Annotated in this window: 110 protein-coding genes and 1 pseudogene (2 of these 111 cut by a window edge); 24 read left to right on the top strand and 87 right to left on the bottom strand. The window is 43.8% G+C overall.

The annotated features are described in order from the left end of the window. The 20 genes and pseudogenes from HGJ98_RS17575 to HGJ98_RS22450 form a co-directional block, all read right to left on the bottom strand. A protein-coding gene (locus HGJ98_RS17575; protein WP_291352988.1) for an amidohydrolase crosses the window boundary here: on the bottom strand, positions 1-80 show its start. Its footprint begins 1,222 nt before the window's first position; only the first 80 of its 1,302 coding nucleotides appear in the window; the start codon lies at positions 78-80; its stop codon lies off the left edge, out of view. Between the two features lie 72 nt (positions 81-152). After that, positions 153-1,190 carry an S-methyl-5-thioribose-1-phosphate isomerase gene (gene mtnA, locus HGJ98_RS17570; protein WP_291352987.1) on the bottom strand — a complete coding sequence of 346 codons (1,038 nt, stop codon included), beginning with the start codon at positions 1,188-1,190 and terminating at the stop codon, positions 153-155. Positions 1,191-1,205: 15 nt separating this feature from the next. Then, on the bottom strand, positions 1,206-1,988 hold the full coding sequence (locus tag HGJ98_RS17565) for an S-methyl-5'-thioinosine phosphorylase (protein WP_291353133.1): 783 nt from the start codon (positions 1,986-1,988) through the stop codon (positions 1,206-1,208). Then, the gene (ftsY, locus tag HGJ98_RS17560; RefSeq protein WP_367142745.1) at positions 1,988-2,923 is read right to left on the bottom strand and encodes a signal recognition particle-docking protein FtsY; all 936 of its coding nucleotides are present in this window, start codon (positions 2,921-2,923) and stop codon (positions 1,988-1,990) included. Before ftsY ends, HGJ98_RS17565 begins: the two co-directional genes overlap by 1 nt. A 454-nt stretch (positions 2,924-3,377) precedes the next feature. Continuing rightward, on the bottom strand, positions 3,378-6,971 hold the full coding sequence (gene smc / locus HGJ98_RS17555) for a chromosome segregation protein SMC (protein ID WP_291352985.1): 3,594 nt from the start codon (positions 6,969-6,971) through the stop codon (positions 3,378-3,380). Next, positions 6,964-7,749: a ribonuclease III gene (gene rnc / locus HGJ98_RS17550; protein WP_291352984.1), complete on the bottom strand. Its 786-nt coding sequence runs from the start codon at positions 7,747-7,749 to the stop codon at positions 6,964-6,966. The genes smc and rnc overlap by 8 nt, the downstream gene beginning before the upstream one ends. A gap of 3 nt (positions 7,750-7,752) precedes the next feature. Next, positions 7,753-9,009: a beta-ketoacyl-ACP synthase II gene (gene fabF / locus HGJ98_RS17545; RefSeq protein WP_291353132.1), complete on the bottom strand. Its 1,257-nt coding sequence runs from the start codon at positions 9,007-9,009 to the stop codon at positions 7,753-7,755. Beyond that, positions 9,006-9,959, bottom strand: a complete 954-nt coding sequence (locus tag HGJ98_RS17540) for a nitronate monooxygenase (RefSeq protein WP_291352983.1) — start codon at positions 9,957-9,959, stop codon at positions 9,006-9,008. The genes fabF and HGJ98_RS17540 overlap by 4 nt, the downstream gene beginning before the upstream one ends. 179 nt (positions 9,960-10,138) lie before the next feature. Further along, on the bottom strand, positions 10,139-10,366 hold the full coding sequence (gene acpP / locus HGJ98_RS17535) for an acyl carrier protein (RefSeq protein WP_291352982.1): 228 nt from the start codon (positions 10,364-10,366) through the stop codon (positions 10,139-10,141). A gap of 48 nt (positions 10,367-10,414) precedes the next feature. Further along, positions 10,415-11,158: a 3-oxoacyl-[acyl-carrier-protein] reductase gene (fabG, locus tag HGJ98_RS17530; protein WP_291352981.1), complete on the bottom strand. Its 744-nt coding sequence runs from the start codon at positions 11,156-11,158 to the stop codon at positions 10,415-10,417. 1 nt (position 11,159) lies between these two features. Further along, positions 11,160-12,098 carry an ACP S-malonyltransferase gene (fabD, locus tag HGJ98_RS17525; RefSeq protein WP_291352980.1) on the bottom strand — a complete coding sequence of 313 codons (939 nt, stop codon included), beginning with the start codon at positions 12,096-12,098 and terminating at the stop codon, positions 11,160-11,162. A 2-nt stretch (positions 12,099-12,100) separates the two neighbouring features. Beyond that, the gene (gene fabK / locus HGJ98_RS17520) at positions 12,101-13,057 is read right to left on the bottom strand and encodes an enoyl-[acyl-carrier-protein] reductase FabK (RefSeq protein ID WP_291352979.1); all 957 of its coding nucleotides are present in this window, start codon (positions 13,055-13,057) and stop codon (positions 12,101-12,103) included. After that, entirely contained in the window at positions 13,050-14,054 is a 1,005-nt protein-coding gene (locus tag HGJ98_RS17515; RefSeq protein WP_291352978.1) for a beta-ketoacyl-ACP synthase III, read from the bottom strand. Before HGJ98_RS17515 ends, fabK begins: the two co-directional genes overlap by 8 nt. 34 nt (positions 14,055-14,088) lie before the next feature. Beyond that, positions 14,089-15,072 (bottom strand): phosphate acyltransferase PlsX, encoded by a 984-nt coding sequence (gene plsX / locus HGJ98_RS17510; protein WP_291352977.1) that lies wholly within the window; start codon positions 15,070-15,072, stop codon positions 14,089-14,091. Next, positions 15,073-15,660 (bottom strand): transcription factor FapR, encoded by a 588-nt coding sequence (gene fapR, locus HGJ98_RS17505; protein ID WP_291352976.1) that lies wholly within the window; start codon positions 15,658-15,660, stop codon positions 15,073-15,075. 496 nt (positions 15,661-16,156) lie between these two features. Beyond that, a complete protein-coding gene (gene rpmF / locus HGJ98_RS17500; protein ID WP_007786364.1) occupies positions 16,157-16,336 on the bottom strand; it encodes a 50S ribosomal protein L32 in 180 nt (59 codons plus the stop codon). A 32-nt stretch (positions 16,337-16,368) separates the two neighbouring features. Beyond that, positions 16,369-16,878, bottom strand: coding sequence for a DUF177 domain-containing protein (locus HGJ98_RS17495; protein ID WP_291352975.1), 510 nt, complete (start codon positions 16,876-16,878; stop codon positions 16,369-16,371). A 113-nt stretch (positions 16,879-16,991) separates the two neighbouring features. Beyond that, positions 16,992-18,185, bottom strand: coding sequence for an acetate/propionate family kinase (locus HGJ98_RS17490; protein WP_291352974.1), 1,194 nt, complete (start codon positions 18,183-18,185; stop codon positions 16,992-16,994). A gap of 239 nt (positions 18,186-18,424) precedes the next feature. Beyond that, a complete protein-coding gene (locus tag HGJ98_RS17485) occupies positions 18,425-19,165 on the bottom strand; it encodes a patatin-like phospholipase family protein (protein ID WP_367142744.1) in 741 nt (246 codons plus the stop codon). Next, a pseudogene (locus HGJ98_RS22450) lies at positions 19,146-19,193 on the bottom strand (hypothetical protein); the annotation flags it as partial. The gene HGJ98_RS17485 and the pseudogene HGJ98_RS22450, both read right to left, overlap by 20 nt. A gap of 67 nt (positions 19,194-19,260) precedes the next feature. Here HGJ98_RS22450 and ylbJ point away from each other — a divergent pair. Further along, positions 19,261-20,412, top strand: a complete 1,152-nt coding sequence (ylbJ, locus tag HGJ98_RS17480; RefSeq protein ID WP_291352972.1) for a sporulation integral membrane protein YlbJ — start codon at positions 19,261-19,263, stop codon at positions 20,410-20,412. Between the two features lie 246 nt (positions 20,413-20,658). On the opposite strand, the gene HGJ98_RS17475 is transcribed toward ylbJ, so the two are convergent. Together HGJ98_RS17475 and rsmD are read right to left on the bottom strand one after the other, a co-directional pair. Next, positions 20,659-21,153, bottom strand: a complete 495-nt coding sequence (locus tag HGJ98_RS17475) for an ATPase (RefSeq protein WP_291352971.1) — start codon at positions 21,151-21,153, stop codon at positions 20,659-20,661. Between the two features lie 18 nt (positions 21,154-21,171). Beyond that, positions 21,172-21,723 carry a 16S rRNA (guanine(966)-N(2))-methyltransferase RsmD gene (gene rsmD / locus HGJ98_RS17470; protein WP_291352970.1) on the bottom strand — a complete coding sequence of 184 codons (552 nt, stop codon included), beginning with the start codon at positions 21,721-21,723 and terminating at the stop codon, positions 21,172-21,174. 500 nt (positions 21,724-22,223) lie between these two features. On the opposite strand from rsmD, the gene gpr reads away from it, so the two are divergent. Next, on the top strand, positions 22,224-23,210 hold the full coding sequence (gpr, locus tag HGJ98_RS17465; protein ID WP_291352969.1) for a GPR endopeptidase: 987 nt from the start codon (positions 22,224-22,226) through the stop codon (positions 23,208-23,210). 53 nt (positions 23,211-23,263) lie between these two features. Here the strand turns inward: gpr and HGJ98_RS17460 are convergent, their stop codons facing one another. The 7 genes from HGJ98_RS17460 to HGJ98_RS17430 all read right to left on the bottom strand — a co-directional run bounded on the left by HGJ98_RS17460 (position 23,264) and on the right by HGJ98_RS17430 (position 30,621). After that, positions 23,264-23,392 carry a small, acid-soluble spore protein, alpha/beta type gene (locus HGJ98_RS17460; protein WP_291352968.1) on the bottom strand — a complete coding sequence of 43 codons (129 nt, stop codon included), beginning with the start codon at positions 23,390-23,392 and terminating at the stop codon, positions 23,264-23,266. 268 nt (positions 23,393-23,660) lie between these two features. Continuing rightward, complete coding sequence (locus HGJ98_RS17455) at positions 23,661-24,410, bottom strand: AAA family ATPase (RefSeq protein ID WP_291352967.1); 750 nt, start codon at positions 24,408-24,410, stop codon at positions 23,661-23,663. 66 nt (positions 24,411-24,476) lie between these two features. Continuing rightward, positions 24,477-26,903, bottom strand: coding sequence for an ATP-dependent DNA helicase RecG (gene recG, locus HGJ98_RS17450; RefSeq protein WP_291352966.1), 2,427 nt, complete (start codon positions 26,901-26,903; stop codon positions 24,477-24,479). Beyond that, positions 26,900-27,763: an L-serine ammonia-lyase, iron-sulfur-dependent, subunit alpha gene (gene sdaAA / locus HGJ98_RS17445; RefSeq protein WP_291352965.1), complete on the bottom strand. Its 864-nt coding sequence runs from the start codon at positions 27,761-27,763 to the stop codon at positions 26,900-26,902. The genes recG and sdaAA overlap by 4 nt, the downstream gene beginning before the upstream one ends. Positions 27,764-27,809: 46 nt before the next feature. After that, positions 27,810-28,478: an L-serine ammonia-lyase, iron-sulfur-dependent subunit beta gene (gene sdaAB, locus HGJ98_RS17440; protein ID WP_291352964.1), complete on the bottom strand. Its 669-nt coding sequence runs from the start codon at positions 28,476-28,478 to the stop codon at positions 27,810-27,812. A 61-nt stretch (positions 28,479-28,539) separates the two neighbouring features. Next, positions 28,540-30,186, bottom strand: coding sequence for a DAK2 domain-containing protein (locus HGJ98_RS17435; RefSeq protein WP_291353131.1), 1,647 nt, complete (start codon positions 30,184-30,186; stop codon positions 28,540-28,542). A gap of 78 nt (positions 30,187-30,264) precedes the next feature. Beyond that, on the bottom strand, positions 30,265-30,621 hold the full coding sequence (locus tag HGJ98_RS17430; protein WP_291352963.1) for an Asp23/Gls24 family envelope stress response protein: 357 nt from the start codon (positions 30,619-30,621) through the stop codon (positions 30,265-30,267). Between the two features lie 60 nt (positions 30,622-30,681). On the opposite strand from HGJ98_RS17430, the gene HGJ98_RS17425 reads away from it, so the two are divergent. Beyond that, positions 30,682-30,906, top strand: a complete 225-nt coding sequence (locus HGJ98_RS17425; protein WP_291352962.1) for a hypothetical protein — start codon at positions 30,682-30,684, stop codon at positions 30,904-30,906. Further along, positions 30,899-31,090, top strand: coding sequence for a 50S ribosomal protein L28 (rpmB, locus tag HGJ98_RS17420; protein ID WP_291352961.1), 192 nt, complete (start codon positions 30,899-30,901; stop codon positions 31,088-31,090). Before HGJ98_RS17425 ends, rpmB begins: the two co-directional genes overlap by 8 nt. A gap of 123 nt (positions 31,091-31,213) precedes the next feature. Here the strand turns inward: rpmB and hslO are convergent, their stop codons facing one another. Continuing rightward, positions 31,214-32,089: an Hsp33 family molecular chaperone HslO gene (gene hslO, locus HGJ98_RS17415; RefSeq protein ID WP_291353130.1), complete on the bottom strand. Its 876-nt coding sequence runs from the start codon at positions 32,087-32,089 to the stop codon at positions 31,214-31,216. 255 nt (positions 32,090-32,344) lie between these two features. Between hslO and HGJ98_RS17410 the strand changes: the two genes are divergently transcribed. Further along, the gene (locus HGJ98_RS17410) at positions 32,345-33,052 is read left to right on the top strand and encodes a hypothetical protein (protein WP_291352960.1); all 708 of its coding nucleotides are present in this window, start codon (positions 32,345-32,347) and stop codon (positions 33,050-33,052) included. Between the two features lie 392 nt (positions 33,053-33,444). On the opposite strand, the gene HGJ98_RS17405 is transcribed toward HGJ98_RS17410, so the two are convergent. The 15 genes from HGJ98_RS17405 to priA form a co-directional block, all read right to left on the bottom strand. Beyond that, positions 33,445-34,095, bottom strand: coding sequence for a thiamine diphosphokinase (locus HGJ98_RS17405; protein WP_291353129.1), 651 nt, complete (start codon positions 34,093-34,095; stop codon positions 33,445-33,447). A 14-nt stretch (positions 34,096-34,109) separates the two neighbouring features. Beyond that, positions 34,110-34,769, bottom strand: coding sequence for a ribulose-phosphate 3-epimerase (gene rpe, locus HGJ98_RS17400; protein WP_291352959.1), 660 nt, complete (start codon positions 34,767-34,769; stop codon positions 34,110-34,112). 1 nt (position 34,770) lies between these two features. Then, on the bottom strand, positions 34,771-35,724 hold the full coding sequence (rsgA, locus tag HGJ98_RS17395; protein ID WP_291352958.1) for a ribosome small subunit-dependent GTPase A: 954 nt from the start codon (positions 35,722-35,724) through the stop codon (positions 34,771-34,773). 71 nt (positions 35,725-35,795) lie between these two features. Next, entirely contained in the window at positions 35,796-37,529 is a 1,734-nt protein-coding gene (pknB, locus tag HGJ98_RS17390; RefSeq protein WP_291352957.1) for a Stk1 family PASTA domain-containing Ser/Thr kinase, read from the bottom strand. After that, positions 37,522-38,964 carry a penicillin-binding protein 2 gene (locus HGJ98_RS17385; RefSeq protein ID WP_291352956.1) on the bottom strand — a complete coding sequence of 481 codons (1,443 nt, stop codon included), beginning with the start codon at positions 38,962-38,964 and terminating at the stop codon, positions 37,522-37,524. The genes pknB and HGJ98_RS17385 overlap by 8 nt, the downstream gene beginning before the upstream one ends. Further along, the gene (locus tag HGJ98_RS17380; protein WP_291352955.1) at positions 38,964-40,247 is read right to left on the bottom strand and encodes an FtsW/RodA/SpoVE family cell cycle protein; all 1,284 of its coding nucleotides are present in this window, start codon (positions 40,245-40,247) and stop codon (positions 38,964-38,966) included. The genes HGJ98_RS17385 and HGJ98_RS17380 overlap by 1 nt, the downstream gene beginning before the upstream one ends. A gap of 4 nt (positions 40,248-40,251) precedes the next feature. Beyond that, positions 40,252-40,971, bottom strand: coding sequence for a Stp1/IreP family PP2C-type Ser/Thr phosphatase (locus HGJ98_RS17375; RefSeq protein WP_291352954.1), 720 nt, complete (start codon positions 40,969-40,971; stop codon positions 40,252-40,254). After that, positions 40,952-41,401, bottom strand: a complete 450-nt coding sequence (locus HGJ98_RS17370; RefSeq protein ID WP_291352953.1) for an FHA domain-containing protein — start codon at positions 41,399-41,401, stop codon at positions 40,952-40,954. Before HGJ98_RS17370 ends, HGJ98_RS17375 begins: the two co-directional genes overlap by 20 nt. Before the next feature lie 27 nt (positions 41,402-41,428). Further along, complete coding sequence (locus HGJ98_RS17365) at positions 41,429-42,247, bottom strand: FhaA domain-containing protein (RefSeq protein WP_291352952.1); 819 nt, start codon at positions 42,245-42,247, stop codon at positions 41,429-41,431. Then, on the bottom strand, positions 42,244-43,317 hold the full coding sequence (rlmN, locus tag HGJ98_RS17360) for a 23S rRNA (adenine(2503)-C(2))-methyltransferase RlmN (RefSeq protein ID WP_291353128.1): 1,074 nt from the start codon (positions 43,315-43,317) through the stop codon (positions 42,244-42,246). Before rlmN ends, HGJ98_RS17365 begins: the two co-directional genes overlap by 4 nt. Positions 43,318-43,371: 54 nt before the next feature. Next, positions 43,372-44,733, bottom strand: coding sequence for a 16S rRNA (cytosine(967)-C(5))-methyltransferase RsmB (gene rsmB / locus HGJ98_RS17355; RefSeq protein WP_291352951.1), 1,362 nt, complete (start codon positions 44,731-44,733; stop codon positions 43,372-43,374). Further along, positions 44,726-45,415: a zinc metallopeptidase gene (locus tag HGJ98_RS17350; protein WP_291352950.1), complete on the bottom strand. Its 690-nt coding sequence runs from the start codon at positions 45,413-45,415 to the stop codon at positions 44,726-44,728. Before HGJ98_RS17350 ends, rsmB begins: the two co-directional genes overlap by 8 nt. A gap of 30 nt (positions 45,416-45,445) precedes the next feature. Beyond that, complete coding sequence (gene fmt, locus HGJ98_RS17345) at positions 45,446-46,411, bottom strand: methionyl-tRNA formyltransferase (RefSeq protein WP_291352949.1); 966 nt, start codon at positions 46,409-46,411, stop codon at positions 45,446-45,448. A gap of 49 nt (positions 46,412-46,460) precedes the next feature. Then, entirely contained in the window at positions 46,461-46,913 is a 453-nt protein-coding gene (def, locus tag HGJ98_RS17340) for a peptide deformylase (RefSeq protein ID WP_291352948.1), read from the bottom strand. Between the two features lie 209 nt (positions 46,914-47,122). Next, positions 47,123-49,399 carry a primosomal protein N' gene (priA, locus tag HGJ98_RS17335; RefSeq protein ID WP_291352947.1) on the bottom strand — a complete coding sequence of 759 codons (2,277 nt, stop codon included), beginning with the start codon at positions 49,397-49,399 and terminating at the stop codon, positions 47,123-47,125. 351 nt (positions 49,400-49,750) lie between these two features. Here priA and HGJ98_RS17330 point away from each other — a divergent pair, with 351 nt between their 5' ends. Both HGJ98_RS17330 and HGJ98_RS17325 read left to right on the top strand, forming a co-directional pair. Beyond that, positions 49,751-50,971, top strand: a complete 1,221-nt coding sequence (locus tag HGJ98_RS17330; protein ID WP_291352946.1) for a solute carrier family 23 protein — start codon at positions 49,751-49,753, stop codon at positions 50,969-50,971. 222 nt (positions 50,972-51,193) lie between these two features. Next, positions 51,194-51,766 (top strand): Uma2 family endonuclease, encoded by a 573-nt coding sequence (locus HGJ98_RS17325; RefSeq protein WP_291352945.1) that lies wholly within the window; start codon positions 51,194-51,196, stop codon positions 51,764-51,766. Between the two features lie 220 nt (positions 51,767-51,986). On the opposite strand, the gene HGJ98_RS17320 is transcribed toward HGJ98_RS17325, so the two are convergent. Beyond that, the gene (locus tag HGJ98_RS17320) at positions 51,987-52,388 is read right to left on the bottom strand and encodes an ACT domain-containing protein (RefSeq protein WP_291352944.1); all 402 of its coding nucleotides are present in this window, start codon (positions 52,386-52,388) and stop codon (positions 51,987-51,989) included. Between the two features lie 3 nt (positions 52,389-52,391). Further along, positions 52,392-53,684 (bottom strand): phenylacetate--CoA ligase family protein, encoded by a 1,293-nt coding sequence (locus tag HGJ98_RS17315; protein ID WP_291352943.1) that lies wholly within the window; start codon positions 53,682-53,684, stop codon positions 52,392-52,394. A 317-nt stretch (positions 53,685-54,001) separates the two neighbouring features. On the opposite strand from HGJ98_RS17315, the gene HGJ98_RS17310 reads away from it, so the two are divergent. Genes HGJ98_RS17310 through HGJ98_RS17295 form a run of 4 tightly spaced genes read left to right on the top strand, consistent with a single transcriptional unit; the run spans position 54,002 to position 56,745 of the window. Then, complete coding sequence (locus tag HGJ98_RS17310) at positions 54,002-54,388, top strand: GntR family transcriptional regulator (protein WP_291352942.1); 387 nt, start codon at positions 54,002-54,004, stop codon at positions 54,386-54,388. Then, positions 54,385-55,287: an ATP-binding cassette domain-containing protein gene (locus HGJ98_RS17305; protein ID WP_291352941.1), complete on the top strand. Its 903-nt coding sequence runs from the start codon at positions 54,385-54,387 to the stop codon at positions 55,285-55,287. Before HGJ98_RS17310 ends, HGJ98_RS17305 begins: the two co-directional genes overlap by 4 nt. After that, the gene (locus tag HGJ98_RS17300) at positions 55,268-56,002 is read left to right on the top strand and encodes a hypothetical protein (protein ID WP_291352940.1); all 735 of its coding nucleotides are present in this window, start codon (positions 55,268-55,270) and stop codon (positions 56,000-56,002) included. Before HGJ98_RS17305 ends, HGJ98_RS17300 begins: the two co-directional genes overlap by 20 nt. Continuing rightward, a complete protein-coding gene (locus HGJ98_RS17295) occupies positions 55,999-56,745 on the top strand; it encodes a hypothetical protein (RefSeq protein WP_291352939.1) in 747 nt (248 codons plus the stop codon). The genes HGJ98_RS17300 and HGJ98_RS17295 overlap by 4 nt, the downstream gene beginning before the upstream one ends. 127 nt (positions 56,746-56,872) lie before the next feature. On the opposite strand, the gene metK is transcribed toward HGJ98_RS17295, so the two are convergent. The 12 genes from metK to HGJ98_RS17235 all read right to left on the bottom strand — a co-directional run bounded on the left by metK (position 56,873) and on the right by HGJ98_RS17235 (position 71,042). Beyond that, positions 56,873-58,063: a methionine adenosyltransferase gene (gene metK / locus HGJ98_RS17290; protein WP_291352938.1), complete on the bottom strand. Its 1,191-nt coding sequence runs from the start codon at positions 58,061-58,063 to the stop codon at positions 56,873-56,875. 198 nt (positions 58,064-58,261) lie between these two features. Further along, positions 58,262-59,458, bottom strand: coding sequence for a bifunctional phosphopantothenoylcysteine decarboxylase/phosphopantothenate--cysteine ligase CoaBC (gene coaBC, locus HGJ98_RS17285; RefSeq protein ID WP_291352937.1), 1,197 nt, complete (start codon positions 59,456-59,458; stop codon positions 58,262-58,264). After that, on the bottom strand, positions 59,458-59,664 hold the full coding sequence (gene rpoZ / locus HGJ98_RS17280; protein ID WP_291352936.1) for a DNA-directed RNA polymerase subunit omega: 207 nt from the start codon (positions 59,662-59,664) through the stop codon (positions 59,458-59,460). Before rpoZ ends, coaBC begins: the two co-directional genes overlap by 1 nt. Then, on the bottom strand, positions 59,661-60,269 hold the full coding sequence (gene gmk, locus HGJ98_RS17275; RefSeq protein ID WP_291352935.1) for a guanylate kinase: 609 nt from the start codon (positions 60,267-60,269) through the stop codon (positions 59,661-59,663). Before gmk ends, rpoZ begins: the two co-directional genes overlap by 4 nt. A gap of 11 nt (positions 60,270-60,280) precedes the next feature. Next, entirely contained in the window at positions 60,281-60,559 is a 279-nt protein-coding gene (remA, locus tag HGJ98_RS17270; RefSeq protein WP_291352934.1) for an extracellular matrix/biofilm regulator RemA, read from the bottom strand. Between the two features lie 13 nt (positions 60,560-60,572). Further along, positions 60,573-61,451: a YicC/YloC family endoribonuclease gene (locus tag HGJ98_RS17265; protein ID WP_291353127.1), complete on the bottom strand. Its 879-nt coding sequence runs from the start codon at positions 61,449-61,451 to the stop codon at positions 60,573-60,575. 46 nt (positions 61,452-61,497) lie between these two features. Continuing rightward, positions 61,498-62,481, bottom strand: a complete 984-nt coding sequence (locus HGJ98_RS17260) for a sulfite exporter TauE/SafE family protein (RefSeq protein WP_291352933.1) — start codon at positions 62,479-62,481, stop codon at positions 61,498-61,500. Between the two features lie 22 nt (positions 62,482-62,503). Further along, the gene (locus HGJ98_RS17255; protein WP_291352932.1) at positions 62,504-63,433 is read right to left on the bottom strand and encodes a glycyl-radical enzyme activating protein; all 930 of its coding nucleotides are present in this window, start codon (positions 63,431-63,433) and stop codon (positions 62,504-62,506) included. Between the two features lie 73 nt (positions 63,434-63,506). Continuing rightward, complete coding sequence (locus HGJ98_RS17250) at positions 63,507-65,990, bottom strand: glycyl radical protein (protein WP_291352931.1); 2,484 nt, start codon at positions 65,988-65,990, stop codon at positions 63,507-63,509. A 119-nt stretch (positions 65,991-66,109) separates the two neighbouring features. Continuing rightward, positions 66,110-68,014, bottom strand: a complete 1,905-nt coding sequence (locus HGJ98_RS17245; protein WP_291352930.1) for a TRAP transporter large permease subunit — start codon at positions 68,012-68,014, stop codon at positions 66,110-66,112. 73 nt (positions 68,015-68,087) lie between these two features. Next, complete coding sequence (locus tag HGJ98_RS17240) at positions 68,088-69,119, bottom strand: TRAP transporter substrate-binding protein (protein WP_291352929.1); 1,032 nt, start codon at positions 69,117-69,119, stop codon at positions 68,088-68,090. Between the two features lie 534 nt (positions 69,120-69,653). Further along, positions 69,654-71,042 carry a sigma 54-interacting transcriptional regulator gene (locus tag HGJ98_RS17235; RefSeq protein WP_291352928.1) on the bottom strand — a complete coding sequence of 463 codons (1,389 nt, stop codon included), beginning with the start codon at positions 71,040-71,042 and terminating at the stop codon, positions 69,654-69,656. A 240-nt stretch (positions 71,043-71,282) separates the two neighbouring features. Between HGJ98_RS17235 and HGJ98_RS17230 the strand changes: the two genes are divergently transcribed. From HGJ98_RS17230 to HGJ98_RS17180, 11 genes are all read left to right on the top strand, one after another. Beyond that, a complete protein-coding gene (locus HGJ98_RS17230) occupies positions 71,283-72,254 on the top strand; it encodes an amidohydrolase family protein (RefSeq protein ID WP_291352927.1) in 972 nt (323 codons plus the stop codon). 10 nt (positions 72,255-72,264) lie between these two features. Beyond that, positions 72,265-73,098: an ethanolamine utilization protein EutJ gene (eutJ, locus tag HGJ98_RS17225; RefSeq protein ID WP_291352926.1), complete on the top strand. Its 834-nt coding sequence runs from the start codon at positions 72,265-72,267 to the stop codon at positions 73,096-73,098. Next, positions 73,095-73,385 (top strand): EutN/CcmL family microcompartment protein, encoded by a 291-nt coding sequence (locus HGJ98_RS17220; protein WP_291352925.1) that lies wholly within the window; start codon positions 73,095-73,097, stop codon positions 73,383-73,385. Before eutJ ends, HGJ98_RS17220 begins: the two co-directional genes overlap by 4 nt. Continuing rightward, positions 73,378-74,712, top strand: coding sequence for a 4Fe-4S dicluster domain-containing protein (locus tag HGJ98_RS17215; RefSeq protein WP_291352924.1), 1,335 nt, complete (start codon positions 73,378-73,380; stop codon positions 74,710-74,712). Before HGJ98_RS17220 ends, HGJ98_RS17215 begins: the two co-directional genes overlap by 8 nt. 2 nt (positions 74,713-74,714) lie before the next feature. Continuing rightward, the gene (locus tag HGJ98_RS17210) at positions 74,715-75,260 is read left to right on the top strand and encodes a BMC domain-containing protein (RefSeq protein WP_291352923.1); all 546 of its coding nucleotides are present in this window, start codon (positions 74,715-74,717) and stop codon (positions 75,258-75,260) included. A 42-nt stretch (positions 75,261-75,302) separates the two neighbouring features. After that, positions 75,303-75,944: a cupin domain-containing protein gene (locus HGJ98_RS17205; RefSeq protein WP_291352922.1), complete on the top strand. Its 642-nt coding sequence runs from the start codon at positions 75,303-75,305 to the stop codon at positions 75,942-75,944. Positions 75,945-75,971: 27 nt separating this feature from the next. Next, on the top strand, positions 75,972-76,253 hold the full coding sequence (gene eutM / locus HGJ98_RS17200) for an ethanolamine utilization microcompartment protein EutM (protein ID WP_291352921.1): 282 nt from the start codon (positions 75,972-75,974) through the stop codon (positions 76,251-76,253). Positions 76,254-76,265: 12 nt separating this feature from the next. Continuing rightward, positions 76,266-76,538: a BMC domain-containing protein gene (locus HGJ98_RS17195; protein WP_291352920.1), complete on the top strand. Its 273-nt coding sequence runs from the start codon at positions 76,266-76,268 to the stop codon at positions 76,536-76,538. Between the two features lie 43 nt (positions 76,539-76,581). Continuing rightward, positions 76,582-76,878: a BMC domain-containing protein gene (locus HGJ98_RS17190; RefSeq protein WP_291352919.1), complete on the top strand. Its 297-nt coding sequence runs from the start codon at positions 76,582-76,584 to the stop codon at positions 76,876-76,878. A gap of 86 nt (positions 76,879-76,964) precedes the next feature. Further along, positions 76,965-78,446 carry an acetaldehyde dehydrogenase (acetylating) gene (locus HGJ98_RS17185; protein ID WP_291352918.1) on the top strand — a complete coding sequence of 494 codons (1,482 nt, stop codon included), beginning with the start codon at positions 76,965-76,967 and terminating at the stop codon, positions 78,444-78,446. 30 nt (positions 78,447-78,476) lie between these two features. Continuing rightward, positions 78,477-79,112, top strand: coding sequence for a phosphate propanoyltransferase (locus tag HGJ98_RS17180; RefSeq protein WP_291352917.1), 636 nt, complete (start codon positions 78,477-78,479; stop codon positions 79,110-79,112). 71 nt (positions 79,113-79,183) lie between these two features. Here the strand turns inward: HGJ98_RS17180 and dapF are convergent, their stop codons facing one another. Further along, a complete protein-coding gene (gene dapF, locus HGJ98_RS17175; protein ID WP_291352916.1) occupies positions 79,184-80,029 on the bottom strand; it encodes a diaminopimelate epimerase in 846 nt (281 codons plus the stop codon). A gap of 345 nt (positions 80,030-80,374) precedes the next feature. Further along, on the bottom strand, positions 80,375-83,113 hold the full coding sequence (locus tag HGJ98_RS17170; protein ID WP_291352915.1) for a calcium-transporting P-type ATPase, PMR1-type: 2,739 nt from the start codon (positions 83,111-83,113) through the stop codon (positions 80,375-80,377). A gap of 157 nt (positions 83,114-83,270) precedes the next feature. Between HGJ98_RS17170 and HGJ98_RS17165 the strand changes: the two genes are divergently transcribed. After that, positions 83,271-85,109, top strand: a complete 1,839-nt coding sequence (locus HGJ98_RS17165; protein WP_291352914.1) for an NFACT RNA binding domain-containing protein — start codon at positions 83,271-83,273, stop codon at positions 85,107-85,109. Here the strand turns inward: HGJ98_RS17165 and HGJ98_RS17160 are convergent. The 10 genes from HGJ98_RS17160 to HGJ98_RS17115 all read right to left on the bottom strand — a co-directional run bounded on the left by HGJ98_RS17160 (position 85,099) and on the right by HGJ98_RS17115 (position 97,688). Beyond that, a complete protein-coding gene (locus HGJ98_RS17160) occupies positions 85,099-85,785 on the bottom strand; it encodes a DUF1287 domain-containing protein (RefSeq protein WP_291352913.1) in 687 nt (228 codons plus the stop codon). The two genes, HGJ98_RS17165 and HGJ98_RS17160, sit on opposite strands and share 11 nt — an antisense overlap. Before the next feature lie 208 nt (positions 85,786-85,993). Continuing rightward, a complete protein-coding gene (locus HGJ98_RS17155; RefSeq protein WP_291352912.1) occupies positions 85,994-87,478 on the bottom strand; it encodes an alkaline phosphatase family protein in 1,485 nt (494 codons plus the stop codon). Positions 87,479-87,573: 95 nt separating this feature from the next. Continuing rightward, positions 87,574-88,866 (bottom strand): 4Fe-4S binding protein, encoded by a 1,293-nt coding sequence (locus HGJ98_RS17150; RefSeq protein WP_291352911.1) that lies wholly within the window; start codon positions 88,864-88,866, stop codon positions 87,574-87,576. Then, positions 88,863-90,020, bottom strand: coding sequence for a 4Fe-4S binding protein (locus HGJ98_RS17145; protein ID WP_291352910.1), 1,158 nt, complete (start codon positions 90,018-90,020; stop codon positions 88,863-88,865). Before HGJ98_RS17145 ends, HGJ98_RS17150 begins: the two co-directional genes overlap by 4 nt. A gap of 121 nt (positions 90,021-90,141) precedes the next feature. Continuing rightward, a complete protein-coding gene (locus HGJ98_RS17140; protein WP_291352909.1) occupies positions 90,142-90,819 on the bottom strand; it encodes a molecular chaperone in 678 nt (225 codons plus the stop codon). 192 nt (positions 90,820-91,011) lie between these two features. Beyond that, positions 91,012-92,184, bottom strand: a complete 1,173-nt coding sequence (gene nrfD / locus HGJ98_RS17135; RefSeq protein ID WP_291352908.1) for an NrfD/PsrC family molybdoenzyme membrane anchor subunit — start codon at positions 92,182-92,184, stop codon at positions 91,012-91,014. A gap of 12 nt (positions 92,185-92,196) precedes the next feature. Further along, on the bottom strand, positions 92,197-92,817 hold the full coding sequence (locus HGJ98_RS17130; RefSeq protein WP_291352907.1) for a 4Fe-4S dicluster domain-containing protein: 621 nt from the start codon (positions 92,815-92,817) through the stop codon (positions 92,197-92,199). Positions 92,818-92,832: 15 nt separating this feature from the next. Then, positions 92,833-95,772: a molybdopterin-dependent oxidoreductase gene (locus HGJ98_RS17125; RefSeq protein WP_291352906.1), complete on the bottom strand. Its 2,940-nt coding sequence runs from the start codon at positions 95,770-95,772 to the stop codon at positions 92,833-92,835. A 139-nt stretch (positions 95,773-95,911) separates the two neighbouring features. After that, positions 95,912-96,559, bottom strand: a complete 648-nt coding sequence (locus HGJ98_RS17120; RefSeq protein ID WP_367142742.1) for a response regulator — start codon at positions 96,557-96,559, stop codon at positions 95,912-95,914. After that, positions 96,552-97,688: a sensor histidine kinase gene (locus HGJ98_RS17115; protein ID WP_291352904.1), complete on the bottom strand. Its 1,137-nt coding sequence runs from the start codon at positions 97,686-97,688 to the stop codon at positions 96,552-96,554. Before HGJ98_RS17115 ends, HGJ98_RS17120 begins: the two co-directional genes overlap by 8 nt. A 313-nt stretch (positions 97,689-98,001) precedes the next feature. On the opposite strand from HGJ98_RS17115, the gene HGJ98_RS17110 reads away from it, so the two are divergent. Continuing rightward, entirely contained in the window at positions 98,002-98,634 is a 633-nt protein-coding gene (locus tag HGJ98_RS17110; protein ID WP_291352903.1) for a hypothetical protein, read from the top strand. A 77-nt stretch (positions 98,635-98,711) separates the two neighbouring features. Here the strand turns inward: HGJ98_RS17110 and pyrE are convergent, their stop codons facing one another. The 16 genes from pyrE to gcvPB form a co-directional block, all read right to left on the bottom strand. Then, on the bottom strand, positions 98,712-99,317 hold the full coding sequence (pyrE, locus tag HGJ98_RS17105; RefSeq protein ID WP_291352902.1) for an orotate phosphoribosyltransferase: 606 nt from the start codon (positions 99,315-99,317) through the stop codon (positions 98,712-98,714). Between the two features lie 110 nt (positions 99,318-99,427). Continuing rightward, positions 99,428-100,138, bottom strand: a complete 711-nt coding sequence (gene pyrF / locus HGJ98_RS17100; RefSeq protein WP_291352901.1) for an orotidine-5'-phosphate decarboxylase — start codon at positions 100,136-100,138, stop codon at positions 99,428-99,430. Between the two features lie 33 nt (positions 100,139-100,171). Beyond that, positions 100,172-101,089, bottom strand: coding sequence for a dihydroorotate dehydrogenase (locus HGJ98_RS17095; protein WP_291352900.1), 918 nt, complete (start codon positions 101,087-101,089; stop codon positions 100,172-100,174). Beyond that, positions 101,076-101,903, bottom strand: coding sequence for a dihydroorotate dehydrogenase electron transfer subunit (locus HGJ98_RS17090; RefSeq protein WP_291352899.1), 828 nt, complete (start codon positions 101,901-101,903; stop codon positions 101,076-101,078). Before HGJ98_RS17090 ends, HGJ98_RS17095 begins: the two co-directional genes overlap by 14 nt. Positions 101,904-102,106: 203 nt before the next feature. Continuing rightward, entirely contained in the window at positions 102,107-105,280 is a 3,174-nt protein-coding gene (gene carB, locus HGJ98_RS17085; protein WP_291352898.1) for a carbamoyl-phosphate synthase large subunit, read from the bottom strand. 1 nt (position 105,281) lies between these two features. Further along, positions 105,282-106,394, bottom strand: a complete 1,113-nt coding sequence (gene carA / locus HGJ98_RS17080) for a glutamine-hydrolyzing carbamoyl-phosphate synthase small subunit (RefSeq protein WP_291353126.1) — start codon at positions 106,392-106,394, stop codon at positions 105,282-105,284. A 102-nt stretch (positions 106,395-106,496) separates the two neighbouring features. Then, positions 106,497-107,807 (bottom strand): dihydroorotase, encoded by a 1,311-nt coding sequence (locus tag HGJ98_RS17075; RefSeq protein WP_291352897.1) that lies wholly within the window; start codon positions 107,805-107,807, stop codon positions 106,497-106,499. Next, positions 107,794-108,729 carry an aspartate carbamoyltransferase catalytic subunit gene (locus HGJ98_RS17070; protein WP_291352896.1) on the bottom strand — a complete coding sequence of 312 codons (936 nt, stop codon included), beginning with the start codon at positions 108,727-108,729 and terminating at the stop codon, positions 107,794-107,796. Before HGJ98_RS17070 ends, HGJ98_RS17075 begins: the two co-directional genes overlap by 14 nt. Positions 108,730-108,955: 226 nt before the next feature. Beyond that, positions 108,956-109,510, bottom strand: a complete 555-nt coding sequence (pyrR, locus tag HGJ98_RS17065; RefSeq protein WP_291352895.1) for a bifunctional pyr operon transcriptional regulator/uracil phosphoribosyltransferase PyrR — start codon at positions 109,508-109,510, stop codon at positions 108,956-108,958. 182 nt (positions 109,511-109,692) lie between these two features. After that, positions 109,693-110,625 (bottom strand): RluA family pseudouridine synthase, encoded by a 933-nt coding sequence (locus HGJ98_RS17060; RefSeq protein WP_291353125.1) that lies wholly within the window; start codon positions 110,623-110,625, stop codon positions 109,693-109,695. Between the two features lie 158 nt (positions 110,626-110,783). After that, the gene (gene lspA, locus HGJ98_RS17055; RefSeq protein WP_291352894.1) at positions 110,784-111,254 is read right to left on the bottom strand and encodes a signal peptidase II; all 471 of its coding nucleotides are present in this window, start codon (positions 111,252-111,254) and stop codon (positions 110,784-110,786) included. Between the two features lie 214 nt (positions 111,255-111,468). Then, on the bottom strand, positions 111,469-112,143 hold the full coding sequence (locus HGJ98_RS17050) for a TraR/DksA C4-type zinc finger protein (protein ID WP_291352893.1): 675 nt from the start codon (positions 112,141-112,143) through the stop codon (positions 111,469-111,471). Between the two features lie 49 nt (positions 112,144-112,192). After that, the gene (locus HGJ98_RS17045; protein WP_367142741.1) at positions 112,193-112,609 is read right to left on the bottom strand and encodes a DUF5665 domain-containing protein; all 417 of its coding nucleotides are present in this window, start codon (positions 112,607-112,609) and stop codon (positions 112,193-112,195) included. 303 nt (positions 112,610-112,912) lie between these two features. Further along, positions 112,913-113,521 carry a phosphate propanoyltransferase gene (gene pduL / locus HGJ98_RS17040; RefSeq protein WP_291352892.1) on the bottom strand — a complete coding sequence of 203 codons (609 nt, stop codon included), beginning with the start codon at positions 113,519-113,521 and terminating at the stop codon, positions 112,913-112,915. A gap of 207 nt (positions 113,522-113,728) precedes the next feature. Next, positions 113,729-114,460 carry a 2-phosphosulfolactate phosphatase gene (locus HGJ98_RS17035; protein ID WP_291352891.1) on the bottom strand — a complete coding sequence of 244 codons (732 nt, stop codon included), beginning with the start codon at positions 114,458-114,460 and terminating at the stop codon, positions 113,729-113,731. 215 nt (positions 114,461-114,675) lie between these two features. Then, on the bottom strand, positions 114,676-115,343 hold the final stretch of the coding sequence (gene gcvPB / locus HGJ98_RS17030) for an aminomethyl-transferring glycine dehydrogenase subunit GcvPB (protein ID WP_291352890.1). The gene runs 796 nt beyond the window's last position; 668 of the gene's 1,464 nt are visible here — the last part of the coding sequence; its start codon lies beyond the right edge, outside the window; the stop codon is at positions 114,676-114,678.

Raw genomic sequence — 115,343 nt, 5'->3', positions numbered from 1 at the left:
ATACCAATTTCCCCTCGCGGAAAAAAAGCATCCGGTCCAGTCATAGGCAAAACCATGGCACGAATTAATATCTTGGACATTCTTACGTCTCCTTATTGCCTTCGTAGAGATTAATTCATGAGAATTCATGAACATAGGGAATTTTCCCTAAGCTAAGATCGAACCATCAATTTAAGAAGATTGACCGAATACGGCGCGGTCACAATCCCCTTTTCGGTGATAATTCCGGTAATATATTTCGCTGGGGTAACATCAAAAGCCGGATTAAAAATTTTCACTTCATTAGGGGCAACTGATACCCCAAAGCACTCTCTTACTTCCTTGGCAGGTCGTTCTTCAATAGGAATTTCCTGGCCATTGGCAACTTTCAAATCAATCGTCGAGGTTGGTGCCGCCACATAAAAGGGAATGCCGTGAGCCTGGGCTAAGACTGCAACGGAGTAAGTTCCGATTTTGTTTGCGGTATCACCGTTAGCTGCAATTCGATCCGCTCCGACAATCACAAGGTCAACCTTCCCCTGTTGCATTAAGTAACCTGCCATGCTGTCTGCTATGAGTGTCACGGGAATCTTATCTCGTAGAAGTTCCAACGCGGTTAGTCGTGCCCCCTGTAATAACGGCCGGGTTTCATCGGCATAAACATGAATCATTTTACCAGATTCATGAGCGGAGCGAATAACCCCTAGGGCGGTGCCATACTCCACTGTAGCTAAGGCACCTGCGTTACAATGGGTTAAAATATTCGCTTTATCCGGGACAATCTCATTTCCATATTCCCCAATAAGTCGATTCATGCGACGATCATCTTCGGCAATACGGCCCGCTTCCTCAATCAGAACATGACGCACATCCTCTATGTCATCCATATCCCAACATTCACGTAATCGGTCTTCCATACGTCTTAATGCCCAAAACAAGTTAACTGCCGTTGGGCGAGTTTCCGCCAGTCTGGCTTGTACCCGTTCCATAAAACTAGGTAAGCCGTCTCTTTCCCCTTGGTACTCTAACGCTCCCAGTACAAATCCATAAGCTACAGCTGCTCCAATTGCCGGTGCACCCCGTACTTCCATGTTTTCAATAGCTTCTGCTACACCCTCATAGGACACCGCGTCCCGATAGACAATTTCGACTGGAAGCTTACTCTGATCTAATATTCGCAAGGCATTTCCAAGCCATTCGATCGATTTCAACGTCCCACCACCTCTCTAAAATTTACCGACTTCGGCATTTGCCGATGCACATAGGCATTTCTGACCGGGAGTCAATAACTCAAAGGTTGCTTGAACGAGTCGTGCAACGTTTAGCTCTAATTCCTTAATACTTCTCATTACTTCTGCATGGTTTAACGGATGGTCAGCGATCCCCGCTGCTTCATTTGTAACCATGCTAATGGAGGCGTAACACATTCCTAGTTCCCGAGCCAAAACGACTTCAGGAACACTTGTCATTCCTACAAGCTCAGCCCCAAGGTATTGAAACATCCTAATCTCTGCAGGGGTTTCAAAACGAGGGCCTTCTGTACAAACATAACATGCCCCGTTCTTAACCACAAGTCCCAGATTCTCTGAGGCGTCAATAATATCTTGTCGTAAAGTGGCACAATAGGGCTCCGTCATATCTACATGAAGTACCCCCTGCTGCCCTCCTTCAAAGAAAGTTTGTGGACGACTCTTAGTAAAATCGAGAAACTGATCTAGCAACACCAAGTCACCTAATCGGTGTTGCGGAGATAAGGATCCTACAGCCGCAGTAGCAACGACCTTTCGCACCCCTAGTTCCCGCAAGGCCCAACTATTACCTCTATAATTCACAAGATGGGGAGGGGTTGCATGGTCTTGTCCATGCCGACTCATAAAAACCAAATCCTGCTTCCCAAGTTTGCCTATAACAGGCCGGACTGTGCCATAGGGAGTTTCCACTGAGATAACGCGCTGTTCAGTCAACGCAAAATGTTCAAGCCCAGTGCCTCCTATTAGTGCATAATTTATCAGAATCTCTCCTCCTCATCAACTTGTCCAAAAAGTGCCGCCGCAAAATCTTTAGGAACAAATGGACGTAGATCTTCCATTCCTTCACCTATTCCAATCCATTTTACCGGAATACGGGTTTCCCCTTGAATACCTAACACAACCCCCCCTTTTGCTGTCCCATCCAACTTCGTTAAGACAATTCCTGTAACACCTGCCACTTCCTGAAAAAGCTTCGCTTGCTGCAAAGCATTTTGTCCTGTCGTAGCATCTAGTACCAGTAACACCTCATGAGGTGCCCCGGGGATTTCTCGTTCCATAACCCGTTTAACCTTGCGCAATTCTTCCATCAGGTTCACCTTATTATGAAGGCGACCAGCAGTATCCACAATAACAACATCCACATTTCGAGACTTCGCAGCTTGTACCGCATCATAAGCAACCGCCGCTGGATCAGCACCTTCACGCTGCTTAATCACCTCTACTCCAGATCGCTCTCCCCAAACTTCCAGTTGGTCTATAGCAGCCGCACGAAACGTGTCCCCGGCAGCCATCATAACTCTTTTGCCATCTTTCTTTAACCAGTTGGCAAGCTTACCAATCGTCGTCGTTTTTCCAACACCATTGACCCCAACAACGAGAATAACACTGGGACCTTTTTCTGCAAATGTGAGGCTTGATTCTTCCCCTAACAACTCAGCAATCAATTCCTGAAGAACCTCTGTAAGCTCCTTAGGATCTGATAGTTTGCGCTGCCTAACCTCTTTACGCAAGCGTTCAACCAATTCAAAGGACGTGTTAACCCCAACATCTGAGCGAATTAAAACCTCTTCCAATTCTTCGTATAACTCTTCATCAATTTTCTTACGCCCTGTAAAAACTTCTTCTACTTTATCAACAAAGTTTTGCCTGGTTTTGGTAAGACCTTCTTTAAGCTTTGCAAAAAAGCCCATGATTAAATCCTCCTGTAATCCAAGTTCGTGGTTAGGTATGTAACACTTCACCAGTAAACCGTACCTGTATCTAATATTCTCACTATCAGCAGCCTAATACAAGCACTGCCTTTAAATAGTTATTATACTCTGTCAAAGCCACCAACTCCAAATAAATGCCAGCACCTAAGACCAAAGCCAGAAGGAGCACATGAAATGTGCCTTCTCACTAGCAATGTCCCCCTCGTCCTTTGACCCAGGACGCAGTGTCACACGAGCGCGACGTCTTTACGTAAGCAGCTAAGCAAACTTCCGTTCAAGCGACCCCAAACACGGGGCAGTGTACAGGGATGTACACTGCCGCCAGTGAGCCAGGGACGGCTCATCTGGCGGGAACCCCGCGCCCCAAAGCTAAGAGCTTGAACGGTTAGTTTGCTCTGCGTCGTAAGCACCGAGCGCTGGGTGACACAAGTCCGGCTTACGCCACCGGCGTCTCCTGCCGCCCATCCAGCTTAACGGAAAGCAACTTAGAAACCCCAGATTCCTCCATAGTTATTCCATATAAGACATCTGCTGATTCCATAGTGCCTTTTCGGTGAGACACTACAACAAACTGGGTAGAATCTGATAAGCGGTGTATATATTTAGCAAATCGCTGAACGTTGGCGTCGTCCAATGAGGCTTCAATCTCATCTAATATACAAAACGGACTTGGTTTAACTCTCAAGAGAGCAAACAGGATGGCGATAGCCGTTAGAGCCCGCTCTCCTCCAGATAACAGGGATAAGAGCTGAGGTCGTTTACCCGGTGGCTGAGCAATAATCTCCACACCGGTTTCCAGTAAACGTTCTGGGTCTACTAATTGAAGTTCGGCATGTCCACCATCAAAAAGTTCTTTGAATACCTCTTGAAATGCCTTATTTACAGCAGTAAAGCTTTCAATAAATCGTTCACTCATGGTCTTATCAAGTTCGGAAATTAACTGGCGTAATGTCTGGTTCGCTTCAACCAAATCATTTTGCTGTGCCAGCATGAATTCTCTCCGTTTAAGGATTTTAGGGTATTCTTCAATAGCAGCCTGGTTAATAGGACCTAATGCCTCTATTTGTCCCTTGATATCCTGAACCTTTTTCCACAGAACGGTCTTTTCTTCTTCGGTTTGATAAAGTAGTCCCTCTTCCCAAGTTAGGGAAAATTCCTCAGATAAACGGGTTACTCCCGCTTGGCACTCTGTTTCCCAGCGAACAACCCGTATTTCGTGAGCGTGCAGACGCTGTTCAAGTGAATGGGCGCCCTGGCGCAAAGTATTTATCTCCCGCTCCAACTCAAAGACACGGCTGGATAACTCCTCACGGGCCTGTCTGGATTTCATAAGTGCATACTGTTGTGCCTCTTGAATTTGTGACTGATTTACAAGTTGCTGTCTAAGGGACTCTAGTTCCTCTTCGACGTTCTGACGAGATTGTGCAATACTATCCTTTTTCTGCTTCTTCTCTGCCAGGGTTAACTCGTTCTCTTGAATCCCTTGGCGCTCTTGGAGAAGTTGTTCACGGCATTGAGTTAATTCTTGCTCCCACTTTGCAAGTTGAACTTTCTCCTGAGTCAGTTTTTCGACATAAGTTTCAATCTCTTCCGCCACTACTTTGGCTTCCGACTCTCTCGAATTAAACTTTTCCCGTAAATAAACTGAGGTTTTTTCCGAGATTTCCATCTGTTCAGTTAAACTAGCTAAACTAATAAGTAGGTCATTCTTCTGGGCTGTCGTTTCTTCATACCGAAGACCTAACCCTAATAAATCCCCTGCTAATCGTCGGATCTGGCTTAACACATTCTCGTGTTCTGACTTAAGCTTGACCTGAAGTTCTTTCTCACTCTGGAGTTTACGGCCCAAGGCCTCGATACTTTCCTGTAGTTCCTTTTGTCGTTGATCTTGCTCTAAGCATTCTTGTTCCTTTATTGTTAAGTCCTTTTCCAATTGCATCAGGGAAACACGAAGGGCTTCTATTTCGCGGGATCTTGCGAGTAGATTGCCACCTTTACGCTGAATACTCCCTCCACTAAGAGAGCCTCCCGGAAACACTTGGTCACCCTCAAGGGTTACAATACGCAGCTTATAACCAGATGCTCGAGCGATCCTTGTCGCTGCCTCCATATCAGTAACAACAACAATACGCCCGAGCAGAAATTCCATTGCGGGCCGATATAATTTTTCATACGTGACTAGGTCTACTCCAAGCCCTATATATCCGGGATCCCTCTCCACTGCTTGACTCACGGACATCCTATGCCCTTGTATCACATCGAGAGGAAGGAAAGTAACCCGTCCTAATTGATGCGCTTTTAAATAGGCAATGGCTTGTTTAGCCGCTTGTTCGTTCTCTGCAACGACATTTTGCATCCCTGCTCCTAAAGCGGTTTCCAAGGCCAATTCGTATTTTTCATCGACTGTGATCAGATCAACAACTGTCCCACAAAGGCCCTGGCAAGGGTTGATGCCTTTTTTCTTGGCCAGCATTACCTCGCGAACTCCACGTTGATACCCTTCTAAGGAATCTTCTAAGGATTGCAGGGCATGAAGTCGTGCTCTGGCTTGATCTGTTCGATTCTTATGTTTTTGGAGTTCCAGGCCCTTTTCATGACGTAAACCTTTCAACTTGTTTAAGTCAGTCTTCAGCACTAGCTCATCTCTCTCTGCGACTTGAGCTTGCTTTACCAGCCGAATTAGTTCTTCTTCTTTGGTTTTACCAGTCTCAAGTAAGGATTGACGTTCTAGCTCTTTGTTTTCTTGTTCCTGCTCTATGTGAAGGATTTGCTGGTTAAGGGAAGAAAGGGTATGACGAGTACCGGTCAATTCATTAGAACAATTGGCTTGCTCTGTCAGAGCTTGAAAAAGGTCTGCTTTTATGAGATCGATATCCTTCGCTAAGGTATTCTCCCTTACCTCAGATAATCTCTGTTCTAGCTCACTAACTTTTCGCAGGGATTCTTCCACCGTATGTTTTAAAACTGATTGTTTGGCGACTAAAGTTTTAATCCGTTGCTGTAAATAGTCCAATTTTTCTTGATCCAAAAGAATTTCTTGGGTCAACCTTGCCGATTGTTCGTCAAAATAATTAAATCGCTCTTGGCGAAGGGTTTGTTCATGTTTTAAGGAGTTGAGGGCCTGTTCTGCAAGAAAGGCTTCTTCTTGCTTCTGCTGTATCTCATCCTCTAACCCCTGCAATTCATTTTTCAGGGTTAGATTCAGAGATTCTTTGGTCCCTAAGGATGCTTGAGCCTCCACTGCATCTGCTTTCAGGATATCAAAATCCTGCGCAGCTTTGGAGAGCTTTTGTTTAACTTCAGAAATGTCAAGCACAACTGCCTGTATTTCCAGTCGTTTTTGCTCACTCTCAAGGGCAAGGCTTTGTTCGGCCACTTGGGCTTGGGCAGCCAGAGGAGTCAGTTGTCCTTCAATTTCTTGAACAATATCGTCAATGCGTTGAAGGTTTAGCGTTGTTGCATCCAGACGCTTCAAGGCTTCACGTTTTCTGGAACGGTACTTTGTAATTCCAGCCGCCTCTTCAATGAGCGATCGACGTTCTTCTGATTTCAGGTTTAAGATTTCCTCAACCCGCCCCTGCCCAATGATCGAAAATCCTTCTTTGCCAGCTCCTGTATCCATAAATAGTTCCTGAATATCCTTAAGCCGACAAGCTGCTTTATTAATTAGATATTGTCCTTCTCCGTCACGATAGACCCGTCTAGTAATCGTGACTTCGCGAAAGTCCAAAGGGAATATTCCCGTAGTATTATCAAAAATTAAGGAGACTTCAGCCATTCCAACCGGGCGGCGTTGTGTGCTTCCTGAAAAAATAATGTCCTCCATTTTTGAACCTCGGAGGCTCTTAGCGCTTTGTTCTCCTAAAACCCAGCGAACTGCATCAGCGATATTACTTTTCCCGCTCCCATTTGGTCCGACAATAACGCTTAACCCTTGACCTAACTCTAATTTAACAGAATCAGCGAACGACTTAAATCCCTGAATATGAATTCCCTTCAAGAAAACCGGGAAATTCTCAGGTTTAGCCATCGTTCTCCCTCCCCCAATGATCTAAAACTTGTTTGGCAGCATGTTGCTCAGCTTCTTTTTTGGTTCGTCCAGTTCCTTTTCCCATGAGATCACCTTCGACAAAAACTCCAGCTGTAAAGCATTTGTTATGATCTGGTCCTTCTTCTAGTAGGATCTGATAGCTTACTTCCTTTTCTTCCCGTTGTGCTTTTTCCTGTAAAACAGTTTTGTAATCTCCATAATTCCCCTTAGCCACCTCATCGATGGCTGGTTTAAGCAACTCTAAAATAACCCTGCGGGCTTCCTGGAACCCATATTGCAAATAAATTGCTCCGATAACCGCTTCCCAAGCATCCGCCAATATAGAGGGACGTTCCCGTCCCCCAGATACAAGTTCTCCCTTGCCTAATAACAATTCTTGACCTAAGTCTATCTCTTGAGCCTTGCGAGCCAAGGTTGTTTCGTTAACAACAGCCGCTCGCATCTTTGTCAGCTCACCTTCTGGGCGTTCAGGATAACTCAGATACAGAAATTCAGCTATGACAAAATCCAAGATTGCATCTCCTAAAAACTCCAGCCGTTGGTTATTTTCTTTGCCGAACTGCGGATTCTCAAAAACATAAGAGGGATGGGTTAAGGCCGTAGTGAAGAGCCGATTTGGCGGAATTCCTAATTCCAGGCGCTTAGCTAGCTTAACGCCCGGTTCAAGTTTTGGGGAAGTCAGGGCGTATTTCTTTCGCCCTGGCTTCCCCCCTGTTTTCTTGGAGTTCTCAGTTACTTTGGTTCTTTTTTCAACCATAGTTTAGATCTCCTCATCTTTAGGCAATTTCTTCAACACGATGGTGGCATTATGCCCCCCAAAACCTAAGGAATTAGACATCGCAACTTGAACGTCTTGTTTTCGTGCACTATTGGGTACATAGTCTAGATCACATTCTTCATCTGGTTCTCCATAGTTCGTCGTAGGCGGGATGACTCCCCGCTCAATGGCCAGCGCGCAAATAACCGCCTCAATAGCCCCGGCAGCCCCCATTAAGTGTCCCGTCATGGATTTAGTTGAACTAATTGCCAACTTTGGTGCATGATCACTAAATAGGTGTTTGACTGCAACTGTTTCCGTCACATCGTTGGGCCCCGTACCTGTTCCATGAGCATTAATATAATGAACCTCTTCCGGACTTACCCCTGCATCCTTTAAGGCAAGACTCATGGCTCGAATCGCTCCGGCACCGCCAGGAACAGGCGTCGTAATATGATAAGCATCTGAGGTACTTCCATACCCGGCCAATTCTGCGTAGATGTGTGCACCACGAGCCTTGGCATGTTCCAAGGATTCAAGAACCAGTACCCCTGCACCTTCCCCCATAACAAAACCGCTCCGACGTTTATCAAAGGGTCGGCAGGCCTGCTCAAAAAGTTCCTTTTCAGTCGACATTGCCTTCATTGCGCAGAAACCGGCAAAGGCCAACTTAGTAATTGGGGCCTCGGTTCCGCCACAGAGAACAACGTCAGCCTCTCCGCGTTGGATTAATCTCAGCGCTTCTCCAATTGCATTGGTTGCCGAAGCACAGGCTGTAACAACTGTGATACTAGAACCCTGTAGGCCGAACTCAATGGATATATGCCCTGCCGCCATATTGCTAATCAGCATTGGAACAAAAAACGGGCTAATTCGACTGCTTCCTTTACTCATCAGGACTTCTTTTTGATCCTCAAAGGATGTCACACCACCAATTCCACAACCTATGACCGTCCCAATTCGTTCCTTATCTTCACTCTCTAAATCCAGTTTCGCATCTTGCACCGCCATCTTTGCTGCTGCTATTGCAAATTGGGCAAAGCGATCCATGTGGCGGCTTTCCTTTTTACTAACCCAATCCGTCGGTTCGAAGTCTTTAACCTCTGCAGCAACCTTTGTCGGCAAATCTGAAGTATCAAACCGTGTCAACAGTCCTATTCCAGACTTTCCTTCATTTAAATTATTCCAAAATTTATCTAAGCTATTTCCTAAGGGAGTGATTACACCCATCCCGGTTATAACTGCTCGATGCACACCTATTCCTCCTTAACACTGAGTATTCCTTTTTTGATATCCTCAAAGATCTCATGCACAGACAAAATCTCTTTAATTTTATGAACTTTAGCCCCTGAAAAGATAAGCCCCTCTTGAACATCCCCTTCTTGAGCCATAATTAAGCGGTCCATAATACAAAAGTTTCCTTCACAGCTTTTAAGACAACCCTTGCAATCCGTCGGAGTAACGTCCTTGTTTTCATCCAGTGCCAAGGTAAAGGGGTTCCGAATCCCTCGCCCCGGCAACCCAACGGGACTATGAACAAACACAATATCTTTCTCTGTAGCCTTTAACATTTCCTCTTTCCAAGCAGGAGCCGCACTGCTCTCTTCACTGAGGGCAAATCGAGTTCCCATTTGTACTCCGGATACACCTTTCTTCAACATCTCCGCTGCACCTTGTCCATCGATAACTCCACCTGCTCCTATGACAGGGATAGTGACAGCAGCGATGACTTCCGGAAGAATATCATGGATAGAACGATCCGTCCCCAAATGTCCGCCAGCCTCTACTCCTTCTACGATCACGGCAGCAGCACCTAGCTTTTGGGATAATTTTGCAAGTTTCGCAGAGGATACAATGGGTACGACGGGAATGCCCTTTTCCTTACCCCAAGTAAACATATCCCTAGAAAACCCTGCACCAGAAACCAAAAGATCAATCTTTTCTTCAAAAGCAGCGTGAACCAATTGGGCAAATTCACGGACGGCAAACATAATATTCACCCCGATAATCCCTTTGGTACGTCGTCGGGCTTCGCGGATTTCAGCTCTTAGCTCCTCTACCGACAGACCACTGCCGGCAATTATTCCAATCCCCCCCTCTTCAGCCACTGCCGCAGCAAGAGGAGCCATAGATATCCTTACGGCCATTCCTCCTTGAATAATAGGAATCTTAGCCACTAAATTACCAATACGTAGGTCGGGTATTTTCACAATCTTTCCTCCTGTTCGAGTTCTACCCCTTGTAAAATCCTTATAGTCTCAAGCTTCGAGCATCTATTTAAACTCCCCCTGACTCGATATTCGATATTCGTGGTTCGAAGTACGAATTCAAAGGAGAACTAAAAACTCTTAAAAGAAAGTCCCGCATTGAATACGGGACCTTTTTGAGGTTATTTGTTTTCCGTGATGTAGTTTACTGCATCTCCAACCGTTCTGATTTTTTCGGCTTCTTCATCCGGAATATCCAAGTCGAATGCCTCTTCTAGAGCCATGATCAATTCTACGATATCCAAAGAATCTGCATTTAGCTCTTCAAAGGAGGTTTCCGGGGTAATAGTTCCTTCATCTACCCCAAGTTGCTCGACGACGATGGCTTTCACTTTTTCGAAAACTCCCATGCTGCTTCTTCACCTCCTCTCATTAGAAACACAACATTTTGATCAGCATTACATTTCCATACCCCCATCAACACTTAAGGTTTGTCCTGTAATATAGGATGCCTCAGGGGACACAAGGAACCGTACAACTTTAGCAATGTCATCAGGGTTTCCTATACGACCGAGGGGAATTGCTCGCAAAATATCATTTTGCGTCCCTTCTGATAATGTCCCCGTCATATCGGTAGAAATATACCCCGGTGCAACCGCATTAACTCGAATTCCACGAGAGGCAAATTCCTTGGCTATAGATTTCGTAAAACCAATGATTCCCGCTTTGGCTGCGGCATAATTAGCTTGTCCTGCATTTCCGGAAAGACCTACTACGGAAGAAATATTAACAATTACACCTGAACGTTGTTTAAGCATGCCTTTACTTACCGCCTTGGTGCAGAGAAAAACTCCTTTGAGATTGGTTGCCATGACAGCATCCCAATCATCTTCCTTCATGCGAAGGAGCAGGGTGTCACGAGTAATCCCGGCATTATTGACAAGAATGTCAATCCTGCCAAACTGCTCGAGTGTTGTTCGTACCAAGCGATCGACATCCGTCTGTTGACTAACATCAGCCTGAACGACCACGCCTTCCCCCCCAGCTCCGCGGATTAGTTCTAGAGTTTCCTCAGCTTTATCCGAACGGCCCGCATAATTGACGACTACTTTCACACCCGCAGCGGCTAATTCCAAGGCTATGGCACGCCCAATCCCTCGCCCACTCCCTGTTACAATGGCCACGCTATCTTTCAGCATCATTTTAACGACTCTCCTTCAAATATGCAAGTGACTTTTCTAAGGACGCCTTATCTTCTACCCGGAGGAGGTTAGCTTCTGGGGAGATTTTTTTAATTAGACCTGTTAAGACTTTCCCCGGGCCGCATTCAATAAACGTATCCACACCCAGCTCTAGAAGATGCCGGACAGATTGTTCCCATAGAACAGCGCCACTGACCTGCTCAACCAAGGCTTGAACCGTTTGTTCAGAGGAAATAACCTCTCTTCCGTTTACGTTGGCAATGACAGGGCAACGTGGTGATTGCCACGAGACTCCCTCTAGGACTTGGCGCAATTCTTCTCCCATTTTCTCCATCAGGCGGGAGTGAAAGGGTCCGCTTACCGTAAGAGGAATGGCACGCTTTGCTCCCAATTTCTTGGCAGCCTCAATAGCACTGGCTACTGCATTTTTCTCTCCGGAAATAACCACTTGCCCTGGACAATTATAATTTGCCGGAGCTACTATACCTTGAACTGATGCTTGGCGACAGGCTTCCTCCACTTGATCCGTTGGAAGTCCTAGGATAGCAGCCATGCCTCCTTCACCATTGGGAACTGCTCCTTGCATAAGTTCTCCCCGGGATCTTACCACGCTTAAAGCCTCTGTGAAATCCAGACTACCCGCAGCTACATGGGCGGAATATTCCCCCAAACTGTGCCCAGCAACATAATCTGCTTCAATTCCCGCATCTCGAAGTTGCTGCCAAGCCACCACACTTACGAGCAATATAGCTGGTTGTGTATTTACAGTCTTTTGAAGTTCCTCTTCAGGACCTTCTTCGATCAACGAAATAAATTCATTTCCTAGTATCTCCCGGGCTGTCTCTCGTGTTCTTTCTCCACTAGGGATCAGAAAGAGCTCCTTCCCCATTCCCACATACTGGGATCCTTGACCTGGAAAAACAAAAGCGAGTTTACCCAAGTTTAAGCCCTCCTCTCTGCGAACCGTGCAGAGAGACGCTCATATTCCTGTTCTGCAGATTGCATAATAGCTTGAATAATTTGAGCTGCAGGTTCAATACACTTAACCGCTCCGGCCACTTGCCCTGCCATGATCGAACCGTTATCAACATCCCCCTCCACCATGGCTAAGCGCAATTTTCCAACCCCGATTTTCTCAAGTTCCTCAGCAGGCATCCCTTCCCGTTCATATTGATCCATTTCACGGGTAAAGCGATTATCTAAACAACGAACGGGATGACCCGTTGAACGTCCTGTTATAACCGTGGCACGATCTTTAGCTTTAAGAATTCTATCTTTAATTAGAGGAGAAATCGTACATTCTTCTGCACACATAAAGCGCGTTCCCATTTGTACTCCTTCAGCACCAAGAGCTAAGGCAGCCACCAGCCCCCGTCCATCTACGATCCCACCGGCAGCAATAACCGGGATGTTTACTGCATCAACCACTTGAGGAACCAAGGGCAACGTTCCAATTTCACCGATATGTCCACCCGACTCCGTTCCTTCAGCGATAAGCGCATCAACGCCCGCCTTTTCGAGACGTTTAGCAAGAGCAACAGAGGCCACCACTGGAATTATCTTCGTCCCAACGTCTTTAAGCATAGGAACGTATTTTCCGGGATTCCCTGCTCCCGTCGTGATCACTGGTACACGTTCTTCAAGGATAACCTGCATTACTTCATCCACAAACGGAGACATAAGCATGACGTTTACTCCGTAGGGTTTCTTGGTAATCGCTTTCACTTTGCGGATTTCTTGACGCAGCCAGTCTGCAGGAGCCTGTCCGGAGCCAATAATCCCTAAACCGCCGCTTTCAGAGACTGCCGCCACTAACTCGCCCGTTGAAACCCATGCCATCCCACCTTGAAAAATGGGGTATTCAATTCCAATCAGGTCACATATCCTTGTTTTAATCATCCATTTTTCCCACTTTCGTCCATTTCAAAACACAAGCTCCCCAAGTTAATCCTGTTCCAAATCCAACCATCACAATAATATCCCCCTCTTTTATACGTCCCGCTTTGAATGTCTCGTCTAAAGCGACAGGAATAGATGCAGCTGACATATTTCCATATTTATCTAGATTGACAATCACTTTATCTGGTGAGATACCAAGTCTCTTCACAGCTGCATCGACAATTCGAATATTAGCTTGGTGCGGAATCAGAAGATCCACATCCTCTTTTTTTAAGCCAGCGTTTTCCAGAACTTTTATGGAAACATCACCCATAACTCGGACGGCAAATTTATAAACTTCCTTACCTTCCATTTGAAGTGTGTGCATGTTTTTTTCCACGGTTTCTAAACTTGCCGGATACTTTGAACCTCCGGCAGGTTGACTCAGTAACGCCCCCCCAGAACCATCTGAACCAAGTTCGTGACCTAAGAACCCAAATCCCTCTTTCACCGGTTGCAGAACCGCTGCCCCGGCACCATCCCCAAAGAGGATACAGGTGGAGCGGTCTGTCCAGTCCAGCACCTTGCTTAAGGTTTCCCCGCCAATGACGAGAACTGTCTTATACATTCCTGTAGCAACAAACTGGCTGCCGGTCACCACCCCATAGATAAAACCTGTACATCCTGCTTCTAAGTCAAAGGCTGCAGCATTCCTAGCTCCTAAACGATCTGCTACCAGACATGCAGTGGCCGGAAAAGCGTAATCAGGTGTTATCGTAGCCACTATAATCAGATCGACCTCTTCAGGGGCTATCTGAGCATCTTCTAAGGCCTTTAACCCTGCTTGGTAACATAATTCCGAGACAGGCATGTCCTTCGGGACAATATGACGCTGCCTGATCCCCGTACGCGATATTATCCATTCATCATTGGTGTCCAAGAATTGTTCCATATCCTTATTTGTCATAATGTTTTCCGGAACATATGACCCTATCCCCACAATACCCACACTACGCATCAATCGCAGCCTCTTTTCCTTTAGTTAACATTTCTTACTTAGGCAGATCTTCACGAATTTGTTCAATTAATTGAACTTGCACACATTCTCGTGCTACTCGAATTGCATTAAAGATCGCCTTCGATTTTGAGCTTCCGTGACAAATAATGCTTATTCCATTAACTCCAAGCAAAGGAGCTCCGCCATATTCCGCATAGTCCATCATTTGAGCAATCTCTTTCAATCCTGGTTTGACAGCTAGGGCACCCAGCTTGCGAACAATGTTTGAAGTAATCTTCTCCTTAATTTGCTCAAACAATACTCCCGCCAGCCCTTCAGCGGTTTTTAGCAGGATATTTCCTGCAAACCCCTCACAAACGACCACATCTGCCCGTCCATAGGGAACATCCCGTCCCTCTACGTTTCCGATAAAATTAATCGGGGCTTCTTTGAGCAATGGATAAGCTTTCTGGGTTAGTTCATTACCTTTTCCCTCTTCACTTCCTACATTCAGCAGACCTACGCGGGGATTGGGAATCCCTAAGATTTTTGTGGCATAGATACTGCCCATTTGCGCATATTGGCAAAGATGTGCAGGTGTGGCATCCATATTTGCACCTACATCGAGAATGAGTTTTCCGCCTTCTGATGTTGGAAGAACTGTAACAATAGCCGGACGTTCAATTCCCTTAATCCGCCCTAAACCCAAAAGTGCTGCTGCCATTTGTGCTCCTGTACTTCCTGCGCTCACAATAGCATCTGCCTCGCCTTGCTTAACTAAGCGAGTCGCAACCACAATGGAGGAGTCTTTCTTCTTACGCACGGCGTTGGCAGGATGTTCGTCCATTGCTATAACCTCAGAGGCTTGAAAGAGGGATACATTTTTAGGCAACGGGCCTGATAGGAAGGTTTGAAGACGCTCCTTTTGCCCAACCAGTATGAGGTGACTATCGGGCCATGCCTCTGCGGCCATCATTGCCCCTTTGAGGACTTCCTCAGGAGCATAATCCCCACCCATTGCATCGACTGCAATTCTCATCTACTCCATCTCCTTTTCCCTTGCACCTGAAAAATCCTCAATTGCAAAAAGAATCCAATCTCCTCGAAGTACTTCTTCTGATCCAACGCTTACTGATATTTCAACCCAATACTTATTTTGTTTTCGTTTGAGAACAGTTCCTTTAGCGATAACAACCTCGCCCAATTGAACGGGCCGTTTGAATTTTAACTCAACACTTCCTGTCAAGGCCATTGGTGCATCTACTAAGGCAATGGCCAGAGAGTTTGCTTGAGCGAACAAGTAATGCCCTCGAGCCACTCTGGCTTTAGTTAAAACCATACTTTCTTCAATCGTCAACCTGGAACAAGCTCTCTCACCGATCACCAGTTCAATCAACTCACCTATTAATTCCTGATCATCTAAAGTTTTCAAAGTCGAGTACGCTTCTTGGGCAACTGCGCGGGTTCGTTCCCGTAGTTCAGGAATTCCCAATTCACCGCGATCTAAACGAATGGTTGAGACACTCACCTTAAACCGCTCGGAGAGCTCCTCATCTGTAAAAAATGGGTTCTCAGAAAGTGCTTCCTCTAATAGTTTACGGCGTTCTTCTTTACTATATCGAGCCATCTATATCACCATTTCTCACCTTGCATTTTTCTAAGCTCTAGTTTCTAGCGCGTCACACATACCATCTAATAATGAACCAATATGAGTGAGTTACAAAGCCCTGGTTCGAACTTCGTGCATCGTACTTCGAGCTTCGATTTATGACCTGGTCACAATTATAAACTATCTTAAGACGCTTATCAAGAAATAACCCTGTCGAAAGGGAAAGAAATGATAAAAGCACTAAAGCACCGTCTCCTGTCATGGGGACGACCTAAGGACCTAGATTCTTCGCTGCGCTCAGAATGGCCTTGATTCATAGTCCTGTCAGAAGAATTGAGTTGGTTGATTCGTGGTGCCGCAAAGCGACATGTAAGTCTAATATACTAAAAAAACCATAGGGACAAATTCTTTAATTGCCCTATGGAAAATTATACGGTTATACTTTCCGAAAGGCATAAAGGAGCGACAAAGGACTCTTCTTATGAAGAGTCCTTTGTCGCTCCTTAGTGCAAACCTATGATTCAATAGCAATAACTGCCTTAGAATTATAAAACCCACAACTAGGGCAAATATAATGCGGCATTTTTGGTTTATGGCATTGGGGGCATTCGATGTGGTTTGGTGCAGTTAGTTTCCACATAGCCCGACGTTTACGTACCCTTGATTTTGATTGTCGATGTTGCGGAACACCCATAATTACACCCCCTTTATGTTTTCTGAACTTAATCAGTCATTGGATTGCCACTTGGCCAGTGCTGCTAACCGGGGGTCAATTACTCCTTCCCCACAATTGCATGGGGTAAGATTTCTATTCGCACCACAGTTTGGGCATAGCCCTTGACACTCTACTGAGCAAATAAACTTCATCGGTAAAGCTAACACAATTTGTTCAAAAATTCGATCGGTAATATCGATGTCATCTTTGTCTAAAATGAGTGCAGTCTCCAGGAGATCCTCTGTTGCTAAGGTTCGAAAGGCCCATTCGTCTTCGTAGGGAAGTTCTATTGAGTATTCGAACGATTCCAAACAGCGTCCACACGTTGCTTTAAGCTTTGTGTGTATAGTTCCTTTGACTAACATTGCTCTACTGGTGTTATTTACTTGAAGTTGCACGTGTACCGGTGCTTGAAATGAGAGGGCCTCAATTCCCAAATCGAAAGCAGAAAAGTCTTCCACTAAATCATAATGGACACTTTCACCGCCACTAAGACGAACCTGGGCTACATTCACTTTCATATTTACCACCCCAATACACATTCATTATTATAGTTGGCACATTTTTCTTTGTCAAGGAAAACTCTTTACACATTTTGTAGCATTTACATCTAGGGGCAATTTAATGAATGCCCCTACAAGATTAAGTCATGGGTTTCTAGGGCAATCATCAGTTCTTCGTTCGTAGGAATGACTAGTACACGACAGCGAGCGTTTGGCTTGGAAACATCTACTTCTTCACTTCTAACCTTATTTTTCTCGCGATCCAGGTCAACTCCTATATAATCCAAGTTATTACAGATGGCTTCTCGCATTTCTGCAGAGTTTTCTCCAACTCCCGCGGTAAATATAATTCCATCCACTCCACCCAAAACAGCCGCATAAGAGCCAATAAACTGCCGAACGTCATGGTCAAAAATATCTAAAGCGAGTCTTGCCCGAGGATTTCCTTGTGCCGCAGCCACTTCAATATCTCTAAAATCACTGCTTATCCCCGAAACCCCTAAGGCACCACATTTCTTGTTCAGAAAATCATTCATTTGATCCACCGTAAGATTCTCTTTGTTCATGATATAGGTAACAATCGCTGGATCCAAAGCACCTGAGCGTGTTCCCATCATAAGCCCGTCCAAAGGAGTAAAGCCCATGGAGGTTTCAATGGATTTTCCTCCTCGAATAGCACATATCGAGGCGCCATTACCTAAGTGACAACTGATAAGTTTTAACTCACTAAGAGGTCTCTGAAGAAGAACTGCTGCCCGTTGACTGACATATTTGTGAGACGTCCCATGGAAACCATATTTCCGTATTCCATACGTTTTATAATACTCATAAGGCAAGCCGTAAATATAACTTTTAGGGTGCATGGTTTGGTGAAAGGCCGTGTCAAACACAGCCACTTGAGGAACTCCTGGCATCATTTTTTGACAAGCTACAATCCCTGCTATATTGGGGGGATTGTGAAGAGGTGCAAGCTCGACACATTCTTCGAGTGCTTCCATAACGGCATCATCAATAAGAACGGACTTCGAGAATTTTTCTCCTCCATGAACCACGCGATGTCCGATTCCACAGATCTCCTTCAAATTTTTAATGGCACCGTATTGTGGAGAAATCAAGGCCTCCAATACAAGTTTGATAGCTACAGTATGATCTGTAATTTCCGCCTTAATAATTTCTTTTTCGCCAGAGCTCGTGCGATGAGTAAGCACTGACCCATCGAGGCCAATTCGTTCTACTAAACCTTTTCCGACAGCATTCTTCGTGGCCATGTCAATTACTTGATATTTTAGCGAAGAGCTTCCACAATTGATAACAAGAATCTTCATTTTTTATATACCCCTTTGTCTCAAATCGCGAGGGGGGTAAACTCCCCCACCGAAGTCTCAATGTTTCAACTTTGTTGAACAAAGTTGGCTTTCCGATCTCAAAGTAACCTTTACAATAGTAATAAATATAGTCTTCCCTAAAAATGTATTTTTCACTTAATTTTTATTACTATTTCTTTCCACAAGGTTAATCTTTGCCATTAAAGAGTTTAGCATACAATCCAAGGTTTTTTAACCCCTTACGCCATTATTCTCTTAATCTCAGAACATTTAGTCAATGCAGCATGCCTGCCAAGCCGGATTCCTTCTTCTGCTAGGTCAAACTGGAAACTTCCAATATGTCCAATGTCCGGTTGTATGAGCAGATCTGCACCATGACAATGGGCACGAAACACTTCATCTTCGAGAATTTCGATGGATTGCAACAAAATATCCATTGCGCTGCTTAATTGATTCATTCGTCCTTTTTTGACATCGACTGCTATAACCTTCTCTGCTCCCATATCTCGAGCAATGTGTACTGGTAGACGATTCTTAACAGCACCGTCCACTAAGAGATGTCCTTGATAATAATATGGTTTGAAAAATCCGGGGATCGAAATACTTGCTCGAACGGCCTGGGCAACGCTCCCCTCTCGAAATACGACAAGCTCCCCTGTTTCGATATCTGTGGCCACAATTGCTAAGGGAATTTTGAGATCGGCAAAGGACATATCCTTTGTTAAAAGGCGGATCACTTCAAGAATCCTATCCCCTTTTATTAGCCCTCCCTTAGAAACCGCTGGGTCCAATATTTTCTTAGCAAACCCTGGATAGGTCAACAGTCGCTCTATACGATAAAGATCCATTCCCGCACACCACAAAGCACCGAATATAGCTCCTGCACTACATCCGACAACAAGGTCCATACTTATCTTTTCCTCGTCCAGCACTTGTAAAAACCCTAAGTGGGCAAATCCTCGCGCACCTCCCGCACCCAGTACAAGTCCTATTTTTGGATTCATCGATTTTCCCTCCCCATGACTTCTAGGGCCCGGCATTCCTCCATATAAATTATGAAGGAAGGTGTTTATTCATGTCCAACGTTGCCCGTGTCCTTACCTTAAGCTTATTGGCCCTTGGGATGTTCATTTACCCACAGGAAGTGCTAAGCTCTGCAGGAGGAGGCTTGACCCTATGGTGGCGCTTCGTCCTCCCTGCCTTACTCCCTTTTTTCATTCTTTCCGAACTCTTAATGGCCTCAGGATTTGTTCATTTTCTCGGTGTCCTTCTAGAATCCTTCATGCGTCCAGTTTTTCGTCTTCCTGGCAAAGCCGCTTTTGTTGTAGCCATGGGCTATACTTCGGGATTTCCTATGGGAGCGGTGCTAACTGCCCGGCTTCGCAATGACGGAGAAATAACCCGAGAGGAAGGGGAGCGTCTCTTAGCATTTACTAATAATCCCAGTCCTGGTTTTATGTTCGGAGCCGTTGCCTCTGGTATGCTGGGAAAACCAGCCCTTGGTATTTTATTAGCTGGCTCCGTCTATCTCGCTAACTTAATCGTTGGCTTTCTTTTCAGGTTTTACAGGGTTACACCCAACTCTCAACAAAGTTCTACATTTCCCTCGTTTAAACGCGCATGGCGAGAAATGAAAAACGCTCAGAACAGGGACACTCGCACCTTTGGTCAAGTTCTTGGGGATGCCATCAAGCAAAGCACAAATACCGTGCTGATGGTAGCCGGTTTTATGGCTTTTTTTTCAGTAATACTTCGGCTTTTAAATCTCTGGCATATTCCCTTACTATTAGCAACTATTGGGCATAGTATCATTCGAATCATTCAAATACCCGTTCTTCAAGCTTTATTTAACGGACTATTTGAAATGACCTTAGGATGTCAGGAAGCGATCCAAGCCCTTTCCTTACTTGATCAGCAAGTAGCCCTTCTTTCTCTACTTATGGGCTGGGGGGGATTGTCCGTCTTTGCTCAAGTCGCTGGATTAATCAGCGGCACAGACTTGCGCTTCTCCTCATTTTTGATTGCTAGGACACTTCACGCACTTATTGCCCTCGGGCTGAGTCAGCTCTTTCTATTCGTTGCAAAGGTTCCTGCCTCAACCATACCTGTCCAACTTCCGGACCCATCTGCTTATTTCTGGAACACTTGGCACTTAAGTTCTTATGTATTTATCGGATGTATGTTCCTTCTAGTCGTTCTCGCTTTGATACGATTTCGCCCTTCGTAATCTCTATTAAGAAAAACGCTACGCGTCTTTTTACTATACATGTCTTTGCTATGAAAGCAACTTAAGCACTGTGTCATCCTAAAGAGGTACGACTCAAGGATCTAGATCCTTCGCTAGCACTCAGGATGGCACTGTACTAAGTCATACTGAACCTAGTGAAGTATCTTGACCCAACATTATTTTTCCATCCCTCAATGATGTTGCTCATGCAGCATGAAAGTCTGATAAGTATAAAAAAGAGTGAGATTACTCACTCTCAACATTTTCGGATTTTCTGCTCCGATCTTCCTTGGCCAGTTCATTTAACTCCTCCCGATTTTTACGTAAGGCTTGAAGGGTCTCGTATAAGCTCTGTTCCACATGCTGAAGCATTTCGTCAGCGTATTGCACTGCACCATTCTTTACTTCCCAGGCAAACGTTTGTGCTTGTTTAACAATATCTTCTCCATAGTCTTGGGCTTGCTTAACCACTTCGTTTTCTAAAGCCATTTTATCAACATAGGTTTTCCCTTGATCAAGGAGCTTCTGTGCTTCTGCTTGTGCTTCATCTAAAATACGTTGACGTTCTTTTAAAACCCATTTAGCATTCGTAATCTCTTCAGGCAGGGCCGCTCGCACACGGTCAAGTAATTCAAAGATTACAGCGTCATCGACTAAAACTTTACCTGTCATCGGAATTTTCGTGCCATGATCGACGATCTCTTCCACTTCATTAAGTAAACCGTGAATATCACTTTCCATTTATATCCTCTCCCTTTGTCATACATCCATTCTCTGTAGATACCATACTTTTGTGTCTCCATAGTCTCCTGTTTTACGAATCTCAAACGGATAAATATCACCCATTAATTCTTCATCTTTAGCCGTCTCAGCAACAATTACGCCTTCAGTCGTTAAATAAGTAGATTCCTTTAAGGCTGCAAGAACCTTTGGAATAAGCTCCTGTCGATAAGGTGGATCTAAAAAAATAAGGTTGAAAACTTCATCTGGGTATCTATGAATAAACTTGAAAGCATCCATTAATAGAAGTTTCGATTTTTGGCTCACCCCAAGTTGTTCAAGATTCTTCTGAATAACTTGATAAGCATCGTAGTTCTTTTCTACTAACACCGCTTCGCGAGAGCCTCGAGAAAGAGCCTCTATTGCTAAATTTCCCGTTCCAGCAAACAGATCTAAAACCCGAGAATCTACGACCTTGTCCCCCAAAACATTAAAAATTGCACCCTTTACTTTATCCGAAGTGGGACGAGTATGTATTCCTTCAACCGCCTTAAGTTGTCGACCACGCATTTCTCCTGCAATAATCCTCATAAACCCTCCAAGTCTCATTATAGCAGAGCATTTTACCTTTTAACATCTGTTCTACTAACTCTAAAAACCTGCTTTCCCCTTTGCATTTGGTTATCAGATTCCTAAGCCTGAAAGACCATGAATTTACATATTCCTTTAATTTATAGTATACCACAGGAAATGCCTAAATTCCTCGTATTTCATTGTATATCGTTTCGGTTTTTGTCATATACTAGGCGTGGCAATGATGAACATCTGAAAATCATCGAATGCCCTTCCCCCATCTAGCTCTTCCTTCGTTTTTCCTCTATCACTGGGAGCTTTTATTATAATAGCCCCAGTGACTTTTTTACACATTAGACCCCCATGCCACCTCACGGAACCACTGATAAATGAAAAATCCAGTGCGCTTTTGACATTGCTATGAAAGTAACTCAAACGTTGTGTCATCCTGAAGGAGGACATTAACCTGTACTTATTTTTCATGGTAGAAATATAAAGGGATTAAAGGAGTAACCGTCATGAAGAAATCAGAACTCTATCAGCACCTTAACGTGCAACTTGATTTAGCAGTTGAAGCACATCAGCTACTCCGTGGGGAAAGCGGGGAAGAAATTCCTGGCGTCCTAATGGATGAACAAGAACTCGAACATGCTAAGGTCACCATAATCACAGTCAAAACCGACGAAGGGGTCGAAGCAATCGGGAAACCGAAAGGACAATACATCACCATCGATGCTCCAGAAATCCGTACAAATAATTATGTCGTTCATGAGTCCATCACCCACATCCTAGCAGACCGATTAATTGACCTTATGAATCTTAAAGAGGATGCTAGCATTTTAATTGTTGGGTTAGGTAACTGGAACGCTACACCGGATGCTTTAGGCCCTCAGGTTATTGATAAAACCATGGTAACCCGTCACTTATACCAACTCTCTCCTGATGAGTTAAAAGGGCAATTGCGTAAAATCAGCGCTATTGCACCTGGTGTGTTAGGGCTTACTGGAATAGAAACTGCCGAGATCATCCGAGGGCTCGTAGAACATGTTAAGCCCGATTTAGTGATTGCCATCGATGCTCTAGCGGCTGGCTCCCTAGAGCGTATTGGTACCAGCATTCAACTTGCGGACACTGGCATTCACCCTGGTTCTGGGGTTGGTAATCGGAGGGCTGGGATTACTGAAGAAACCATGGGTTGTAAAGTGATTGCCATCGGACTCCCAACCGTCGTTAATGCAGGGGTTATTGCTCACGATGCCGTGGAAGGAGTATTCAAACAGTTTGTAACAAGTCCTAAACTATATCAGCTTTATAAAGGTATCAAACCGGAAGTATTTAGCCAGATCATCGACGATGTGCTTTCCCCCTTCCAAGGAAATCTTATGGTTACTCCTAAGGAAATTGATTCACTCATTAAAACTGTTGCCAAAATCATCGCTGGCGCCTTGGCTATCAGCCTGCATCCAGGAATCGACCGCGAAGACTACGAGAGATACCTACAATAAGGGTAAGCACTTAAAAAAAGGATCAGGCGTTTAACCTGATCTTTTTTTCTTGGTTATTGTTGTGGTGAATTAGGAAAACGTTTGTGTTTTCGATTTGCAATTCCAATCTCTTGCGCAACTTCATACTTAAATTTTTCTAATTCGGGTGTCATTTGAACCATTGGTTTTGTTGACTTAGCCAAAGCATACCCCTCCTTAGATTTTATGAACGACAGCAGACCTGCGTCGCTGCTGTCATAGTTTTTAACCTTTCTGCAATCTGATACTATTATTTGAGTATTTGATTAAGATATACTCGGCAATTCCTTCCACTAGTTTAGATACCCTAATTAGAACATTTTCGATCTTACACGGCTCTTTATTTCTATCAAAATTTACTATTAAAATATCATTGGAGGTAAGGGGCAAATTGGTAGGTGGTAAGGGGTGTAAGACCATAAACATTCAAGCTTAGTCCAACAAAATATCTAACATTTTCTGTGTATTATTTAGAAAAGCCCGCATGATTTGATAATGTTCTGTTCCCTCATAAGTTATACGTTCAAGGCCTTCTTGAATCTCATAGATTTGCGCATGGGGGTAAGCCATTATGATTGGGGAATGAGTGGCAATAATAAACTGCGAACCTTGCTGGACTAATTCATGCATTCTCGTAATCATAGACATTTGCCGTGAAGGAGATAGTGCTGCTTCAGGTTCATCTAGAATATAGAGTCCGTTGCCTCTAAATTTGTTCTGAAAAACTGCGAAGAAGGACTCTCCATGTGATTGTTCATGAAGAGATTTCCCCCCATAAGAGTCGATGAGAGGCGGCCCAAAGGACTGTTCTGAATCCAATTCATCAATATTCGACGCTAAATTATAGAAGCTTTCTGCTCGTAGAAAAAACCCATCTTCTGGTCGTTTCAATCCTTTAATCAGTCTAATATGTTTATTGAGTTCTGAATGAGTCGCTCTGGACGAAAAGTTAAAATTCTTTGTTCCCCCTTCTGCATTAAAGCCATAGGCAACTGCAATCGACTCTAAGATCGTTGACTTTCCTGAACCATTTTCTCCCACAATAAATGTTACTTGGGGATGAAATGCTAGACTATCTAAATTTTTTATGGCCGCCAAATTAAAAGGATACTCTGAGAATGAGGGAATCTCTGCTCTATTTAATTTGATAGATCTAATGTACTGGTCCGACTTTTTTGACAAATCTCAAAGCCCCCCTCTCAGTAAACGAAACTCCTATGCACAACTTGTTGCATGCTTCCTTTCATACTAGTGTACACCAATCTTCTCAGGTGGAAATCTCTTCTGCACTTCCTTAAAAAGCACTTCGAACCTCTCTGGGTTTTGCAGTGCCTTTTGAGCCATCTGGTATGCCTTTTCCACAAGCTGCCCGTCTCGCGAAAGATCTGCAAGCCGTAATTCAGCTAAGCCATGCTGCCTAGTTCCCAATAATTCACCTGTTCCGCGCAAGCGCATATCCTCTTCCGCTATTTGAAAGCCATCCTCGGTTTCGCATAGAATGTCTAGACGCCGACTCCCTTTGTTTCCAGCCATTAAAAAGCAGTAAGACTGTTCACTCCCACGACCAACTCGTCCTCTTAGCTGATGTAATTGAGCAAGGCCAAACCTCTCTGCTGATTCAATCACCATGACAGAGGCATTGGGAACATTCACCCCAACCTCGACCACCGTCGTGGCAACGAGAATATCTATCTCTCCCGAATTGAAGATGTTCATAATATCTTCTTTTTCAGACCCTTTCATTTTTCCATGCAAAAGAGTAACGCGATAATTCGGAAATCTCTCCTGTAGGTCTGCAGCTCGCTGGGTCGCAGAAATAAGATCCAAGGTTTCAGATTCCTCCACCAAAGGACAAACAACATAGATTTGCCTTCCTAGATTAATTTGCTCGTCTAGGAATTTCTCCATTTTTGGACGACTACGTTCTGTTAATTTACGAGTAATTATTGATTTTCGCCCTTTAGGCATCTCATCAAGTACAGAAAGTTGCAAATCCCCATAGAGGGTCAGGGCCAAGGTACGTGGTATAGGGGTTGCTGTAAGGACTAATACGTGAGGATTCTCTCCCTTGCCTTGAAGTAATGAACGCTGCCGTACACCAAAGCGATGTTGTTCATCCGTTACTGCAAGACCTAAAGCTTTAAATACCACCGTTTCCTGAATCAAGGCGTGAGTTCCGACGACTACATCTGCTCGACCATCGGCAATCATCCCTAAAGTTCTTTCTCGTAAGGCTTTACCTTGGCTGCCAAGTAAACAAACTACGCAAATTCCCAGAGGGGTGAACACTTTCTCAAGGGATTGAAAATGCTGTACTGCTAAAATTTCAGTTGGAGCCATCATGGCCCCTTGGTAGCCTGAGCCCACCGCTCGCAACAGGGCTGCCATGGCAACAGCGGTCTTACCTGATCCCACATCCCCTTGGACCAAGCGTGCCATTCCTTGTGGTCGAGCCATATCCTGAAATATTTCTCCAATCACTCGTTTCTGCGCCCCTGTCAGTTGAAAAGGTAAGCCTTCAAAAAAACTTTGAATTAACCCCTCCCCCTCCTTTAGAGGAGGGCTTTCAAGTCGCACCATGCCCTGGCGCAATCGAGCAACTGCTAATTGCAAAAAAAGAACTTCTTCCCAAACCAGTCGATCCCTCGCCAGGGAGAGATTATTATAGTCCTTTGGAAAATGGATTTCTCGATGAGCTGCCGGACGCCCCATCCAATCTCGGCATTCTTCTTGAGGTAAGATCTCAGGAAACTCCTCTTCCACCTGATTTATAATACCTTGGATTAAGTTGCGAATTACTTTTGAGGATAGGCGTGCTGTTTCTGAATAGATGGGTAAAATTGTTTGTGAATTTGTGTCAGCGCTATTTACTCCAGACTTTTCTATATCCGTCGCTATAATCTCCGGTGTCTGTTGCTGCCAGCGAACCTTTCCCGTAACAACAACTCGTGTTCCTACGGGATATTGCTTAAGAATAAACGTTTGGTTAAACCAAGTTGCCTGAATGAGGCGCCCCCCTTGCTCGATACTAAGCTTAACCACTTTCATTTTTCCACTGGTCACATGTCCTGCTGCTACTTTGCCTTCTATCGTCGCCAGCTCACCGTCTCTCAACTCCGCTATCCTGCGCTTGCGGCGATCTTCGTATCGACGTGGATAATATTGCAATAAGTCTTGAATGGTATGTAAGCCAAGCTGTTCAAGCTGCTTAGCTCTTTCTGGGCCGACTCCTTTAAGGAATTGTAAGGGCCTGATTCCCATGGAAGCATTTTTATTATCCCCACGATTATGCCTCTTAGGGATAGGAAGGTTCTCGACCACACCTGAATTTCTTTCTGGTAGTTCTTGGGTCTCAGGCCTTTTCTGAATGTCTTGCCGGGATACATTCTGACTAAAGATGTCTTCGGCTTCGCTCGTTATCTCCAACATAAAACGGCGAATTTCTGCAAAGGCTTCTCTCCGACGAAGCGGGCTAAAGGTCGGATAGCTCTGAGCCAATTTTCTCAACAGATCCAGATCCTTATCCGGGAAGAGCTGCTCTAATCGAGGGAGAATTCCTCGTAAAAAGGTATTGAATCCGCCTAGCACTCCAGCATTTGTAAAGCCCTGTTTTTCTTCTGCTAGAAGCGCCCTCTGAAAATTGCTTAAGACTAATCGAACTTGTGTAAGTTTCATAGAAAATCAGCCTGAATCCGTCTTCCTGTTGTGCTAACAGCTAGACCACCTTGCGCAGTTTCTTTCAAAGCGCAGGGCATTTGTTTCCCTATCTGACCCATTGTATCAATAACCTCATCGATGGGAATCGCACTTTTCACCCCGGAAAGTGCCATTTCAGCCGCTGCCAAAGCAATGGTTGCTCCCGTTGCATTTCGTTTAACACAAGGAACCTCTACAAGCCCCCCTACGGGATCACAGACTAACCCGAGCATTGACTTCATGGCAATTGCGGCAGCATCAGCCGTCTGGCTCGGCGATCCTCCAGCTAATTCCACCGCCGCTGCAGCGGCCATGGCTGCTGCGGACCCAATTTCCGCCTGACATCCACCCTCAGCCCCGGAAACACTGGCCCGTTCCGCAAGAATCATCCCTAATCCCGCCGCCGTAAAAAGTGCAAGCAAGAGGTCCCGCTCTGATACCTGACGTGCTTCCTCGACCGTCAAGAGAACCGCCGGAAGTACTCCACAGGAACCGGCAGTCGGTGCAGCCACAATCTTACCCATACAAGCATTGATCTCAGCCACGGCAAGCGCCTTAGCAATAGCACCACTCATTATCTCTCCGACCAAGCTAGCGCCCATGTTCCGACGATTCTCGACTTTGGCTGCATCTCCACCCACTAAACCGGATAGGGAACGGCGTTTCCCGACTAATCCAGCTTCTACTGACTCTCTCATCACCTTTAAGTTTGCACTCATTCGTTGGAAGAGGGCTTGTTCCGTTTGTTCTAGTTCTTCCATTTGATCTTGAAGTATGACTTCACTAAGTTTTTGCCCTTTAGTTTCGGCCTCAATAACCCAATCTTGATAGGCACGCATGTAATTATCCTCCTATGTAGAAAACTTAGCTAACGTTAAGCTAGTATCATAACGGCTCTATTGCCATTGCTTGCTCAATTCTCGGTAGTGTTCTCATTAAAGCGAGAACAGCCTGGTCAATGGTTTGGTCTGTCTCTAACACCATTAAGGCTTTGGCCCCCTTTTTTTCACGAGAAACCCTCATACTTGCAATATTTATATGTGCAGTTGCCAGGAGAAGAGTCACTTGGGCAACCAATCCCGGGAGATCCTGGTGCAAGATGACAAGTGTGGGATAGTCACCCCGGATTTCTACTTCAAAATCATTGATCTTATGAATGACGATAGTACCTCCACCGATGGAGGAACCTACTACCTCAACATGTCCACCTGATTGTCCGACTAGATCAAACTTTACCGTGTTGGGGTGCACACCACCGAGATCGACGCTTTCATAATTGACACTCAGACCACGTTCCTTAGCGATTTTAGGAGCCTCTGGAATGCGTTCATCATCAGGAAGCATCCCTAGCAGTCCAGCCAGCAATGCTAGATCTGTCCCATGCCCCTTGCCCGTCTTTGCAAAGGAACCATGGAGAAAAATCGTTCCCTCAACTGGTTTTTCTCCTAATATCTTTCTAGCCATTCCACCCAACCGAACGGCACCCGCCGTATGTGAACTTGACGGACCTACCATGATTGGGCCTAGAAGATCGAATACATTACTCTTTGCCAACAATGTTCCCTCCTACGACAGTTAAAAAAAGAAAACCTCCGGAATAATTCCGGAGGTTAACCTATTCCACACCAAAGATATAATAGTAGAGCGGTTGCCTACCGGGATGAACCTCAACTTCGATGTTTGGGTTCTCTTCACGAAGCCAATCCTGGAGACGTTCAACCTCTTCTAGTTTTGTCTCTTCTCCGTAAAATATTGTAACCAAATCACGAGTTTTCCATTCCATTTTATCCAAGGTTGATTGGGCTACTTCATTTAGTGATTTTCCTGTCGTTACGATGACATCTTCTATCAGACCTAATAGATCTCCATCCGAAATGGTTAAATCTCCAAACTGAGAATCCCTGACCGCATAAGTAACTTCCCCTGAACGAACACCGCTTAGTCCCGTTTCCATATTTTTTATATTCGTCTCAATTTCTCCATCACTATTAAAGCTTAGTAAAGCAGAAATTCCTTGTGGAATTGATTTGCTAGGGATCACATGTACCTGGCGATCCTGGACAACATCCTTAACTTGACGAGCAGCCATGACAATATTCCCGTTGTTCGGCAAAATAAAAACTTGTCTTGCGGGAACTTTTCGGACAGCTTCAGCAAGATCTTCAGTACTGGGGTTCATAGTTTGACCACCAAATACTACTTCATCAGCCCCCAGACTTAGAAAGACATCCGCAATACCCTGTCCCATTGCTACAGCTACTACACCAAATTCTTTTAGTGGTTGACTAGGATTGTCAGTTTCAGTGTCTGCTTCTAAAGCATCCGCGATTTCTTTTTCTTTCAAAGCATGGGCCATGCTTTCGTTCTGTTCTAACATATTATGGATTTGCACTTCGTGAAGTGAACCCCACTGTATCGCGTAATCCAAAATTTTACCTGGGTTTTTAACATGGACATGTATCTTCACTACTTCGGGGGTCCCTACGACAAGCAGACAATCTCCACGGTCCAACAGATCCTGTTTCATCTGTTCAACACGCAAATCCGTTCCCTTAACTAAAAATTCCGTGCAATAAGGATAGTCAAGGTTTTCCACTTGCATAAAGTCTTTAGTTTCTGCAGACACAGGTATATGCTGATCTGGAGAACTCTCCACTTCACCGTTAGTCTCTGTTATGAAGGTTTCTCCTGTTAGGACTGCGATCCATCCACTTAAAATAACCAGGAACCCTTGTCCGCCAGCATCCACTACCCCTGCTTGTTTCAACACCGGCAACAAATCCGGCGTTTTAGCTAGACTCTTTAAACCCTTTTGTTGAGCTTCTTGAAGGGTTTCTACTAGAGATCCCCCGCTTTTGGCCATGGCTAAGGCCCCTCGAGCAGTTTCCTTCGAAACGGTTAGGATTGTACCCTCCACAGGCTTCATAACTGCTTTATAGGCAGTATCTACTCCCGATTGTAAAGCTTGCGCGACTTGAAGGGGATTTGCTGTATTCAACCCTTCCAACCCCTTGGCAATTCCTCGCAAGAGTTGAGAAAGAATAACCCCTGAATTACCTCGAGCTCCCATTAAGGATCCCATAGAAGCTGCTGCTGCAACTTCTCCGATGGATTGACTCGTTACTTTTTCCGCATCCCTCGCTGCAGACTGAATCGTCAAAAACATATTCGTTCCCGTATCTCCGTCTGGTACAGGAAAAACATTTAGAGCATCAACTTCGTGTTTTTTTAATTCCAGTGCCTTTGCACCTGAAACCATCATTTGTTTCCATAGTGGTCCGTCTAGAACACTTATCTTCGTAGCTGCTGGTCTCAAAACCGTATCCCCCTAATCTTTTGCCTACTCTAAAACGCGAACACCTTTTACGTTCACATTCACTTGGGACACGTTTAATCCCGTGAGCTTCTCAGTGGTATAACGAACGCGCTCCATAACACTAGCGGCAACTTCAGAAATCTTAACACCATATCCAACAATGATATACAGATCTATTACAACTTCATTGTCCTTAATGGTGACCACCACACCACGGGCTAAATTTTCCCGTCCCAGCAAATCGGCAACTCCATCCGTAATTTTGCGTGAGGCCATACCAACTAAACCGTAACACTCAACTGCTGTAGCACCTGCAATCGTGGAAATGACTTCTTCAGAGATTTCAATTTTACCTAAATGATTAATAATTTCTTTTCCCATAAAGGACCCTCCCCTTCCGGTATCGTCCACGTTGAACTTATTCTACCAAGGAAATGAAAAATGTTCAAAGAAAAAGTTCAATATTTTCAAGAAAGTATTCAAAACTATTATCCCACCATCAAATATATCCCAAACAAAGAAGATTTGACCTATGTTTCAGCTCAATTAAAAGCAGGATTCAAAGGCATCAACAAATATTCCCTGGAAACCTTGCCAACCAGTAAGACTTTTGATAGAATGAATAAGTGTCATTTCGGCTGCAAAGGAGGTTTAGCGCATGGCTAATGTTTGTGCAGTATGCGCCAAAGGAGTAGTTACTGGATTTCAAGTCAGCCACTCTCATATACGGACAAAGCGAACTTGGAAACCAAACTTGCAAAATGTTCGTGCGATTGTGAACGGCACCCCTGCCCGGATCAAAGTTTGCACCCGATGCTTACGTTCCGGTAAAGTTCAACGCGCAATCTAATGAATCAAAAGCCCGACATTTTGTTCGGGCTTTTTTCATTTATCCATGTAACTCTTCCGGATTCAAATGCTTACTGCGCTTAGGTGAGCGGAGAGGCTCCACACCCCTCTCGAACCCTAAGCCTTACGCTCGCTCCCAAATCTCCTGAAGCTCTTCCTCATCAAACTGATAGTGTTGACTGCAAAAATGGCAAACCATCTCGGCATTCCCGTCCGAGATCAGGTCTGCTATTTCTTTTTTACCTATAGAGACCAAGGTTCCGCTTAGACGTTCTTTGGAACACATACACTTGAATCCAGCTGAACGTCGCTCTAAGACATGATAAGGGAGATGTCCCATCAAACGACTCAATAGCTCCTCCATAGATTCACTCTGCGCAACCAATTCACTAATTCCTGTCTGTAACTGCCCAAGCAGGTTTTCAATAGCTTGAATATCCTCTTCAGGCGCGCCAGGCAAAGGCTGAATCAAAAGCCCACCTGCTCCAGCCACATGATAATCTTTTTCGACCAATACCCCAAGCAGCATAGCAGAAGGAATTTGGTCAGAGGATAATAAATAATGCACCAGGTCCTCTGCAATCTCCCCGCTGACCATCGGAACCATTCCTGTATAAACTTGACCATTTTTCAGACTTCTACTGACACTCAATTCTCCTTGCCCGACGGCTGCACCCACATCAAGTTTACCAGACGCCTTAAGGGGTAAATTCACCAAAGGTTCCCGAACATAACCCCGTACTTCACCTTGTGCGTTTCCAACTGCAACAACCCCTCCTAAAGGGCCATCACCTAATAAACGCAAAGTAACATTCTCTTCCCCTTTAAGCGAACTAGCTAAAATAAGGGCTCCAGTCATCAACCTCCCCAATGCCGCAGTGGCAACCGGAGACATCCCATGACGCCTGCGTGCTTCCTCTACTGTATCTGTTGTCTTCACTAAAACCCAACGAGCATTACCCTCGAGCATAGTACCAATCCATAGTTCATCATGTTGCATAATCGTCAATCCTTTGTTTAACTTATTTGCCCAATATTTAGAAACGATTATAGTGTTAAGCTCCGTATTTATCACCGTTATAGCCTTCCCTTAGAACTAAATCATTACACACCATTCCATCAAACGTCATCTAAGTTGGAGCGAACCAATTCAACCGTTCCTATAACGACAATTTCTGTCACAAATACTCTTGTTTGTAATTAAGGTGTTTGATACGGTTTTCAATAACCCAACCTTACAGAAGGAGGAACCGTAATGACCAAAAAATTACTGCTTATAGGAGTAATCGGACTTCTTATTCTAGGATGTATTAGTACTTCGAGTCAATATTCATATGTTAGCTATAAAAAAACCACTGCAGAGTATATCAATCTAGCAAAGGAGTTCATGCAGAACAATCCTGAACCGTTAAACTCTGTAGAGAATAAGCCGGTTAATTATGAAGATATCGTTGCTAATATTGATTTATTACCGATTTCTATCGGGGAAATTGAATTTAGAAAAGGTCTTAGTCGTATAGCCGGGTTTAAAGAAGTGGATGATAAAACCGTTTTTAATACGTTAGTTGAAGAAAAAATAATTATTAGCTATGCGATAAAGAATAATGTTTTTCCAGCCAAACGTGAGCTTAATAACTTTATGGAATCCGAACGATCTATCCAAGAAAGCAATGAAGAGGCAACAAAAATAATTAATTTTGTATGCTCAGAAATGAATATAAGTGTAGAGGATTACTGGACTAAATATGAACCTTACAATGCCTTTCGCTTAGTCACATTCAAAAAGGCCTATGACCACGCTATTAAGACAGGAAAGGAAAATGGAGAAGTAAACGCCAGCGGCGAGTATCAAGAATACTGGAATAAACTTAAAAAAGAAATCAAAGAAAACACTTCGTCAAAAGTAAATAAAGAATACCGTGATAGGGGTTTTGTTCTCGATAAGTCTAAGTTATACCTCTAGGTGAAAACCAAAAAACTATTTACATCACTCAAAGTCCATACCATAACTCATTAATAAAAAACGTCAAAAACCCTGTCTCCCGTCTCCCGCCGAAACAGTGAACCTGTCCCCCTGTTTTGTCATCGCGAAACAGTAAACCTGTCCCCCTGTTTCGTCCTCTCCCGTCGACCCCAGCCCAGAGGGCGTGATTTTGCGGAGCGAACCCTTTAGGCAGAGTCGCGTTAATCGCGATTAGATTTCGAAGCGCCAGCGTGGCACGGGTTCACATGCAGAACAACCCAGAGGTTTGCCAACGCTCGCTTCGGAATCAAGCGCGATAGCGACGGCGCCATGGGTGAGTGGAGCAACATCACGCCCTCGTGCTCGACCTCCTCACATCCTCGCTGCTATCATCACACCCTCGCGCCCATAGGTAGAACCACCATCACCCACCCCTCATGAACCTCAACCACCGCTTTCTCCCCCAAAAAAACATTACTTATCCCACGCGGACGATTCTGAAGAAGAACCCCCTTTTGTAGCGGGTAATACAAGCCCTCTGTTGAAACAACTGACTTCTCAGATAAGGAGATCAACGAAAGTTCCTGCCCAGGTGACCCCCATATCTCTTCCCGTCCTTGAATAATCCACATTTCATGATCAGGGTCGATAACGCGAATCCGATACCCTTTTTGGGCATAATCGAGCATAAGCGCTACATTACCCAAGAAATGATCGATCCGTTTCCCAGTCGCCCCATACAGCCAAATATCTCCTTCGCCATGCACATGTGCCTTTTCCTCAGCTCGTAAAAGGGCCAATTCCAGATCCGTTTCATCCTTTTCACAAGGATATCGTTCAAATAAACAGCCACTCTTTTCACATCGACTCAAGGTTTCTGGTGAAATTGAATCCAAATCCCCGATCACAAGATCAGGCATACGCGAAGACAGGGCAGCATTGTTTGCTCCCCCATCCGCGCATATCAAGAAATCAACCTCTTTCAGTGCCTGATTTCCCCATTCTAAATCCCACACACCATTTGCTAAAACAGCGATCTTGATGTCAATCACCGACCTTACTGTTGGTTTGCAGCTTGGCGAATATGCTTAACGGCTTGCTGTGGATCAGGTTGAGCAAAAACGGCTGCTCCTGCCACTAAAATATGAGCTCCTGCTTTGGCGACCAATGGAGCTGTTTCAATATTAATCCCTCCATCCACTTCAATTAGACAAGAGGATTGAGTTTGTGCCAGATGATGACTAAGAACCTGAATCTTGGGAAGAACGTTTGGTATGAATTTTTGTCCCCCGAATCCAGGGTTTACTGTCATTAAAAGTATCATATCTAAGTCTTCCAAAACATACTTTAACCCGTCAAGGGGAGTCGCCGGATTAAGTGCTATTCCTGCGGTCATCCCACGTTCCTTGATCTGTTGAATGACACGATGAACATGAGGCGTCGTCTCTAAATGAAAGGTGATATGATCCGCACCTGCCGCAGCAAAATCCGCAATAAAGTTCTCCGGCTCTTCGACCATAAGATGCACATCAAAACGCATACGGGAATGTTCCCGTATGGCCTTAACCAAGGCTGGTCCAAAGGTCAGGTTTGGGACAAAGTGCCCGTCCATGATGTCAATATGTAAGACTTCTGCACCAGCCTCCTCAACTAGTTTCACTTGTTCTGCTAGGTGAGAAAAATCTGCGGATAAAATAGAAGGGGCCATTTGAATCACATTAATACTTCCTCTCTGCTTCAATTACTTCTTTTAAAAATATTAGATAGTGCTCGTAGCGCACGGATGAAATTTCTCCGTTTTCCAGAGCAGCCTTTATTGCACAATTCGGTTCTTTATCATGGAGACAACTGTTAAAACGACACTCGCTACGACGTTGGGCAAATTCCGGGAAACAGTCCGTCAATTCTGCACGCTTCATTTCCGGTAAGTAAAGAGAGGAAAAACCAGGTGTATCTGCTACAAGTCCTCCGGCACAGACCATTAATTCTACATGACGTGTGGTGTGCCGGCCACGCTTCGACTTAAGGCTGATTCGTCCTGTTTTTAGCCTCTTACCAGGAGATAAGGCATTGAATAAACTAGACTTTCCAGCTCCTGAAGGTCCAGCGAGTACACTAATTTTATTCTTTAGATGAGCAGCGATTTCATCGATTCCTTGGCCTGTTTCGCTGGAGACTTCAAACACATTATATCCTATTTTGCGGTAAACATCTGTGATAGCATAATTTGAGCTATCAGATAAAGCTTCCTCCCGATACTTATCTAACTTAGTAAAAACTAGGATAGGTTCAACATCCGCCTCCGTCACCTGGACTAACAAGCGATCCAAGAGATTAAGATCAGGCTTTGGGGAGGTCATGGCAAAAACTAAAATCGCTTGATCCACATTAGCAATGGCCGGTCGAGTTAAGGCATTCCGCCGCGGCCCGACTGATTCAATCGTTGCCTTATCCAATCGAGGGATTTCCGCTTCAACAAGGGATGATGCCCCCCCGATCTCTGCTTCACTCTTATCTTCCACCTCTTCAGGCAAAATGTTCACCCGATCTCCTGGCAAAAACTCTTGATCTTTAACACGAAAGCGACCGCGCAGGGAACATTCCCATACTCGGCCTTCCGCATAGACATAATAAAAACCACCATATCCTTTGAGTAAAACTCCATTGATCATTTACTATTCCTCACTAATCATCGTGTTTTGTGATGATTACCAGCATTCGGTACCCATGACCTTAACTCTGCCTATCGCATACTTGCCAAAAGTTGAGCAATCGTTACTCGGCTATTACTTGCTTGGTCTCTCATCCCTTGGGCAAAAGGTCCTGGACCCCGCGAAACAACCATCGTTACTTCTGAACCCTGCTGAATGCTTTCTCCCGGGTTAGGAATTGTGCTTATAACCACATCTTCTGGGGAAGTTGTGGAAACTTCGGTCTCAATCTTCAGAACCAACATATTCTGATCAACAAGGATCGTTTTCGCTTCCGTAGATGACTTGCCTATCACATTTGGCATATTAATCGTTTGGAATTGTGGTCCAGCGCTTAGAGTTAAGTGTATATCTCCATTTTTCGGCCAAGTAGCTAGGGGTGCTGGATTCTGATGAAGAACAGCATCCTTAGCCGCAGTAGGATTAGGAATTGTATCAAAGGTTACCTTACCTGTAAACCCGGCATTTTGAATAAGGAATAAGGCATTTTCCTTAGACATCTGTCCAACGGTTACATCTGGAAATTGCCCTAAATCAGAGCCTTTGCTAACTGTAATTTTAATTGATCTACCGGCTTTTACTGATGTATCTGCTTTAGGCTCTTGCTCAATAATCCGATCCTTCTCAACATCATCATTAAATTCGTAAGCGATCTCTGGATCCAGATTCAGTTGCGCCTGTTTTATATAATCCTCTGCAACTGGCACTGTTTTACCCACTAAATTAGGAACCGTTGTCGGTTCTACTGATAGATAGTTCCAAACCCCCCCGCCCAATAAAGCAAAAAGAAGTAGGAGGCCCCCAACAATTAATAGCCATTGCCTCTTATTGACAGTCTTAGTGGGGATAGAATCTTTTACGTCAATGGGAGCCAGAGCCTTCCCCATTCCTTTGTGAGTCTGAGTCTTTTCCGGGTCATCCCCTTGAAAAACATCAAACCGCCCAATAGGTCGACCCGCTTGGATATGATTCAGATCCTCAAGCAGATCTTTTGCTGTCAAGTATCGCTGTTCAGGCGACTTTGAGATCGCCCGCATAATGACCCCTTCTAATTCCTGACCTATACGAGGGTTGAGCTTACTCGGCGGAACAGGCTCTTGTTGTAGATGCTTTAACGCAATAGCAATGGGAGTTTCCCCATCATAAGGGACTTTACCTGTGAGCAATTCGTATAGAACGATCCCTAACGAATAAATGTCCGATTGCTCATTACTCTGAATCCCCTTGGCCTGTTCGGGAGATAAATAATGAACAGAACCTACAATATCTCCTGTATGGGTCACCGTTGCCGAAGATACGGCCCTGGCAATACCGAAGTCTGTTACTTTAGCGTGTCCATCTGCTGTTACTAATATGTTGTGAGGTTTTATGTCTCGATGAATGATATGATGCTCATGAGCATTTTGAATAGCCCCGGTGATTTGTCGGGCAAGATTAATTGATTGTTCTGTGGAAAGCGGGGCATACTCTCGAATGATTTCTTTAAGGTTACGGCCCTCCACGTATTCCATGACAATGTATTCTGTATCTCCATCCTTACCGACATCATAGATCGAAACAATATTAGGATGAGACAAACTTGCAGCGGACTGAGCTTCTCTTCTAAAACGGCGTATAAAGTCTTCATCAGTGACAAACTGCTCCCGGAGTACCTTAATGGTCACAACGCGGTTCAGTAAAAGGTCTTTGGCCTTATAAACAATCGCCATACCCCCAGCACCAATTCGCTCTAAAACCTCGTATCGTTCCCCGAAAATTTTACTCACTTTTGTCACCTACTTTCTTGTTCAGTGCTTCTTGAATAATCTGCCGTGCGATGGGAGCTGCCGCTCCTCCTCCGGTTCCTCCATTTTCTACGATAACCGCCACCGCGATCTTTGGCTTTTCTGCAGGTGCAAAGGCAATATACCAGGCATGGGTCAGAACATTTCCTCCAGGCTCAGCTGAACCCGTCTTGCCTGCAACTTGAACGCCTGGCAAAGCCCCCGGCGCAGCTGTCCCATCCGTTACTGCCGTAACCATGCCGCTGGCAATCTTATCTGCCTCTTCTTTCGTAAGTGCCGTTAACCATGGCTGGGGTTTCTGTTGAAATAAGGTATTCTGAGAAGGGTCAAGAACTCTTTCTATAATATGGGGTTTCATTATAACACCATGATTTGCAATTCCAGCTGTCATTAACGCCATATGAAACGGCGTAACCAGAACCTCCCCTTGCCCAAAGGTACTGGCAGCGAGTAAGTTCGTATTTAGGGATGTTGGATTCATGGTCTCCTGGGTTATTGAACTCCTTGGTACATTCAATTCAAAAGGAATCTTCTGCCCAAAACCAAACCCCTTGGCAACTGAAAGGAAGGTTTCGTCCCCTGCCTGAACTCCAAAGGTCGCAAAGTAAGTGTTACAGGATTCGGCCAAAGCCATATTATAATTAACCCAACCATGTGCCTTATCATTTTGCTCCCGAATAACTTGTCCATTAATAATCGTGGATCCTTGACACTGATATAAATCCGTGGTGTTCATACCACTTCGCAATAAAGCTGCCGAAGAGACTACTTTCATGGTCGATCCTGGAGGAAAGAGGGAAAAATAACGGTGTTCAAGGGGCCTTTGTTTTTCAGCAAGGGGCCTCTTTTCTTCCTTGCTTATAATTTCATGCCAATTTTGATCCAGGTTTTTGGGGGTAAAACTAGGTTGGCTTACCATGGCCAGCACTTCCCCTGTTTGAGGATCTAAAGCTACCACAGTTCCCATTTTTCCTTTCAGTGCGTGATAGGCAATACTTTGGAGACGGGAGTCCAAGGTGAGCACCACGTCATCTCCTTGGCGTGGTAAGGCAAAGAGCTGCTGAACTGCTTGGGCAGGCGTAGATTTCTTGATTCCTAGCAGCCAATCTGCCAAGCTTCCTTCAAGACCTGAAGCACCGAGTTTTACGGAAGAATAACCGAGCAGCGGTTCAAACATCTCCCCTTTGGGATAGATTCGAGTTTTCTTTCCTTCTGAAACCCGAGTTTGGGCTATTATTTCGCCGTTACGATCAAAAATTCCTCCCCGAGTTACTCGGCTTTCCATAAGAATCAACCGCCTATTAGCGGGATTTGCCAGCAATGTATCTGCCTGAACAACCTGCCAATAGACTAAACCTAGACTAAGAATAAAAAAACTAAAGGCCATGCCCAATGCTACCTTACGTACCCCTCGCATTATGTTGCATACTCCCTTCCCCTATTCTTAGTGCTGTGGGAACTGACTGCCGTAGCGTTGGAAATATTCAGTAAAACCCCCAGTAGGATAAAATGAACGATAAGGGAACTTCCACCATAACTCACCCACGGAAGAGGAATTCCTGTCAAGGGAAGCAGCTTTGTAACCCCGGCAAGAATGATCAACGTTTCCGTACCGAGAAGGATTCCAATCCCCGCTGCCAAGATTTGCCCAAAGCGATCTTTAGCCCTCAAACTGACTGAAAAAGCCCTCATTACAACAATCAAGAAAAGCACAAGGACCGCCATAGCACCCGCAAACCCCAGTTCTTCTGCAATGACTGAAAAGATAAAATCACTGATAGCTACTGGTACCGTTGATGCCCCAATACCATTACCTAATCCCGTACCTAAAATTTTCCCGCCGCCTATGGCAAACAAGGATTGGGCAATTTGATACCCCATCCCCGTAGGATCTTGCCACGGGTTCAACCATACTGATACTCGTACACGAACATGGCTAAAAAGCATATACCCAGCAGTACCTGTCAGTAGAAAAATCGGTATTGATATCCCTAAATATAGAGTTCGTTCAGTTACAACATAAAGCATAAGTACAAAAAGCATATAGAAAACCAAGGCGGTTCCCAAGCTTTTCTGGGCAGCTAAAATTCCCAGCACGAAAGCCACCATGATCATAAACGGTCTCAAGGTTCGCCAGTCAGGCAATGAGAATCTTCCCCACTGTACTGTTCCGACCCGCAATAATTCTTCATTTTCTTCTAAATAGGAAGCCATGAAGAGGAGTAAAGCAAGTTTAACAAACTCTTCTGGCTGAAGCCCAATTCCCCCGATTTTAAAAGAGCTGGTTGCTCCGCCTTGTTCAGAGCCAAACAGAAGAGTTATCAACAACAACCCCACCGCTAAAAGTCCCCAAATATATCGAAATCTGCCAAAGTATCGATAATCTCTAATTGACCATAAAACTACATAGAAAACTAATAGTCCAAGATTAGCCCACCAAAATTGGTGCAAAGCGACGGCAGGATTAATTCTCGTTACAAATACAAGCCCTAGAGCCATAATGGCCTGGACTACGGGCAGTATATAGGGATCCCCTTGATAATGGAGAAGTTTCTCCAGAAAGCTCCCTAAAAGAACAATGATCGTAAAAATTAGGGCTTGCCAAAGGATTGGACTCATATCACGGTCCAATTTCAGCAGGCTAAGTCCTATCCACATCATTCCTAAAATTAGAATACGCAAGGTTAAACGTTGAATCATTGGCTTACTCCAATATACAGCACAAGGCTGTGAAATTATCCGGGGCACCCCGTTCTAGGGTAAGCTGTCGTAATTTCTCCAACCGTTCTTCCCACGGGTTAGGTTCGAGGAATTCTTCTGTAAGTTCCTGATCGCTTATCATATTGGAGAAACCGTCTGTGCACAAAAGAAAAACATCCTTTGACTGCAAACTAATGCTCCTGCAATCCACGTCAATCGTTGGATCTGCTCCAACTGCCCGCATCAAAACATTTCGCTGAGGGTGTCTCTTGGCTTCATCAAGGGTTATTTGCCCTAACCTCACAAGTTCCCCGACCAGTGAATGGTCCATTGTTAAGGGAGTTAAGATTTGATTACGCCATAGATAGGCTCGGCTGTCTCCAACATGAGCAATTACGACTTTCTCATTCCGGATTAACAAAACCGTCAATGTTGTTCCCATACCCGCATTTTCCGGGTCCGTTGTGGAGGATTCATGCACCACTCGGTTTGCTTGAACAAAGGCCTCGGTTAACCCATTTTCCAAGGCTTGGTCTTCAAGCCCCGCTAGACGAGGAACCCACATTTCTAATTCATGCAAAGCCGCAGAAGACGCTACCTCTCCTGCTCGGTGTCCTCCCATCCCATCGGCTACAGCATAAAGCCCTTCCGATGACAACACTAAAAAGGAATCCTCATTGTTTTTGCGAATACACCCTTTTTCACTAAAGCTTAGAACTCTCATTTTGCCACCTCGAGTATTGGAAGGTAATGCTTCCAATTTTCACATAATCCCCAGCTACCATTTGTACCGGAGAATGGATTTGCTCTCCATTAACCCAAGTTCCATTCGTACTTCCCAAGTCTTCTAAAATAGTTTGTCCTTTTTGCAACCGAAAAACTGCATGATCAATGGATGCAAAATGATCTGGCAAAACAATATCATTATGCTTGCCACGACCCACCCTCAGCCCTTTTCCATCGACTCTAAAGATTCGTCCACGGGAGAGTGTTTCTCCTCCTGTGAGAACCTCTAAACGTCCGTATTCGTTTGTTGAACGTTGGAAAACTCCCTTTAGTTGAAGATCGGCTAAAAGAGCTGTGAAAATCCGAAAAATAAAAAGATAGATAAGGGCGACAAAAGCGAGCCGTCCTACGACTAACAAAAATTGCATAAAATCCTCCAGTCGAAAGTAGAGGTGTCACTTCAAAGGGGATCTTTGTATGACCAGTACACTTTGTCCGATGGATATTCGATCTCCTGGAGCAGTTGTATGATGAGTAATCCTTTGTCCGTTAACAAAGGTTCCATTCGTGCTGCCTAAATCATCAAGCCACCAACCCTTCTCCCCCCCCGGTGCAATTTTTAAATGTCTTCGAGAGATCTCAGGATCATGTAATACCAGGTCACATTGTCCGTGGCGGCCAATGATAACCTCCTCATCCTTCAGAGAAAAGGACTGACCAATATCCGGTCCTTCTATAATTTCGAGAAAGTAATCTGATTTCCTGCCAACAATACTCTCAGCAGGCAAGTTTGTCTTGACACTTTCTCTAAAGATAGTCGTGCTTTCCCGCCAATTCGATTGATTTGGCGGGAGATGTTCGTATTCCAGTTCGTTATTTGATTCTTCATCTCCCCAGTCTACGACAATAGAGTCATCAAAATCGACTTCAATAACCATTTGCCGAGGATTTACAGTTTCATCCCCATGCAATTCTATGGCCGGTTTGGTTAAAAAAGTATACCCGTTCCGTTCTGCTTCAGCAAATAGATATTTGGATAGCTCAATTAGAAATGCATCTCCAAAACTTGCTATTGGCCCCCAATCACTAGGATGGAGAAAAACCCGATAAATATTTGGCACATAGACTTGAGAGATGCTGACCTGCTTATTCCTAAGCATCGACTTCACAAGTTCTTTTGCTATTTCAACGGGTTGAAGACGAGCGGCGCTTTTCTTAAATGCTTCAGTAAAAAGAAATTCAGCCACCCCTTCGAATCGGGTCAATAGGCTCATGTTAACTCTCCTTCCCACTGTCGGCGAAGTTGACCGCAAGCTGCGTTAATATCAGTTCCCCGTTCCTCACGTGAAGAAACAGAGATTCCAGCCTCATCTAACACCTGAGCAAACCTTTTTATCGTTACCGGATCGGGTCGCTCCATTCCAGTTCCGACCACAGGATTAACTGGAATCAAATTGACATGTCCAAGCTGGCCTTTTAGTAATCGCACAAAGTCTTCGGCGTCCTCTCGTCTGGCATTCACTGCAGTCAAGGCAACCTCAAAGGTGATACGGCGATGGGTTATTTGTGTATACTCCTGGCAAGCCCTCATCAGCTCCTTCAGTGGGTAACGACGATTCATAGGGATTAAACTATTTCTAACGTCATCCCTAGCTGCATGAAGAGATACCGCTAGGCCTACTTGGGGATTATCCCTTGCCAATTGAACAATTTTAGGCACGACTCCAGAGGTCGAAATAGTCATCCTGCGCATACCTATGTTTAACCCCTGCTCATGATTTAAGAGTTGAATCGATTTAAGAACCTGATCGTAATTGAGCAAGGGTTCCCCCATACCCATAAAAACGATGTTCGTAACTTGAAATTCCGGATCCTCCTGCCGGATATAATAGGTAATATCTAATACTTGACCTACGATTTCAGCGATACTTAAGTTTCGACGAAATCCTTCTAAACCTGTCGCACAAAAGGCGCACCCTACTGCACATCCAACTTGAGTTGACACACATACAGTATGCCGATCCCGCGTTTTTGTCCGGGCATAATCCATAAGTACACACTCAATGGTTTGCCCATCTTCCAAACGAAACAAGTATTTTCGCGTACCATCCTTGGAACGTTGCCCACGTACCTTTTCAAGGGCATAAAGATGCAAGTGGGTATTTAAGGTTTGTCGGTCACTCTTCCCGATAGTTTTCATATCTTCCCAAGAACGCACTGCCTTTTGCTGCACCCATTGGAACAATTGGACCGCCCGAAACCTTTTTAACCCTATCTTCTGACAGATCTCAATCAGCTCATCTTCTGAACAACCTCGCAACTCAACTTTTTCCATAATAACTATTATTCACCCAATTCATTCCAGTTAAACTACCTAATAAAGAAAACTTGGCTGGTGCTACTTTTGACTATTACAGCGGAATTTTGCTAAAAAGAATCCATCCATATTATGACGATGGGGTAAAAGCTGTAACATCCCTTTTCGCGCTTGTTGAATATCTCTCTTCTCTACCAGAGCAAAAGGCAAGGCATCCACCAGGTCTACAGGTTCAAATTCTGGATGTGCAGAGCGAAACCTCTTAACTAGTTCAAAGTTCTCGTCTGCTTCAGTCGTACAAGTCGAGTAGATCAAATACCCTCCGTCCTTAACGCAGGATGAAGCCCGTTCGAGGATATCCAGCTGTAGTTTCGGAAATTCCCGGAGATCTTGTTCTTCTCTCTGCCAACGCAGATCCGCTCTGCGTCGAAGAACACCCAGGCCTGAACATGGCGCATCAACTAACACTCGATCTTGTGACCCTAGCCTTATTCCGGGCAAATCTCGGGCATCCCCTAATTGAGGTTGAATTATTGTGATACCAAGTCTCTTAGTCAACTGATCGATGAGTTCAAGTTTATGGGCATGAACATCAAAGGCTAGGATTTCTCCTTCATTCTGCATCATCTGTGCTAAATGTGTAGATTTTCCTCCTGGTGCACTACAAGCATCTAGCACAGATTGCCCTGGTTTTGGATCAACCACATGTGCTACTAGTTGTGAGCTTTCATCCTGAACTGTAAAGAGCCCCTCCTGAAAACTTTCAAGTTTTTCTAAGGATCCAAAATCTTTAATTATCATGCTTTCTGGCACTCGTGTTCCTAATTCTACGGTGATTCCTTCATTTAGCAGTCGTTCTCTTAAATCTTCCCGGGAAATTTTCAGGATGTTGGTGCGAATCCAAGTATGTGCCGGCTCATTATTAGCTCGGCAAAGGGCTTCCGTTTCCTCAAAACCCCACCGTTTAAGCCAACGCTGAATCAGCCATTCGGGGTGTGAGTAGCGTACGGAAAGATAACGAATCGATTCACGTTTTAAATCCGGCCATGAAATATCCCATCCCTTTGCCATAACCTTACGTAAGACGACATTCACCAAACCTGTGAATTTGGGGAAATCTTTAGCAAGTTCTACACTTTCATTGACCGCAACCGCCGGGGGAACTTTATCCACATAAAGCACCTGAAAAGCGCCAATCCGTAGAATAGCTCGAACCTCATGGGGAAGGGAGGACATGGGTTTGCTCAAATATTTTCTCAAGGCGTAATCTAAGGTCAAGCGATGTTTAAGGGTTCCATTGACCAACAAGGTAACAAATTGGCGATCTCTAGAATCTGTCAGCCTTTGAATATTTCTTTGTAAGAGAAGATTAGCGTAGGCACCTTCTACTTCGACACGTGTCAGCATGTGGACTGCCATTCCTCGAGCTGTCTCTTTAATCATCGCTTCTACCCCGAGCAATCAACATAAACCGTACTAATTGTAGAATCGCAGCCAACGCAGCAGCGACATAGGTTAAAGCCGCTGCATTTAAGACTGAACGTGCACCACGAACCTCATCACTTCCTATCATTCGTCCCTCTTGAAGCAGAGATAAAGCTCTGCTGCTGGCGTTAAACTCAACAGGCAGAGTAATTACTTGAAATAGTACAGCAAAAGCAAAGGCGAAGATTCCCAGTTCGAGAAGCCAACCATAGGTCGGCATGAAAAGGCCCACCATGATTAGTATTGGACCTGCCCCACTGCCAATGTTAGCAACAGGTACAAAAGAGGACCTAAGCTGCATGGGGAAATAGCCGGAAGCATGCTGTAAAGCGTGTCCTGTTTCATGAGCCGCTACGGCTATAGAAGAAAGTGAACTGCCCTGGTATACATCTTCACTAAGCCTAATAATCCTGGTTCGAGGATCGTAATGGTCGGAAAGTCGTCCTCCAATGGGTTCTACCCGAACATCATAAAGACCGTTACTATTTAAGATACCCCTCGCAACCTGAGCTCCTGTAAGCCCTGATTGCGAGCGAATTTTAGAGTAACGTTTGTAAGACGAGGAAATTTTATATTGTGCGTATAAGGAGAGTAATATCGCAGGAATTAAAAGTATCATTGTTTGATCCCAATAAAACACAAGCAAGCCTCCTTTCAAAATACAAACTGCTCAATCGAATTTTTCTCCGATCTGACCATGACGGCCATTAAAGAAGTCCCGAGCTGGCATAGCGCGTTTCCCTGCCGGTTGGACCTCTAAAACACGGAGGACTCCCTCTCCAGTCTGAACAAGTAAACCATCCTCAAGCACCTGAATAATCTCACCCGGTTGACCTGACATAGCCTTAGAAGGGTCCATTCCCGATGCTGTCGCTTTATCTGACTGCAATAAAAATGTACTCCGCCATATTTTGAGATTTTCTCCTCGAAAAACTGCATAGGCACCAGGCCAAGGATTCAACCCCCGAACCTGGTTATGCAATTCTGACGCCCTGCGTGACCAATCTAAACGTTCATGTTCACGCTTCAGGAGGGGCGCATAATTCGATTCACCCCTTTGAGGGATTGGATCTAATCTTCCCATCTCCAACTCCTGTAAGGTTTCTATTAGGAGGTCTGCTCCCAAAACCGCTAACTGATCATGAATCTCGCCCGTTGTTGCTTGATTAGTAATGACAAGTTCTCGTTTTAACAGCATATCCCCTGTATCAAGACCCTCATCCATCAGCATTGTGGTCACACCAGTAAGGGTTTCCCCCTTAATAATTGCCCAATGAATGGGTGCCGCTCCACGATAGGTGGGAAGCAAAGAAGCATGCACATTGATACATCCTTTAATTGGCAACTGCAATATATCCCTTGAGAGAATCTGTCCATAAGCAACGACAACAATACTCTCCGGGGCTAAGTCCTTAAGCTTCTGAATCCATTCTGCTGTTTTAATAGTTTCTGGTTGAAAAATAGGCAGTCCTAATTCCTCGGCCACAACTTTTACAGGACTTGGTTTTAGATTTTTTCCTCTTCCGGCCGGCCGATCAGGTTGTGTAAACACTCCTACAACATCTTGACCTGCATTCACCAGGGCCTGCAATGTGGGTACCGCAAAATCAGGGGTGCCCATAAAAACAATCCGCATCCTAATCCCCCCTACTCGTGGTTCGATGTTCGAAATTCGTGGTTCGAAATTAGGCTCGATAGGTTTTCTTAGCAACATCTACAAAGAGAACCCCTTCAAGATGATCTATTTCATGCTGCAGGGCGCGAGCTAACAAACGGTCGGCACGTATATCTACCATCTCTCCTTGCCGGTTTAACCCTTGAACGCGAACCTTCGCTGCCCTCACTACATCTCCTGTCATGTTCGGAATACTAAGGCACCCTTCCTCCGCGCTGTTCGCCCCCTCTTTCTCCAAGATGACCGGATTAATAAGCTCCAATAACACGTCGTCCACCTCAACGATGATGACTCGTTTGGAGACCCCTATTTGCGGAGCTGCCAGTCCCACTCCCTGGGCATCATGCAAGGTATCAATCATATTGTCCAGAAGTTTTATAATGGAAGAATTAACCTCTTTAACCTCTTTTGCTTTTTCGCGAAGCACATCTGCGCCTATTTCTACAATTTGATAAACTGCCATTTTTCAATTTACTCCTTTCGATTAAAACCTTATCTAAAGTTTAATAAATTCCTGTCTCTATATTCCTGTCTCAAAAGTGTTGTCGGAGGTTCACGGTTCGAACCCAAGAACCTAATCTAAAGTTTTAGGCAGTTGTCATCCTGAGCGTCAGCGAAGGATCTGCTACCCTCGGAGAAGATCCTTCACGACCTTCAGGATGACGCCTCGCATTAAGTTGAAAGCGGATCAACTTCAATATTTAAGATAATTCCATTACTTGACGGGCTCTTGAAAAACCTTTGAACTCCTTGATGTAAAAACGATCTCAAGAGATCCTGACGTGTTCCTTTAACAGAGATTTGCCATCTCCATTGGTTCCTTAACTTGGATAAAACTGCCGGTGCAGGGCCAAGGATATCCAAATCAGTATTTCCAAATTCAGGTTCTTGCATTCCTTGTTGTAAACAAGCTCCCAGAGCATTGGCTCCTTTAATTACACGGTCCTCTTTTTCATGCAATAACAAAACCCTTATGATATGAGTGAAGGGGGGATACTTTCTTTCTTTACGATAGTTGATTTCTTCCCAGAAAAACCCCTGAAAATCATGGTTGGCAGCCCTCACAACGGCACTATCTCTGGGCGAATAGGTTTGGATCACAACCTCCCCCGGTTTACTGCTTCGACCCGCACGCCCTGCAACCTGAGTCAGAAGTTGAAATGTCCGTTCCCTGGCCCGAAAATCTGGCATATTGAGGGTTTGATCTGCAGCAATTACTCCAACCAATGTGACATTCGGAAAATCTAATCCTTTGGCCATCATTTGCGTCCCTACTAGAATCGAAGCTTCCTGACGACGAAAACTATCCAAGATCGTGTGATGGGCTTCACTGGATCGTGTCGTATCATAGTCTAACCGCAAGATCGGGACATCAGGAAAGAGACCTTGAATCTCCTCTTCCACACGTTGGGTTCCTTGTCCAAAAAACCTAATATATCGACTACCACACTTCGGACACGTATGAGGAGGCAGCTCTTTATAGTCACAATAATGGCAGCGCATCGCCTGTCCTTGGGTATGGTAGGTTAGAGCGATATCACAATTAGGGCAACTAACCACGTACCCACATTCTCGACAAACCACAAAGGTAGAATACCCTCTGCGATTCAAAAAAAGCATGGTCTGTTCGCCTCTATCAACTCTCTCCCGCAATTTTTGCTGCAGTGGAAGAGAAAAGATGCTTCTATTTCCCTGCCGAAGTTCATCTCGCATATCTACGATTTCAACGGGGGGCAGTACACTCGTTCCGATCCTCGTTGTCATGGATAACATACGTATCTTGCCCGTTTGCCCTGCCGCATAGGCTTCTAAGGAAGGAGTTGCGCTCCCTAGTAAAACGACACCCTTTCGTTGATCCATTCTCTTGCGGGCAACATCACGGGCATGGTATTTGGGATTCTCGTCTTGTTTATAGGCCCCATCATGTTCCTCGTCTAGAATAATAAGACGTAAGTGAGGCAAAGGAGCAAACACGGCTGAACGAGCTCCAATTACAATCCTCTTTAGTCCTGATACTATATCCGACCAGGCTTTCATCTTCTCCCTCTGCCCCAACCCTGAATGCAGGATAATCACTTGCTCACCAAATTGGCTTTCAAAAGAACGGGCCACTTGAGAGGTTAAGGAGATTTCTGGTACGAGAAGAATAGCATCTCCCCCCTGAGCTAAAACCTGGGAAATCAACTCACGATAGACCTCGGTTTTTCCGCTGCCAGTTACCCCATGCAATAGTACGGTTTGGGGCGAGCCCTCTTCTAAGGCGGCTAACACACCTTTAACTGCAGTTGCTTGTTCCTTAGTTAACTCGTAAGTTCTGCCCGATTGAGATTTATCACTGTCAGCCTTCTTATTCTGTTCAGGCTTTATTACCTGCTCGATAGAAGATTGAGCTGTCCCAATAAATCGCATTTCTTTTTTTGCCAGCCCATGTCTAAGCAGTTTGTCAAGGGTCTCTACGGATATATTCGCCCGTTTTAAAAAAACTTTAAGAGATATAGCTTTTTTTCTTGCCCGATTGAGAACTGTAAGCCCTCGAAAGGCCTCCGAATCCAGCCATTGTAACGTTTGAACGTCAGAATCCTCAATCGAAGCCAAAAGCACGATCCACGCTTCTACTTTTCCTTTAAGAAGAGGCCAAACTGTATGTAGGCTTTGAGCAATCGAGCAGATCGTGGTTTGGGACAACCAATGAGCAAGTTCAATGAGATCTGAGGGAACCAGGCTATCCTCATCGACAATCTCTATGACATGCTTGAGATTAACGCCCTCCATTTCCTCCCGCAGTTCATTCGTCAAATTTACCACAAGTCCCTGTACTTTTCGATTTTGAAGAGAAACTAAAACTCGCATTCCTATCTTTAAATTAAGATATTCCGGAACAAGATAATGAAAACTTTGGTCCAAACGCCGGTTTGCTACATCAACCAATACTTCAGCATAGCGGAACATAATGAGGCCTCCTTATCAGCAAACTATCAATAACGCTAATGTCAATATTGGTCAAATACATTATATCAAATCTTACGCTTGCTTTACAATTTATCCAATTAATCTGTCGCGGAAATAATTATAAATTAGACAAACTTTTTAAGAAGGTGGTCCTACCCTCTTGTCAAACCGGAATAAATTATGATATGCTTTAGGACAGTTAAATCCCTAACCTTTAAATTAGTCCCGTGAGGCTAAGAAGGGAATGGCGAACCATGAGTTAAACATGGACACCTCTTTCTTGCTTGCGGGCGGGGAAGAGGTTTTTTTATGTGCCTAAAGGCATTAAGTAAAAATTAGGAGGATGAAACCATGAATGAAGTACAAATACACGAACGTTTACCACTAACAAGAGCTATACCTCTTGGGGTCCAGCATTTGTTCGCAATGACTGGGGCAACAATTCTAGTACCGCTGCTCACGGGCCTTTCTCCAACCACTGCATTATTTGCTTCAGGTATCGGAACAATAATATTCTTACTTCTAACCGGCAGCAAAGTACCGGCTTACCTCGGTTCCTCTTTCGCCTTCATTGGGGCTTTAACCGTTTTCATCAAAGATCAAAATAACCTAGCTGGAGCAATGACAGGGGTTTTATCCGTAGGTATCGCCTATGTCCTAATTTACTTTTTACTAAGCTTGTTTGGTACTAAATGGATTAATAAAGTCATCCCTCCTGTTGTTTCAGGAAGTGTTGTAGCAATTATCGGATTAAGCTTAACGCCCGTTGCAGCCGACATGGCAAGTCAAAATTGGATTGTAGCCATATTTACATTGTCAGTAGCAATTTTAGTAAGTATCTATGGTAAAGGATTTTCAAAAATCGTACCCATTCTTATTGCTATCGTAGCAGGATATATCCTTGCTTGGTTCATGGGATTGGTTGATACAACAAAGATTATTGCAGCCTTCGAAACTCCATTTGTTTTACCTTTCAGTAGTGTTGGCACATTCAGTTTAGACGTAACTGCTATCCTTACTTTCGCTCCATTAGCCCTTATCACATTGATTGAAGATTTAGGCCATATGATGATTCTTTCAAACATTACTCGCAAAGACTTAAATCAAGACCCCGGTTTTGATAAAGTCGTTTTAGGAAATGGCTTAGCGACAGGCGCAGCAAGTTTGTTTGGCGGAGTACCACTCACAACCTATGCAGAAAACATCGGGGTATTAGCGATTACAAAGGTATACAGTTCATTTAACCTCTGGATTGCAGCGTTTATCGCCATTGGATTAAGCTTTTTCAACCCCCTTGGAGCTGTAATCATGAGTATCCCAACAGCCGTAATGGGCGGTGTAGTCATCGTATTATTCGGAATGATTGGCGCAGCCGGACTCCGCACCATGGTCGAAGCAAACGTCGATTTCTCAAAAAACAAAAACCTTATTATTGCAGCGGTAATCTTCTCTCTTGGTATTGGGTTAAAGAGTCATGGGGTTATGTACGCTACCATAGCAGGTATTTTCCTCAATCTTATTCTTAAGGATGAGACTGAAGCTGTCTCTGGTGTGAGTAAAGAGATCGCATAATAAAGGATAAAAATCCTTTCTATAATTACAAGAATAACCAAAGCACCTTAATTACAAAAAATTAAGGTGCTTTATTTTGTCTGACGATAAAATGTGACCCCCTATGAAACTATTCAAGGCTATAAAGAAATTTAAGGGATTATTTGGTATAATGAGAAAGAAGACAGCTTTCTTTAATCCGAAGGATCCCGAAAGCCTATTAATAAGTGAGAGAATGATTTAATGCCGTCACCGCAAGCAGATAAGAACTATACTTATGCTGATTATCTAACTTGGCCGGAAGACGAACGATGGGAGATACTTGACGGCATAGCTTATATGCAAGCTGAACCATCTCCGATACACCAAGAAATATTGGCCAGTCTACTAGCCCAGCTTCATCACTCCCTTTCAGGTAACCCCTGCAAAGTTTATCCTGCACCCTTTTGTGTAAGGTTAATGGATGATGATAAAAAGAAAAATGACGAAATTAAAACTATTATTGAGCCCGATCTTTCTATAGTGTGTGATGAAACTAAAATTGATGAAACTGGCTACAACGGAGCTCCGGATATGGTCATTGAAATAATCTCGCCCTCTTCGATTAAAATGGACAGATTTATAAAGTTTAACAGTTATGAAAAAGCCGGTGTTAAAGAATACTGGATCGTTGAACCCGTTGGGAAGCTCGTAAGTGTCTTTGTATTACATGATGATCAAAGGTATGGAAGACCTGATACATATACAGAAAATGACGAAATAAGATTGTCAATTATTTCTGACCTAGTCATTGATTTAAAACCAGTATTTGCTTGATGAATATATGGGGGATATTATAAAAATTAGCGAGAATTTGAGTCGTCAAATTCTCGCTAATTATTTGATTAAATTCCGCTTCATCATCCTCCCCACATTTGAAGAGAAACAGGGAATAATGTTGTCTAAGATCTTGTGCATAAAGTCAATTGTCGCTGAACGTTTCAAGCAGTCACGAACCTACGACCTTCTGCTAGTTTCCCGAATGCCTTGTCGTTGACTACTTCGATGGCAAATTTAGCGTCTTCATGGCTTTTTCCATAATAGCCTTATCCTGTACTCGAAGGACTACTAGGGCCTGCTCATTCTCTTTCTCGACAAAAGCATACATGTACTCCACGACTACATCCTGCTGAACTAATTGATTAAGCACTTCTGCTAATCCACCAGTGCGATCAGGAACCTTCAGTACCCATACAGGGGTTAGGGACACAACCACTCTTCGTTCTCGTAGTTTCAGCGCAGTCTCTTCAGGGTTATCCACGATAATTCGCAATACCCCATAATCCTTAGTATCCGCTAGTGACAAGGCCCGCAGATTGACCTTAAAATCGGCGAGAAGACTGATTACCTCAGCCAACCTTCCTTTGGCATTCTCCAGAAAAATAGATAATTGCAACATGCTTTAACCCTCCTTGTTACGTTTATCGATAACTCGAATGGCTTTTCCTTCACTCCGCGGTATACTTTTAGGTTCTACTAAGCGAATGCGGACGGAAATACCCAATACGTCTTCAATTCTCTTCTTAAGCTTATCCTGACGACCTTCCAACTCACGTACTTCGTCAAAGAAGGTCGTTTCATTGACCTCAACTTGAACTTCTAGTTGATCTAAGTTACCAACCCGGTATACAACTAATAGATAATGGGGTTCAAATCCTTCAAGGAGAATCGCCTCTTCCACTTGACTTGGGAAGACATTAACCCCCCTGATAATTAACATATCATCCACCCGAGCTGAGACACGTTCCATCGTCCAGCCAAAGTGTCCGCAGGAACATGGCCCATAATGTAACGTGGTCAAGTCTTTGGTTCGATAACGCAGAACTGGAAAACCCTCTTTTTCGATACTAGTTATGACTAATTCTCCACGTTCTCCATTGGGCAGCGGATTTCCTTCTTCATCTAGGATTTCGGGATAAAAATGTTCGTCGATATGTAAACCCCGATGTGCAGGACATTCTAACGCTACACCTGGTCCCATAATCTCACTGAGCCCATAAATATCAAAGGCCTTAATGCCCAATCGTGCTTCGATTTCTTCTCTCATACCCTCCGTCCAAGGCTCTGCACCGAAAATCCCAATCTTAAGCTTCAGTTCATCCCTTGAAATTCCGGATTCCTCAAGACTTTCTGCTAAATAAAGGGCATAAGATGGAGTACAAGCCAAAACAGTCGTCCCAAAATCTCGCATAAGCATCAGTTGGCGGGCAGTATTTCCACCCGAAATAGGAACGACGATGGCACCTAATTCTTCGCAACCATAGTGAAGCCCCATTCCGCCCGTAAATAAACCATATCCGTAGGCAATTTGAACAACATCCTTTTTAGTTACACCAGCTCTTTCAAGCTCATTGGCAACGATCTTCGCCCAAAGGTTGATATCTTGACGAGTGTATCCAACAACCGTCGGCTTACCCGTAGTTCCTGACGAAGCATGAAGCCGCACAATGTTTTCCATTGGTTCGGCAAAAAGTCCAAAGGGGTAATTCTTACGCAAATCCTCTTTGGTCGTTAAGGGAAGTCTCTGAAAATCCTTAATTGACTTAATATCTTCAGCTTGAGTAATCCCTATCTGTCCATAACTTTCTTGATAATGAGGGATAGGCAATACTCGCTCCACTGTTTTTCTAAGATTCTTAAGTAATTGTTCCTCTGACCGATCTGTTTCATTAGGTACTTTATCCGCTATATCCACTATCTCATCCCCTACTTTTACAAAATTTGTCTTAAATCGACGATCATTCCTATAACACGTTGCATTAGAAATGAAATTATATGCTCTAATATACTACAGTTTCGTTGATCATACCACTAATTTATCGATTTGAGGAGAGAGTTTTAGAGCTTAGATTTAGCCATAACCCCTACCAAATAATCATTAAGTTTAGCAAGGACCCTTTATGTACAAATTGAACAGAAAACTTACAGTTTACAACGACTATCTTTATGCATATAATACTCATAGTACGTTACAGCACTAATGCACTAACTAACGATGTCTGGAGGTTTATTGTGATCCTTAATACTGATAGTACCAAACCCATATATATACAGATTGCGGAATGGCTTGAAGTCGAAATTCTTAATGGCAACTTCAAGGAAGACGAAAGGGTTTATTCCCAATATCAGTTGGCAGACATGTTTACGATCAACCCTGCAACAGCAGCTAAAGGGTTAAATCTTTTAGCCGAGGAGCACATCGTTTATAAACGACGAGGGCTCGGTATGTTTGTTTCTCCAAATGCCAAACAAGCGATTCTAACCAAGCGCCGGAAACAAATCCTAGAACAAATGATCAAAGAGTTAGTTATCGAGGCAAAACGCTTAGATGTCGATGAAGCTGAGCTAATTGAGATGATCAAAAATGTAAGAAAAGAAGGTGAGGAGGAACAGCTATGAGTGTCATTCAATGTCAAAACGTTACGAGATCCTACGGCAAACTAAAGGCCATTGACAATTTATCCTTTGCAATAGAAGAAAACAAGTTAACTGGCCTAATTGGCAGAAACGGAGCCGGGAAAACAACCCTGTTAAAATTGCTTGCTGGATATTTGAAACCTACGAGTGGGGAAATTGAAGTCTTTTCCCAAAAGCCCTTTAACAATTTAGAGGGTTCCTCTAAAACAATGTTTGTTAATGACACGATGACCTTTCCTGACTCCTTTACACTTATCGATATCTTATCAGAAGTGGCACCCTTTTATGCTAATTGGAATTCAAACCTTGCAAAGGGTTTACTGGACTATTTCTCAATAAACCCTAAACAACCCCATAGCAAGCTATCCAAAGGATCCAAAAGTACCTTTAATAGTACCCTTGGCATTGCCTCACGCTGCCCGCTGACGATATTCGATGAACCAACTTCAGGTATGGATTCTGCGGTAAGAAAGGACTTTTACAAGGCATTACTTAAGGACTATCTTGAATACCCCCGGTCCATTATCCTTTCAAGTCATTTGATAAATGAAGTCGAAGGGATATTAGAGGATATTCTTTTACTGAATCAAGGTGTCAAGTCCTTGCATCTTCCAGTCTTGGAATTAAAAAAGTTCGCTATTGGACTTAGAGGAAATGCTCAAGTAATTCAAAGGTTTGTCGAGGGTAAAGAACTAATCTATCAGGAAGAGTTTGCTAAAGGGTACTTATACGTTGTCCTCAGAAGCGAGTTAATCCAACCAGAGCTTAAACTAGTCAGGCAAAGCGGTTTAGACGTACTCTCCATTTCGACGGATGATCTGTGCATATATCTAACAGCAAAGTCTAGAGGAGGTATTGATTATGTTTTTAAAAGAAGCTGATTTGCTGTCATTTTCCTTTAAACAATTTGTCTACAAACTCAAAGCCCATTCAAATTTGTTATATGGGCTTATGTTGATTCAGATAATTGCTCTATTTTTCTCAATAGGCGGTGTAAGTCATATGTCGTCCAGCAATGGAGAATTGTCAGTATCTGTAAACACCTACTCTGCCAGCCTTGTCATAGGATTTTCGTTCATTTGGATATTCTTTATAGGTATTCTACTAACAACCAAACAGTACAAAAAAATCGAACTACCCCTAGTAACGAGCAGTCTTTCAGGAAATCTCTCAGACATAGGGTTCTTGATGATTGCTAGTATCTTTGGGGGCATCACCTCTACGCTTGTTGGGGTTCTCCAAAGGATTATCCTGTATATCTTCTTTGATCGATCTCAAATTATCTTTGACAAGTTTTTAATTTCCTTTTACGACCTAATGTTGGGGATCGTTATTGGAACGTTATATATGATCTTAATCTCTGCACTAGGGTATCTGATTGGTTCAATAACTAAATTAAGTATGGCCTTCGTTCTAATTATTCCAGCAATCATTTTTGGCTTTCTAAGAGTTTACACCGATTTCTTCCAAAAGGTTCTGCTGGTTTACACTAAAGAGGCTGCGTTACCCTTGTTTGCCTTGAAAGTTCTTATTACCGTGATAATTTTGTTTGGAGTTAGTAGTTTGCTTTCTCCCAATAAGGAGGTCTCCCAATGAATTCTCTACTCCTTTTAATACTATTATTTCTGATCGGTATTGTAATAATCTCCCTCTTTCAATCCTTGCGATCTAAAATTACTAGACTCCTATCTTGGAGACTAAGTGCAATAATAGCTGGGCTGTATCTAGGGTTTTTAGCTATGCTTGTTCCAATATTATATCTGCTGCCGGCGAACGACTTCATCAAAACCGTCGAGAATAAGGAGGAAGCAATTTCAAACTCCCAAATCCTTATGAATGATTTGTATAATCAAAAATTCCCCTCCGAGGAAGACTTGGCTAAGCTTGAAGGAGTTTACAAAAACAGCAGCCATACTTTCAAGGTTGATTCAAACAAATTATCAATTAACTTGCTGACTAAGACAGGGAGCTATCATGTCTTAATACAAGAAAAGGATGTTGATGACAACGAAATAAACGTCTCGGCTTATGTCACGGCTCAATATATGGGAGAGGTTAATTTTACAAAACAACTTGCCCCCCCTGCAATCTCACTTAAGAATGGGATATTATTTTTAACAACACCTAATTATCAGACGTTGGAATTCAAACAATTCAATTCTGACTTCACCGTAGATCAATTTAAGCATCAAAACTCTAATAATGGACTGTCCACGAATTTTGGGGAGCAGATTATCTATTTACATGTCCCCGAAAATTTGGAAATTAATAGAGATGGGCTGGAGGATCGAATCCAACTGATTGGGGCTAGACAAAAGCTCATACAAAGAGCCCAATAACCTAAAGAAGGTAGGCGAATTATTCTCACCTACCTTTTCAATGCCCTTTATAAAGATTAGATTTTCAAGCCCCCCACAGCAACATTGTCTATTGCTATGAAAGCAACTCAAGTGCTATGTCTTCCGCTTACAAACCAGCTAGTTTTTTCAAGGCATCGACCTTGTCTGTTCTTTCCCAGGGAAGGTCGAGGTCCGTTCTTCCAAAGTGCCCATAAGCTGCGGTTTGGCGATAAATAGGGCGGCGTAGATCTAAGGCCTTAATAATACCCGCTGGACGAAGGTCAAAGGTCTGCCTTATAAACTCAACAATTTTTTCATCGGCTAGTTTCCCTGTACCAAATGTTTCAATTGAGACAGATACCGGCTGTGCTACCCCGATGGCATAGGCAATTTGAAGTTCGCAGCGGTCTGCCAGGCCTGCCGCTACAACATTCTTTGCTACGTAACGAGCTGCATAGGCAGCTGAACGGTCAACTTTTGTGGGATCCTTACCTGAGAATGCGCCGCCGCCATGGCGAGCCATTCCGCCATAAGTATCTACAATAATTTTCCGCCCTGTCAGTCCGCAATCTCCTTGAGGGCCGCCAATTACGAAACGTCCTGTTGGGTTAATAAAATATTTCGTATCTTCATCTAAAAGCTCTTTGGGAACCGTAGGGTAGACTACATATTGAAGTAAATCTCTCCGTATTTGCTCGTTGGTTACATCCGGGTGATGTTGAGTGGAGATGACGATGGTGTCTACTCGAACTGGTCGATTATTCTCATATTCAACAGTAACCTGAGTTTTACCATCGGGACGGAGGTAGGTCAGATGGTTTAATTTTCGCATTTCGCTCAGTCTCCGTGCCAAACGGTGAGCTAAATCAATAGGAAGCGGCATCAAGCTTTCGGTTTCATTTGTTGCAAAACCGAACATCATACCCTGATCTCCAGCCCCTATGGCATCGATATCATTTTCAGTCATTTCGCCGTTTTTGGCTTCCAAAGCTCGATCCACGCCCATAGCTATATCTGCAGATTGCTCTCCAATCGAGGTTAAAACTGCACAAGTATCTGCATCAAAACCATATTTGGCCCGAGTGTAGCCCACTTCCCGCACTGTCTCGCGTACAACATGCGGAATATCCACATAACACGAAGTTGTGATCTCACCGCTTACAAGGACTAATCCTGTGGTTACGGTAGTTTCACAAGCTACTCGAGCATTAGGGTCTAAGGTGAAAATTGCGTCCAAGATAGCATCAGAAATCTGGTCACAGATCTTATCCGGATGTCCCTCTGTTACAGATTCTGATGTAAATAGTTTTCTAGCCAATTACTTCACTCCTTTGTTTTACCAAATCAATAGTATGAATTGGTGGTGGCATAAGTGCAACCAAAGACTTCCACCATCGGTCCCTTCTCGCCATCCATGGCTACAGGGACACTCGGCCATCCTTGGCCATCGCCTGCGGCTTCTCCGATGAGTTAACAGGTGCGAAGACAGTGTCTTCGGGCGCAAGTCAGGTTTTCTTTAAGTACCGAGGAGGTTGGCAATCTCAGCGACGAGATTCCGCGCAACCTCCAGCTTACTCATTTGAGGAAAATCTATTCTTCTTCCATCGGGAAAGAGAAAACTGACAATGTTCGTTGGGCTACCAAAGCCCGCACCGGGCTTAGTGACATCATTTGCTACAAGGAGGTTGACATTCTTTCTGTGCATTTTTTCTTGGGCATTGGCCAGGAGGTTCTCTGTCTCTGCCGCAAACCCGATCAGAACTTGGGAGGTTTTCCTACGTCCAAGTTCAGCTAATATATCTGGATTTGGGATTAAGTCAATTGTGCGGCTTACCCCATCCTTTTTGATTTTTTGCTCTGCTTGTGTTGCTGGACGATAATCCGCAACCGCCGCAGCCTTAACCACAACATCTATGTTCGGAAACCTCTCAAGGACTGCATCATACATTTCAAGAGCCGTATGTACTGAAACTCGTGTAACACCTGATGGCGTCGGTAAATCAGTGGGTGCACTAACAAGGATGGTCTCCGCACCGGCTTCCTGTAATGCTTGAGCAACGGCATACCCCATTTTCCCTGAACTCCGGTTACCAAGATAGCGAACCGGATCAAGGGGTTCCTGAGTTCCACCAGCGGTCACAAGGGCTTTCTTCCCTTTTAAACAATCCTGCCCAGAGAACCACTGGGTTACCGTTTCTACGATCTCGACGGCTTCACTCATTCGTCCGTCTCCCTCCGTACCACACGCTTGAAATCCTGTGCCAGGGCCAATAATCTTTATTCCGCGTTCTTTGAGCCTAGACAGATTCTCCTGTGTTGCTGGATGATGATACATTGCATGGTTCATGGCCGGAGCCACAAAAATCGGTGCGCGAGTCGCTAAAAGAACTGTGGAAAGAAAATCATCCGCAATCCCAGTTGTCATTTTGGCTAATATATTAGCCGTGGCAGGAGCAATGATCACTGAATCAACATACTCTGCCAGAGCAATATGCTCAACATTCCACAATTTGGGCTCACCAAACATATCCACATACACTGGATTTGTGGATAAACTCCTTAGGGTAAGAGGGGTAATAAATTCTGTTGCTGACTTCGTCATGGCAACATGGACTTCAACGCCCAACTTTCGCAAGCGGCTGACAACTTCAGCTGCTTTGTAAGCTGCAATTCCACCAGTCACTCCAACGAGGACCTTTTTACCTGTGAGCATTATATACTCTCTTCAGGAGTACATTCATAATTGATATCTGAATGAGAAATCTCCTCAAGTGAAATACTAACAGGTTTTACCCCCTTAGCTAAATCTTCGTGCTTAGCTTCTTCCATGATCATGCGCGCCCGCTTAGCAACTACCTTAACTAAAGTGTATTTGCTGTCGACCTTACTCATTAGAACATCCAATGAAGGTTGTTTCATATAGATTCCCCCTTAAAAACAAACGGTTTTCTTTTTACCCGACATTTTTCTGCGACCAAAATACTCTTAAGTTTATCGACTGCCGCAGGAACCTCGTCATTAATTACAACATAATCATATTCACTCACATATTCCAGTTCCTGAATTGCTTTGGCTAATCGTTTCTGAATGACTTCCTCGCTCTCAGTTCCTCGTTTATGAATTCTCTCAGAGAGAATATCCAGGGAAGGTGGAACGATAAAGGTGAAAACCCCTTGAGGGAACCGCTTCTTAACTTGCAGCGCCCCTTGAATCTCAATCTCTAAAATAACATCCTGCCCTGCTTGAATCGCTTGTTCGACTGCAAAGCGTGGTGTCCCATAATAATTATCACAAAACTGAGCCCACTCCAAAAGCTCATCCCCATGAATCATTGCTTCAAAATCTTCCTTCTGACGGAAGTAATAATGAACTCCGTCAACTTCACCAGGGCGAGAGGTCCGAGTCGTCATCGAGACGGAATATTTTAAATCTGGCAACTGGCGAAGCAATTCCTGGCACAGTGTCCCTTTGCCGGCGCCAGAAGGACCTGAAAGGATAATTAATAATCCATGACTTTGTTCCAAAGCCTCCACCCCTAATCTGCCGGGTCTTCTGCGTGGCTGCTGCTTGATTCTTTTGCCGAAAGACGATGGGCTACTGTCTCGGGCTGAACTGCAGATAGAATCACATGATGGCTGTCACAGATAATTACCGCACGTGTACGCCGACCATAAGTAGCATCGATGAGCATGCCCGAATCCCGGGCTTCTTGAATAATACGTTTGATCGGGGCGGATTCCGGACTAACAATTGAGATAATGCGGTTGGCCGAAACAATATTACCAAACCCGATGTTTATGAGCTTAATGTCCAAATTGAATCCTCCATTACTCTAAATTTTGAATTTGCTCTCGTACTTTTTCCAGTTCACTCTTAACCTTAATCACCTGTTGCCCAATCTTCAAATCATTAGCCTTTGACCCGATCGTATTAATCTCTCGGTTCATTTCCTGAACCAAAAAATCAAGTTTACGCCCTACTGACTCGCTGCTTCTCAACGCCTCTCTGCTTTGGGACAGATGGCTGTCAAAGCGAACCAACTCCTCAGTGATCGATGCACGATCTGCAAAGTAGACAACCTCATTCGCCAGTCGAACACCATCCAATTCTACCTCTCCTAGAAGTGTCTGGAGCCGTTCATGTAAGCGTTCTTGATAGTCTGCTACAACATATGGTGCTCGCTCGGCAATTGTGTTTAAATACTCAGCAATAAGATTAATCCTCTGTAATAGATCAATCGTTAATTTTTCCCCTTCAGAACTCCGCATTTGCCCAAAACCGTCTGTTGCCTTGGAAAGTGCCTGAGAGCACGTTTCCCACAAAGCATCAAGATCGAGTTCTGCTTCCTCGACAGCAAGAACTTCCGGAAAACTGACTAAACGATAAATATCCGTTTCATACGCCGTATGTAGAGCTAAAGCGAGTTCTTTCAATGTCTTATCATACGACAGCGCTAAATCATTGTCAACCTTCACCAATCTCTTTCGTTCTTCTATTTCCACCACATTAACATGTACTTCAATCCGTCCACGCTGGAACTTATCTTGCAATGTTTTGCGAATTCGTTCTTCAAAGCTGCTTAAATAACGCGGCATTCTTACAACGACTTCTAGAAATCGATGATTCACTGATTTAAGCTCAATGGAAAACTGATATCCGCTTCCACTCGCCTCTCCACGTCCAAATCCAGTCATACTGTTTGCCATATATAACCCGGTGAACATTGTTCACCCGGGCCATTCACCCCCTATTTTAATTAATCCAAAAACTTTTAATTGACATATAAAAACCAGTAAATAAAAGTATACCATAAGCTATTCTTTGAAAGGTAATTTGATTTATTTTATCAAAAAGTATATTCCCCATAAATACACCTCCTGCAACAACGGGAATTAATCCCAAAGCCGAAGCTACTATACCTAGATTTGTTTTTACGGTTAACAATTGTGTGCCAAAGCTGATTATATAGACAAAAATAAAGAATACTAAGGTTGTACTTCTTGCTTTCTCTTTTATTGTATTCGTTGCATTATAGTATAATATGAGGGGTACTCCTGGCATTCCAATACTAGTTGTAAATAACCCAGCACAGAAACCTACAAAAAACTGAATTTTCTTTATAGCTGGAATATCTAGGTTTGCTGGTAAATTATCACTTAAATCATCAATTTTGGATTTAGGGTTGGTTTTAAATGATTTTTTCATGAGTAGAAGGGTTACTATTAAAATAACAATACTCACGGTAACCTTCAAGATGTGTATATTTACATATTTATAAAAAAATATACCTAAAGGTATCCCTACAACGCTACCGATTATTAGCCTCCATAGTAGACCTTTATCTACATTCTGTATTATTTTACGTATTAATAAAAGCGAAACTACAAATGAGAGAATAATACTTATTTGAACACATTCGCGGGAATCAAAAACTAGAAGTAAAAAGGGTGTGGCCATAATCGAAAAACCAAAACCTGTAGCGGCCTGTAATACTGAGGCAAAGAAAACAATGACCGTAGCTAATATCCATTGTAACACTGTTATCACTCTTTTCATGATCGCATTTACTGTTCTCAATGGAGAAGATTTCCTTACATATACAATATAACATGGTACAAAGGACAATATCCCCGAAATAAATAATCTCATGATATTGTTTTTACCTATTAGTTCAATGCTTAAAATCCCCATATCAAAACGTAAAGTAAAAACCGCAGTTACCTGCGGTTCAATCATAACTATTAGGTAGTAATCCTAATTATTCGAGGGAATTGGCAATCTCCTTAAGTCGATTAAACGTTTCATCATTTAACCTCGTGCCATCTAAAGGATAGTGTTTACCTAAATAGTTATATTTTTGTTGACCTAAACGATGATACGGCAAAAGTTCGTAACGAACATTAGAACGACCTTTAATGAAATGAATGATCGCCCGAATATCTTCTTCTGAATCATTGAATCCGGGAATCACGGGTGTTCGTACAAGGATTGGCAAGTTAGGGAATTCCTCACAAAGTTTTTTAAAATTCTCGATAATGAGTTCGTTCGACGCATTCGTAAACTTCTTATGTTTTTCCGTATCCATACACTTAATATCCATAATTAGCGAATTAAGGTGTTCGCATACTTTTGCGAATTTCGGCCACTCCGCGTACCCACAGGTTTCTATTGTCGTATTGATTCTTCTGCGTCGAGCGACTTTTAGAACTTCAGTGATAAAATCAGCTTGCATCAGAGGTTCCCCGCCACTAAAGGTTAAGCCTCCGCCTGATCGGGCATAGAAAGCACTATCTTTCTCTACCGCTTGAATAATGTCATCAATACTCGTTTGTTTTCCGAAGACTTCAAGCGCTTTAGAAGGGCACGCCTCCGAGCAAAGTAAACACTCTCTGCAAAGTTGACGATCAATTAATATCTTGTCATTTTCTTCAAGATCTTGCTTGACCGCTCCATAAATACACGCTTCAGCACATCTTAAGCATTTACTGATTCCTATACACTTGCTGGGATTATATCCTAATTCTGGGTTCTGTAGCTGAGATTCTGGGTTACTACACCACTGACACCTAAGAGGACATCCCTTTAAGAAAACGATAGTTCTTATCCCCGGGCCATCATGTACGGAATAGTGTTGAATATTAAACACATATCCATATTTCTTCTTATCAAATACAAATGTTTCCCCCATAGCAGTTCCTCCTAATTACGATGAATGTAAGTCCTACTTATGTTCGATATAAGCAGGACTTACAAAGATTGAATTAGATTGCACTGTGCTCTGTTCTAGCGATGATATCATCTTGTAAATCAGAGGACAACTCGACAAAATATGCACTATATCCTGCAACCCGTACGATTAGACCGCGGTATTTCGACGGATCTTTTTTAGCAGCAAGCAGCGTTTCTTTATTGACAATGTTGAATTGTAAATGCCACAATTTTAAATCGCACCAAGTTCGAATAAAGGATACTAATTTTGCTGACCCTTCTTCACCGGCTACACAAGTTGGGCTCAATTTGATGTTCAATAATCTAGCCGCACGATTTCTGAAGTTATAGTTCTTAGAGTTGAAGTTTGACATAAGAACTGCAGTAGGACCATTGACGTCTGCGCCATGGGATGCGGAAGATCCATCAGAAAGAGGGGCCCATGCTTTTCTACCATTTGGTGTAGCACTGACGACTTTACCGAATGGAACGTGCGAGGTGAAAGGTACAAGCCTTAGATCCAGATGGACACCAAGCTCTTTGGAGTATTTTTTTGTGAATTTAAGGGCTTCTCTATCGACGTCTTTAGCAATCACATCGGAATAAGAATCATTATTTCCATATTTAGGTGCATTCAAGAGCATCTCGCGAACCGCTTCGTAGCCTTCAAAGTTACTCTTCATGGCTGCAACGAGTTCTACCATGGTTAATTTCTTATCTTCAAAGACAAGTTTTTTGATAACAGCTAAAGAGTCAACGACTGTACCATAGCCCATCAATTCAAAGTAACCAAGATCAATTCCTCCCTCAATGGCTGGAGTATGCAGATCCTTACATGTTTCCATGCAGAGGTCATGCATCAAGGAACCGAGGGGGGTAGCAAAATGTTTTGGACGCATATTGATAATAATGTGTTGTTGGATGAATGCATGTTTCAGGAAGTTCGTTTGTTGAGCAACATACGCATTCCAGAACTCATCCCAAGTTTTGAAGTTCGTTGGATCTCCTGTTTGAAGCCCAATCACTTCATCCCCGAATTTGAGCATTTTACCGTTGTAGAGAGTTAGCTCTACGGCTGCCGCAAAGTTCACATATGGGTTACCACTTGTATAGGTATCTCGATTCGGCATTCTACATTCAGCACAACCGGATACAGAATAGTCATAAGCCTCTTCGAAACAGGCCCCTTTAGAAAGTAAGAGCGAAACAACTTCTTCATCATTAATGAGTTTAGGGAAGCCTGTACCTTCTTTAACGGTTTCCGCCACTTCATAGAGATACCGTTCTGGAGCACGAGAATGGATCCGAGCAGCAAGGTCAGGGTAATTCAGAGGGAATTCTTGCTTGGACTTCAAGAAGATGTATGTCAGGTCATTAGTAGCATCCAAGCCATCTGGAGTTTGACCACCAACGGTAACTGCCTCCCAGTGTGCATACCCTTCATTAAATGCGCCACCGGTGGGAGATAGATAGAGATCGATAAACTGGGCCATAGCTACCCACATGCATTCGAGTAATTCTGTCGCTTGATCTTCATTGATGCGCCCCTCTTCAAGATCCTTCTTATAATAAGGATAGAAGTATTGGTCCATCCGACCGTTAGATATGATCGTACCTGTCTTTTGCTCAATTCTGGAGAACATTTGGGTAAACCACTGAGATTGAACCGCTTCACGGAAATCCCGAGCAGGGTTTTCAGGTACCCATGCACAACGCTCAGCAATATCCTGTAATTCTTGTTTCCTTTGGGCATCTAATTCCTTATTAGCCAGCTCAGCGGCTAATTTTGCATGTCTCTTAGCCCAAAGAACGATAGCATCACAGGTGATAATGACAGCTTCTAGGAAAGGCTTCTTCTCCATGTTATCGACTGGGCTCATTGGATCAAGAGCTTCAAGCTTTTGTTGAGCCTCTTCTTTGATTCCTTTAAAACCTCTTTTCAGGACTTTCTCATAATCATGAACCCACTGAATTGAGGAACGAAACGTTGCCGTTTCATTGACGAGGAATCTTGAATTCAAGGGGTTTTCCGGATCATAGGTTAATTTAAAGGTATCCTCCGGAAGAGCCTTTGCCAAATTTTCGTGGAACGTTTTACCCTTCCAATACGGAGCAATTTCATTAATGATCACCTGAGCATCCTCTGGCGTGACGTCAAAAGGAGACTCAACCCTGTTCGGGAGTTGTTCAATAGCGACATCCAGGAAATCCCCATCTAATTCAGGGAAAAGGATCCCATATCGCCCTTGATAGCCAGCTCTCCCAACTAAAAGTTGATGATCATCGATGTACACAGTGATGTTTTCGGCAGTGTATTTTAAGGCTTTGGCCCATCTCAATACGAGGGGTTGCCCTTCCGTTTCTATAAAGGATTGTGTAAAGTATTTTGCTCTTTCCACGTCAATTTTTGGACGAAGGTCTTGGAAACTAGTCAATATTTGAAAGACTCTTTCGCGGCCTTCGAAATTTTTCTTACCCAATTGTTCTTCTTGGATTCTTTGTTCATGAGGGGATAATACGTTACAGCAGGATTCCATAATGATTGCCTCCTATTATTCATTTATTATGTCTAATTCATTAAACATCATCTTATTGATCTAAATTAGTCGGTTTAGAGTAGCAAATGGAATATAGTTCAGCATGTTTATGCTACTATTTACTTGACAAAGTCAGTCAGGTACATTGAAATCGACGGAATAAAGGTAATGAACAGCAATGCAATAACCATGACAATGACGAATGGGACAACAGCTTTTGAGATGTCTGCAATTTTTAGTTTGGCCACGCCACATGCTACAAACAAGTTAACACCCACTGGCGGTGTAATAAACCCAATGGACAGGGCTACCACCATGACGATGCCGAAGTGAATCGGATCGACACCAACTTGAGTAACGATCGGAAGTAAAATCGGGGTCAGGATGACGATGGCCGCTAGAGCTTCCATAAAAACTCCAATAACGAGCAATAAAACAATAACCAATAAAAGAATGGTAATTCTATTGTCAGTTAAGGCAAGCATCCAGTCTGCAATTTGTGTAGGTATTTGTTCAATCGTCAGAATGTTTCCGAATATTGTCGCCATCGCCATCAGCGCTATGATAACAGCTGACGTACTACACGCTTCAATAAGACAGGAAGTAATATTTTTTAGGTTAATTCCTTTATAAACAAAAACGCCTACCATTAATCCATAAAAAGCTGCTACAGCCGCTGATTCCGTAGGTGTCATAAGTCCGGAATAAATACCACCTAAAATAATAACCGGAACCATTAATGCCCATTTGGCATCCCAAAAAGCTTTCATAATGGTTTTTGGAGTCCGCTTGCGCGCTTCTCCTTTCCAGCCGTTCTTTTTAGAATACCAATAAGCTACGCACATCAAGGCAATTCCTATTATTATGCCTGGTACGATGCCGCCCATAAAAAGTTTTCCGATAGATACTTGAGCTGAAACACCGAATACCACGAAGGGATTGCTGGGAGGGATCATTACACCGATTGCTCCAGCAGCAGCAATGAGTGCTGCAGAAAACGATTTAGAATACCCTCTTTCCACCATGGCGGGAATAGTTAAGGAACCAATTGCCGCTACTGTCGCTGGTCCTGAACCGCTGATGGCAGCAAAGAACATACTTGTTGCGACAGTCGCTAAGGCCAGCCCTCCAGTAAATGAACCTAAAAGCTCGTCAGCCAAGGCTAATAGCCGCTTGGATAAGCCTCCTGCACCCATAAAAACACCGGCAGCTACAAAAAAGGGAATAGCCATGATAGGAAAACTGTCAATTGAAGTAAAGGCAATCTGCGCTACATATTCTATCGGCATAGTTCCCGCAGCTGCAATCGTAGCCAAGGCCGAAAGGCCTAAGGCCATAGCAATAGGAACACCAATGAATAAAAAGAGGGCAAAATAACCGAACAGCCAAATTACAGCCGGAAGATCCGAACCTATAAAAAGAGGGATGAAAATAACGATACAAAAGAGAACTCCCAACATAGTATCTTTTAGTCCGGTTTCCATGATTTGTTTTACCAAATCTTGAATGACCCTGATTGACATAAGGCCAAACCCAATCGGTAAGATCATATAGGGAATTAGAAATGGAATTTCAAGCGCCGGCGAAGTTTGGGGAAACTCCACCATCATCTTAATGTGGTCGATCCCCATTACCAATACCACCGCAGATAAAGCAAGGCAACAGATATCTACAATAATCCAACTGACTCCTTGCCATCGTTTCGAAAGTTTATCGTATATTATATCTACCCGGATATTACTACGATTTTTGATAGCTAACGGGATAGCCAAGTACGATATCCAAATGAAAACAAACCTCGCCATTTCTTCTAACCAAACTATCGCACTTCCTTCGAAGACATTAGAAATAGCGTATCTGTAGACAGTTTGATACGTAATCAGTAGAATTATCGCCAGCAAACCAACAAATAAGAACGGTTTTTCAAAGTTTTCATCTATTAACTTGAGCCATTTTAGCCAACCCGTGGTTGAGTTAGTTTGGATTTCGGACAATTCTTGGTTTTCTTTAGAGTTTTTTGACATGTTCACCATCCTAACCCTACAAGTTTTTGATCTACGACTTTGACGGGGAGGGCCCCCCCCCGTCATCTTTTCGTTATTTCTGAGTCGCTAACACCAAGTCCATCAATTCTTGCGGAATACTATCCGAATATTTATCCCAGAGCGGTCTGGTTAATGTTTTGAACTCTTCCTTTTCTTCAGGAGTTAAATCATGAACTTTAATTCCAGAATCAATAAACTTTTGTTTCGCCTTTACTTCCAAATCTCTAGAAATAGAACGCTGATAATCTAAAGCTTCTTGGCCGGATTTCACAATAATATCTTGAATATCTTTAGGCAGTCCGTCAAAATACTTTTTGTTCATATACAGCAAGTGCATACTGTAGTTATGGGCGGAATCAACGGCATATTCTAAAACTTCAGCGTGTTTTGCGTCCCAGAGCAAACCAAAAGTATTTCCTTCACCATCAACGGTACCTTGTTGTAAAGCAGTATACGTTTCTCCCCAGGCGACAGGAGTGGCACTCATACCTAAAGCTTGGGCTACACCAACTTCAACCGGCGAATCCGTGGTTCTAACTTTTAAGCCTTTCAAATCAGACGCCTTGGCAATAGGTTTTTTTGTGGTTACAAAATTCCGATAGCCATACTCGCTGTACATAATTGGCTTTAATCCAATTTTCCCAGCAACCTCATCTAAGTACTTTCCTAATTCGCCCTCGTCCAAAGCAGCGTATAAGTTCTCTTGATATTTGATGTCCGTGATGTAGGGAAGGTCAAATACCATAAATTCTCGAGAAAAACTGGCCATGTTGGGTGATGAAGTGGATGCCATTTCTAATGTACCCTTTTGCGTCGATTCTAGGGTTACTCGGTCGCTACCCAAGGTGGTGTTGCCAAATATTTGGACTTCCACTCTTCCGTCAGATTTTTGTTCAACTATTTCCTTGAATTTCTCATAACCTAATGTGACGTTATTTCCGGGTGCCATCGGGTGTGCCAAACGGATGACGATTTTTTTTGCATCCCCGCTGGCTGTTTTTCCCCCACTGTTACTTCCACAACCGACAATAGTGAGTGCTGCAAGAGATACTACAAGTAGTAAAGATACCAATTTCTTTTTCATTTTATCTGACTCCTTCCAAATGTTTTGTTTATTAGTGTTTTCTAGGAAGTAGATTCCCTTTAACAATATCGTTTTAGTTGATTTTAACTCCACCTCCTTAAAAGCGTAACAAGTTAGGTTATGCTCACGTTTGGGTTACGTAAAGAGCATGGACCCTCATTACAAACCCTTGATAAAATTTGCACTTGTAAACTTTTAAGAACGTCACCAGTTCAAGTAATATTGATGCCTTTTGAAAACTATTTCTGGAGATAAGAGTAGTAAGCAGGCAGGCATCATCTCTAAACACTGATGGGCAGAAGTACCGATGCGCGTTCTTTTAATAGATAAACAGTGCGAATAATTGTGATATTGTTATTGCAAAAGCCGTGCCAACCGCAAAATAGCTCCAAGATAGTAGATTTAGTGAGGTATTTCGTAAGCTTTCGTGCAAATCTGCAACTTATTGTTAAAACTAATGATAGTTATACCATTTTTCAATAGTTAACGGGTGTTGCGATCAAGCAACACCCGTTTCCGTTTTGCAACGTAGGGTTATAAGAGTGAGTGTTTTTTAGCCTTTCTAAATATGGTTGTGCGATCAACTTTGAATAATTTAGCCACTTTCGCAACTGATCCGTTAACTTCAAGCGCTTGCATGAGTAAGTTTTTTTCGTAATCACACATTAACTCATCTAATGATTTATTTTCATCACAGATACTCGTTCGATCCATGGGGACCTCGTCACAGAGCATATAATGGGGCAAATCTGAAACATCGAGAATCTCTCTATCACGAGTAACAACGAGACTTTGAATAAAATTATCCATCTCCCTTACATTACCCGGCCACTTATAATTTTGAAAAGCCTTGCAAACTTCTTTTGTGAAAGTTACATCTTTTCTGTATTTCGCATTATATTTTTCAAGAAAGAAAGAGGCCAATGGCAGAACATCCCCTTGCCTTTCCCTTAAAGGAGGTATCTGTAGAACAGCAACCCGAAGCCTATAAAATAAATCACTTCGAAAACGGCCATTTTTAACCTCTTCTTCTAGATCTCTGTTGGTTGCCGCAATAAAACGAACATTAAATTTTCTTACCTTTGTTGACCCCACACGGATCAATTCCTGATCTTGTAGGGCTCGAAGTAATTTGGACTGCATCATAAGGGGGAGCTCCCCAATCTCATCTAAGAATAGGGTTCCCTTATCTGCCATTTCGAAGAGCCCCGGTTTACCTTTCGTATTAGCTCCCGAAAAAGCTCCCGATTCATATCCAAAAAGTTCAGATTCAATAAGACTTTCCGGAATCGTCGAACAGTCCACTTTAAAGAAGGGTTCATTATGCCTCAGGCTTCGTTCGTGAATGCGTCTAGAGAAAACATCCTTACCCACACCAGTTTCACCCATCAGCAATACCGTTGCATCGGTCTTAGCCACCTTATCTAACGTATTATTCAAGTTAACTATTTCTCGACTTTCAAAGACGAACAGGCCTTGTTTCATTTTGTTATCTAAACTTTGGGCTTCATGAAATTTATCGATTACTTCTTTCTGATTCGCAATTTGGTTCTGTAGTTGAGAAAGTAATGTGATATCCCTGACAAACGTTACGACTAAAACAACCTTACCCGATTCATTAAATACGGGACAACCATTTAAGATCACGCGTCTTCCTTCTTTAGTCACTTGAACTGAACTTTTCTTTCGACCTGTACTTACAATCTCTGGGTTTAATACCACATCGAAACTCCCCTGGTTACGCAAATCCGTGACTAACTCACCCATAATTTCTTCTCTTTTTAACCCCGTAAGCTTTTCGTACATTTGATTGACCGCTAGAGTCTTCCCCTTAGCATCCGTGATATAGATACCATCACTAAAAACGTCTAGAATCCCCTCATGAATTTTCTCCGTATCGAGCGTTTCTGAAAATATACCCACTACGAGACCTCCATTCCCCAAGTGTTGCACCATTACAACGGGTTGCATATCTGCAACATCGCTAAATCTTTCACAAACCTCAGTCCCTTTTGACCCCAAAACGTATCAATTGAGTTGCAAGTCTACAACAACTGTATCATAATTCGACAAAAAATATCATACTATTAGTATTTTTTATGTTGGTACAAATCTTGCAACTGTTTTTGAGTCAGGTTTTGACAAAAAAAAGAGGAGGATATCATGAACATAATTGATTTTAGATTTAGACCAAACACTGAAGACACTTTATCAGGAATTGCCAATAGCAAAATGTTTAAAGGTCTTTGTTCCTCAATCGATTTTTCCAAGATGTTACCCCAAACCGTCGAAGAAGTTGTTCAAGAACTGGATAAGTATAATGTTGTAAAAGCTGTCGTCACGGGTCGGGATTGCGAAACAACCTATGGTTCAAAATCAAATAACCAAAGCGTGATCGAGTTCGTTCGTAAATTCCCCAATAAATTTATCGGTTTCGCTGGACTCGATCCTCATAAGGGAATGCGTGCCATTGAAGAAATTAAAACCGCTGTCAATGAACACGGGTTAAAAGGAGCTGCGATCGATCCTTACCTCGCCCAGATTTATGCGAACGACGCGAAATACTACCCCATCTTTTCTAAATGCTGCGAATTAAATATCCCGTTAGTTATTGCTACGGGCCCAGGGACTTTAGTACCGAATGCAGTAATCGACCATGTCGCCCCTCGGTATATCGACTTTGTCGCCAGAGATTTCCCCGAGTTAAAAATCATTATCAGTCACGGCGGATATCCTTGGGTCAATGAAATGATTATGATTGCTCAACGCAATGCCAATGTGTACCTCGAATTATCTGAATATGAATTCTTCCCCCAATCAGAAGCCTATATTCAAGCAGCCAATACAATTATCAGCGATAAAGTTCTCTATGCAAGTGCCCATCCTTTTGTGGACTTTAAAGTAGCGTTAAAAAACTACGAAAAGCTTCCTTTCAAACCGGAGGTTCTTGAAAAAGTGATGTACAAGAATGCCGCGAAGGTTTTAAACTTGCCCGAAATAGCGACTCCTACGACTGTAAATACCGTAAATACTAAAAACGCTATAAATTCTTCTCCAAATAGTATCGAAATACAGAGCATTATCGAGAGCGTGATTAAAGAACTCGCTCAAAAGGGAACGCTAGCCAGCCGCTAGGAGATATAAAATGACTAATTTAGAATATGCTAACCAAATTATCCAAGAATTTAAAGAGAAAATTGATCATCCCCAACGTTTTGAGCAGAAAAAGAAGCTATATACAGGTGTAGATCTGGGCACGGCTTACATTGTTCTGGCAGTCGTTGATGAAGAGGGTAATCCTATAGCTGGAGCCATGCGCTTTGCACAGGTTGTCAAAGATGGTCTCGTGGTCGATTACATCGGAGCTGTGGATATAGTAAGAGAGCTTAAAGCAAAAATTGAAGACGATCTGGGAGTTGAGCTTTTAACTGCCGGGGTAGCCTATCCCCCTGGCACTTCAAAAGGAGATCAAAAAGCAATCTCCTATGTTGCTGAAGCTGCCGGATTTGAAGTTGTCACTACTCTCGATGAGCCTACTGCTGCGAATAATGTCCTGAAAGCTACCAATGGCGCAGTTGTAGACATCGGAGGAGGCACGACAGGTATTGCCATCTTAAAGGATGGCAAAGTAACCTATGTTGCAGACGAACCCACCGGAGGAACACACTTCAGCTTAGTGATATCAGGCGCTCGTAAACTGCCCTTTGAAGAAGTCGAAAAACTCAAGTTAGACCAGACCAAACATTCCGAACTCTTGCCGGCCATTAAACCTGTGATACAAAAAGTGGCAAGTATCATAAAAAGTCATATTCAAGACCGTAATGTCCAGAAGGTATATTTAGTCGGCGGGACAAGTTGTTTTACCAACATTGATAAAATCATCGAAACCGAACTAGGCCTAGCTGTCATAAAACCTAAAAATCCCCTTTTAGTTACTCCTTTAGGAATAGCACTTGGCGCAAAGAAGGTGTATGAATGAAAATTGGAAGAGTCATCAACAGTGTCTGGGCAACACGAAAGGCAGACTCCCTCATCGGAGTGAAGTTAATGATTGTGCAGCTCTTGGATAAACCGAACGGTGAGGGAGGAAAATTAATCGTTGCAGCAGACATCATCGGGGCAGGCAATGGCGATAAAGTGCTAATCACTGAAGGTAGTTCAGCTAGGAATATGGATCACCTAAATGATTCTCCTATTGATTCCATCATCATTGGGATCATTGATGAGGAGAAAGATAAATCTAATGGGGTGCCTAATCATGCGTGAACAATTAATTCAAAAAATCAAAGAAGCTGGAGTAGTTGGTGCTGGGGGCGCGGGATTTCCAACTCATGTCAAAGTAGCTTCCTATGCTCAATCCGTAGTTGTCAATGGCGCAGAGTGTGAGCCCCTTCTGCGAGTGGATCAACAACTGATGGATGTTAAAGCGGATAAAATGGTCAGAGGATTAGAGACCGTCATGAAAGCAACTGGGGCAACCGAAGGCATCATAGCCCTAAAAAGCAAGTATAAACGTGCCATAGCTTCGTTAGAAAAGGAGATTGTCGGAAAACCCATCCGCATTAATATACTAGGTGACTTTTATCCGGCAGGAGATGAGCATCTCACCGTCTATGAATCTACAGGCCGAATTGTACCTCAAGGTGGAATCCCCCTTAAGGTCGATTGTGTGGTAAGTAACGTAGAAACTCTCATCAATATAGCCACTGCCGTAGAAGGCAAGCCGGTAACCGATACCTATCTCACCATTACCGGCGAAGTACCTCAACCTATTACTTTAAGACTACCGATTGGAACGTCAGTCATAGAAGCCTTAAAGATTGCCGGACAGACCGACTTAGAGGGTATGAAAGTTATCGAAGGCGGCCCTATGATGGGAAAGATCATCGAAGATTTAAACCAACCCATTACGAAGACGACCAAAGGCTTAATCGTCTTATCCATAAATCACCCACTCATCAAGAAAAGAACGTTAGCCTTTGAAAAGATCGCTAAACAAGCTCAGGTCAGCTGCATTCAATGCCGATATTGCACCGATTTGTGTCCGCGCTACTTATTAGGACATCATCTTGAGCCCCACAAAATCATGCGAACCATCAAACACCTTCAAGGGCAGGAAGAAACGATGAAAATGGCCTTAGCGTGTTCTGAGTGCGGAGTCTGTGAGCAATACGCCTGCATTATGGGCCTCTCGCCCAGAGCGGTAAACTCCATGATCAAAAAAGAATTGTCTAAGATGGGAATTAAACCGGATGGACCTCCTGCTGACCAAATTGCCAATCCAATGCAAATGCATCGGAAAGTTCCTGTAAAACGTCTGATCTCTCGACTGGGATTAAAAAACTATGACGTGAGTGCTCCTCTAAACGAAGAAGAGTTCCCAGTGAGTCGTGTCGAGATCAAGCTACGTCAACATGTTGGGGCTCCAAGTCAACCAATCGTACAGGTAGGACAGCAGGTACAAAAAGGAGATCTAATTGCGGTGACCCCTGACAAAGCCTTAGGCGCTAATATTCATGCCAGTATCAGTGGAGTTATCAAGGATATAACAGATAGCATAGTAATCTCCTTGATGGAAGGGAGTGACAAATAAAGATGGAGGCCATTGGGTTAGTAGAACTTAATAGCATAGCCAAAGGAATAGAAGCTGCCGACGCGATGCTCAAAGCGGCTCAAGTCGAACTTCTAGAAGCAAAGCCTGTTTGTCCCGGAAAATATATCGTCATGATCAGCGGCGATGTCGCTGCAGTCCAAAGTTCAGTGGATGCAGGTAAGAGTATCGGGGCCACTGCGGCCATCGATGATTTTATCCTCCCCAATGTACACCCACATGTCATTAAGGCCATATCTTCAGCTTCCGAAGTGAATGAGATCAAGGCTTTAGGAATCATCGAAACGTTCTCCATCTCCTCTTTAATAGTCGCTGCCGATACTGCAGCTAAAGCGGGTCAAGTTGATTTGATCGAGATCCGGATCGGCATGGGGATTGGCGGAAAATCATTTGTTACACTCACAGGGGACGTTTCCTCAGTAACCTCATCCGTTGAAGCCGGAGTCGTCTTGGCATCAGACCGTGGAATGCTCATCGAAAAAGTCGTTATTCCTTCCCCCCACTATAACTTAAAGCAATGTCTCTGCTAATCTTTTGCACTTTTGGTCCAAGGGTAAGGAGGTGACATACTAATGAAAACTTTAATTACAGCAACTGACGTGAAAAAGGTGGCTGAAAACCATGAAACCACTTTTTATATCCAAGCGGACAGTATCATCACTCCGTCAGCAACAGATACAGCCCAGGACCTAGGCATCCAGATCATCGTGGGTTCTGCGCCTGAGCCGGTGCAGGACGAAATAAATACTCCTTGTAATCCTATAGCATTACCTTCTTCTGGTCTCGACCCAAATCTCGTGGCCAAAATCGTCGGGGAAGTGATGGCCTGTCTTAACCTATCAAAACAGCCTTCTCAACTTATTAAAGAAGTCGACCCCTGTGGACTAAGGCTGGCCAAAGGAGACAGTGTCGTATTAGAAAACTATGACACTGGTAATCCCCAAGACAAGGTAAAAATTAAAGAGCTATTTAACTCAAGGGAAAGTTCAAATTTCTCGGCAGGCTTTATATCGCTTGAAGCGACAAGCTATTCTACTCTAATCAAACACGATGAGCTCAATTATATTATCGATGGTACCTTGAAATGTAACGTGAACGGCAAGACGTATATCGGTAAACCGGGGGATACATTTTTCATCCCTGCAAACACCAAAGTCACCTTCTCAACGTCTAACAACGTCAGATTCTTCTATGCCTCATCTTTGAATAGGTAAAAAATATATTTCAAGGAGGAACTATTAATGAATAATGCCTTAGGAATGATTGAAACTAAAGGTCTTATCGGCGCAATCGAGGCGTCGGATGCTATGGTTAAAGCGGCTAACGTAACTTTAATTGGAAAAACCCTCGTCGGTGGAGGCTTAGTCGCCGTCATGGTCCGGGGAGATGTTGGCGCCGTTAAAGCAGCTACTGATGCTGGTGCTGCTGCTGCTGAGCGTGTTGGCGAATTGGTTTCCGTCCATGTTATTCCAAGACCTCACACCGATGTAGAAAAGGTTCTTCCCAACGAAAGCAAGAAGTAGGAGGATATTCAAATGCAACAAGATGCCTTAGGAATGATTGAAACAAAGGGTCTAACTAGTGCTATAGAAGCAGCTGATGCCATGGTTAAGGCGGCTAATGTTCGTTTGATTGGCAAAACTCTTGTGGGTAGCGGTTTAGTCACTGTCATGGTCCGGGGAGATGTTGGCGCCGTTAAAGCGGCTACTGATGCTGGCGCTGCTGCTGCCAATCGCGTTGGCGAATTGGTTTCCATCCATGTTATTCCAAGACCACATACTGATGTTGAAACGATTCTTACTGAATAAGTGACATTTTTAATTTTTATTAATTTTAATGGAGGATGAAATTATGCAACAAGATGCATTAGGAATGATTGAAACAAAAGGTCTAATTGGTGCTATAGAAGCATGTGACGCTATGGTAAAGGCGGCTAATGTACGTTTAATTGGTAAAACTCTCGTAGGTGGCGGTTTAGTGACCGTCATGGTTCGGGGAGATGTTGGAGCCGTTAAAGCAGCTACTGATGCTGGCGCTGCTGCTGCTGAGCGTGTTGGCGAATTAAAATCAGTCCATGTTATCCCCAGACCTCATACCGATGTCGAAATAATCCTTCCAAAGGAAGGCGGACAACCAGAAAAAAAGTAAGTAGAAGTTCGCGTGCCAAAAAGAGAAACACATAAGTACACAGAAACCGTCATCATCTTCGAATTACTCGAAAGGAATGATCCTAAGTGGGTTTAGATTATGATTTAGCCTCTATTCAAGATGCCCGAGATTTAGTTAAAAAAGCTAAGGAAGCTCAACAGTCTTTAGCTAGTTTTAGCAAACAAGAAATTGATAACATTTTAGTCTCTATCGTGAAAGCAGTCGAAGAAAACGCGGAGTCCCTTGCGCTGATGGCCGTTGAAGAAACAAATTACGGAATCGTTGAGGATAAAATCACCAAAAATCTTTTTGCCTCAAAGGAAGTCTATGAGGCAATTAAGGATATCCAAACGGTCGGTATCATCAGCGAAGATCCTGAGTTAAAGGTCATCAAAGCCGCCGTTCCTGTTGGAGTAATCATGGGCATTACTCCAACCACGAACCCGACCTCAACAGTTATTCATAATGCAATCTGTGCGCTCAAAGGGGGCAATTCCATCGTTTTCTCCCCCCATCCCACCGCAGGTAAATGCAGTCTTGCCGCTGCCCAGCTTGTCAATGATGCTGCGGTAAAAGCCGGAGCCCCAGATGGAGTCGTAGGGTGTCTCTCCAAATTATCCATGAAGGCAACAGAGGAACTCATGCATCATAACGATGTTTCCGTCATTATTGCCACCGGGGGGTCAGCGATGGTGAAAGCTGCCTATAGCGCTGGTAAGCCAGCCTTCGGAGTAGGACCCGGTAATGTCCCCGTATTTATCGAACGGAGTGCAGATATCAAACAAGCCGTTTGTGACATTATCACCAGTAAATCCTTTGACAATGGGATGATTTGTGCTTCAGAGCAAGCAATTATCGCAGATATGCCCGTAAAAGACGAGATCATTGCAGAATTAAAGTGTCAAGGCGCCTATTTCCTTTCTCCAGAAGAGGTTAAAAAAGTTAGTAGCGTCGTGATAAATCCTAAAGGAGGGATGTTTCCTGCTTTAGTCGGACAAACTCCACAAACGATTGCCCGCAAAGCCGGATTCAGCGTCCCAACAGATATTAAAGTTTTAATCGCTCCTCTTGATGGATATGGACCGGGATATCCACTATCCTATGAGAAACTAACCACTGTTTTAGGTTTCTATACTGTCAATGATTGGCATGATGCCTGTCTCCTCAGTATTGAGCTCTTAAAACTAGGTGGCATCGGGCACTCTTTCTCCATCCATTGCCAGGATGATCAAATCATCCGAGAGTTCCTTAAGAAGCCCGTCAATCGTATTTTAGTTAATACCCCTTCCGCCCTTGGAGGTATCGGATCTACTACAGGATTATTGCCCTCCTTAACTCTAGGTTGCGGGACTTGGGGTGGGAGCAGCATCTCTGAAAACTTAGGACCCCAGCATCTAATCAATGTCAAAAGCTTAACCTATGGAATTAAAAAAACAGCTTGCAATTCAAAAAATGCTAGCTGTTCATCGCCCTCTCCCGTTAAGAATAATATAAGTTCCTGTGATCTAAAATCTGATGACCTTGCTGACGTTGTCAAACAAGTCCTCAAACAGCTACAACTTTGTTAATCTTTGCAACATTTAAAGGTGGGAATGTAATTGGATCAAAATCAGCTCCTTGCCTTGATCACTGAAGCAGTCGCAAAACATCTATGTCATAACTTCGGAGTGAGCAAAATTCCGGTAGCAATATCGAATCGTCATGTTCATCTTTCACAAGAGGATATGGACAGGCTATTTGGTGCCAACCATCGGTTTAAAGTTTTAAAGAATTTGTCCCAACCTGGGCAGTTTGCCTATGAAGAACAGGTAACTCTCGTGGGACCAAAAGGTGTCATCGAAAAGGTCCGTATTCTCGGGCCAGCTCGCCCTAAGACTCAAGTCGAAATCTCTATATCAGATGGGATAAAACTTGGAGTGAAAGCTCCCATAAGAGATTCTGGTGAGCTAGCGAAATCAGCGAGTCTTACTTTGGTGGGCCCATTAGGATCGACTACTCTACCCGAGGGTACGATTATTGCAGCTCGACACATTCACATGCATCCTGAGGATGCGGCTCGATTCGGTGTAAAAGATAAAGACAGAATTAATGTCAAAGCACCCGGAAATCGAAGCTTAGTCTTTAATGAAATGCTCATCCGGGTTAGTGATCAATACAAACTCGAAATGCATATCGATATCGATGAAGCGAACGCTGCCTATCTAAAAAATAATGACTTTGTAGAAATTGTATAGTGAATAAGGTTTAGGGGTTGCCGACGGGCAGCCCCTGAACTATACCCCTCACTAAAGGAGATATGATCGGGTTATTCCTTTGCCTCCAACCATTCCCCTTTAAACGCATAAGTGGCTGGTCCCGTCATATAGACATGGTTATCTGATCCCCATTCAATAAACAAGTCTCCCCCAGGCAGATGAACTGTCACAGCACGCTCAGTCTTATTGTTAAGTACAGCAGCGACCGCAGAAGCGCAAGCACCGGTCCCGCAGGCTAAGGTTGGACCAGCCCCCCTCTCCCAAACTTTCATGGTTATTTCCTGGGGAGAGTTGATCTGAATAAACTCAACATTGGTTTTACGTGGAAAGAGGGAGTGTTTTTCAATTGCCGGACCTAAGCGATCAAAATCCAGTGTGGAAAAATCCTCTACAAAGATAACACAATGTGGATTTCCCATGGAAACAGCCGTATATAAGTAGGTTTGGCCTAACACTTCCATAGACTGCCCTACAACTGGTTCCCCTTCTCCTAGAACGGGAATGAGTTCTGCGCGTAAAATAGGCTCACCCATATCCACCTGTACCCCTTGAACTTGGCCTTCTTTGATATATAGATTAAGCTTTAAGATACCTGCTCCAGTCTCTATAAGCATCGGATCAGAAATTAAAAGTCCTTGATCATAAACATAACGTGCAAAACAGCGTATGCCATTACCGCACATTTCCGGTTCTGAACCATCAGAATTAAAGATACGCATTCGGGCATCAGCGACGTTTGAAGGTAATACAACGACTAATCCGTCCCCTCCAATTCCAAATTGACGATGGCAGAGTTTCTTGGCTAACTCAGGATAATCCACGTCTACATCCGAACCGGAAAAATGATCTATAAAAACAAAATCATTACCCAAACCGTGCATTTTAATAAATTTCATCCCTGCCCCCCCTAATCGATGTTCGATGTTCGATATTCGTTATTCGAAAGCTATATATTGAATATCTACCTATACCCCTGGATGATTTTAAACCAAGGGAAACGAAGTAAAACTTCACCTTAAGTCTTTATATCCTACGCAATATCTCCCTAAAAGAATACTACGCTAATTAAAATGGGTCAACCGATTGAACTCGGTTGACCCAAGAATATATTTTGAGGACTCTACCATATGAAGCCGTTATACTATAATGGTCTACCAATTCGTAAAGGCGATCTGATTACTAACTACCACTGATTTTAACTCCAATATCGAACTACGAACTACGAACTACGAACCTCGCATTTACCCCTTGGCAATGACCGTCTTTCCTTGCCAGCTGTTTTTCAAGAGCCGAGCAAAACCGATCAAAATTGACGGACCACCTGCTACGCACAGAATAAGAATCCATTGCCAACCTACTAAGGGTGCCGTCTTAAAGATCGCTTGTAAAGGAGTTAGATATATTACACAGAGCTGCATCACGGTTGAGACTAGGACTGCCCCCACTAAATAGACGTTGGTGAGAAGACCCACTTCGAAGATACCTCGTTCTTCAGATCGGCAGTCGAAGACATGGAACAATTGGGAAAACACTAGAGTCGTGAAGGCCATGGTGCGGGCGCCCAGCATATTAACTCCCATAAAAAGAGCGGCAACGAAGACAAAGAGCGTACCTAATCCGATAAAAGTCCCTCGAACTGCAATTTTTGAAGCCAATCCCCGTGCAAAAATGCTCTCCCCCGGTTTTCTGGGCGGACGACTCATTATGCCCGGTTCTGCACCATCCACTCCTAAGGCCATGGCAGGCAATCCATCAGTAACAAGATTAACCCATAAAATCTGAATAGGAAGTAAGGGGAGTGGTAAGCCCACAAGTGTCGCCAAAAACATTGTTAAGACTTCTCCAAGATTACAGGAAAGTAAGTAACGGATAAATTTTCGAATATTGTCGTAAATCCCCCGGCCCTCTTCCACTGCGGCTACGATGGTTGCAAAGTTATCATCTCCCAAAACCATCGATGAGGCTTCTTTAGTTACATCTGTCCCGGTTTTACCCATGGCAACCCCAATATCTGCTTCTTTAACGGCGGGGGCATCGTTAACTCCGTCCCCAGTCATGGCAACGACTTGACCACGCTTTTTATAAGCACGTACAATTCGAAGTTTATCCTTGGGTGTCACTCGAGCAAAAACTGAAACATCCATGATCTTCTCGCTTAATTCCTGGTCTGATGTACGCTCTAATTCTGTTCCTGTAATAACTCCCCTGTCCCTGCCTTGTAGGATTCCTAATTCATGGGCTACCGCTTCGGCAGTTAAACGATGATCCCCAGTGATCATAACTGGTTTAATACCAGCTTGCCGACAAACTCTGATCGCTTTGACCGCACTCACTCGTGGTGGATCAATCATTCCTAACAATCCGACGAAGGTCAACCCTTGCTCCACATTTTCATCGAGGGGCTCGGAATCAGACAACGGTCTTTCGGCAACTGCCAGAACTCGTAGAGCATGCATAGCCATCTCATCATTGGCTCGCATAATGCTTTTCTTACGTTCATTGGACAGTTCTACAACCCCTTGACGGGTTAACTCGTGCTGGCATAGCCGAAGTACCATGTCTGGGGCACCTTTGACATAAGCCCTACGACCTTGTTTTGTTTCATAGACAACACTCATTCGTTTACGGTCGGAATCAAAGGGCAGCTCGCCGATTCGGGTTTGCTTTCGTTCCAGAACTTCACGCCATATCCCAGCCTTCGCTGCAGCCACCAATATGGCTCCCTCTGTGGGATCTCCCTCAATGCCCCAGGGAGCATCTTTTCCTTTTGAACGAAAGAGCCCAGACACTTGCACCCCTTTCTTAGTCAAGGTAGAGTTGTTGCAAAGTGCAGCAATCTTTAGCGCTGCGTTCAGAGGATCACGCTCTTTCTCCGGATCGGCGCCATTGAATTCTCCTTTGGGATCATACCCTTCTCCGGAAACTGAAATCCTTCGTCCATCTGAGTATATTTGGCGGACGGTCATTTCATTTTGAGTTAATGTCCCAGTCTTATCTGAGCAGATCACCGTCGCACAACCCAAGGTTTCTACAGCAGGAAGTTTCCTTATGATTGCTTGCCGTTTGACCATTCGTTGTACCCCTACTGCCAAAGCCACGGTGACAATAGCCGGAAGTCCTTCTGGAATTGCCGCTACTGCTAAGGACACTCCTGTAAAGAACATCTTGTAAAAGTCCTCGCCCCTGAGAACCCCAACTACCACGACTGCCGCGCAGACGAGAAAACTAATTAAAACCAACCACTTGCCCAGTTCTGCCAGACGTTTCTGCAAAGGAGTTTCTTCGTCTTCAACACTTTGGATCATACCAGCGATGACACCCATCTCCGTATCCATTCCCGTAGCAACTACAACCCCCGCTCCTCGGCCATTGACGATAGAGGTCCCCATATACCCCATATTTTGGCGATCGGCCATAGGGGTGAGTTCATCATGCAGAGGGGAGATACTTTTATTGACAGGATGGGACTCTCCTGTCAGAGCTGACTCCTCTACTTGCATATTAACTGCCTGAATCCAACGAACATCCGCCGGAATTCGATCCCCTGTATCCAAAAGCACAATATCTCCCGGCACAACATCTGCCGCTGGAATCCTCTGTTCCATCCCTTCCCTTAAGACTCGAGCTTCAGGAGCGGTTAAAGAACGCAGAGATTCCATGGAACGTTCGGCACGAAATTCCTGTACGAAGCCTAAAATTGCATTGATTATGAGAATTGCTAAGATCGTGATGGCATCCGCGATCTCGCCCAAGAGTCCCGAGACTACCGTGGCTGCGAGTAAGACTAGCACCATAAAATCTTTAAATTGTCCTAGGAATAAAAAGACAGGGTGCGTCCCTTTTTTTACCGCAAGGACATTATTTCCAACCTCCTGTAACCGACGCCGAACCTCTTTAACACTTAACCCTTTACCTGGATGTACTTCCAAGGCCTTGGCCACGTCAAGCCAAGGCAACACATGCCACGCCTGTTGCCGCATGCCCTTTTTCCTCCTTTTCGTGATCGCCCATCGCGCATCGCGCAAATGGCTTTGTCCCTTTTGTAGTACATGCTTATTCCTGGAAGTATAGAAAAATGCCTCAACAGGACAAGTGTGTTATACTAAAAAGCGATTCAGAGTGAAAGGATGTAATTACATGGCGTTAGACGGTGTAACCCTCGCCTATTTAGTAAAAGAGCTTGCTCCCCTGCTCATTGGAGCACGTATTGATAAGATTTTTCAACCCGAAAAAGACGAAATCCATTTCCAATTACGTCAACAGGGATCGAGGCGGCTCCTGCTTAGTACCAGTGCCACATCCCCTCGCTTCCACCTCACACAGGAAAACAAAAAAAACCCGACAACTCCGCCAATGTTTTGTATGATTTTGCGTAAACACCTAGAAGGGGGTAAACTTGTCGGCATACACCAGAGTGACCTTGAACGTGTGGTGACGTTTGAATTTCAAAATTATAATGACCGCGGAGATTTAGTGTCTTTACATCTTCACTTAGAAATCATGGGGAAACATAGCAACTTAATCCTTGTTGATCCCTTGACAAATACGATTCTCGACGGCTTAAAACGCTATTCACATGCCCTCAGTCACCATCGTGAGGTATTGCCTGGACGAGCCTACCTCGCTCCTCCTTCTCAGGGCAAACAGCCTCCTTTAGAGGACGAAGAGCTTTGGCGCCAGACCCTTTACGAGGAATCTTTAGATCACCCCATCACTAGCATACTCCTGGCTCGTTTTGCCGGAATCAGCCCTGAATTGGCACGGGAAATCGTCATTCAAGCTGGATTAAAGACCGAAATCCTCCTCCATCAATGCGGAGATATCGATCTTTCACGGCTTTTTCAGGCATATCGCAGACTCTCAAATCCTGAGGGTGTCCCTGATATACAACCCTGTCTCTATTACAATCAGGCCCCCCGCCCCCAACCCGCAGCCTTCAGCTTTGTTCCCTTTCAGCAATATCAAGAGCTAACGATAAACTATGTTTCCACACTAAACGACGCAGTTCAAGGCTTTTATCAGTCAAAATCTAACAATAACTCACTTGAATCGAAACGAGGCTCTCTACGAAAGATCGTTCAAGAACAATATACTCATAGTAGTAAGAAGCTTAAAATCTATAAAGAAACCGAATCCAGTGCACAAGAGGGTCTTGCATATCAACGGTGGGGTGAACTCCTTACCGCAAACCTCTACCGCATTTCACCCGGAGCCACTGAGGCCGTAGTGGAAGATTATTATGACGCCTCAGCTTCTGCCGTGGTTATTCCCCTAAATCCACATATTAGCGCCATCGACAACGCTCAAAGATATTACAAGCTCTATAACAAGGCAAAAGCGACGTTGCTCAAAACAAAGGAGCTAAAGGAAACCACCCTTGAAGAACTAAATTATCTTGACTCCTTACGGTATAATCTGGATCAAGCGGCCAGCCTTACAGAGCTCGATGAACTTCATGTTGAATTGGCTGGACAAGGGTATGTGGCAGGAAAGCATTTGAAGAAGGACTCCCTCAAGCCGAAAAAGGGCCGCTCCAAATCAAATTCTAAACCTAAAAGGAAGTCTCCCAAAGAAGTTCCTCAACCCCGAGTCTATCGTTCCAGCCAAGGCAGAGTCATCCTGGTTGGGAAAAATAATGCTCAAAATGATTGGTTGTCCTTGCGCAAAGGTAAACCCACGGATCTCTGGCTCCATACCAAAGTAATTCCCGGTTCACACGTTCTAATTCCTCTTGAAGAAGGGGAGGAGTTCCCGGATGACACTACCCTTGAAGAAGCCGCCGCCCTTGCCATCTATTACAGTCAAGCTCGCGGTTCTTCTCAAGTCGCCGTGGATTATACTCATGTCAAACAGCTTAAGAAGCCTAACTCAGCCAAGCCCGGCATGGTGATTTACGAACAAAACTGGACTCTATATCTAACGCCTAAGCAAGAAATCTTAGAGCGATTGTTGGCCAGTGAAGAGGTTATAGACTAAAGGGAAAGCGAAAATGACCCGTTATCTGGGAGGGCCAATTCTGTAATTGATCCGATTCGCTGGGAGTAGGTCCTGAGTTATGAAGAATATAGGGGACCCCGTCAGGTCTACGTTTATCAGATATTATAGCAATGTGTTCATGAGGGGGAGCAAACGTCACAATGTCCCCAGCCTGCCAGAGTGTCAGATTCTCCACATCTCCGGGAATAATTTCACGAGTTAATTCCTGGGCATTTCGACGTAAAAAGACAATGAGGTTTGGTACTCTACGGAAATCAATATTCGGGTCTGGCTTACCCTCCACGCGAGAATATTCCTCGATATTAGCACTAATATCTTGATCGACTAAACTCTTTAAGTCATAGCCTGCATCCCGGAATGCCCGCCAAACGACATCCGTACAGACCCCTTCACTCTCGGGCGGATAGCCCCCCTGATAATAGGCACTTCGATACTGCGGTTTCCTCTTTACCTCAGCTTTGGCACCTGCAACCATATCTTTTAAGTCATCTAAGCCATCTCTATCCTTATCTGTCGAACAAGAAAGGGTGGGAACTTTTAGTGAAGTATAAAAGGGAACTTGAATTTCGGATTGGGGTTTCCAGATAATCCAGGCTCCACAGGCAACACCGCCAATCAGCAAAAATAGCGGTACCCATACATGCGGTTTTCGCAATCAACTTCTCCCCTTAAAAATAACCTTAGTTTTCCAGTTACCTTTTATGATTCAACATATTCCTTGATACTCCTTCCTAATCAGGTTAACAAAGTCGCCTTCCCTAGTTCACTCTCCCCTAATATATAAAAAATCCCCATACTCTAAGAGTACAGGAACTGTTTCTGCATAGTGTGGGGTAGTATGTAGTTGTTTGGTTCTTAAAATCCTATAACCCAAAATGTCTTAGAATCATGGGACAAAGGTCAATAATTCTCGCATGTTCTAACTTAATGGGCATACCGGCAACAATCATCGGCACCGTAGAATCTTCTTCCTCTAGAGAGCCATGGCTGCCTCCGCCCGGATGAATGGGTGCGCCGACAGCAAAATATTCATATCCCGAGGCAGCTGAAACTGCAATCCGACTCCCACTTCGCGCTTCAAGAGCTGAAATCAGTCGATTAAAGGCATCAGGAAACTTCCCAAATTCAATTAACTGTTCGCCTTTTACTTGGGCATCAACCACAGATAAATCTCCTTCATAGGACCAGCTTTGACCGTAAACGTCTTGATAAGGTCCTGTGCGAGAAACGTAAAGTTCTTTTTCTGTTCCACCTTGAACAATACAAAATGTAGTTTCAGAGACTTTCCAGCTGATCTGAGCGTTACGAGGATCTTTGGCCAATATGCCGACTACCTCAGGCAAAATCTCTTGATCTCTCTGAAGAAGATAAATAAAGGCCATCCTTTCATTCGGACAAATGGCTATCTCATGCTTTCTATCTTCGACACTTACTTCTTCCGTAGCTTTTAAGCGCTTAAACGACGCTAAAGCACGATCTAAATCAATCAGGTACTCTTTTCCTAATCCAACTGTGGACTGAGAATGATCCCCAGTAACAATAATAACGCTTTCCTCTAACGCCTTTTCCCAAGAACCGAACTCATCTAGGACCGAGGCTACTTGTTGGTCAGCACGCTCAATTGAAAACCCCGAGCGCAAAGGGCCATGCTGATGGGAGTATTTATCATTATCCGGAAAATAAACAACCATAAAGTCTGGCTGTTGTCCTTCTCGGACAAGTTGCGCTGCAATTCTTCCAGAAAATATATCATTAAACCCAAAGCGATTAAATGGTCCTCTCGGGTAGGCTTTTTTACGTCCAGAAAAAGGCGGATGAATCAGTTGACCTAAGGTTAAGAGGGATGGGCCCGAAACTCCTTCCTGATGCAGACGAAAACCAGTACCTAAGGCCAGCGAAAACGGCACTCTCGCCTGGTAAGAGTACTTGGCTCGATGCATAAAAAAATTGATATTCCCCGTACTAAAACCGCCCGCTTCTAGTTGTTCATACAGAGTCGGAATTGCTGGATTAAGGTGATCTTCATTTAATTTATGTAGTAAGTTGCGAAGAACATTTTCTAAACCAATTTTAAGGATACTTTGCCAAGTTGCTCCATAATCTACAACTTTACGCAGCTCATCATTGTACCAAATAAACCCTGGAACCCCATGCTGATTAGGCCATGTTCCAGTGATCATAGAACTTGTAGCAACTGGAGTCATGGTTGGAAAACAGGATACAACACGATCAATATAGGATCCGTGTTTAACTAGAAAACGAAAAGCAGGGGCATTCCCTTCTGAAAGAATCCTCCCCAAGACCGACGGGTGAAGGGAGTCCACCACAAATAGGATTACCTTTTTCATGATCAATCACCTTCACTAATTTGATACAAACTAAAGTATATCAAACTGTTACGGTTTTAGATACTTTCAGAGTGTAACAACTTTCTGCAAAAACCTCAAAATACTCCACTATTTTTAAGCAATGCTCCCAAAATCAATATACAAATTGCGAGAATAGTGCAAGCGACCAGCTTATCAAAAGAGCCCAATGTTGATTTTAAAGGCTCTTCTGAGACGGGTTTATTGAGCAATAACTTCTTACTTTTTCTTTTATACTGTGCAAGAAAATCCAAGAACGCTCCGACTGGACAAAAACACCGGCACCAAAAGCGTAAGATCAAAATTGAAAACAGCAAGATTAGGCCCATAATAATCCATTGAGCAGTATTACCATCTCCACTGAAAAATACTATGAAAGGTTCATAACTGGCAATTCCCGGATTATTAAATAAAAGCGCTAACATGGCTGCTAACCAAAGGAAAAGCCAGCGACTCTTTCGGGCTTTGACGATGATTATGGGATTCGGTTGATAACTAACCAAGTTCAAAGCTTTGTAAGTTCCTTCCTGAACAGCCCCGAAGGGGCAAAGCCAATAACAATAGAAATTCTTTCTCCAGAGCAATGTAATAGCTAGTATCCCAACCACCAATAGATACCAAGCAGGGCGCTCAATAACGGACGGCATTTTTAATAACATGATACTCATAAAATTACCAATAGTTAACGAAGTATTAGCCATAAATCCTAGTACAACGACAGATGCGACTAATAACCAAGGTCTTACCTTTCTAAGATTTCGGTTGGCTGCTACAATTGCTAAGAATAGTAAGAGGACAGTTAATCCGTCCTGCCATTGAAAATGATAAGTTTTTAGAGTCGGAACGGATAAACCTAATTGGGTTTGCCCCACTTGGTAAATCCCTTTTTCCACGGCTAGTAAAATCCCCTGAGTGGTCTGGGTGGCTCCGCTAACTACATCAATATCTTTATGGTTTTTTAAGGGTTGGGTAATTTCCTTGCCATGTAGATTCTCGGGATACCCCGCTGAAATTACTTTCTTTAGATAGAGAGGGGTTTCGGAGTTTTCGATTAACACAACACTAAGGATGGTCCCTTCTCTGCTCACCGAAGTTAGCATGGTTATTGGACCCCCATAACCAGAGGCGCTAGATATGACAGCATAGCTTAAAAAATTACCGTTTTCATCGATCAATTCATAAGTTTTGTAAATTCCTTTGACTTCTTTAAAATGAGCAGTAGCTGGCTCTCCTTGCTGCAATAGGCTTAAGATATCCTGTTTGTTGTTTATTTGCTGGTAAATAGACGTTAAAAGGAGCAAACAGCAGGCGACAATAATAATTAAAGGTTTACTCTTTCTTTCCAGAAAATTATTATATCCCATTTTCATACGTTCTGTTCAAATAATCGTCTCCGCACATCGGACAGCAAATCGACATCCGCCGGCTCTTTTTCACACCAAAAGCATAAGTTTTGATCGTTCACAATCGTATAAGACTCACAGCGTTTACATTTAGCCACGGGGGCTTTGTAGATATTCTTAACTTCAAAGGGATTGGAGATAGGCTGACGATCTCGGATAATACTTTGGGTCGGACAAGACAACATACAGATCCGACAATCCAAGCAATAACCACTGGTAAATAAATGAGTGCTTTGCTTATCTTTCACTGTAATTCGTAAAGCCTGAGTAGGGCAATATTTGCTGCACATACCGCAATTAACACAGCCAGTACTCATTTGAAGAGTAGGCCAAAAGGCAGGACTACCACCCTCTCGAAAGTGATTAGAATAACTTTCCTCTAAACGCTTTTGCCAATCCGGCAAATTATTTCCTCTCTTCTTTTTCTTCATCTCATCAGAACACGTAAAGGTTTCTCTTTCAGTCTTGGTCGGAAGTTCTGCCTCTTTCCTGCGTCCGACTAAGGATAAAAACAAATCCCGACGTGAAGTTATTTTCAAGCCCGTGGAAACTGCTTGAAACTTCTTCTTCATTTTCGCTTTTTCTGCTGTATAGATACAAGAGAAGTCAGGGGTATGACCTGAAGCGCTTAACCATTCCATTGCGGTTTCTACCGATAACTTCATTCTATCGACACAATTTTTCATTGGACATTCATAACATTCATCTAAACGTAGTTCTACGGCTGTCTGCAGACCCAGCTCATACCAAGTCCCTTTCGAAATACTGCTAAGGCATGTCGGAATCTGCACTGCCCCTTTCTCTTTTTCTTCTTTGCTAAGGAAAGGCGTTTCATGGTACCCACAAAAAAATTGTGTTTCTCTTGCTCCTTGGTCTTTTACCTCAGTGCTAATAGTTGTTTCATCCCATTGCTGTGATCCGAAAACCTGAGTGGGACAATCTGAAAAACACAGGCCGCAACCCAAACACTTTTCCTTATCTAAGAAAATCTGATGACTATACAGAATTAAGGCTTGTCCTGGACAATGGGAAACACAATGGCTGCATTCCACACCATTATGTTGTTGGTTCAAACACCTATTTGTCTCAACTTGCACATGTGAACCTTTAGTAAAAAGCATGCTTCCACTCCTTTTTCCTTTACTCCGAGAATTAGCCTTTATCTTATCCGATGAGAAACTTTACCTTACCGTTAAACGCAGGGAATCTTTATTGTTCAGGATGATAAGCGACGCTAAGTCCTTAGATGAGACCTAAACCTGTCTTCGCCAATTTTGCCAAAGCTTGATAAGAAGTGCTCGTCGATTCGGTATGCAGACCGTTGAAAAATTCTACGCACCACTTTTTGAGATGCATCCCTTCGAATTGCTGGATCTGCTGCTCTATTTTTTCCAATGCCTCATTGTTCTCCTCTTTCAAGGCCTGACCCTTCTTACCATATAAATACATCATGAATTCCAGTTCTGTTGCCATATGGTCAGCCGGTTCAGCAGATTGTCGAACTAAACTAACCCCCGCCTCTCGATAACAGCGCTCCACATCAAGGGCCGTCGGGCTCATAAACAGCATGGCTCCCTGACTATTTTCGGGATTGTGAAGAAAAAGTGTCTCATAAATATTTAAAGCAGGCTGCTTGGGATCATCAAAAAGCCGGGTATATTCTCGACGCATCTCACTAAAGAGCAGGGTTGCATCCTCTTTGCTTCCTTTCATTGAATCCAAGGCTTCACTAACTAACGATAAATCTTCTTGACTGCAGGAAAGTTCCTCTAGAATGTTGATCCCGTCCTGTCGGAAACTACCATCGAGGAGTGCTTCTGCCAGTTCTGTGGTAGGGAGACGTAAGGAAATAGATAATAGTTGAAAGAAATCTGAGGTTGCACAGGCCTCTTTCACTTTTTGTTCTTGGATAGTATTCATTGTTTCTCCTTTTCATTAACTCCTAATGTATTAAGTTATAAAAATCCTATATCACAAAGATCGATCTGTCACTGAAATTGTATTCTTCTTCAAATACCTGATTTATTGAAAAGGAGACTTTACAACTCAGTTTAAGGTGAGCTGTAAAGCCCCAGTTCTACCGTATACATTTGTACCGAACGCTGAGATACACTACAGCTTTCGTGTATTGGCAGTTGTCCCAAGGTTAAGTTTACCAAATCCCAAATTCAATAGGAGTGCCCCTAAGGATACGATTCCTAAAGACAACCCGATTTCAAGCAGAGAAGGAACATAGGGTCCTGTTGTCTCGCCATAAACAGGTGTTCCCGGCAAGGTAATCAATGGATTGAATAATTGGGCCTGAAGCAGATTAGATTTAATGAGATAGATTGCTATAAGAGCGATTATCGCACCGCCTAAAAGAAGACCTACCTTCGGTAAGGTTCCTTGTTTAGCTAAAAGAACAATCGCAGTGACAAGAGCGACCATCATTAACCAGAAACCAACGGCCCCTTTTCCTGTGACCAACCATATGAAGGCTGCATAATCTTCTCCGCTACCTGGGTAAAGACCAATCAATATTTCTGTAATTACTATAATGAGCTCGATGCAAAGCAGCAGGGCCGTCAGTTTACCCATCTTAGCTAGTAGACCAATCGGCATCTTAACATAACCGCTCTTATTCAGAATATGGCTTAGAATCATCAGTACCGCTAGAGCAGCTACTAATGCAGCCATTAAGAACGACAAAGGCTGTGCGGGAGTATTCCACAGGGGTCTGGCCACTTGGAAACTGAATACGAATGACGTTACCGTTACGAGAATACCCGCAACAAAAGCAACCACAGCTATCCCTTTTACCCCTTTTTCTTCAATTTTGCCTTCATTAAGTAAAATGAGCTTACGGGTAAAGATAATGGAAATCACCATATACGAAGACAGCATGATGAAATCCCAAAACATCGGTGAAGTCCAATTCCCGCTGGTGATAAACAACCAAACCCGTTCAGGATTTCCAATGTCAACGATGATGAACAGGGACGCAGCTACAATACTGGCTACGGCCCCCAGATAGGAGGCGATCCGAGTATAGGGCTTAAATTCTTCGAGTTTAAAAAGGTAAGGCACCGCTGAAAAAAGCAGACTCCCAGCAGCAATCCCCGTAAAAATCATAAAGCCAACAATATAGAGTCCCCACATATTATTAGTATCTAAGTTGGTCATCTGCAAGCCCCTTGTGAGTTGTAAGACCCAGCAAACTGCTCCAAGGACAGCAAAGACAGCAAAAATCATTGTCCACAAATTTGTTGCACTAGTTTTTTTAGTGTTTGTTACAACTGCCATGTTCCCACCCCTTTACGTTAAGTAGAAGATAGACGGCTTAGTGCCTTTTTCTTCGAGCAAATGGAAATAACTGCGTCCTTGGATAGCTTGGCTTACTTCACTGTTCGGGTCATCGATGTCACCAAAAATTCGGGCCCGATTCGGACAAGTATCAATACAGGCTGGTTTCAAGCCTTGTGCCAATCGATGAGTACAAAACGTGCATTTTTCTACTGTATTATACTGATGAGGTGTAATTGCAGCGTCGCCCATAGCTACATCTATAGCATATTCAGGCTTTTTCCAGTTAAACTGACGAACACTAGCATATGGACAAGCCACCATACAATAACGGCAGCCAATGCATTTATCATAGTTCTGTATCACAATACCATCTTCTTTTCGCTTATATGTTGCCTTTACTGGGCAAGCCTTCACACACGCAGGATTCTCGCAATGCTGACAATTTACGGGCAAGAACTGCATACTCAAATTAGGAAATGTTCCTGATGGCGTATCCATACTCTTACCACCTGCGGTTAAAATTCTATTCCAAAAAATACCGTCCGGTAGGTTGTTTTCGACTTTGCAAGCCACCGAGCAGGCATGGCAACCTGTACAACGATCTAGATCTATCGCCATTGCATAACGCATGATTTCAATACCTCCTTATCTTTTTTTAACGTCCACTAAACAATCAAAGAATGCGAAATTGACAGCCATGGGATCTGAAGCAGCGTTGGTTAACTCTTGAAAACCACCTTCGATGAATTGTTCTCGCTGCCAGCCTTTTGGAATACTGAGAACACCAGCACAAATGGCATCATTGACTTCGGCTTTTAGTACCGCCTTGCCGCGATCATTAAATACTTCTACGATATCTCCGGTCTTAATCCCCCGGGCTTCTGCATCTGCACGGCTGATTTTGGCTAGAGGCTCAGGGTCAATTTCTCGTAACAAAGGCACATTGTACCACTGAGTATGGGTACGGTACCTGGCGTGTTCCTGAATAAATACCAGCGGATATTTGGAATACAACGGATTTTCGCTCCATGCTTCCCCAGGTGCTTTAAAGTAGGGTAGTCGTTCCTTTTCCGTAATACCCTTTAAATTCTGTCCATAATTAACACGGGGCAAGGGATTTTCACAATAGAGCTGCGCTCTGCCGCTGGGCGTATTAAAGAACTCTTCGCCGCGGATAAATGGTTTTTCGGCACTTCCTGTTGCTCGAATTGCTTTTTCTTTTTTAAGTCTCTCGTAAGTAATATTCATTTTGCGTAAGGCGTCAGAATTTAATAGAACTTTAATCCACGCTGTGTCGTCCATGTTTTCGGGAAAGAATTTTTCCAAACCCATTTTCCGACCAATCATGGCGATAATATCTGCATCCGGCTTGCTTTCGTACAAGGGCTCAATGGCTTTTTCCTGCATCGTAACGTACGGGTTGTTATAGTTCACACGAAGGTCATTGACTTCAAACCAGAAGGAAGCAGGTAATACGATATCTGCATAGCGAGCAGTATCCGTAAGCTCAGTATCCACGACAACTGTAAACTCAAGATTCGGCAAAACATCTGTAAGCCATGTTTTCTGTTGTGCAAAGTTGCTCATTGAATTAGAAGAAGTGGTGTACATAGCTTTGATAGGATAGGGTTTTCCTTCCAGAGCCTGATCTCTCACTACTTTATAAAACTCCGTGTGGGGAAGTGTTGAACTAGCCATTTTGCCGTTAGTAACAAACATACCAACGTAATTAAGGGGGGTACTTTGCACAAATAATCCCGTGAAACCTGCGCCCTTTACCCCAATATTCCCTGTTACAGAAGCCATCATGAAGGCAGCAAATGACCATAAATGACCGTTTTGATAGTGATCAATACCATAATTTGTATAGATCTGGGTCGGTCCTGAAACATAAGCTTGTACTAATTTCTCGATTTTCTCGACAGGAATCTTGGTGTATTTACTGGCTTTCTCAACGGTGTACTCCTGCATTTGTTTCTTAAGAAGGCTAAAGGTGGTCTCCACCTCTACTCCTTGAATTGTGTATGTGCCTTCAATGGCTACATCTAGGGGACCTTCTTTTAACAAGGCAGCTGCATTGGCAACACTATCCCATACATAATAATCATCTTCTGCTGGGGGAAGATTGGCAACAAAATCACTCTTTCGCAATATTTTTCCATTATCTTTACGAACAAGAAAAGGTGCTGTACTTCTCTTTTTCATAAATGGGATATTGATTAAATTTTTATTAATAATATGATTCAACATAGCAAGTACCAGCATTAAATCCGAACCCGGAACAATGGGAATGTATTCATCGGATTTATTGGCAGTAGCTGAGTATATTGGATCAATGGTGATAATTTTTGCACCCTTTTTCTGAGCTTCTTTCAGAATGCGCCAATTTTGTGGCTGAGAGTATACCGGATTAGAACCCCAGACAATAATAGTTTTTGAATCCATCATAGTGCGCGGTTCATTACCCCATAGCCAAACGCTGCCGCCTATAACACGGTCAGCGCCATACCCTGTTGCTTGGTCATAACATACATTTAATTTGGTACAGCCGATAGAATTAGTTAGCCTGTTAAAGATACCCAAGCACCCATGGACAACACCATAATTTCCGGATCCGACATCAAAGGCCAGGGCTTTGGGACCATAGTTTGCTTGGATAGCCATAAACTTTTCAGCGATTTCACTAATAGCCTCATCCCAAGAAATTCTTTCCCATTTATCTTCACCCCGTTCACCGACTCGACGCATAGGGTACTTGATTCGAGTGGGACTATAGGTCCTTTGCACATGAGATAAGCCCTTCAAACAGCTCCCGGTATAGATGCTATCCGGGTAAGGTGCAGGGGTTGTTTTGGTTAATTTACCATCCCGGACATGGGCGTTTAAAAGACAACTTTGGAAACAGTTAGAACGACATGGTGAAATCACCAACGTCTCTTCACTTGAGGCCGTCGTACTTTCGTCTCCTGTCGCTAATGCTTTCATCCCAGAACCCCAAGGATTTGCCGCTACTGCACCTGTGGCTACAGCAGTAGCTGCCGAAGCCTTTAAAAAGGTACGGCGGGACAAATTAGAATTAAGTGCAACGTTTTGCTCTTCCTTTTCCATTCCATTTTCCCTCACTTTCATTAGAGTCATAAACTGTTTTTGGTTCTCCATTAAGCGAGCGACGGCCTCGTTGAGTTTTCTGTCCCGCAATACCTGAACCAGAGCAGGAAACAATTGTTCATCTGCGTTTTCCTTGACCACGACAGCACTGGCTCCTGCGGTAGTTAACTCGTACTGATAACCGGTGTTGCTTGTGGACACCAGGGCTACGATGGACAGTCCTGAGTTCTTTTCCTTAATCCGCGTAAAAATCTCCCGATAGTATTGTGAGTACGAAAAAACATCTACGATAGCCAGCCTAGCCTTTTTTCTATCGCTGATCTGATATAATTCCGCGATACTATCTACACAGACGCAATCCACCTTAGCAGAAGCAAAAATTCTTGCTACCACCTGCCGTAACCAAAGATGGGGAATAGCAACAACAACCGTTAAAAACTCTACCTCAGCCTTACTAATACTACTTAAATTGTCCAACCAAAACAGCTCCTTTGCGCTTAAATGCACAAGTTAATTTTATTCTATATGTTGCATCCCCTTTAATCTGTCGGGAATAAGCCTAGATTACGTTGAGAATAACCCGCTAAAAAAACGACAGCAGTGTCAGTAAAAAGCACTACTGTCCCAGTAATTTATAACGGATAGCATAATCCACCAAATCAGACCGATGTTCTAATTTCAATTTGACGGTAATTCGTTCCCGGTAGGTCTCTATAGTACGTGGAGATAAATATAGTTTTTCACCAATTTCCTTGGAGGTAAAGCCGCGAGCAAGTAATTGAAGCACCTGCCGCTCCCTTTCCGACAAGATATCAGGCTTTATCTCCGAGACACTTTCTGTACTGCAATATTGGCGTGCCATCACCTGGACACCTACGGAACTCAAGAAAACCTCTCCATTCATAACCGTTTGAATGGCCTTTAGCAAATCCCGATCTGCCGCCGATTTGTGCACATACCCCATGCCGCCGGCATTCAGAAACTTCAATAGATAGACGTCTTCCATGTGCATGGTAACAGCTATAACCTTAGTTTGAGGCAGTACTTCTAATATTTTATGGGTAGCCTCTACACCGTCGAAATCAGGCAACGAAATATCCATTAGCACTACATCGGGCTTCTCCTCTAAAACGCCTCGAACGGCGCCTGCGCCATTGCCTGCTTCCCCGACGACTTCTATATCCTTTTCTCCCTGCAGCAGCATACATAAAGCATTACGCAGAAGTGTATGATCATCTGTCAGAAAAACACGAATTTTATCCATCATTTCTGCTCTCCTTAGTCAAAGGTAGTGTCATCAAGATCGTAGTCCCTTGCTCTGGCTTGCTTTTTATAGTGAATTCTCCTCTAGCAAGCTTTACACGTTCCTCCATACCCAGCAAGCCTAGTCCGCTATTTACATCTCCTAGATTCATCCCTTTGCCATTATCAGCAACCTGCAGTTCAAGACAACCTTCGTTATAATTCAGTGTGACAAAAACATGGCTTGCCTTGGCATGACGAGCTACATTCGTTAGGCTTTCTTGGACCGCCCGATAGATTATTATTTCTATCTCACCCGGGAGCCGTTCTTTGATCCTGGGACTGGAAAAGTCCGTTGTAATCCCAGAATAACGACGATAGTCTTCAATATACCAATCTAACGCGGGTACCAATCCCAAATTTTCCAACACAGCCGGACGCAGATTCATGGATATCCGCCGCACATCCTCGATAGTTTGTTGGGTGATATAGCGGAGCCCACCCAATCGATCATGAATCAGCTCAAGGTCCTGTTCCTGCTGTAATAGCTTTAATTGAAGCAAAATCGAAGTCATAGCTTGTCCCACCTCGTCATGCAATTCCCGGGACAGCTGTTTCTTATTGTTTTCCAGTTCATCAATTGCCTGTTTGCAAATCCGTTCCAGAGTGCCCTCCCGCAATTTCAGACGCTGTATTTCTGTCTCGGCGTACAAACTATTTCCCAACAAATGGCCAATGCACTGCAATATGCTCAGATTCTTTTCAATCCAACTATCTAACGGGACATACTGTTGCCATCCTGCCACCAAAACTCCAATTAGCTTCTCTCCTACTTTGATGGGCAAGAAAAAACAACTCTGCCAGGGCGCTTCCGGAAAAATTTGATTAATTGACTCCTGATCCTCATAACCAGCCAACTTAGAAGGGAGGACCTCTCCTCCCCAAACATCAGCAAAGCTGAAATCTGCATCTGCATTCATTTGCCCGACTAATACGATATGTTCAAGCTTCTGGAGATAGAGTGCACAAGCATCTGCGCCCAATGTACTTGAGAAATACTCAAATACCTTCTCTGGAATTTCTTCAGACGTCCTCTTTTCAACTGCATCAGTAATCTTTATTAATAGTTGTAATAATAATTGATTCGCCATCAATTCTAACACCTCATGAGTTTACTCGAATCCCCCAGTGAAATGATATTGTTATAGAAGTTCCTTTTAACATTGTACCGTATATTTGCTACAAATGCTGTCCGTCTTAATGGTAATAAATAGACGTTTCTGTGGTGGTTTTTACGGATATCCATTTTTAATCAATTCTCAGGGACAAGGAAATACTTTCAGAGTGTGACACCTTGTGAATTCCTTGTTATTAGTGTTTTCAAATAAGTTATGTTAGTTATAAATTATCCGAACCTTAATGGGGTAACATAAAAGAGTAATCATCCTAAAGGAGGAAGAAACTATGAACTCTAATGGGTTTTCAAGAATACTTAACGGTCTTAATCAAATTAGCAAAACTAAATCAGTTAAAGATTATCTAATCGTCGGGCTTATCAGTGGAGCAGTAGGTTCCATTGTAATCGAACTAGTTAATTTATTATTGGGAAAAAAACTTTTGTTTGGTAAACTTGCCTCTTCAATGATTATAAATCCCCTACGCAGCAATAGCTTAAAGAATATTCTCATTGGGGAGCTTATGCATCTAACTGTAGGAGCAAGTATTGGTGCGGCGATAACCACTCTCCTCAAGAAAACCGGAAAGGATTTTCTTATTATAAAGGGTACCTTTGCAGGTTTGTTAGCCTGGATAGGACTGCATAATCTGGGCAACAGAATGGATCTTTTTAGTATTAAGCCTCACTCGACCAAGAACCACTTCTTTGCATTTATTCAGCACGTGCTGTATGGGATATCGACCTCAGCAGTTATTAAATATCTTGCGAAGACTGATACATTTCAGGATACTTCGATCACAAAAACTGAACGCCAGTCAAGTGAAAGAAATCTAGACTATATGAAGCCATTTTCGCCATCAGGCCTTGAGCCTAATAGTCCGGAGTCTCAGGTATTACAATACAAATATCCTACCGCTTAAAAATAGATCCCACTCATTCGAAACGCAAAAAACAGGCTGGGAATAATTACTTCCAGCCTGTTTCCTCATTTCCGACCTTAAATTTTCCGACTTCCGGGTTTTATAGCTGGGATTCCTTGTGCACAAAGCGGACATTCCTGAGCTTCGAAAGCTTGGATGTTTAATTGGATAATTGAACACTGGGGCAGCCCAAAATCCACCTTACCACCTGTTCGATCAACAAGTACCCCCACACCCACCGCGGTGGCTCCAAATTCCTTAACGACTGCCAAAACTTCCCTAACAGATCCACCGGTTGTGATCACATCTTCAACAACTAACACCCGTTCCTCTGGGGAAAGTGTAAACCCTCTGCGCAGACGCATGATACCATTTTCCCGCTCTGTAAACAAAGCCCTGACTCCTAAAGCTTTGGCAACTTCGTGGGCTACCAAAATCCCCCCCGTCGCTGGTCCGATAACGGTTTTGACGTTCATATCACGGAATTGAGAAGCTAAGCCTTCGGCTAGAATGGCCGCGCGTTCCGGATATTGAAGGACTTGAGCACACTGCATGTATTGGGCACTGTGTTTACCTGAGGTTAAAAGGAAGTGTCCGTCTAATAGTGCTTCACTTTTTTTAAACACATCCAGGTATTCCTCCGTGGTAAGTGGCATCTTATGGTGGTTTGATTGTTGAGTCATTATTTCTATTCCTCCGTTTCTACTGACCTAGTCTTTCATCCGTCCGAGGTGTAAATTCTGCCTGTAAACTACACCATGGAAGTCCGTTATCCCAACGATATTGAACGAGTTTACTCCCAAAGTCGTTTCAAGGCTTGACGCGGATCCTCTGAGCGGGTTATTGGTCTCCCGATAACAAGATAAGAGCTACCGGCAGCTAATGCCTCGGCAGGCGTAAGAACCCGAGCTTGATCCTGAGCTTCACTCCAAGCTGGGCGAATTCCTGGTGTGACAATCAAAAAGTCAGATTTGGTATTCTTTCTGATCTCTCTTGCTTCCTTAGCTGAAGCGACCACTCCATCGAGTCCTGCCTTCTCAGCCAATCTGGCAAGTTCTACAACATGCTCACCGAGGTCTCGTTCAACCCCCATCTCTTGTCTAAATTGAGTCTCTGACATACTTGTAAGGACTGTAACCCCAATCACTTTAGGTATGTTCTTTAGCCTGCTTCCTTCTTCTTGAACTGCTTGGGCAGCCCTGGCCATCATATCATACCCACCACTGCAATGAACATTAATCATGTCTGCTCCACACTGAACGAAGCCACGGATTGCCCGTTCCACAGTTGTGGGTATATCGTGAAGCTTTAAGTCTAGAAAGATGGGGAATCCTAAAGCTTTTAGTTCTTGGATCATAACTGGCCCTGTGTAAGCGTACAACTCCAGCCCAACTTTAAGCCAACAACCACTCCCTTGAAGTGCCATTGCTAAGCCTAAAGCCTCCTCACGCCCCTGGACATCCAGTGCCACCATGACGCGCTGATTATTAAATGTCACATCCAACTATAACCCTCCATTTCCATCTGACGATACTCATCAATTATGCGCTAATCCAACTAGATCCCGCACAGAGGCAAATCCGCGTTGGGCACAGTAATCATTAATTCCTTTAAGAATCTCCAGAGGTGCCTGAGGATTAACGAAGTTCCCCGTTCCAATACTCACAACTGTCGCCCCTGCAAGCAGAAATTCGACGGCATCCTGCCACGTGGTGATTCCACCCATTCCAATAATCGGCAAATCAACCGCTTGAAAAACTTGCCAAACCATCCGAACAGCAACTGGTTTTATCGCAGGTCCGGAAAGCCCTCCAAAGGTATTGGCTAAGACTGGACGTTGTCGATGGATATCAATTTGCATTCCTAACAATGTATTAATGAGAGATAGGGCATCCGCACCTCCAAGTTGAACCGCCCGTGCCATCCCCACGATATCTGTAACATTGGGTGAAAGCTTGGCAATCACCGGGAGGTCCGTTTCTGCCTTCACCGCCGCAATCACTTCTTGAGCACTCTGGGGATCTGTGCCAAAATGCATCCCGCCATGTTTGACGTTGGGACAAGAAATATTCACTTCAAGGGCAGCCAACCCAGAATCCTTTTGCAACGCTCTAGCCAACTGTACATAATCTTCCAGGGAAAAACCAGAAATATTAGCAATCGCCGCAGTGGGTAGCATTCGAACTTTGGGTAAATAGGATTTTACAAATTCATCCAGACCGGGATTTTCTAAGCCGACAGCATTAAGCAGCCCTGCCGGTGTTTCTGCTAACCTCGGAACTGGATTACCAAGTCGTGGCAAAGGAGTAATCCCCTTCAGAGTTATTCCTCCTAAACTTTCAAGAGGACAATAAGCAGTATACTCCTCTCCAAATCCGTAAGTTCCTGAGCACGTAAGAAGGGGATTTCTCAATGTTATGCCCGCAAGCTGTGTCGTAAAATCAACAGGACTCATCCCAGACAACCTCCTCCCCTTGAAAAACAGGCCCATCTTGGCATACCTTCTTATGAATCAACGTTCCAGCTTCGTCAGTTAGGGTAACCACACACCCTAAACAAGCTCCAACGGCACAACCCATTCGTTCTTCTAAGGAAACTTCCACTGGGACTTTATAGTCCAGACACAAATCTGTCACGGCCTGCATCATCTTCTTCGGTCCGCAAGTAGCCACCCTTATCTTACCACCGCTTATAGCATGCTTTTCTAACAGCTCTTTTAACTGCACAGTCACGAGCCCCTTTTGTCCTAGACTTCCATCAAGTGTACTTAAGTGTATCGGTATCCCTAGCCCTTGCCAAGAGGAAAGGCCTGCACTCTCTAGAAAGGACTGATTTTCTCCTCCCCAGAACAAACGCACTGTCAGACCTTGAGCTAGCGCACTTTGGGCTAAGGGATAAAGTGGAAATATCCCAATCCCTCCGGTAACCAACCATAACTCCCCTTCATCCGGTAGAGAAAAACCCTTTCCAAGTGGACCCATAACACTAAGTTTATCTCCGCATTTTGCTCTCGCTAAGATTTCCGTTCCTCGACCTTGAATTCGATAGAGCAGAGTAATTTCGTCACGCTCAGAAGAGATCCCTGCTAAACTGATGGGCCGTCTCAACAAAGGATCAAAGGATGAGATCGAAGAGTCTTGTACTTGGATTGCTACGAATTGTCCAGCCTTAGCAGTTTGGGCAATGGGTCCCTTTAAAACCAATTTCCTAAGCCTTTGATCTTCATCTCCCAAGCGTTCGTGAATAACCACTTGTCCTTCGATTAGCATGGCAACCTCCTTTAATTCGAGGCTCGAAGTTCGACGTTCGAGGTTCGAATATCTTGTGTTTGTTCTGGGACGATTCTCGACTTGCATGCTACAAGCATGCGACTTATATACTTAAATTTCATTTGTGCAATTGCTCTGACTGTAATCATTCTTGTAATAACTTCTCTCATACTTGCATCGAACTTCGTGCATCCAGCCTCGCATTAAAGGGGCAAGAGCCCTGGCGAAATACTCTCTAGCACCTGGAGAAGGGCTGCAGCAGTATCTAAGCTAGTGAAACAAGGGATTCCATGTTCTACTGCCGCTCGACGGATGGCGAAACCGTCACTTTCCTGAACTCGGCCATGAGTTGTTGTATTGACAACGTATTGGATTTGTTGTTTACGGATGCCATCAATGATTTCATTTGAGCCATCATGCAGCTTGGCAATTGTCCCTACTCTTAGACCCTCATCCTTTAAATATCGAGTCGTACCTTCTGTTGCTAAGATTCGGAATCCAATTTCAGCGAACCGTCGAGCTAAAGCCACCCCTTCCGCTTTATCACGATCTGCCAAGGTTATCAACACGGAACCGTAGGTTGTAAAAGTGAGTCCCGCTCCCATTAAAGCTTTGTAAAGAGCCTTTTCGTAGGTCCTATCCATTCCCATGACTTCCCCAGTCGATTTCATCTCAGGACCTAAGGAAGGCTCGACACGTTGAAGCTTAGAGAAAGAAAACACTGGTGCTTTGACCGCAACCCGATCACCGATTGGCCAAAGGCCGTGAGGTATTCCAATCTCTTCCCATTTCTTGCCTAAGATCACTTGGGTCGCCCAGTCTACGATGGGAATCCCAGTAACTTTACTTAAAAAAGGTACCGTACGGCTTGAGCGAGGATTAACCTCTAGGACATAGAGTTCTTGGTGATAGATTACATATTGTATATTAAGTAACCCTTTGATCTTCAGGGATCGTGCCAGGGATTCGGTTAAAGCAATGATGCGGTCTTGCATACTTAAGTCCAATGTTTGAGGCGGATAGACTGCGATAGAATCCCCTGAATGAACACCAGCCCGCTCTAAATGCTCCATAATTCCAGGTATAAAAACGTTATCTCCATCCGAGATAGCATCAACCTCCACCTCAGTTCCGAGGAGATATTGATCCATCCAGATCTCCTGATCCGAGGAGGCTGATAGGGCACGCTTGATAACAGGCTCGAGTTCCTTCTCTTCATAGACAATATCCATAGCCCGACCACCTAAGACATAGGAAGGGCGAACCACCAAAGGAAATCCTATCTCTTGGGCAATACCTTTAACCTGCTCCATATTCCTGGCCCCTTCTCCCCGAGGCCGCTTGGCTCCAAGGTCTTGCAGAACACGATCAAAGGTACCCCGCTCCTCTGCCCGGTCAATATCCTCAACCGTTGTACCCAAAATTGTATATCCTCGTCTCGCCAAGCCACTTGCTAAACCAATCGCTGTCTGCCCGCCAAACTGAACGACCACACCGTCGGGCTGTTCTTTATCTAAAATCTCCGAAACATCCTCTAAGGTCAAGGGCTCGAAATAGAGGCGATCCGCCGTGTCAAAATCTGTAGAAACTGTCTCAGGATTGTTGTTAATAATGATACTTTCATATCCGGCTTTTCTCAAAGCCAAGACAGCATGTACAGAACAGTAGTCAAATTCAATACCTTGTCCGATCCGGATCGAGCCTGACCCTAAAACCACCACTTTGGGAAGGTTATGAACTTCCCCTTCATCTTCTACATCGTAGCTTGAATAAAAGTAGGGCGTTGTCGCTTCAAACTCTCCGGCACAAGTATCGACCATTTTAAAAACCGGTCGAATGCCAGCCTCTGTTCTAAACTGATGTACCTTATCTTCCGTGCTCTTCCAAAGGGACGCAATCTCTAGATCTGAAAATCCCAGCCCTTTGGCACGGAGCAAGGCTTTTCTATCCCATGGAGCATTCTCTAAATTTGTTGTCTCATCAACCAGACGTTTTAATATTGTTAGATAGTATCGATTCCAACCAGTCTCTTGTACCAGCCAATCCACTGTCCAACCGCGCTTTAAGCCTTCAGCAAAAACGAACAACTGACGATCATCGGGTTCTATGCAGGCGGTCCTAAGTTCTGCGTCTGAAAGTCCTTCAAGTTCAAATAAGCGGACTCCATAGACTTTTATATCGAGAGAACGGATCGCCTTGAGCAGTGCAGTTTCCAAGTTTCGGCCTATACCCATTACTTCACCAGTTGCCTTCATTTGAGTTCCTAAATGCCGGTCTGCATCAGTAAATTTATCGAAGGGCCAGCGAGGAAATTTGACGACAACATAGTCCAGGGCTGGCTCGAAACAAGCCGATGTTTTTCCAGTAACTGCGTTTTTAAGCTCGGTCAGCGAATAACCTAAGGCTATTTTAGCTGCCACCTTAGCGATTGGATACCCGGTGGCTTTAGAAGCCAAGGCACTGGAGCGACTTAAGCGAGGATTGACCTCAATCACGACATATTCCATTTGGGAAGGATGGAATGCAAACTGGACATTACATCCCCCTTCAATCCCCAAGCTATTGACGATGCGCAAAGATGCACTGCGCAGGGTTTGAACCTCCCGGTCCGTTAAGGTCTGACAGGGTGCAACCACAATGCTATCCCCCGTATGTATACCGACTGGGTCCATATTTTCCATATGACAAATTGTAATACAGTTTCCTACTCCATCTCGTAAGACCTCAAACTCAACTTCTTTCCAACCAGCAACACTTCGCTCCACCAGGATCTGACCGATAAGACTTGCCTGCAGCCCACTTTCTGCAATTTGCTTAAGTTCAGCTACATTTTCGACAATTCCGCCTCCGGTTCCTCCTAAGGTAAAAGCGGGCCTTACAATAAGAGGGTATCCAGTTTGATCTGCGAATATGAGTGCATCATCAACATGGGAAACAATCTTACTCTCTGGAATCGGTTCACCAAGCTCTCTCATTAAAGCCCGAAAACTCTCTCGATCTTCAGCCTGATCAATGCTCTTTAGCGAGGTTCCCATCAAAGCAACCTCACAACGCTCCAAAACCCCTCTTTTAGCAAGCTGATAGGCTAAGTTTAAACCGGTTTGCCCGCCCATGGTAGGAATTAACCCGTCAGGCCTCTCCCTCTCAATAATCCGTTCCACAGATTCTACGGTCAAAGGCTCTATATAAACTCGATCCGCTGTTTCGCGATCCGTCATAATTGTTGCCGGATTGGAATTAACGAGAATGACCTCTACCCCTTCCTCGCGAAGAGCCCGACAGGCCTGGGTGCCTGCGTAGTCAAACTCAGCAGCTTGCCCAATCACAATCGGACCTGATCCGATCACCAGAACCTTTTTCCACTCCTTCTTGGGCATGCTATCTCCTCCCCTTTCGTGATGAACAATAATTTACGACAAGCTCCCTGAAACGATCAAAGATTTCCGCGTTTTCTTCCGGTCCTGGAGCACCTTCTGGATGAAATTGTACGGATAGGATGGGATAACTCCCATGCTCCATTCCTTCGACTGTTCCATCATTGAGGTTGCGTAAGGTCACTTCAAAACCTGAACCCTCTAAAGATTCTTCCTGCACCGCATAGCCATGGTTTTGAGAGGTCATGGTCGCTTTTCCTGTACGGATATCAATCACGGGATGGTTTCCACCACGATGCCCGTAGGGAAGTTTATAGGTTTTTCCACCTGCAGCCAGAGCCAAGAGTTGATGCCCTAGGCAGATACCCAGGATGGGCAGCTTTTCATACAAACCTCTGACCGTTGCTACTCCTTCCGGCAACTCCTCAGGATCTCCGGGGCCATTGCTAATAACGACTCCACTAGGATGATTCTTAAGAATTTCTTCGGCCGTCGACCTAGCGGGGAAAACCATAACTCGCAGTCCCTTCTCTTGAAGATTGCGAATAATATTTCGCTTCACTCCAAAATCCAAGACAGCAATCAAGGGACCTGATCCCGGTATTTCGTAGGCCTCCTTAACCGTTGACTTATAGGCCCAGTGCTCTTTTAACCCTGTTGGGCTATGTTTATGAGAATTAGCCCAGTACTCCTGTCCATCCTTCTTGGTATGAACCAGTACTCCCGGCAGAGTTCCAAATTGCCTCAGGTACCTGGTCAAAGCCCGTGTATCCACTCCCTTTAAGCCTGGAACCCCATGTTGTTGACAATAATCCTCTAAAGATCCCTCTCCGTGAAGGCTTCCCTCTCCCTCGGAAAGCTCCCGAAGGATCAGTCCCTGCAAGCGTGTCTTATCAGCTTCATTCTCTTCATGGTGCCAGCCATAATTTCCGATGAGAGGTTGGGTCAGGACAAGTATCTGACCGGCATAGGATAAATCTGTAACCATTTCTTGATAGCCACTCATGGATGTATTAAAGACTACTTCCTGCTCTTCTAATTGGCTGGAGCTCTTCGCCCAATCCCCAAATTCTTCTCCTTCAAAGGTTGTCCCATCCTTAAAAACTAGATAAGCCACCTTCGACACTTCCTCTCTCCTCTAAAGTCTTTCGTTGCGGATTCTTTATCTAAAAATATATCTAACCGCTTAAGTCGGAAACTTCTTCACCACTATTCTTCTTTATAGGACTGTTCTATCTCTCTGCACAAGTCGTCCTTCTACCCACACCATCACTGGGAACCCTTGCATGGTTTTCCCCAAGAAGGGGGTATTACGCGCTTTTGAAACCAGCTTAGCCGGAACAATCTCTTCCGTGAAATCCGGATCAAAGAGCACCATATCCGCCGCCGTTCCAGGTTTTAATGTTCCTCCGAGCAGACCAAAGCGCTGTGCCGGGGAAACGCTCCAAGCCTCAATCACTCGATCGAAGGACAGTTTTCCCGGTTTCACTAAATACTGCCATACCGCACTCAGAGCAGTCTCGAGACTCGCAATTCCAAAGGGAGCCTCTGCAAAAGGCCGCGCTTTTTCTGCCTGGGTGTGTGGAGCATGGTCAGTTGCTATCATATCGATGGTTCCATCGCTAAGCCCTGCAATTAAGGATTCACGATCTCTTGGTGAACCAAGGGGTGGATTAACTTTTAGGACGGTATCTGTTATTCTTATCTCTTCATCACAAAAGATCAAATGATGAGGATTTACTTCAGCAGTGACATCGACCCCCCGTGCTTTGGCTTGTCGAATCAATTCCACACTCTCCGCCGTTGAGATATGGGCCAGATGAAGTTTCCCGCCTGTTTCCTCAGCAATAAGCAAATCCCTAGCCACAATCACACTTTCCGCACTGGCTGGAATTCCTCTTAACCCCATCCGGGCTGAAGTCAATCCACGGCGCATAAGACCTTCTCCGGCCAAATATTTGTCCTCGCAATGACTGATTATCGGAAAGCCAGTAAGTTTTGCATATTCTAAAGCCAAGCGCATGACTTCCGCATTTTGAATGTTTTTACCGTCATCCGAAAAGGCCGCTGCTCCTCCTGCTTTCATGTCTGCCATTTCAACGAGTTCGCTCCCCTGCATGCCTTTAGTGACTGTTCCAATCGGTAGCACATGAGCATATCCAGCACGTTCACCCTGCCTGAGCACGAATTCGACTAGAGCTCGACTATCAAGGGGAGGTTGCGTATTAGCCATGGCCAAAATCGTTGTAAACCCGCCACGCACTGCAGCGCGGGATCCGCTTAAAATATCCTCTTTATCTTCTTGCCCTGGTTCACGCAGGTGAGTGTGTACATCGATTAGTCCCGGAAAAACAAACTTCCCTTTGCCGTTGATCGTTTCCACAGCTTCGCCCTGGGCTTTTGCTAAAACCTCTTCCTCAGTCATTGAAGAGGATATTTCCAGTAATTTTCCATCTTTAACAAGAACATCCTGAGAGGATGAAATTTTTTGACTCGGATCAATTACCCAAACATCTTTAAGCCACCACATTGCTTGACCCTCCAATCAGTAAATATATTAGAGCCATTCGAATAGCCACACCGTTTGTGACTTGACGTTCTATTAATGCGTCTACACCATCTGCCACGTCGTCAGAAATTTCCACGCCTCGATTCATCGGTCCTGGGTGTAATACAATACTCTGTTTTCCGGTTTTATTGAGACGCTCTGTTGTCAAGCCATACAGATGACTGTACTCACGAAGGCTGGGAAATAGGCCGCTCTTCTGGCGCTCAAGTTGAAGGCGAAGAGCCATCACAATGTCCGCTCCGGGTAAAGCACTATCCAGATCATGAGTTAGTTTAACTCCCAGACCCGCCATTTCTGCAGGTACAAGAGTCGGAGGACCGGCAAAGGTCACATTGACCCCCATTTTCTGAAGACACCAAGCATTGCTCCGCGCAACCCTAGAATGCAGTACATCCCCAACAATTACGACATTCTTGCCCTCTAGCTCTCCTAGATGTTCTTGCATCGTAAAAATATCTAATAAGGCTTGAGTAGGATGGGCATGCTGTCCGTCTCCTGCATTGATAACTGCCGGATCAAGGATATCTGCTAAGAAATTTGCAGCACCCGAACTTGAGTGCCTTAGAATTACAACATCAGCGCGCATCGCTTGAATGGTCTTTGCAGTATCGTATAAACTTTCTCCTTTACTCACACTGCTCTGAGCAACTGCAATACTTGTTGTATCAGCCCCTAATACCTTAGCAGCCATTTCGAAGGAGGTACGAGTTCGAGTACTTGCCTCATAAAATAGGTTCACGACCGATTTTCCTTTTAGAGTAGGTAATTTCTTAATAGGGCGCATCAAAATCTCTTTCATCACTTTCGCTGTATGAAGAATATGGCGTATTTCCTCAACACTCATATCCTCAATTGCCAGAATGTCTTTACGCTGCCATTTCATCCGTAAACCTCCCTAATTTCTTTACGTCTATTATTACTAATGTCTAAGGGAATCATCCCTTCATGCAGGTTCCTTAGCACACTACAGTGTCCTATAAAGTCCTATAAATATAAAAAATCCTCGTCCCAAGAAGGAGAGGATTTTAAATAGGCATAACCTATTACCCGCTCTCCCTTGGTTATCTCACTGGATAACATTTAAAGGGTAACGTTCGCTTAACTTATATTTACTTAGGGTCATCTCGCTCTAGCAAAAGTACGTCTTCATCCCCGTCTACTTCTTTCAGTCGTACAGCGACGACTTCTCGTCGTGAGGTGGGGAGGTTCTTACCAACATAATCCGCTCGTATAGGCAATTCTCGGTGTCCTCGGTCCACAAGCACAGCCAGTTGAATTCGCTCAGGCCGTCCAATATCCATCGTGGCATCCAAAGCCGCACGCGCCGTTCGTCCTGTAAAGAGCACATCATCAATGAGAATCACAGCTTTTCCTTCAATGCTGACAGGAATATCCGTTTCATGAACAACCGGATGGATATCAATTGTACTTAAATCATCTCGATAGAGGGTGATATCCAAAATTCCTAAGGGAACCTTTACTCCTTCGAACTCTTCAATATACTGTTGAATTCGTTCCGCTAGCGGCACCCCTCTACGACGTATCCCTACTAAGACAAGCTTATTGGTTCCTTTATTCTTCTCCACAATTTCATGAGCGATCCGAGTTACCGCCCTTCGAATTCCATCTGAATCTAAAATTTTACTCTTAACTGTTCCTTCCAAGGCCATGCTCCTTTCCTTAGAGTTTATCTTCTTGGTCTGCAGATTCCGGCTAGATGTGTATTAAAAAAACTGTCTGAATTGCAGACAGTTCTCCCTAACTTCCGTCTGCCTTCCCAAGCCTCTCAGGACTTCATTAAAGGCTATAACACTTTTAACTAGTTTACTTTAGCTTTGTCGAAATGTCAATGTAATGATTGAAATGATAATTTTTCAAGGAGCTTAGCAAAGGTCTCAGGAACAGGGGCATCGAACTCCATCCATTTCCCGTTGAGCGGATGCTCAAACCCTAAATGGGCTGCGTGAAGCATCTGTCCAGGCAAGCCATATTGGTCCTTCTTCGGCCCATACACTGGATCGCCAAGAACTGGATGCTTTATATAAGCCATATGGACACGGATCTGATGTGTCCGCCCCGTCTCTAATCGAACTTCTAGGTATGTAGTGTCTTTGAACCGTTCCAAAATAGTATAATGGGTGACTGCTAGTTTAGAATTCTGCATCACAACTGCCATACGTTTTCGATCGGCTGGATCACGTCCAATCGGCGCGTCAACTGTCCCGGAAGGTTCCGCCATCACCCCATGAACTAATGCTAGGTAGAGTCGCTTCATTGTATGGGCTTTGAGCTGTGCAGCCAGACCCTGGTGAGCGGAATCGTTCTTAGCTACCACCAAAATTCCCGATGTATCTTTATCAATACGATGTACTATCCCCGGGCGGAGCACTCCGTTGATTCCAGATAGATTATTACAATGATATAACAAAGCGTTAACCATGGTTCCTGTCCAGGCACCCGGAGCCGGATGAACCACCATTCCCTGAGGCTTATTTACAACTAAAACATCTTCATCTTCGTAAAGAATCTCAAGGGGAATATTTTCAGGTTCAGCGATTGCCTCTCGAGGAGAAGGGATGATGACTTCAATCTTATCCCCTACGCGCACCCTGTAATTTGCTTTTTTAGGAGAGCCATTGACTCGGATGCTTTCTTGGGCAAGGAGTCCTTGTACGAAGGACCTGCTCTTTTCTAAAACTTCGGCCACTCCCACATCCAAGCGAATTCCTTCGGTAAGCTCAAATGTCTCCTTAAGTGAAACGGCAGGACCTAGGGGCATATTTTCTTCCCCTGACCCCTGTTGCTCGGACTCAAAATCGAAATCCTCGACCATAGATTCACCGATAGTTTCTATAAAACCTTTTTCCACTCTCATAACCGCCAATACATATTATTAAAATACCGAGGTGCCCCTTGATAACCTAGGTTTCCCTTCTATTAATCAAGTACGTCCGTTGCAGACTCACCCTGGTTTTTTTCCTCACGATAGATGGCCAGCATCAGCAACCCTACCCCTATAACAATCATACTGTCCGCAAAATTAAAAACATAAGGCCAAATCTGAAAGTCGAGATAATCGACAACACGACCTATAACAAGTCTGTCATACAAATTTCCCAGTGCTCCTCCTCCGATCATTCCTATGGCTAAGCGTGTTACCCTTTCCTTATGAGGAATTCGAAACTGCCCATAAATCACGCCACCCACTACTAGAACCGCCGTAACTACAAAAATCCAGGTTTGGCCGGCCATCAGACCAAAGGCCGCGCCTGGATTCAGGACATACGTCAGATGGAATACTTTAGGAATAACTTTCAGAGACTCTCCCAGTATGAAATTCGTTTGTACTAAAACCTTAAATATACGATCGATACTCCATACCCCTATTATTGTAAGCCAAACCAACAACAGTCTAACCCCCCTGCTCTTTTCCTAATCTTAACACAGGGCATGGAACGGGGCAAATTAAACCTAAGACGATCTAAGCATCAGATGGGGATACTTAAATTGTCATCCTGAAGGTCGTGAAGGATCTTCTCCGAATGCAGCCAGATCCTTCGCTGACGCTCAGGATGACAACTTCACAAAATCCCGCGAATCTACTCAGTCTAAAAAAATGTGGCTAAGTCTGTCCGTGCTCTTTGCTGTAGTGAATCGTATTGAGACGCCCTTCTGGTTCTCTCTGAGTTTCTATTGTTTCAATGAATTGAACTGCGCCGATTACTTCATCCGCATCTTCATAAGTATCATTGGGATCCGAGACATCTCGATTTGTCCCTAAGTCTTGAAGAGTATCAGAGGTTCCATAGCGAGCCACAGCCTGCCAGGCATCTTCGCCATCAAACTCTACCCGATCCGTACCATCATTAAAGGTTCTGGAAAAAGGACGATTTAAGAGTTCGTTTTCCACAGGTTCACGATAGAGCGAGTGCTGCTCTTCTTTCTCTTCCTCGCGGCTGCATTCTGTGCATACTGTCGTATAAGGTAGTAATTCCAATCGTTCATAAGGAATTTCTTGACCGCAATGTTCGCACTTTGCATAGTTTCCTTTTTGATAGCGTTCTAAGGCATCGTCAATTGCTTCAACCCTATGGAGCAGTCGATCATGCTCGGCTACATCACGAGCACGCTGATAGACTTCTGTTCCAATATCTGCAGGGTGATTGTCTGCTAGGGATAACTCGCCAAGAGACTCTCTCATATCTCCGTTAAAAAGTTCTGTTGCCGTTTCCATAACATCTGCTTTTTCTTCATGGAGCCTCTTAATTAATTTTTTATACTTTCCTTGATCTTCCAAAATATCGCCCCCCGATTTATCTCTTTCAGAACTTCTACTAGAGTTCACTCTATGGCTGATTAACATACCTACTTAGCTCTGCAATAAATCCACCGATAACAGGCAGATTCAGCACCACTATCCGCTTTAGCAAGAAATAAGCAAATCCCGCGAGAACCCCTGCCCCAAGGGCTGTACCCAATCCTCTCAAGAGACCGACTAAAAAATTGAACCAAAGCAGGCGACCAGGATTATTTAGATACGCTATGTATTCGGCCAATCTCATTTTCTCTAGAGTCTGGGACAATAAAACAACCTGTTCTCTTAACCCTTTTAACTCCAAAACACTGACGGGATCGACAATTTCCTTACTTGTTGAAGGCATCATGCGTGATTTTTCCTCTTCATCCGAAACGGCCACGTATTTCACCTCACGTAAAAACATCAAACTTAGTGTTCCCATGTCACTTAAATTTACACGGATCATAATTTATTAGACTGCAAAGAAATTGATTTCGCTTATTCTTAAGTTCTAAAAAAGCTTACTTCTAACAAATGTGGGGTACCCACTCGGGTACCCCATTTGAAAAACGAACTAGTATTATAAAGCTTGGCTAAAAAGCTCCTTAGCTTTCTTGCAGGATGTGGGCGAAGCTGCCCGACCCAAAGGACTTATTTTCATTCATCAGTGGTGCCGCAAAGCGGCATAGGGGTCTGATAAGTACAAAAAAGGGGCTTTTTAAGCCCCTTTAAGATAAACATTTACAAAATAGTATTGTTTGATATACTTTTATCTGGCTGATTGCAGGTAGATACGTTGATTGTTTGAATAAACTTCAAGTTCCTGACCATTGACTAAACCAAAGGCATTCCCTTCATCCGTATCAACATGTAGATCCAGGGCATAATCGGGGTTAATTCGAACAAGAACCTGATCTAATACCCCTCCGCGAGGGCCAGGAATGATAGCACTGACATAATCTCCATCCTTTAAGGAATATTTCTTTCCATCTTCTGGGTTCATGTGGAGATGTCGGGCTGCAATTATCACACCCTTATCAAGGTGAACCTGCCCCTTAGGGCCTTGGATTTCAAGACCAGGGGTTCCTTCGATCTTTCCAGAATCTCGAACAGGCGGCCTAACCCCAATCTTAAAGGTATCCGTACTTGAAAGTTCAACCTGTGAATTTTTCCTAGCAGGTCCTAAAACGCGAACACCTGGAATCTTGCCTTTCGGTCCAATAAGTGTAACGGTCTCTTCAGAGGCATACTGGCCAGGTTGACTCAAGTCCTTCATTTTATTCAAACTATACCCTGCTCCAAAAAGTGCTTCAATATGTTCTTGCGATAAATGAATGTGACGGTTAGAAATACCAACGGGAACATTAAACGTTTCCATCGAAGTCAACCTCCCTTAATGCTAGTATGCCACCGTCGAAGATAAAAAACTTGACTCATGCCAAGTTTTATTAAGATGGCAGAAGGTATAAATAATATACTTTCTGCCATTATACTTCATTTTAAACTAGAAAAAAAATTATTATTTCTTCATATTATTTAGAAATAAAGACAATAATTAAAATTGTCTGAACCTTACGATAATACTCTAGTCCCCCGTCAACCACACTATTTCTCCATCCTTAACCACTGGAACAATAGGTAAAATGTTTGGTGTCGAGCAATACACCAAATCTTTTTCGCGGCCCAGAGACATAAGTTTTTTACCATGGTAGGATTCACGGATTTTATCCATAAGATGATCCTCTGAACTATGATACAACATACGTGCGGCTTCGCCCAAATCGTTGAGCTTAACATTTGATCCTAAGGCATCGATTAACATTCCGGCACAAAGGGTATCAGGAAGATCAAAGCGTTCTTCAGTACCTGCACAAAAAACCACAATTCCTTTTAATCGATGACTGTTTTCGAACTCCCTTAATATAGCTAAAATAATACTCTGCATATTTATAAATGAAGCCATCCAGATTACAGGTGCAGCAATAGAATCACGTATCGCCCGGGTACCATTCGTCGTTGTCATTATGACTCTTCTGCCCCCAACTTTTTCAGGCACATATTCAAAGGGTGAATTCCCTAAATCGAACCCTTCGATAATCAATGAATCACGTTCTCCACCTAATAATGATCCCGGAAGAGTTAAACGTTTTTCTAGCGCTTCCTCAGGGGTAAGAACCGGAATAATGGCCTGACAACCATTAGCCAAAGCCGTTACGATTGTGCTTGTCGCTCTCAACACATCAATCACGATGACTAATCTGTCTTCTAAATAAGGCGTTCGTGGAGAACCTGTACTCGGTAATACTTCGATTTGCATGCGATCACCCCCATAACTGTAATTAAATAGTGTTACTTTTTGCACAACCTTTAATATATTCAACTTATTTGCCAGGAATCCTGCAAGTTGTTTAAATTATTGACATAGAATGGTATAAGTTCACGTTAAATCTAATAAATCGAAAAGCCACGAATACCATTATTAGGTACTCGTGGCTTTTTGTTCTAGGATCTCACTAGATGGGGAACATGCCTTTACTTTTCTTTGCGCCAACGTAAGTTCGGCTTACGTACTGCACCAACTTCATCTAAGCGCGTTACCAGCGTAGTGTAGGGTGCATTTTTTACCAGATCTGCATCAGTTTGAGCTTCTTCTGCAATCTTAATCAGAACCTGGGCGAATTCATCGAGGGTTTCGATGCTTTCAGTTTCTGTCGGTTCAATCATCATAGCCTCTTCAACGATAATCGGGAAGTAGATGGTAGGTGGATGATAACCATAATCTAATAGTCGTTTTGCGATATCTAAAGTATGCACCCCTGTGGATTTAAGGTTTTTCGGAGTAATAATAAACTCATGTTTACATATCCGATCAAAGGGTAAGAAATAATGCTCTTTAAGAATACTCATAAGATAGTTGGCGTTTAAGACTGCACTTTCCGATGCTGCCCTCAAACCCTCCCCGCCGAGACTACGAATATAAGCATAGGCCCTGACAACCACCGAGAAGTTCGCATAAAAGGAGCGCACTTTTCCAATGGAAAGCGGCATATCGTGTTGCAAGGTAAATGTCCCGTCCTCACTTCGAACCACTATGGGTTTTGGAAGAAAGGGGATTAAAAAGTCCTTAACTCCGACCGGTCCCGATCCTGGTCCTCCACCACCGTGAGGTGTGGCAAAGGTTTTGTGCAAATTAAGATGAA

Origin of the sequence: Desulfosporosinus sp. (assembly GCF_014237355.1) — a bacterium.
Lineage (GTDB): Bacteria > Bacillota > Desulfitobacteriia > Desulfitobacteriales > Desulfitobacteriaceae > Desulfosporosinus.
Note: the sequence above shows the minus strand (reverse complement) of the source record. Positions and strands in the feature narration are given on the sequence as shown.

Coding starts and splice junctions, on each gene's coding strand:
- smc (WP_291352985.1), bottom strand. CDS start 6,971: ATGGCTAAACCTGAGAATTTCCCGGTTTTCTTGAAGGGAATTCATATT.
- rnc (WP_291352984.1), bottom strand. CDS start 7,749: ATGGTTGAAAAAAGAACCAAAGTAACTGAGAACTCCAAGAAAACAGGG.
- acpP (WP_291352982.1), bottom strand. CDS start 10,366: ATGGGAGTTTTCGAAAAAGTGAAAGCCATCGTCGTCGAGCAACTTGGG.
- fabG (WP_291352981.1), bottom strand. CDS start 11,158: ATGATGCTGAAAGATAGCGTGGCCATTGTAACAGGGAGTGGGCGAGGG.
- fabK (WP_291352979.1), bottom strand. CDS start 13,057: ATGATTAAAACAAGGATATGTGACCTGATTGGAATTGAATACCCCATT.
- HGJ98_RS17515 (WP_291352978.1), bottom strand. CDS start 14,054: ATGCGTAGTGTGGGTATTGTGGGGATAGGGTCATATGTTCCGGAAAAC.
- plsX (WP_291352977.1), bottom strand. CDS start 15,072: ATGAGAATTGCAGTCGATGCAATGGGTGGGGATTATGCTCCTGAGGAA.
- fapR (WP_291352976.1), bottom strand. CDS start 15,660: ATGGCTCGATATAGTAAAGAAGAACGCCGTAAACTATTAGAGGAAGCA.
- rpmF (WP_007786364.1), bottom strand. CDS start 16,336: ATGGGTGTTCCGCAACATCGACAATCAAAATCAAGGGTACGTAAACGT.
- HGJ98_RS17495 (WP_291352975.1), bottom strand. CDS start 16,878: ATGAAAGTGAATGTAGCCCAGGTTCGTCTTAGTGGCGGTGAAAGTGTC.
- HGJ98_RS17490 (WP_291352974.1), bottom strand. CDS start 18,185: ATGAAGATTCTTGTTATCAATTGTGGAAGCTCTTCGCTAAAATATCAA.
- ylbJ (WP_291352972.1), top strand. CDS start 19,261: ATGTCCAACGTTGCCCGTGTCCTTACCTTAAGCTTATTGGCCCTTGGG.
- HGJ98_RS17475 (WP_291352971.1), bottom strand. CDS start 21,153: ATGGAAAGTGATATTCACGGTTTACTTAATGAAGTGGAAGAGATCGTC.
- rsmD (WP_291352970.1), bottom strand. CDS start 21,723: ATGAGGATTATTGCAGGAGAAATGCGTGGTCGACAACTTAAGGCGGTT.
- gpr (WP_291352969.1), top strand. CDS start 22,224: ATGAAGAAATCAGAACTCTATCAGCACCTTAACGTGCAACTTGATTTA.
- recG (WP_291352966.1), bottom strand. CDS start 26,903: ATGAAACTTACACAAGTTCGATTAGTCTTAAGCAATTTTCAGAGGGCG.
- sdaAA (WP_291352965.1), bottom strand. CDS start 27,763: ATGCGTGCCTATCAAGATTGGGTTATTGAGGCCGAAACTAAAGGGCAA.
- HGJ98_RS17435 (WP_291353131.1), bottom strand. CDS start 30,186: ATGATGGTTTCAGGTGCAAAGGCACTGGAATTAAAAAAACACGAAGTT.
- HGJ98_RS17430 (WP_291352963.1), bottom strand. CDS start 30,621: ATGGGAAAAGAAATTATTAATCATTTAGGTAAAATTGAAATCTCTGAA.
- HGJ98_RS17425 (WP_291352962.1), top strand. CDS start 30,682: ATGTTCAAAGAAAAAGTTCAATATTTTCAAGAAAGTATTCAAAACTAT.
- rpmB (WP_291352961.1), top strand. CDS start 30,899: ATGGCTAATGTTTGTGCAGTATGCGCCAAAGGAGTAGTTACTGGATTT.
- hslO (WP_291353130.1), bottom strand. CDS start 32,089: ATGCAACATGATGAACTATGGATTGGTACTATGCTCGAGGGTAATGCT.
- HGJ98_RS17410 (WP_291352960.1), top strand. CDS start 32,345: ATGACCAAAAAATTACTGCTTATAGGAGTAATCGGACTTCTTATTCTA.
- rsgA (WP_291352958.1), bottom strand. CDS start 35,724: ATGATCAATGGAGTTTTACTCAAAGGATATGGTGGTTTTTATTATGTC.
- HGJ98_RS17385 (WP_291352956.1), bottom strand. CDS start 38,964: ATGCGAGGGGTACGTAAGGTAGCATTGGGCATGGCCTTTAGTTTTTTT.
- HGJ98_RS17380 (WP_291352955.1), bottom strand. CDS start 40,247: ATGATTCAACGTTTAACCTTGCGTATTCTAATTTTAGGAATGATGTGG.
- HGJ98_RS17375 (WP_291352954.1), bottom strand. CDS start 40,971: ATGAGAGTTCTAAGCTTTAGTGAAAAAGGGTGTATTCGCAAAAACAAT.
- HGJ98_RS17370 (WP_291352953.1), bottom strand. CDS start 41,401: ATGCAATTTTTGTTAGTCGTAGGACGGCTCGCTTTTGTCGCCCTTATC.
- HGJ98_RS17365 (WP_291352952.1), bottom strand. CDS start 42,247: ATGAGCCTATTGACCCGATTCGAAGGGGTGGCTGAATTTCTTTTTACT.
- rsmB (WP_291352951.1), bottom strand. CDS start 44,733: ATGATTAAAGAGACAGCTCGAGGAATGGCAGTCCACATGCTGACACGT.
- fmt (WP_291352949.1), bottom strand. CDS start 46,411: ATGCGGATTGTTTTTATGGGCACCCCTGATTTTGCGGTACCCACATTG.
- def (WP_291352948.1), bottom strand. CDS start 46,913: ATGGCAGTTTATCAAATTGTAGAAATAGGCGCAGATGTGCTTCGCGAA.
- priA (WP_291352947.1), bottom strand. CDS start 49,399: ATGTTCCGCTATGCTGAAGTATTGGTTGATGTAGCAAACCGGCGTTTG.
- HGJ98_RS17330 (WP_291352946.1), top strand. CDS start 49,751: ATGAATGAAGTACAAATACACGAACGTTTACCACTAACAAGAGCTATA.
- HGJ98_RS17325 (WP_291352945.1), top strand. CDS start 51,194: ATGCCGTCACCGCAAGCAGATAAGAACTATACTTATGCTGATTATCTA.
- HGJ98_RS17320 (WP_291352944.1), bottom strand. CDS start 52,388: ATGTTGCAATTATCTATTTTTCTGGAGAATGCCAAAGGAAGGTTGGCT.
- HGJ98_RS17305 (WP_291352941.1), top strand. CDS start 54,385: ATGAGTGTCATTCAATGTCAAAACGTTACGAGATCCTACGGCAAACTA.
- HGJ98_RS17300 (WP_291352940.1), top strand. CDS start 55,268: ATGTTTTTAAAAGAAGCTGATTTGCTGTCATTTTCCTTTAAACAATTT.
- HGJ98_RS17295 (WP_291352939.1), top strand. CDS start 55,999: ATGAATTCTCTACTCCTTTTAATACTATTATTTCTGATCGGTATTGTA.
- coaBC (WP_291352937.1), bottom strand. CDS start 59,458: ATGCTCACAGGTAAAAAGGTCCTCGTTGGAGTGACTGGTGGAATTGCA.
- rpoZ (WP_291352936.1), bottom strand. CDS start 59,664: ATGAAACAACCTTCATTGGATGTTCTAATGAGTAAGGTCGACAGCAAA.
- HGJ98_RS17265 (WP_291353127.1), bottom strand. CDS start 61,451: ATGGCAAACAGTATGACTGGATTTGGACGTGGAGAGGCGAGTGGAAGC.
- HGJ98_RS17260 (WP_291352933.1), bottom strand. CDS start 62,481: ATGATTGAACCGCAGGTAACTGCGGTTTTTACTTTACGTTTTGATATG.
- HGJ98_RS17255 (WP_291352932.1), bottom strand. CDS start 63,433: ATGGGGGAAACATTTGTATTTGATAAGAAGAAATATGGATATGTGTTT.
- HGJ98_RS17250 (WP_291352931.1), bottom strand. CDS start 65,990: ATGGAATCCTGCTGTAACGTATTATCCCCTCATGAACAAAGAATCCAA.
- HGJ98_RS17245 (WP_291352930.1), bottom strand. CDS start 68,014: ATGTCAAAAAACTCTAAAGAAAACCAAGAATTGTCCGAAATCCAAACT.
- HGJ98_RS17240 (WP_291352929.1), bottom strand. CDS start 69,119: ATGAAAAAGAAATTGGTATCTTTACTACTTGTAGTATCTCTTGCAGCA.
- HGJ98_RS17230 (WP_291352927.1), top strand. CDS start 71,283: ATGAACATAATTGATTTTAGATTTAGACCAAACACTGAAGACACTTTA.
- eutJ (WP_291352926.1), top strand. CDS start 72,265: ATGACTAATTTAGAATATGCTAACCAAATTATCCAAGAATTTAAAGAG.
- HGJ98_RS17220 (WP_291352925.1), top strand. CDS start 73,095: ATGAAAATTGGAAGAGTCATCAACAGTGTCTGGGCAACACGAAAGGCA.
- HGJ98_RS17215 (WP_291352924.1), top strand. CDS start 73,378: ATGCGTGAACAATTAATTCAAAAAATCAAAGAAGCTGGAGTAGTTGGT.
- HGJ98_RS17210 (WP_291352923.1), top strand. CDS start 74,715: ATGGAGGCCATTGGGTTAGTAGAACTTAATAGCATAGCCAAAGGAATA.
- HGJ98_RS17205 (WP_291352922.1), top strand. CDS start 75,303: ATGAAAACTTTAATTACAGCAACTGACGTGAAAAAGGTGGCTGAAAAC.
- eutM (WP_291352921.1), top strand. CDS start 75,972: ATGAATAATGCCTTAGGAATGATTGAAACTAAAGGTCTTATCGGCGCA.
- HGJ98_RS17195 (WP_291352920.1), top strand. CDS start 76,266: ATGCAACAAGATGCCTTAGGAATGATTGAAACAAAGGGTCTAACTAGT.
- HGJ98_RS17190 (WP_291352919.1), top strand. CDS start 76,582: ATGCAACAAGATGCATTAGGAATGATTGAAACAAAAGGTCTAATTGGT.
- dapF (WP_291352916.1), bottom strand. CDS start 80,029: ATGAAATTTATTAAAATGCACGGTTTGGGTAATGATTTTGTTTTTATA.
- HGJ98_RS17170 (WP_291352915.1), bottom strand. CDS start 83,113: ATGCGGCAACAGGCGTGGCATGTGTTGCCTTGGCTTGACGTGGCCAAG.
- HGJ98_RS17165 (WP_291352914.1), top strand. CDS start 83,271: ATGGCGTTAGACGGTGTAACCCTCGCCTATTTAGTAAAAGAGCTTGCT.
- HGJ98_RS17155 (WP_291352912.1), bottom strand. CDS start 87,478: ATGAAAAAGGTAATCCTATTTGTGGTGGACTCCCTTCACCCGTCGGTC.
- HGJ98_RS17150 (WP_291352911.1), bottom strand. CDS start 88,866: ATGAAAATGGGATATAATAATTTTCTGGAAAGAAAGAGTAAACCTTTA.
- HGJ98_RS17145 (WP_291352910.1), bottom strand. CDS start 90,020: ATGCTTTTTACTAAAGGTTCACATGTGCAAGTTGAGACAAATAGGTGT.
- HGJ98_RS17140 (WP_291352909.1), bottom strand. CDS start 90,819: ATGAATACTATCCAAGAACAAAAAGTGAAAGAGGCCTGTGCAACCTCA.
- nrfD (WP_291352908.1), bottom strand. CDS start 92,184: ATGGCAGTTGTAACAAACACTAAAAAAACTAGTGCAACAAATTTGTGG.
- HGJ98_RS17130 (WP_291352907.1), bottom strand. CDS start 92,817: ATGCGTTATGCAATGGCGATAGATCTAGATCGTTGTACAGGTTGCCAT.
- HGJ98_RS17120 (WP_367142742.1), bottom strand. CDS start 96,559: ATGGATAAAATTCGTGTTTTTCTGACAGATGATCATACACTTCTGCGT.
- HGJ98_RS17115 (WP_291352904.1), bottom strand. CDS start 97,688: ATGGCGAATCAATTATTATTACAACTATTAATAAAGATTACTGATGCA.
- HGJ98_RS17110 (WP_291352903.1), top strand. CDS start 98,002: ATGAACTCTAATGGGTTTTCAAGAATACTTAACGGTCTTAATCAAATT.
- pyrE (WP_291352902.1), bottom strand. CDS start 99,317: ATGACTCAACAATCAAACCACCATAAGATGCCACTTACCACGGAGGAA.
- HGJ98_RS17095 (WP_291352900.1), bottom strand. CDS start 101,089: ATGAGTCCTGTTGATTTTACGACACAGCTTGCGGGCATAACATTGAGA.
- HGJ98_RS17090 (WP_291352899.1), bottom strand. CDS start 101,903: ATGCTAATCGAAGGACAAGTGGTTATTCACGAACGCTTGGGAGATGAA.
- carB (WP_291352898.1), bottom strand. CDS start 105,280: ATGCCCAAGAAGGAGTGGAAAAAGGTTCTGGTGATCGGATCAGGTCCG.
- HGJ98_RS17075 (WP_291352897.1), bottom strand. CDS start 107,807: ATGTGGTGGCTTAAAGATGTTTGGGTAATTGATCCGAGTCAAAAAATT.
- HGJ98_RS17070 (WP_291352896.1), bottom strand. CDS start 108,729: ATGAAATGGCAGCGTAAAGACATTCTGGCAATTGAGGATATGAGTGTT.
- HGJ98_RS17060 (WP_291353125.1), bottom strand. CDS start 110,625: ATGCCCCTAGGTCCTGCCGTTTCACTTAAGGAGACATTTGAGCTTACC.
- HGJ98_RS17045 (WP_367142741.1), bottom strand. CDS start 112,609: ATGATCCGTGTAAATTTAAGTGACATGGGAACACTAAGTTTGATGTTT.
- pduL (WP_291352892.1), bottom strand. CDS start 113,521: ATGGAAACGTTTAATGTTCCCGTTGGTATTTCTAACCGTCACATTCAT.
- HGJ98_RS17035 (WP_291352891.1), bottom strand. CDS start 114,460: ATGCAAATCGAAGTATTACCGAGTACAGGTTCTCCACGAACGCCTTAT.